Origin of the sequence: Niallia taxi (assembly GCF_032818155.1) — a bacterium.
Lineage (GTDB): Bacteria > Bacillota > Bacilli > Bacillales > Cytobacillaceae > Niallia > Niallia taxi_A.
The window spans coordinates 345,176-460,518 of record NZ_CP102590.1; the positions used below are offsets into that span (position 1 = coordinate 345,176).

Annotated in this window: 103 protein-coding genes and 1 pseudogene (1 of these 104 cut by a window edge); 23 read left to right on the top strand and 81 right to left on the bottom strand. The window is 36.0% G+C overall.

The window, feature by feature from the left end:
• The 24 genes and pseudogenes from NQZ71_RS20870 to vanR all read right to left on the bottom strand — a co-directional run.
• Window positions 1-2,593, bottom strand: the 5' portion of a protein-coding gene (locus tag NQZ71_RS20870) for an AbiH family protein (protein ID WP_317012311.1). Its footprint begins 248 nt before the window's first position; the window shows 2,593 of its 2,841 coding nt (coding positions 1-2,593); the start codon lies at window positions 2,591-2,593; its stop codon lies beyond the left edge, outside the window.
• A gap of 58 nt (window positions 2,594-2,651) precedes the next feature.
• Entirely contained in the window at window positions 2,652-5,810 is a 3,159-nt protein-coding gene (locus NQZ71_RS20875; RefSeq protein ID WP_317012312.1) for a type I restriction endonuclease subunit R, read from the bottom strand.
• Between the two features lie 23 nt (window positions 5,811-5,833).
• The gene (locus tag NQZ71_RS20880) at window positions 5,834-7,012 is read right to left on the bottom strand and encodes a restriction endonuclease subunit S (RefSeq protein WP_317012313.1); all 1,179 of its coding nucleotides are present in this window, start codon (window positions 7,010-7,012) and stop codon (window positions 5,834-5,836) included.
• Entirely contained in the window at window positions 7,002-8,594 is a 1,593-nt protein-coding gene (locus NQZ71_RS20885) for a type I restriction-modification system subunit M (RefSeq protein ID WP_317012314.1), read from the bottom strand. Before NQZ71_RS20885 ends, NQZ71_RS20880 begins: the two co-directional genes overlap by 11 nt.
• 553 nt (window positions 8,595-9,147) lie before the next feature.
• Window positions 9,148-10,268 (bottom strand): annotated as a pseudogene (locus NQZ71_RS20890) (IS3 family transposase).
• 132 nt (window positions 10,269-10,400) lie between these two features.
• Window positions 10,401-10,850, bottom strand: a complete 450-nt coding sequence (locus NQZ71_RS20895) for a PH domain-containing protein (protein ID WP_317012315.1) — start codon at window positions 10,848-10,850, stop codon at window positions 10,401-10,403.
• A 175-nt stretch (window positions 10,851-11,025) separates the two neighbouring features.
• The gene (locus NQZ71_RS20900; RefSeq protein WP_317012316.1) at window positions 11,026-12,786 is read right to left on the bottom strand and encodes a DNA/RNA helicase domain-containing protein; all 1,761 of its coding nucleotides are present in this window, start codon (window positions 12,784-12,786) and stop codon (window positions 11,026-11,028) included.
• Window positions 12,779-14,251, bottom strand: coding sequence for an HNH endonuclease (locus NQZ71_RS20905; protein WP_317012317.1), 1,473 nt, complete (start codon window positions 14,249-14,251; stop codon window positions 12,779-12,781). Before NQZ71_RS20905 ends, NQZ71_RS20900 begins: the two co-directional genes overlap by 8 nt.
• Before the next feature lie 415 nt (window positions 14,252-14,666).
• Entirely contained in the window at window positions 14,667-15,935 is a 1,269-nt protein-coding gene (locus NQZ71_RS20910) for an McrC family protein (RefSeq protein WP_317012318.1), read from the bottom strand.
• Window positions 15,932-18,373 carry an AAA family ATPase gene (locus NQZ71_RS20915; RefSeq protein WP_317012319.1) on the bottom strand — a complete coding sequence of 814 codons (2,442 nt, stop codon included), beginning with the start codon at window positions 18,371-18,373 and terminating at the stop codon, window positions 15,932-15,934. The genes NQZ71_RS20910 and NQZ71_RS20915 overlap by 4 nt, the downstream gene beginning before the upstream one ends.
• Before the next feature lie 234 nt (window positions 18,374-18,607).
• A complete protein-coding gene (locus NQZ71_RS20920) occupies window positions 18,608-18,865 on the bottom strand; it encodes a hypothetical protein (protein WP_182104203.1) in 258 nt (85 codons plus the stop codon).
• A 173-nt stretch (window positions 18,866-19,038) separates the two neighbouring features.
• Window positions 19,039-19,746: a lipoprotein YvcA gene (locus NQZ71_RS20925; RefSeq protein WP_317012321.1), complete on the bottom strand. Its 708-nt coding sequence runs from the start codon at window positions 19,744-19,746 to the stop codon at window positions 19,039-19,041.
• 63 nt (window positions 19,747-19,809) lie between these two features.
• Window positions 19,810-20,418 carry a hypothetical protein gene (locus NQZ71_RS20930; protein ID WP_317012323.1) on the bottom strand — a complete coding sequence of 203 codons (609 nt, stop codon included), beginning with the start codon at window positions 20,416-20,418 and terminating at the stop codon, window positions 19,810-19,812.
• Window positions 20,419-20,577: 159 nt separating this feature from the next.
• Window positions 20,578-21,294, bottom strand: coding sequence for a lipoprotein YvcA (locus NQZ71_RS20935; RefSeq protein ID WP_317012324.1), 717 nt, complete (start codon window positions 21,292-21,294; stop codon window positions 20,578-20,580).
• A 408-nt stretch (window positions 21,295-21,702) separates the two neighbouring features.
• The gene (locus NQZ71_RS20940; RefSeq protein ID WP_182104201.1) at window positions 21,703-22,188 is read right to left on the bottom strand and encodes an antitoxin YezG family protein; all 486 of its coding nucleotides are present in this window, start codon (window positions 22,186-22,188) and stop codon (window positions 21,703-21,705) included.
• A 2-nt stretch (window positions 22,189-22,190) separates the two neighbouring features.
• Entirely contained in the window at window positions 22,191-24,152 is a 1,962-nt protein-coding gene (locus NQZ71_RS20945) for a T7SS effector LXG polymorphic toxin (protein ID WP_317012325.1), read from the bottom strand.
• 412 nt (window positions 24,153-24,564) lie between these two features.
• Window positions 24,565-25,293, bottom strand: coding sequence for an amino acid ABC transporter ATP-binding protein (locus tag NQZ71_RS20950; RefSeq protein WP_317012499.1), 729 nt, complete (start codon window positions 25,291-25,293; stop codon window positions 24,565-24,567).
• A 26-nt stretch (window positions 25,294-25,319) separates the two neighbouring features.
• On the bottom strand, window positions 25,320-25,985 hold the full coding sequence (locus NQZ71_RS20955; RefSeq protein WP_127739764.1) for an amino acid ABC transporter permease: 666 nt from the start codon (window positions 25,983-25,985) through the stop codon (window positions 25,320-25,322).
• A 28-nt stretch (window positions 25,986-26,013) separates the two neighbouring features.
• Complete coding sequence (locus NQZ71_RS20960; protein ID WP_127739778.1) at window positions 26,014-26,796, bottom strand: transporter substrate-binding domain-containing protein; 783 nt, start codon at window positions 26,794-26,796, stop codon at window positions 26,014-26,016.
• A 347-nt stretch (window positions 26,797-27,143) separates the two neighbouring features.
• Complete coding sequence (locus NQZ71_RS20965; RefSeq protein WP_317012326.1) at window positions 27,144-28,076, bottom strand: metallophosphoesterase; 933 nt, start codon at window positions 28,074-28,076, stop codon at window positions 27,144-27,146.
• 12 nt (window positions 28,077-28,088) lie between these two features.
• The gene (locus NQZ71_RS20970) at window positions 28,089-30,008 is read right to left on the bottom strand and encodes an FtsX-like permease family protein (protein WP_317012327.1); all 1,920 of its coding nucleotides are present in this window, start codon (window positions 30,006-30,008) and stop codon (window positions 28,089-28,091) included.
• Window positions 30,005-30,763, bottom strand: a complete 759-nt coding sequence (locus NQZ71_RS20975) for an ABC transporter ATP-binding protein (protein ID WP_144454635.1) — start codon at window positions 30,761-30,763, stop codon at window positions 30,005-30,007. The genes NQZ71_RS20970 and NQZ71_RS20975 overlap by 4 nt, the downstream gene beginning before the upstream one ends.
• Before the next feature lie 127 nt (window positions 30,764-30,890).
• The gene (locus NQZ71_RS26240) at window positions 30,891-31,973 is read right to left on the bottom strand and encodes a sensor histidine kinase (RefSeq protein WP_394374149.1); all 1,083 of its coding nucleotides are present in this window, start codon (window positions 31,971-31,973) and stop codon (window positions 30,891-30,893) included.
• The gene (vanR, locus tag NQZ71_RS20985) at window positions 31,966-32,661 is read right to left on the bottom strand and encodes a VanR-ABDEGLN family response regulator transcription factor (protein WP_260056119.1); all 696 of its coding nucleotides are present in this window, start codon (window positions 32,659-32,661) and stop codon (window positions 31,966-31,968) included. Before vanR ends, NQZ71_RS26240 begins: the two co-directional genes overlap by 8 nt.
• Window positions 32,662-33,075: 414 nt before the next feature.
• Here vanR and NQZ71_RS20990 point away from each other — a divergent pair, with 414 nt between their 5' ends.
• From NQZ71_RS20990 to NQZ71_RS21000, 3 genes are all read left to right on the top strand, one after another.
• Window positions 33,076-33,849 carry an amino acid ABC transporter substrate-binding protein gene (locus tag NQZ71_RS20990; protein WP_317012328.1) on the top strand — a complete coding sequence of 258 codons (774 nt, stop codon included), beginning with the start codon at window positions 33,076-33,078 and terminating at the stop codon, window positions 33,847-33,849.
• A 69-nt stretch (window positions 33,850-33,918) separates the two neighbouring features.
• Complete coding sequence (locus NQZ71_RS20995) at window positions 33,919-34,578, top strand: amino acid ABC transporter permease (RefSeq protein WP_144454454.1); 660 nt, start codon at window positions 33,919-33,921, stop codon at window positions 34,576-34,578.
• A gap of 16 nt (window positions 34,579-34,594) precedes the next feature.
• A complete protein-coding gene (locus tag NQZ71_RS21000) occupies window positions 34,595-35,341 on the top strand; it encodes an amino acid ABC transporter ATP-binding protein (protein ID WP_127739758.1) in 747 nt (248 codons plus the stop codon).
• Window positions 35,342-35,390: 49 nt separating this feature from the next.
• On the opposite strand, the gene NQZ71_RS21005 is transcribed toward NQZ71_RS21000, so the two are convergent.
• Window positions 35,391-35,681 (bottom strand): hypothetical protein, encoded by a 291-nt coding sequence (locus tag NQZ71_RS21005; protein ID WP_127739757.1) that lies wholly within the window; start codon window positions 35,679-35,681, stop codon window positions 35,391-35,393.
• A gap of 163 nt (window positions 35,682-35,844) precedes the next feature.
• Here NQZ71_RS21005 and NQZ71_RS21010 point away from each other — a divergent pair, with 163 nt between their 5' ends.
• A complete protein-coding gene (locus tag NQZ71_RS21010) occupies window positions 35,845-36,078 on the top strand; it encodes a DUF378 domain-containing protein (RefSeq protein ID WP_127739775.1) in 234 nt (77 codons plus the stop codon).
• A 95-nt stretch (window positions 36,079-36,173) separates the two neighbouring features.
• Here NQZ71_RS21010 and NQZ71_RS21015 read toward each other — a convergent pair whose 3' ends face one another.
• The 14 genes from NQZ71_RS21015 to NQZ71_RS21080 all read right to left on the bottom strand — a co-directional run bounded on the left by NQZ71_RS21015 (window position 36,174) and on the right by NQZ71_RS21080 (window position 52,408).
• On the bottom strand, window positions 36,174-36,368 hold the full coding sequence (locus tag NQZ71_RS21015) for a hypothetical protein (RefSeq protein WP_127739756.1): 195 nt from the start codon (window positions 36,366-36,368) through the stop codon (window positions 36,174-36,176).
• A gap of 148 nt (window positions 36,369-36,516) precedes the next feature.
• Window positions 36,517-37,578: an NAD(P)/FAD-dependent oxidoreductase gene (locus tag NQZ71_RS21020; RefSeq protein WP_317012329.1), complete on the bottom strand. Its 1,062-nt coding sequence runs from the start codon at window positions 37,576-37,578 to the stop codon at window positions 36,517-36,519.
• Window positions 37,579-37,753: 175 nt separating this feature from the next.
• Window positions 37,754-37,996, bottom strand: a complete 243-nt coding sequence (locus tag NQZ71_RS21025; RefSeq protein WP_317012330.1) for a hypothetical protein — start codon at window positions 37,994-37,996, stop codon at window positions 37,754-37,756.
• 47 nt (window positions 37,997-38,043) lie between these two features.
• The gene (locus NQZ71_RS21030) at window positions 38,044-38,571 is read right to left on the bottom strand and encodes a restriction endonuclease (RefSeq protein WP_317012331.1); all 528 of its coding nucleotides are present in this window, start codon (window positions 38,569-38,571) and stop codon (window positions 38,044-38,046) included.
• Between the two features lie 342 nt (window positions 38,572-38,913).
• Window positions 38,914-40,371 (bottom strand): DHA2 family efflux MFS transporter permease subunit, encoded by a 1,458-nt coding sequence (locus NQZ71_RS21035; protein ID WP_317012501.1) that lies wholly within the window; start codon window positions 40,369-40,371, stop codon window positions 38,914-38,916.
• 405 nt (window positions 40,372-40,776) lie between these two features.
• Window positions 40,777-41,496, bottom strand: coding sequence for a hypothetical protein (locus NQZ71_RS21040; RefSeq protein ID WP_317012332.1), 720 nt, complete (start codon window positions 41,494-41,496; stop codon window positions 40,777-40,779).
• Window positions 41,497-43,321: 1,825 nt separating this feature from the next.
• The gene (locus tag NQZ71_RS21045; protein ID WP_317012334.1) at window positions 43,322-43,660 is read right to left on the bottom strand and encodes a hypothetical protein; all 339 of its coding nucleotides are present in this window, start codon (window positions 43,658-43,660) and stop codon (window positions 43,322-43,324) included.
• A gap of 137 nt (window positions 43,661-43,797) precedes the next feature.
• The gene (locus NQZ71_RS21050) at window positions 43,798-45,426 is read right to left on the bottom strand and encodes a PAS domain S-box protein (RefSeq protein WP_317012335.1); all 1,629 of its coding nucleotides are present in this window, start codon (window positions 45,424-45,426) and stop codon (window positions 43,798-43,800) included.
• Between the two features lie 131 nt (window positions 45,427-45,557).
• Window positions 45,558-46,139, bottom strand: coding sequence for a DUF6241 domain-containing protein (locus NQZ71_RS21055; protein ID WP_317012337.1), 582 nt, complete (start codon window positions 46,137-46,139; stop codon window positions 45,558-45,560).
• A gap of 165 nt (window positions 46,140-46,304) precedes the next feature.
• Window positions 46,305-46,973, bottom strand: a complete 669-nt coding sequence (locus tag NQZ71_RS21060) for a YczE/YyaS/YitT family protein (protein WP_144454446.1) — start codon at window positions 46,971-46,973, stop codon at window positions 46,305-46,307.
• Entirely contained in the window at window positions 46,960-48,399 is a 1,440-nt protein-coding gene (locus NQZ71_RS21065) for a glycoside hydrolase family 1 protein (RefSeq protein WP_317012338.1), read from the bottom strand. Before NQZ71_RS21065 ends, NQZ71_RS21060 begins: the two co-directional genes overlap by 14 nt.
• Before the next feature lie 28 nt (window positions 48,400-48,427).
• Window positions 48,428-50,323: a beta-glucoside-specific PTS transporter subunit IIABC gene (locus NQZ71_RS21070; RefSeq protein WP_260055761.1), complete on the bottom strand. Its 1,896-nt coding sequence runs from the start codon at window positions 50,321-50,323 to the stop codon at window positions 48,428-48,430.
• Between the two features lie 96 nt (window positions 50,324-50,419).
• On the bottom strand, window positions 50,420-51,256 hold the full coding sequence (gene licT / locus NQZ71_RS21075; RefSeq protein WP_144454443.1) for a BglG family transcription antiterminator LicT: 837 nt from the start codon (window positions 51,254-51,256) through the stop codon (window positions 50,420-50,422).
• A gap of 174 nt (window positions 51,257-51,430) precedes the next feature.
• Complete coding sequence (locus tag NQZ71_RS21080) at window positions 51,431-52,408, bottom strand: HNH endonuclease (protein WP_144454442.1); 978 nt, start codon at window positions 52,406-52,408, stop codon at window positions 51,431-51,433.
• A gap of 705 nt (window positions 52,409-53,113) precedes the next feature.
• Here NQZ71_RS21080 and NQZ71_RS21085 point away from each other — a divergent pair.
• Window positions 53,114-53,551, top strand: a complete 438-nt coding sequence (locus NQZ71_RS21085; protein WP_185763498.1) for an IS3 family transposase — start codon at window positions 53,114-53,116, stop codon at window positions 53,549-53,551.
• Between the two features lie 66 nt (window positions 53,552-53,617).
• Here NQZ71_RS21085 and NQZ71_RS21090 read toward each other — a convergent pair whose 3' ends face one another.
• From NQZ71_RS21090 to NQZ71_RS21110, 5 genes are all read right to left on the bottom strand, one after another.
• Window positions 53,618-55,114 carry a sulfatase family protein gene (locus NQZ71_RS21090; RefSeq protein WP_317012340.1) on the bottom strand — a complete coding sequence of 499 codons (1,497 nt, stop codon included), beginning with the start codon at window positions 55,112-55,114 and terminating at the stop codon, window positions 53,618-53,620.
• Window positions 55,115-55,138: 24 nt separating this feature from the next.
• On the bottom strand, window positions 55,139-56,527 hold the full coding sequence (locus tag NQZ71_RS21095) for an MFS transporter (RefSeq protein ID WP_317012341.1): 1,389 nt from the start codon (window positions 56,525-56,527) through the stop codon (window positions 55,139-55,141).
• 280 nt (window positions 56,528-56,807) lie between these two features.
• Window positions 56,808-58,190: an MFS transporter gene (locus tag NQZ71_RS21100; RefSeq protein WP_144454438.1), complete on the bottom strand. Its 1,383-nt coding sequence runs from the start codon at window positions 58,188-58,190 to the stop codon at window positions 56,808-56,810.
• Between the two features lie 97 nt (window positions 58,191-58,287).
• On the bottom strand, window positions 58,288-59,193 hold the full coding sequence (locus NQZ71_RS21105) for an ROK family protein (RefSeq protein ID WP_317012342.1): 906 nt from the start codon (window positions 59,191-59,193) through the stop codon (window positions 58,288-58,290).
• Between the two features lie 30 nt (window positions 59,194-59,223).
• Window positions 59,224-61,002 carry a sulfatase gene (locus NQZ71_RS21110; RefSeq protein ID WP_317012344.1) on the bottom strand — a complete coding sequence of 593 codons (1,779 nt, stop codon included), beginning with the start codon at window positions 61,000-61,002 and terminating at the stop codon, window positions 59,224-59,226.
• A gap of 267 nt (window positions 61,003-61,269) precedes the next feature.
• Here NQZ71_RS21110 and NQZ71_RS21115 point away from each other — a divergent pair, with 267 nt between their 5' ends.
• The 7 genes from NQZ71_RS21115 (at window position 61,270) to NQZ71_RS21145 (ending at window position 67,533) form a co-directional block, all read left to right on the top strand.
• Entirely contained in the window at window positions 61,270-62,322 is a 1,053-nt protein-coding gene (locus NQZ71_RS21115; RefSeq protein ID WP_317012345.1) for a LacI family DNA-binding transcriptional regulator, read from the top strand.
• A 58-nt stretch (window positions 62,323-62,380) separates the two neighbouring features.
• Entirely contained in the window at window positions 62,381-63,283 is a 903-nt protein-coding gene (locus tag NQZ71_RS21120; protein WP_317012502.1) for a formylglycine-generating enzyme family protein, read from the top strand.
• A gap of 45 nt (window positions 63,284-63,328) precedes the next feature.
• Window positions 63,329-64,210, top strand: coding sequence for a LysR substrate-binding domain-containing protein (locus NQZ71_RS21125; protein WP_144454433.1), 882 nt, complete (start codon window positions 63,329-63,331; stop codon window positions 64,208-64,210).
• Window positions 64,211-64,372: 162 nt separating this feature from the next.
• Window positions 64,373-65,206: a sulfite exporter TauE/SafE family protein gene (locus tag NQZ71_RS21130; RefSeq protein WP_328036442.1), complete on the top strand. Its 834-nt coding sequence runs from the start codon at window positions 64,373-64,375 to the stop codon at window positions 65,204-65,206.
• A gap of 556 nt (window positions 65,207-65,762) precedes the next feature.
• Window positions 65,763-65,984 (top strand): DUF6366 family protein, encoded by a 222-nt coding sequence (locus NQZ71_RS21135; protein WP_144454430.1) that lies wholly within the window; start codon window positions 65,763-65,765, stop codon window positions 65,982-65,984.
• Between the two features lie 821 nt (window positions 65,985-66,805).
• On the top strand, window positions 66,806-66,952 hold the full coding sequence (locus NQZ71_RS21140) for a BH0509 family protein (RefSeq protein WP_144454429.1): 147 nt from the start codon (window positions 66,806-66,808) through the stop codon (window positions 66,950-66,952).
• Window positions 66,953-67,170: 218 nt separating this feature from the next.
• A complete protein-coding gene (locus tag NQZ71_RS21145; protein WP_317012348.1) occupies window positions 67,171-67,533 on the top strand; it encodes a hypothetical protein in 363 nt (120 codons plus the stop codon).
• Between the two features lie 92 nt (window positions 67,534-67,625).
• On the opposite strand, the gene NQZ71_RS21150 is transcribed toward NQZ71_RS21145, so the two are convergent.
• Genes NQZ71_RS21150 through NQZ71_RS21160 form a run of 3 tightly spaced genes read right to left on the bottom strand, consistent with a single transcriptional unit; the run spans window position 67,626 to window position 69,078 of the window.
• Window positions 67,626-68,381, bottom strand: a complete 756-nt coding sequence (locus NQZ71_RS21150; RefSeq protein WP_317012350.1) for a class I SAM-dependent methyltransferase — start codon at window positions 68,379-68,381, stop codon at window positions 67,626-67,628.
• Between the two features lie 15 nt (window positions 68,382-68,396).
• Window positions 68,397-68,747, bottom strand: coding sequence for a cupin domain-containing protein (locus NQZ71_RS21155; RefSeq protein ID WP_317012351.1), 351 nt, complete (start codon window positions 68,745-68,747; stop codon window positions 68,397-68,399).
• Window position 68,748: 1 nt separating this feature from the next.
• The gene (locus NQZ71_RS21160; protein WP_317012352.1) at window positions 68,749-69,078 is read right to left on the bottom strand and encodes a cupin domain-containing protein; all 330 of its coding nucleotides are present in this window, start codon (window positions 69,076-69,078) and stop codon (window positions 68,749-68,751) included.
• 152 nt (window positions 69,079-69,230) lie between these two features.
• On the opposite strand from NQZ71_RS21160, the gene NQZ71_RS21165 reads away from it, so the two are divergent.
• Window positions 69,231-69,890, top strand: a complete 660-nt coding sequence (locus tag NQZ71_RS21165; RefSeq protein WP_317012353.1) for a Crp/Fnr family transcriptional regulator — start codon at window positions 69,231-69,233, stop codon at window positions 69,888-69,890.
• A 99-nt stretch (window positions 69,891-69,989) separates the two neighbouring features.
• On the opposite strand, the gene NQZ71_RS21170 is transcribed toward NQZ71_RS21165, so the two are convergent.
• The 13 genes from NQZ71_RS21170 to NQZ71_RS21230 all read right to left on the bottom strand — a co-directional run bounded on the left by NQZ71_RS21170 (window position 69,990) and on the right by NQZ71_RS21230 (window position 81,001).
• Complete coding sequence (locus NQZ71_RS21170) at window positions 69,990-70,247, bottom strand: DUF3953 domain-containing protein (RefSeq protein ID WP_317012354.1); 258 nt, start codon at window positions 70,245-70,247, stop codon at window positions 69,990-69,992.
• Window positions 70,248-70,397: 150 nt separating this feature from the next.
• The gene (locus NQZ71_RS21175; protein WP_144454422.1) at window positions 70,398-70,823 is read right to left on the bottom strand and encodes a hypothetical protein; all 426 of its coding nucleotides are present in this window, start codon (window positions 70,821-70,823) and stop codon (window positions 70,398-70,400) included.
• Complete coding sequence (locus tag NQZ71_RS21180) at window positions 70,820-71,029, bottom strand: helix-turn-helix transcriptional regulator (RefSeq protein ID WP_144454421.1); 210 nt, start codon at window positions 71,027-71,029, stop codon at window positions 70,820-70,822. The genes NQZ71_RS21175 and NQZ71_RS21180 overlap by 4 nt, the downstream gene beginning before the upstream one ends.
• 114 nt (window positions 71,030-71,143) lie before the next feature.
• On the bottom strand, window positions 71,144-71,632 hold the full coding sequence (locus NQZ71_RS21185; protein ID WP_144454420.1) for a pyridoxamine 5'-phosphate oxidase family protein: 489 nt from the start codon (window positions 71,630-71,632) through the stop codon (window positions 71,144-71,146).
• A 371-nt stretch (window positions 71,633-72,003) separates the two neighbouring features.
• The gene (locus tag NQZ71_RS21190) at window positions 72,004-72,726 is read right to left on the bottom strand and encodes a DUF2812 domain-containing protein (protein ID WP_317012355.1); all 723 of its coding nucleotides are present in this window, start codon (window positions 72,724-72,726) and stop codon (window positions 72,004-72,006) included.
• Window positions 72,723-73,040 carry a PadR family transcriptional regulator gene (locus tag NQZ71_RS21195; RefSeq protein WP_275006838.1) on the bottom strand — a complete coding sequence of 106 codons (318 nt, stop codon included), beginning with the start codon at window positions 73,038-73,040 and terminating at the stop codon, window positions 72,723-72,725. The genes NQZ71_RS21190 and NQZ71_RS21195 overlap by 4 nt, the downstream gene beginning before the upstream one ends.
• Before the next feature lie 270 nt (window positions 73,041-73,310).
• Window positions 73,311-74,222 carry a PTS system mannose/fructose/sorbose family transporter subunit IID gene (locus NQZ71_RS21200; protein WP_144454417.1) on the bottom strand — a complete coding sequence of 304 codons (912 nt, stop codon included), beginning with the start codon at window positions 74,220-74,222 and terminating at the stop codon, window positions 73,311-73,313.
• 18 nt (window positions 74,223-74,240) lie between these two features.
• Complete coding sequence (locus tag NQZ71_RS21205; RefSeq protein ID WP_127739723.1) at window positions 74,241-75,047, bottom strand: PTS mannose/fructose/sorbose transporter subunit IIC; 807 nt, start codon at window positions 75,045-75,047, stop codon at window positions 74,241-74,243.
• A gap of 35 nt (window positions 75,048-75,082) precedes the next feature.
• Window positions 75,083-76,054, bottom strand: coding sequence for a mannose/fructose/sorbose PTS transporter subunit IIA (locus tag NQZ71_RS21210; RefSeq protein WP_144454416.1), 972 nt, complete (start codon window positions 76,052-76,054; stop codon window positions 75,083-75,085).
• Window positions 76,055-76,530: 476 nt separating this feature from the next.
• Window positions 76,531-76,902 (bottom strand): DUF956 family protein, encoded by a 372-nt coding sequence (locus NQZ71_RS21215; RefSeq protein ID WP_127739721.1) that lies wholly within the window; start codon window positions 76,900-76,902, stop codon window positions 76,531-76,533.
• A 425-nt stretch (window positions 76,903-77,327) separates the two neighbouring features.
• On the bottom strand, window positions 77,328-78,290 hold the full coding sequence (locus NQZ71_RS21220; protein ID WP_144454414.1) for a 2-hydroxyacid dehydrogenase: 963 nt from the start codon (window positions 78,288-78,290) through the stop codon (window positions 77,328-77,330).
• A 175-nt stretch (window positions 78,291-78,465) separates the two neighbouring features.
• Window positions 78,466-78,996, bottom strand: coding sequence for a hypothetical protein (locus NQZ71_RS21225; protein WP_317012356.1), 531 nt, complete (start codon window positions 78,994-78,996; stop codon window positions 78,466-78,468).
• A gap of 457 nt (window positions 78,997-79,453) precedes the next feature.
• Entirely contained in the window at window positions 79,454-81,001 is a 1,548-nt protein-coding gene (locus tag NQZ71_RS21230; protein ID WP_317012357.1) for an alpha-amylase family glycosyl hydrolase, read from the bottom strand.
• A gap of 329 nt (window positions 81,002-81,330) precedes the next feature.
• Between NQZ71_RS21230 and NQZ71_RS21235 the strand changes: the two genes are divergently transcribed.
• The 5 genes from NQZ71_RS21235 to NQZ71_RS21255 all read left to right on the top strand — a co-directional run bounded on the left by NQZ71_RS21235 (window position 81,331) and on the right by NQZ71_RS21255 (window position 85,246).
• Window positions 81,331-81,735 carry a hypothetical protein gene (locus tag NQZ71_RS21235; protein WP_317012358.1) on the top strand — a complete coding sequence of 135 codons (405 nt, stop codon included), beginning with the start codon at window positions 81,331-81,333 and terminating at the stop codon, window positions 81,733-81,735.
• 84 nt (window positions 81,736-81,819) lie between these two features.
• Window positions 81,820-82,953: a hypothetical protein gene (locus tag NQZ71_RS21240; RefSeq protein ID WP_150909018.1), complete on the top strand. Its 1,134-nt coding sequence runs from the start codon at window positions 81,820-81,822 to the stop codon at window positions 82,951-82,953.
• Between the two features lies 1 nt (window position 82,954).
• Window positions 82,955-83,734 (top strand): hypothetical protein, encoded by a 780-nt coding sequence (locus NQZ71_RS21245; protein WP_285095094.1) that lies wholly within the window; start codon window positions 82,955-82,957, stop codon window positions 83,732-83,734.
• Entirely contained in the window at window positions 83,721-84,572 is an 852-nt protein-coding gene (locus NQZ71_RS21250) for a hypothetical protein (RefSeq protein WP_275006814.1), read from the top strand. Before NQZ71_RS21245 ends, NQZ71_RS21250 begins: the two co-directional genes overlap by 14 nt.
• 20 nt (window positions 84,573-84,592) lie before the next feature.
• Window positions 84,593-85,246: an ABC transporter ATP-binding protein gene (locus NQZ71_RS21255; RefSeq protein ID WP_317012361.1), complete on the top strand. Its 654-nt coding sequence runs from the start codon at window positions 84,593-84,595 to the stop codon at window positions 85,244-85,246.
• A 61-nt stretch (window positions 85,247-85,307) separates the two neighbouring features.
• Here the strand turns inward: NQZ71_RS21255 and NQZ71_RS21260 are convergent, their stop codons facing one another.
• The 10 genes from NQZ71_RS21260 to NQZ71_RS21305 form a co-directional block, all read right to left on the bottom strand.
• Entirely contained in the window at window positions 85,308-85,943 is a 636-nt protein-coding gene (locus NQZ71_RS21260; RefSeq protein ID WP_144454406.1) for an esterase/lipase family protein, read from the bottom strand.
• A gap of 248 nt (window positions 85,944-86,191) precedes the next feature.
• Window positions 86,192-86,824, bottom strand: a complete 633-nt coding sequence (locus tag NQZ71_RS21265; RefSeq protein ID WP_317012362.1) for an esterase/lipase family protein — start codon at window positions 86,822-86,824, stop codon at window positions 86,192-86,194.
• Window positions 86,825-87,289: 465 nt separating this feature from the next.
• Window positions 87,290-88,306: a sugar kinase gene (locus NQZ71_RS21270; RefSeq protein ID WP_317012363.1), complete on the bottom strand. Its 1,017-nt coding sequence runs from the start codon at window positions 88,304-88,306 to the stop codon at window positions 87,290-87,292.
• Window positions 88,299-89,054 (bottom strand): 2-dehydro-3-deoxy-phosphogluconate aldolase, encoded by a 756-nt coding sequence (gene dagF / locus NQZ71_RS21275; protein WP_317012364.1) that lies wholly within the window; start codon window positions 89,052-89,054, stop codon window positions 88,299-88,301. The genes NQZ71_RS21270 and dagF overlap by 8 nt, the downstream gene beginning before the upstream one ends.
• A gap of 1 nt (window position 89,055) precedes the next feature.
• Window positions 89,056-90,159: a DgaE family pyridoxal phosphate-dependent ammonia lyase gene (locus tag NQZ71_RS21280; protein ID WP_317012365.1), complete on the bottom strand. Its 1,104-nt coding sequence runs from the start codon at window positions 90,157-90,159 to the stop codon at window positions 89,056-89,058.
• Entirely contained in the window at window positions 90,137-91,234 is a 1,098-nt protein-coding gene (locus NQZ71_RS21285; RefSeq protein ID WP_317012366.1) for an amidohydrolase/deacetylase family metallohydrolase, read from the bottom strand. The genes NQZ71_RS21280 and NQZ71_RS21285 overlap by 23 nt, the downstream gene beginning before the upstream one ends.
• Before the next feature lie 203 nt (window positions 91,235-91,437).
• Window positions 91,438-92,151: a GntR family transcriptional regulator gene (locus NQZ71_RS21290; RefSeq protein ID WP_317012368.1), complete on the bottom strand. Its 714-nt coding sequence runs from the start codon at window positions 92,149-92,151 to the stop codon at window positions 91,438-91,440.
• An 85-nt stretch (window positions 92,152-92,236) separates the two neighbouring features.
• On the bottom strand, window positions 92,237-93,325 hold the full coding sequence (locus NQZ71_RS21295; protein ID WP_317012369.1) for a DUF871 domain-containing protein: 1,089 nt from the start codon (window positions 93,323-93,325) through the stop codon (window positions 92,237-92,239).
• A gap of 3 nt (window positions 93,326-93,328) precedes the next feature.
• A complete protein-coding gene (locus NQZ71_RS21300) occupies window positions 93,329-93,610 on the bottom strand; it encodes a hypothetical protein (RefSeq protein ID WP_127739707.1) in 282 nt (93 codons plus the stop codon).
• Window positions 93,611-93,622: 12 nt separating this feature from the next.
• Window positions 93,623-94,927 (bottom strand): PTS sugar transporter subunit IIC, encoded by a 1,305-nt coding sequence (locus tag NQZ71_RS21305; protein ID WP_144454397.1) that lies wholly within the window; start codon window positions 94,925-94,927, stop codon window positions 93,623-93,625.
• A gap of 720 nt (window positions 94,928-95,647) precedes the next feature.
• Between NQZ71_RS21305 and NQZ71_RS26245 the strand changes: the two genes are divergently transcribed.
• Entirely contained in the window at window positions 95,648-95,794 is a 147-nt protein-coding gene (locus NQZ71_RS26245; protein WP_220459916.1) for a helix-turn-helix domain-containing protein, read from the top strand.
• A 41-nt stretch (window positions 95,795-95,835) separates the two neighbouring features.
• Here the strand turns inward: NQZ71_RS26245 and NQZ71_RS21315 are convergent, their stop codons facing one another.
• The 7 genes from NQZ71_RS21315 to helD form a co-directional block, all read right to left on the bottom strand.
• The gene (locus NQZ71_RS21315; RefSeq protein WP_317012370.1) at window positions 95,836-97,305 is read right to left on the bottom strand and encodes a glycoside hydrolase family 32 protein; all 1,470 of its coding nucleotides are present in this window, start codon (window positions 97,303-97,305) and stop codon (window positions 95,836-95,838) included.
• Window positions 97,306-97,317: 12 nt separating this feature from the next.
• Window positions 97,318-98,553, bottom strand: coding sequence for an MFS transporter (locus NQZ71_RS21320; RefSeq protein WP_144454391.1), 1,236 nt, complete (start codon window positions 98,551-98,553; stop codon window positions 97,318-97,320).
• A gap of 138 nt (window positions 98,554-98,691) precedes the next feature.
• On the bottom strand, window positions 98,692-99,663 hold the full coding sequence (locus tag NQZ71_RS21325) for a LacI family DNA-binding transcriptional regulator (RefSeq protein ID WP_144454390.1): 972 nt from the start codon (window positions 99,661-99,663) through the stop codon (window positions 98,692-98,694).
• A 401-nt stretch (window positions 99,664-100,064) separates the two neighbouring features.
• Entirely contained in the window at window positions 100,065-100,694 is a 630-nt protein-coding gene (locus NQZ71_RS21330) for a hypothetical protein (protein ID WP_317012371.1), read from the bottom strand.
• A gap of 108 nt (window positions 100,695-100,802) precedes the next feature.
• The gene (locus tag NQZ71_RS21335) at window positions 100,803-101,159 is read right to left on the bottom strand and encodes a hypothetical protein (RefSeq protein ID WP_317012372.1); all 357 of its coding nucleotides are present in this window, start codon (window positions 101,157-101,159) and stop codon (window positions 100,803-100,805) included.
• 168 nt (window positions 101,160-101,327) lie between these two features.
• The gene (locus NQZ71_RS21340; RefSeq protein WP_260055329.1) at window positions 101,328-102,854 is read right to left on the bottom strand and encodes a DHA2 family efflux MFS transporter permease subunit; all 1,527 of its coding nucleotides are present in this window, start codon (window positions 102,852-102,854) and stop codon (window positions 101,328-101,330) included.
• Between the two features lie 94 nt (window positions 102,855-102,948).
• Window positions 102,949-105,285: an RNA polymerase recycling motor HelD gene (gene helD, locus NQZ71_RS21345; RefSeq protein WP_317012373.1), complete on the bottom strand. Its 2,337-nt coding sequence runs from the start codon at window positions 105,283-105,285 to the stop codon at window positions 102,949-102,951.
• A 581-nt stretch (window positions 105,286-105,866) separates the two neighbouring features.
• Here helD and NQZ71_RS21350 point away from each other — a divergent pair.
• Window positions 105,867-106,562, top strand: coding sequence for a response regulator transcription factor (locus NQZ71_RS21350; RefSeq protein ID WP_317012374.1), 696 nt, complete (start codon window positions 105,867-105,869; stop codon window positions 106,560-106,562).
• Window positions 106,555-107,649: a sensor histidine kinase gene (locus NQZ71_RS21355; RefSeq protein ID WP_317012504.1), complete on the top strand. Its 1,095-nt coding sequence runs from the start codon at window positions 106,555-106,557 to the stop codon at window positions 107,647-107,649. The genes NQZ71_RS21350 and NQZ71_RS21355 overlap by 8 nt, the downstream gene beginning before the upstream one ends.
• Before the next feature lie 484 nt (window positions 107,650-108,133).
• Here the strand turns inward: NQZ71_RS21355 and NQZ71_RS21360 are convergent, their stop codons facing one another.
• Window positions 108,134-108,373, bottom strand: a complete 240-nt coding sequence (locus tag NQZ71_RS21360; protein WP_275009026.1) for a hypothetical protein — start codon at window positions 108,371-108,373, stop codon at window positions 108,134-108,136.
• 228 nt (window positions 108,374-108,601) lie between these two features.
• Here NQZ71_RS21360 and NQZ71_RS21365 point away from each other — a divergent pair, with 228 nt between their 5' ends.
• Window positions 108,602-109,477, top strand: coding sequence for a M15 family metallopeptidase (locus NQZ71_RS21365; RefSeq protein ID WP_317012375.1), 876 nt, complete (start codon window positions 108,602-108,604; stop codon window positions 109,475-109,477).
• 26 nt (window positions 109,478-109,503) lie between these two features.
• Here NQZ71_RS21365 and NQZ71_RS21370 read toward each other — a convergent pair whose 3' ends face one another.
• The 3 genes from NQZ71_RS21370 to NQZ71_RS21380 form a co-directional block, all read right to left on the bottom strand.
• Window positions 109,504-109,944, bottom strand: a complete 441-nt coding sequence (locus NQZ71_RS21370; protein WP_317012377.1) for a hypothetical protein — start codon at window positions 109,942-109,944, stop codon at window positions 109,504-109,506.
• 138 nt (window positions 109,945-110,082) lie between these two features.
• The gene (locus tag NQZ71_RS21375) at window positions 110,083-113,250 is read right to left on the bottom strand and encodes an ATP-binding cassette domain-containing protein (protein ID WP_317012379.1); all 3,168 of its coding nucleotides are present in this window, start codon (window positions 113,248-113,250) and stop codon (window positions 110,083-110,085) included.
• A gap of 70 nt (window positions 113,251-113,320) precedes the next feature.
• Window positions 113,321-114,028, bottom strand: a complete 708-nt coding sequence (locus tag NQZ71_RS21380) for a DNA alkylation repair protein (RefSeq protein ID WP_275009022.1) — start codon at window positions 114,026-114,028, stop codon at window positions 113,321-113,323.
• A 281-nt stretch (window positions 114,029-114,309) separates the two neighbouring features.
• Here NQZ71_RS21380 and NQZ71_RS21385 point away from each other — a divergent pair, with 281 nt between their 5' ends.
• Window positions 114,310-115,281 (top strand): cation diffusion facilitator family transporter, encoded by a 972-nt coding sequence (locus NQZ71_RS21385; RefSeq protein ID WP_275009020.1) that lies wholly within the window; start codon window positions 114,310-114,312, stop codon window positions 115,279-115,281.
• The last annotated feature ends 62 nt before the right edge of the window (window positions 115,282-115,343 follow it).

The window sequence follows — 115,343 nt, forward strand, 5'->3', positions numbered from 1 at the left end:
TAGCCGATAGTTTTAGTTCTTCTTCCGAAACAAACCACTTTTCAGAAAATTCTTTAATAACTTTATCCAGAGCATGTTTAAAAAACTCACGCTTAAGGTCTAGTATATCTTCTTTTGATTTTAATTTTGTATGTTTAATCTCTTTCACTATTTCATGATAAGTTTCAATTACAATTTTAGCTTTATTTTGTTGCTCCAAATACTCAAAAAGTTCTTGAGGCTCAGATATAGTTGCAGTTGAGTATTCAAATAACAAATTATCACTAGTTGAGTATATATTATCATTTTTATATGTAGTAGATTTTCTCTGCGAATCATATTCATCATTTTGTTCTAAACTATCTACATCATGTTCTATAATAAAACCTTTCTGCTTAAAATTTCGAATTTCCACTTCTATTTTAGTACTTATTTCTTCTAGAAATTCTTCAACAATTGATTGATTTGTTAAATTCGATAATTCTAGAAACAAATTTTGATACTTAAACAATATTTTTTTATCTATTAATCCTTCTAAATGACTATAGAATTGAATTTTTGGTTCCCTATTCTCTATATAATATTCTTTTATTGATTTAACATCTTTATCCACAATAAATTTTGTATCATTTGAAAAAACATCTAAAATAACATCAACAATAAGCTTACGGCATGAAGTCATTTGATCTGGAGTTTTCAAATGAAAGAGTCTAAGTCTAGGGAAACCAACTGCCACTTCATTACTTCTCATAATTGATGAGAGATTAAAAAACTCATCAGAATAACCTATTACAATTATTTCTTCGATTTTGTTTCCTACTGTAATTTTAGGAACAATACCAGATGAATGATCAACTTGTAACTTTTCCAAATCTTTTAAGTGAATCTCTTCTTGTTCAATATTTATATCTGTTATTAAGATATTGAGCTCTATTAAATTTGTTGATTTTTCAAAAACATTTTTCTCAATTACTAGATTAGTATTTCTTTTTACTGTTAATTTTTCAATATGATTCTTTGTATCTGATTTAATATTGAAAAATCCATTTCTTTCTTCTATGGTATTAGTTGTAAATGAGCAATCAATTATTTCAAGCCTATTCAATGACTCACATGAAGATATATCTACAGTTACATTATTCTCACTCACTAATGTGCAATTTTCCATACTAATATATGACAAACTGCTACCATTAGCCAAAAGTTGAATGAAAAATTCACTATCTATTTCTGTATTAGAAAAGATAACCTTTTCAACCCATTTTAGTAACATTAAAAAATCTTCAGAGTTAGTAAGTTTTTTAAATTCAGTTGAATCTATTGTTTTTTCAAAATAAATACGATTTATCCTAGAAGCACTTTTATTGAACATTATACTTTTTGATATATAGAGAACTTTTTCTATGTTGCTCTCGTTTATTCTCAATTCCTTAATATTTTTAAAAGTAAAGTGGTTTATAGTTAACGACAAGTCAGAAAATATATCTTCATCTGGAAATTTATTTGGTAAAAAAGAATTTATTGTCTCATATTCTTCATAACTAGATACGATTTGTTTATCCTGTAATAATATTTCTAAGAAAGGAACCAACACAATTTTCTCAGCAACTGAAGATCCAAATTTCTTCAAAATTTCTTCCATCTTAAAAATGTAATCATCTTCATAATAAAACAAAAATACTTTGTCTGCTCTTTGAATTAATTTTGACAAAAATAGAAAATCACTACCTTGAAGAGAATGTCCTATAATAAATAAATCTTTTCTTACATCTTCATTGTTCAAATCAATGGTAGACATTATCCTTGTTCTTGTTGCATTTAATAAATCATTTTCCTTAATTCTAAACAACTTATCATTTATTAAAGACTGAGAATAATGAATCCTATTAATATCCTCGCTATCAGTAAAACCACCGCCAAATAAAATGTTTTCTTCTTCTAAACTTCCGTGTATATGAAAAATTCTTCCTTCTTTCGCTTTCTTCACTTCTGTACTAGATTGCGCTAGTTCAGAATGATAAAGTACACTTTCACATAGATCCCCAATTGTGTTCGTATAATTAAAATTTATAAAAAATGTATTTTCATCTTTAATCATTTTTTTAAAAAAAGGGTTCACTTCTTCTGTAAATCTTTTGTAACCAGAATTCCCAATAGAAATCGTCTTCTGTTCTATCCACTTAGGATATTCATTTAAAAGATATTCCTGAAAATCTTCTTCTAAACTTTTAATAGAATTATTTATGGACGTTATATCAAATAAATCTTGCGGTTCTTCATTTTTCTCAGATCTGTTATTTATTTTTCTTACAGTTTCTTCATATAAACTTTCGAAATCAGACCAATTCAAATGGAATTTTTCATACTTTCTTAAGAAAAGCCTATTATAATTATATAATTCATAATCTTTAACAAACCTTTTACTACCCTTAATGTATTCAATGAAATTCTGGTATGAACTTTTTAGACCAAGACTCATATCAAATCCGTTTCCAACAATAACTATATTCTTGTATTTATACTTAAGATTCCCTTTGTCCATTAAACTGTTTCCGATAATTTCTATATTATTCAAACTATTTTTATCTATCTTTTCTTGACCTTCTTTGTTCATAATACAGCTCCCAATAACCATCTAATGTTCTTTCATCAATTTGTCTAAAATAGATCATCTAACGTAATTCTTTATCCAAAGGTACAATTACTTCATCTAAAGTTTTTCTCCACTGGCGCTTCATTTCCGGCCCGTATTTCAATGATTTTGCTTCAGGATGTACAGCCTTATACTTATCAAATTGCTTGCTATCGATGATTCCCCCCATATTCGGAATAGGGTCTGTTCCTATCACATATTGAATCGCGGATAAATGTAGCTCATTTTCTTGAACAAACCAAGTATTCGCAAACTCTTCAATCGCTTTATTATAGGATTCAGTAAAGAAGCGTCGTTTGACTACAAGAATATCTTCCTTAGTATCTATTTCTTTGCCATCAATAGCATTTAAAATTGCACGGTATACACTTTTAACAATTTCTGATTTCTTCAATTTTTGAAGTGCTTTTTCAATTTCGTCACGGATATTCTGATTATTGGCTGAGTACGTTCCTAATAGTTGATCAATATAGGTGGAGTCAATATCATAAATCTTTATTGTATTTTCTCCATAGAATTCAATGTCTGATAAATCTGGAGTAGGTCCATCTTGGCCCCTTTCCTCTACTAGTGAACCCTTGATCGTGTTATATACACCAATATATTCCTCTAAGGTTTTCACCTGTTCTTGAAGTGCCTTTGATTTTTCCATATCATCGTTGTAATCATCATACGTAACTAAAGCTTCGTAGGCATTGTTTAACTTTTGGAATGCCTTCACAAATTCAACCCGAGTTTCAAGAGTTGAATGCTCATTAATATCGGTTGGATATGGAACTAATGTTGTTAACGCTTTGTGAGCCTTTTTAAAGCGTTTCTTCGATTCGTCATATGTTGGATACACAAGATTAGTTTCCTCTTGTGCTTCAGAGTATAACTTCGTGGCATCCTTTACATTTTGTTCCATCGTTGAAGGTTTTCGGAATGTCACAATCAATCCTTTTGTTTTTCCTGGATAGGTACGATTGGTTCGTGAAAAGGCTTGAATCAAATTAGCATAACTCAAACTACGGTCCACAAATAATGTTTGAATGGTAGGTGCATCGAATCCAGTCAATAAGCGATCTACAACAATGACAAGGTCAACATGTTTCCCAAATTCTTTGAATTCTGCTTTCTTACGAGCTAAACGATTATTGATATCTCCATTGTATCGTTCAATATCTTCTATCGACCAAGCAGTGTGATAATAATCGTTATAGTCCTTGATAATTTCTTTCATTTCATCTTGAATTTGTTTGGAATTTTCTTCGTTTTCTTGAATCGAATAGGTGATGGAAACCCGTGGGAAATCTGGATCTTCAATCGTACGCCCCGTTCGAATCGGATGTCCTGCAAATTCTTTCGTTAACCAGTCAGGATCTTTAGTCATTTTCTTAATTGCATGATAGTAGCGTTTCGCCATATCAATAGAACTTGTTGTTAATATGGCAGACTTTTGTGGGCGACCGTTTTGGAAATCAAATTTGATATAGGCATTATCCGGTCGAAAAATCTTATGAATGACTTTTTGAATATGTTCATCACTTTCAAAAGAAGATGGTTCAAGATATGCTTCCTTTTCTCTTCCATCCATTTTATCAATAATGTCGTTAATTTCATGGTTAGTAAAGCTGGCATATTTCTCTATTTGACGAAGTTGATTAAAAATATAATTATTTAATGATGTTGGTTCAATCGTATCTTCGTGCTCTACTTGAAACCCTAAAACAGCATTATCATCCAAAGCATTCTTAATGGTATAGGTGTGCAAGACTTCTCCATATTGATCATGAGTGGTCCGAGCTAATTGGCCTTTAGCTTGTTTCTTGTTTTCCTCAAATATCGGTGTGCCTGTAAATCCAAACCATGTAGAATTTGGAAAAAACCCCTTGATCGCTGCCATTCCTTCTGCACTCAGCGCTCGATGGCATTCATCCACTACAAATACTATATGTTGTCCCACTAGTTTCTTAAAGCGCTGAGTACCTTGTTGTTCTTCTAGTCTTTGAGCATAGCGTAAGGCAGATTCTAATTTTTGACGAGTGGTAATAATCACTGTATTTGAATTAGCATCCGATAAAAGAGTTTCACTTAATTTTTTCGCACTTCCGGTTCCGACAACCAAGCTATTAGATTTGGCAGCCCCTGAAGAAATACCAGTATTAAACTCGGAAGCAAATTTTGTGAATTCTGATGTCGTTTGATTATCTAAGTCTTTACGGTCAATAAGCATAATGGTACGATCTACACCGGGTTTGCGAGCTAATAACTTTGTAGAAACAAAACTGGTCAACGTTTTACCTGAGCCAGTCGCATGCCATACAAACCCTGATTGATGTTTCATGGCAGATGTAAATAAAGCTTCAATGGCATGAATTTGATAAGGGTGTAAAACCATTAATGCTTTGTTATCTTGGTCCTCACTCACAATCGTATAGTGAGCAATCAATCGATGCGCATCTGGAATATTTAAAACTTGTTTCACAAATTCATAGAGATTTTCTACCTTTCGGTTGTCTGTAGTCCGCCAACTAAAAACAAATTTCTTATGCATATCTTTTGGAAGCGCATTAGCAAAATAGCGGGTAGTTTGTTCATTGGAAATAACAAATAACTGTAGAGTAGAAAAGATATTATTTCTAAACATCCCTTCTTCTGCATATTTCTTGATTTGATTAAAGGCTTGGAATACACCATCTTTGGCACTGACCTGTTTCAATTCAATTTGAACAATTGGCAACCCATTGATTAAAAGTGTCACGTCAAATCGACGATCACGACCATCTACGCTTGTCTTTTGTTTCGCAATCTGATGAACAACTTCGTACGTAGAAATTCCACCACCAATATCCTGGTTGGAGTACAACACCAACGACATGGAACCTAGAGATATATCTTCACGTTCAATCGTAATTCGAGAGATTCCATTTTCCCCTTTGAGCCATCTAGCAGCATCAAAAGGTGTTTGTGTTTTTAAAAGGATTTCTGTTTTAATAGTTTCAAATTCTTTATCAGAAATGGGATATTCTCCAATTTCTGATAAGTTATTTTGCGTAATCTTTTGACGCAAATTATTCCACAGGTCTTCTTCTGATTTTAAATCCGGACGGTAATTCCACTGATTATGCCCTTCCCCTAATACTTCAATCAGTTGACGTTCCACTTTAGCTTCATCATTATGTGGTATCTTTGTCATGTTTCTCCCTCGCTTTTACTTTCTTATACAAACATTTTTTGTTGAAATGCTTTTTTAGTTTCTTTTAAGGCATTTAATTCACGTTGATGAAGAGCGATCGTGTCGTCTATTTGTTTGAAAAAGTTGCCGATTTTGGTTTGTTCTTCAAAAGATGGGGATTTCATTCTAAGATTTTTTAGTTCACTCGCTTTTACAAGCGGTTGCCCAGTGCCAAATGATAGCTTTTTTAAATCAAAATTATTAAGTAGTGGATACAAGAAAGATAAGTTATTACCCTTGATAAATACAGTATTATCAGTGATTTTCACTTTTCCATAAGATCGATAAAGATTACCAGCATTTGCACCTACACGTGCAGTGAGAATAAAATCTCCCTCATAATCAAACTCACTATCATATCCAATGATAGAAGTAGATCCTAATATTGCATAAGGATTATCAGCAGATTTTTTATGTTTTATAAACGAGCTTTTCCCAGTACCAATACTATCAGTTATATCTGATAACTTACGTTGTTCCCAATCTCCGGTAAATTCAGGAAAGCGAATCTCTGGCACGGACTCCCCTTCTTTTGGGAACATTTTTTGCATGAATCCCTGTTTTATTTGTTTGAGGATGATTAGTTCTTGCTGATAAAGAGCGATCGTGTCGTCTAGTTGTTTTAAAAAGATACCGATTTTGATTTGTTCTTCTAATAACGGGACCATTCCTTCAAATTTTAGAAGGTTCGTTACGCTAATTCCAAATACCTTCATTCCTGTACCTATCTTGTAACCATACTTCCTGAAATTTGGTGAATTAATCAAATAGTAAAGAAACAAAGGATCTACTTGTTTTGGTCTCAAAGCTATTGTATGGAGGCCAGAAACTAACTTGTAGGGAATATCTATCGTAATCACAGCAGGTGTGGCTATTCCTTGATAATCTTCAGAAGCATCAGCTACTACTATATCCCCCTTTTCCAGCAGTTCGTAATTTCCAGCTTTTATATTCGGCAAATCGCTAGACTCATCTATTAGATCTGCAACTTTTGTATGGATATCACCATAATGAATGTACTTGTATCCTGTATATTCACTCGTCTCGACATCACGAGATAAAGAGAATGATTTCACCCTATCCACTATTGATTCCAATTTCCGCTGATCCCAATCTTTAGTAAACCCAGTAAATCGAATTTCTGGTGTAAGGTTATTTTTCACGCTTAAACACCTCTAACGCACCCTTAATCCATTCTGCGTTTTCTTCATCAAATTGTAGCGAAGAAATCATGTCATATAGGTTAGATTCTAGTTCTGCTTTTTCTTTTCGAATGTCTTGAATGGTTGAGCCGATTGTAGCCATATCAACAGGCGCTTCTTCTTCAAAGGTATCTACATACCTGGGAATATTCAAATTGAAATCATTCTCTTTAATTTCATCAAAGCTAGCAATGTGGGCATATTTATCCACATCTTCTCGCTTCTTATAGGTTTCGACAATCTTTTCAATGTTTTCTTTGGAGAGTTTATTTTGATTCTTTCCTTTCGTAAACGCCTTACTTGCATCAATAAATAAAACATCCCGAGTGGTACGATTTTTCTTCAAAATGATAACTGTTGTTGGAATCGATGTCCCAAAGAATAAGTTTGCTGGCATGCCAATAACGGAATCAATACTGCCATCTTCTAATAATTTCTTACGAATTACACCTTCTGCAGCTCCACGGAACAGTACTCCATGTGGTAAGACAATTGCCATTGTTCCCGAATCTTTCAAATGATAGAACCCATGTAAAAGAAAAGCAAAGTCTGCTTTTGATTTTGGCGCTAATTTCCCATATCGGTTGAAACGAGAATCATCTAAGAAAGTATAATCTGAAGACCAATTTGCAGAGTATGGCGGATTCATTAGGACGGAATCAAAGGTATAAGGCTGATCTGTCGGCCAATCTTTATTCAATGTATCCCCATTGCGTAAACGCATATCTTCTTTATCAACACCATGCAAAATCAAGTTCATCTTAGCTAGATTATAGGTCGTTGTATTTAATTCTTGTCCATGATACTTTACATTATCTGGATAGTTAATGTAGTTTCGAATATTTAACATCAAGGAACCTGATCCCATCGTTGGGTCAAATACACTAAACAATTTTTTGTCCTCTTGACCAATTGCAGCAATACGAGCCATCATGTCAGATACTTCATGCGGTGTATAGAATTCACCAGCTTTCTTACCGGCTTCTGAGGCAAATTGACCTATCAAAAACTCATAGGCGTCCCCAATGATATCGCCATTATGTCCTAGCACATCAACATCATTTAGTTTCTTCAGAACTTCCGTAAGGGTAATGTTTCGTTGTTGGTCATCTGATCCCAATTTTTTTGATTTCAAGTCTACATCATCAAATAATCCATTAAATTGTTCATATTTCGTAGACAAATCGATAAAGGCTTTATTCAAGTCATTCAACTGAAACGTGTTTTGCTTAGCTTCGTCGGTTAATACATTAAATAAATACTTTGGTTCTATATCATAGCCCAATGTATCCACTAACGTTTCAATCAAGTCATTTTTCAGCTCTCCATCTGCTAATAAATCTCGATACAACCCGGTTTGTTTTTCTGGTTTGTTATATTCTTCTAGCGATTCATCTGCTATTTCGACTACTTTTTCTAACAACCTATCAGATAAGTACTTATAAAAGATTAATCCTAATAAGTAGTTTTTATATTCTGATGCATCCATTTTGCTACGCAAGTTGTCTGCGGCACTAAATAATTTTAAGTTTAATTCAGCCATGTTGCTTTCCTCACTTTTCCAATCTTTTTCTGATCTTTAATAAAGTAATAAAAATTTTAATCTTACTTAAATTTCACAATTATGGAGTAATTTAGTAATATTTATACCTTCTATTATTGATATATACATTACTTATTTCCTATATTATATCATAATATTTCATCGCTCTTAGTGAATCAATTTATTCAAAATGTTTATTGTAGAATATCTATTTTAGTAAAAAGATAAAAAGGAGAAGAATAAATCATGTATGACTTATTTTCTCCACCTATATTTGTTGGTAACATCATAGAAAAAAGTGCTTAGTATTAGTCAGTTCTAATATACAATTACTTAATTATTTTAGTTTTTAAAAATTGTAAGGGTTACTAATAAGAAAATCTTTTAACATTTTACCATCTTAAAAACATTTATTTTAGATAAAAATATTAAACATTTCCCCCATCGCTTATAATACAATTTTTATCTGTATTATCGATGCACTTGTTTCAAAGTTGGATTTGAGTCAATATTTTAGACACAAAAAAGTTAAGTACTACGCTGATTGTTTCATTTAATTTTCCACTGTCTGTGGAGTATTGTAATCCAAACTACTATGTATTCTTTTTCTGTTGTACCAACCTTCAATAAATTGAAACATCGCTAGTTTGGCTGTGTGGTAGTCTTAATATTGTTCATGATTTACTTCTTCTTTTTTTTAAATAGCGTGAAAGGACTCGATACAGGCATTATCATAAGGACAACCTTTTTGGCTAAATGATTGAATAACACCACAAGATTGAACGTATTGCATAAATGCTGAGCTAGTGTATTGTGAACCTAAATCTGTGTGTAGAAGTAAACCTTAGCTGGCTTTTGAGTAGAGTAAGCGTTTCCTAAAGCGGTCATTACTAAGTCTGTTGTCATGGAACGTGAAAACGAAAAACCTACAATTTTCTTGAAATGTAAATCCATTACGGAAGCCAGTTAACACCATCCGTCTCTTATCGTGTGAATGTAGGTGATATCTGCGACCCATTTCTCATGGATAGTGGTGGTCGAAAAGTCTCTATTTAATAGGTTCTTACGTTCCATCACTTTTTCTCGGCTGGAGTACGGTCGGTATTTTTTCTTGGTGATCAAACGGATTTTCGCTCTTATCATGAGTCGCTGTACACGTTTTAAACTCACAGAGAGCCCACTTTTTAGAAGTGTTCGATTTATTTTATCGTTCTCTACTCTCTTAATGGATTTGTATTATTTTCTTGGTTATCGCATGATTTTCATGTTCACGGGTGGACTCTGTTTTCTGTAAAGAATGGTAGTATGTACTTCTCGGAACAGCTAGTACCTCACACATCATTTGAACCGAGTAATGTTTTTTGTGTACCTCCATAAAATTGGTAAGCTCTGTATCGGTTATTTTTCCGCGAATATGTCCATAGCCTTTTTTAGGATTTCAATCTCTTGTTTTAACCGAAGGTTCTCCTTTTGAATGGCAGCCAACTCTTTAGGAGTGAGGGATTCTTCCCCCGTTCCAATAGGAGTAAAATCCTTAATCCATTTATAAATAGTCACTTCAGAAACGCCATATTCGTTGCTTAATTCTTTCACAGAGGTACCGGAATGATATAAATCCACAACTGTTCTTTTCAAATCTTCATTATATTTGTTGCTTGTGTTATTACGTTCCATACGGACACATCCTTCCATGAATTACATTGTAAGGACTTAACTAAGTGGTGTCCATAAAACTATACTAACTCCATTACCTTCCCAAAAATAAATACAAGATGCACTCAAAATTATAGTACATCTTGTATAAACTTAATTAATATGCAATTTCACAAAATTATATATATCAATAAATTGTGGTGAGGAAATATGAGAAACTCTATCTTTTTTACCACCAAACAATCCAGACTTATTAAGATAAATCATATTATTAGTTATTCCAAGAGCTTTAGTCATATCATAATCAACTTCGTTGTAGTTTTTGTATTCATATACATGAATTTTCAACTTACCGAAGGGGGGTTTAACTTCAATAAGAACAACTTTATTTTCAGTAAAAAATAAGTATCCAAATGTTGTTCCTTTGAAAGCTCCTGTTGTAAGAAAGTAGAATTTTTCATCCTTCGCTTCTTTCTTTAATAGTCCCAATACCTTTTTGTAATGCTCTCTTTGAGTTTTAGGAAGTTTCTCTGCTTCACTTACTAAACCATCAAATGTAGAGTATTCTCCTAAAATTGTAATCTCAATATTAATCTTATTCATTTTTCTCCCACCCTAATCCTTAAATAACAAAAATTAGTATACTACTTTTTTCCCATATTGTAATCAATTTTTAATATGGAAAAGTTATCCACAATAACCGAATTACCTATTTTTTTAAAATCAATATAATTCCTAACTTCCGGCAATAATTTAGAGTGAAATAAGTTTTATTTTCTTATAAGTTCCGACAAATAATAACCCCATCTCTCCCCCTAGTAAGCAACACTCTATAAACATTAAGCTTAAGCTGTTCAGGATTTTCAGCACCCTTTCTTAAATATTCAGCCTTCCACTTTCCGTTTTCCCAGCTTAAATCATTTCCCCAACACACTATGGCCATATCCAGCTCAAGTCCTTGAACTTGAAACTCTGTTGCTGCATAATCTAACCTTTTGCAATAATATTCAGACTCTGGGTAATTAAAATATTCTACATGCGCTTTTGGTATCACATATCGAGCAGAAGTTGGTACTAGTTTTACACCTTTTGGATATTTAATGCTTGAAGAGGCTACAATGCCATATGTTTTATCTGTTCCTTTATATACTTTTTGCACATATTCTTTTGCCTCTTGTAAATTATCTACAATCTTTAACGTGAATCGTTCTTTTCTTAGTTTTTCTTCTAGTATTTTGCACTTTTCTCGATCATTATTAATAAATGCCTCTACCCATTCGAAATACATTAATGCATTGTGTGTTCTAAGGGAAGTATTCAAGTGTAATTGTTGATTTTCATGATATGAATAAGCGTTTGAAAAGACCTGTTGATGGTGCTTTGCGTGTACATGAAAGCTTTTATCTTTGATTGCTTCATTCCATAGGCCAATGCCACCTTCCTCTCCAATGTGGATCTCTTGACCTTCGCCTATTAAACCTACAACAACTGACCATGTCTTTTGTTTAGCAATTTCTATCATTACATCTGGTTCGCTTTTATTGATCTTCATCCGCTTTGCATCCCAGGCTCGTTGTGCCTCATCAAAGATGAGGACATGTTCTTCTGGTACACGGTTATACTTGAGATAATCTGTTTTATATCCATATAGAGCTTGTACAAATGTCTTATTTTTTAGACTGTCTTGTAGGACATCAACAAGTGGGCCGTTTCCAGATAAATATACTGCTTTGTCTATTTCATGAGCTAAGGTTAAGCCGACAAAGGTTTTACCTGCACCTGGGACACCTGAAACTAGCACTAGGTGATGCGTTTGATTTTGTTTAGCCATTTCTATAATTGATTTCACTTCTGCAACTACTGTATTAAAATTACTACTTTTCAATGTTTTTATTTGTGGGAGAGGCTCATCCCTCATAATTGCTCGGGCAGATTCAATAATCGTCGGTAAAGGCTGATACGTCCCCTCTAAAAATTGCTCTGCTGAGATCAGGGAGTTAGCTGTAATATGCTTTCCAACTCTATTAGTTAATTCACGTAGCCCTCTTTTTCCCAATTGATACATCTGGTAATCAGGGATTTGTTGAAATTCCTTCTCCTCAGTTGTTACAACAAGAGCTCCCCTGACCTTTAATGCAAATTCTTGTACGGCTGAATGGTACTGCTGTATGTCTCGAATATAGAATGATGTTTGTGCATATTCTGGGTCATTCACATTAGAATATCTTTTAAATTCAAGCACTAATACTTCTTCAGGTAAAAATAGCAATACATCAGGACGGCGTCGACCGCTTCTTAATATTTCATATTCAAAAATTAAAAACCCAGGCATATGCTTAAAATAAGGTATTTCTTCCTTCAAGTAAGCGATACAATCATACCAGGATTTTATTTGAGAAATGGTACTCTCCTCATTAGGATTTTGTTTTGCTTCTTTTGAGGTTTGGTTATATATATGCATACAAAGACTATTAACAATTTCATCTCTGTCAGCTTCAATAAAATCCACTAAGCTGCCTTTCCATCCGAAGTTATTCATGGTTTCTTCCTTTTCCACCTGTAATTAAGCTGCTAACAGTGTTTCTATCCAAAAGTTGATTAACGATTGGGCATTGTAATGGCAAAAAATCTTCTATAGTCAATCTACTTAGGTTTATAAATTGTAGCTCTTTGTAGTTGAAGTCTTCATTTATATTTTTAATATTATAGGCCATAACTCTGTAAATCTCGGAACCTTCCTTATAAATACCTTCACCAAAATATTTACCCAGCTTTAATCTCATACCGAAAGCTTCTTTTAATTCACGACGTAATGCTCTTTCAGGTGTATCATTTGTTTTTAATCTCCCGCCTGGAAGCTTCCACTTTTGATCAGCACAGCTTTCTAATAATATTTCTCCTTGATTTATTAGTATTCCAACTACTACTGTAGTAACCTTAGCAGCATGGTGAAATTCACGATGACAATTTGGACATAGCGCAACCGCATTTGCGACTGTATCCTCTCCACCTTCTGCAAGAGGTATATTGTGGTGCACCTCTAAATATGGTGACAGGTCACTTGCTCTGATGAAGGCTGCTGGCTTGCGGCATTTTTCACAAACACCATTTGCACGAGTTAAGACCTCTGCTATAACATCTGGATTTCGTTTAAACTGTGTTAAAGTAACTACTGATTTTTCAGGGATTTTCCCAGCATTGCTTAAGCGATTTCTTCTTTGTTCACGCGTCTCTCTCTTTGAATTATCTACTTTCTTTCCTAATTCATTGTTAAATTCTTCTATAGTCATTAATTTTTTCGTGTCTATAGTATTAACTTTATGAAGTAGAAACCATCTTGACTCATCCTCAGGATTACTGTGGTCACTTTCATATCTATAAATCCCTTTTAATGTTAATCTTGTATCATCTTTCTGGAAAACATAAATCGGAGTATTAGTTCTTACTGAATTTATAATCGCTGCATTATACTTATATTCCTTTTTGAAAACACTCTTCAGACTATACATATAGTATTTTAGGACGTTATTGCTTTCAATCCATTCATTGGGGTATTTACCTTCCGCAAAGGTAGCTTTAACAAAAATTGCTTGATAATTTGGTTCATCCCCAATAAGATAAATACCTGATTGTGTATCATAGGTTCGTGAAAATATTGAAATATCCCATGACGTATATTCACTCCCAATCACAAAGTCATCAAGCACTGTAACATCGTCAATGTAATTCGCAAACTTTTGTACAAACTCTGGGTAAAGGTCTTCATATGTTTTAAGGTTCAATCCCTTAAGTCGATCATATAGTTCTCTTTTTGGATCTCCAGCAGGTGGAACAATTTCGAACCTCTTCAAGTATCTATTTAAATCACCAATTTTTTTCATTCTATTCACTAAAATTTTAGTGCGTTTTACTTTGCTCTTAAAAGAATCCTCTAAATCTGGCTGTTCTAGTGCAGGATCCTCTACTTCCTCCACTACATATTTTATTGCATCTTCTATATTCACTGGTGGTGCCACCTCTGTTAAAAAAATTTTGTAATTGAAAACTAATTTATATAAGATTAAGCATAATTATTAGTTAAGAAAATCCTATCTATTTAAAGAGCCATTTGTAATAGGTAATAACGATCAGTATTATTATTCTAATACAAAAAACTCGACATATTTGTCGGAATATGTCGAGTCGAGCAGGGTGATTTTAATTGTAAAAATTAATTTAATTTAAAAATGTATTAAATAATGAATACTTAAATATTCTGTATAATAATTAACGAATACTCATTAAATTCCGTAAAATATTTATTAAGAAAAAAACTACGAATTTAAAATCGTAGTTTTTGATATTTTCGATATTTGAAACATTATTTTTGTTTAGTTAAAGTCACCTTTATTTATAAAAGAAATAAACAGAAATTATTTCTTAATACCCGTTTATTTGAAGTATATTTTTAAGTTCTTCTGTAGTTTTCCACTTATTCTCTAAAGACAACGAATACACTTTTAGCTTTTTCTGTTCATCTACATGTAAATACCAGGATTCATGTTGTATATCCTCATCAAAGCCAATACCTAATTGTTTTGGATATAATAATATTGCAGTTTGAGCTCGTTCGTACCTTGTTAGATAAGCGTACATTTGAAATAGGTCTTCCCGTTTAACTCCTGAACGATTTCCTTTTGTTAACGACTTCCATTTTGTATCAATTATAATTTGTGCTTCTCCATTATCAATAACTACGTCCGGCTTTAACTGAAATATATCTCGATTATTATTTTCCTTTACTAACAGTCGGTATTTGTTATGCTGTTCAAAAACAGTGTACTCCGTTAATTTCTTCACTAAAGATGCGATGTACTTTTCAAATAGATCGTTCATTTCAAAAAGAAACGAAAAAGAAGTTTCTTTATTTGCACTAAAACTAGATGTTATATTCATTAAAAATTGCTTTGCTAGCAATAAAGGCAATGCAAACCTTTTATTTGTTCGATCTAATTTTATCCTCGATAATTCTATTTTGGAAAATAACTTATATCTTACTCCATCCAAAACATGATCAATTTGTTTTAACAACTTTTGAGTCTCTAAATTATTGATATATTTTAGCAGCACTCTATTAGCTGCAATAAATATTTGATTCAGTTCATGGTCAATTATCTTTTCTTCATATTCACAGTAAGCCATATATTTTTTATTCCGGCTTAAATTCTCTTTAATATGATCCGAAATAACTAGAGCACCTTTTAAAGTGGTTAGATTTTTTTCTATTTGTAAGTATTTCGTCGTAACCCCTTTACTTAATTCTGAAGATAAACTAGATGCGTAAATACGACCAAATATCTCAAGTAAAGACCCATTCACTAATTGAAGTTGTGCTAAGCTCGTTGTAGTAACATTTATGTATCCACTCTCATTTAGCATTTCAATTAATACATTTCGCTGTTGAATAAAATCATTGTGGATTGCCACCTTTGGCAAAATTTCAATAGAAAAAGTCGAACACTGAATATAACCAACATAATTTATAAAAGTGATACTCTTATTATCCCAACTTATATATTCTCTTTTTATGTTTTCATTTCTAATAAAATTTGCTAACTCATCAGCTTCAGATTGTGATAAAGTATTCACCCCACCATTTTCAGTAATATTTAAAACATCGTGACATTCAGTTATAACGATTTTCTTCATTTTCCATTCTGGCCTTCGTATATATTTATTAATGCTTGTTTAGTTGGCTTTGAAACAAATGAATACTTTACTTGTTCCTCCAAGTAATTATTACTTTTTAAATTAATAAAAATTTTAGTTGGAGATAAAATTTCTTTTCTAATAAAGAAATTACTGTAATTATCATTGTTATTAGCTGCCCCACCCAAAACTAGCTCGATTTTATCCCATTCATCATAAAAATACTCTTGTAGTAAAGGGATTACTTTCTTTTGCATTATATCAATTAGTTTCTGATCTGATAGGTTATCTCCTAAGAAGAATGCATGCCCTATTGTATGATCACGATCATATAAATACTCGATACGGTGATTAATTGTTTCCACAAGTTTTTTTACATTAATACCATCTACATCCTCAGGTAATAATGAAATTTCGGGTAACATTTCAATAAAATCAAACCTTCTTCTTAGGGCTGTATCCATTAATGTGATAGATCTATCTGCTGTGTTCATGGTTCCGATAAGATATAAATTTGATGGAACACCGATTGTTTTACGTGAATAAGGTAATTTTACCACTACTTCATTTTCTTCTCCTATTCGCTTATCTTCCTCAATTAATGTAATAAGTTCGCCAAAGATCCTTGAGATGTTTCCGCGGTTTATTTCATCCATTATTAATACAAATTTTCTCGGATCTATATCAACATTGTCTTCATTCTTACTTAATAACTCTTTAATAAATTCTAAATTCAAGTCTGCTTTATCAAACTGGTAAATTGTTTGTTGGGATAAAACTTTTTCATTTAGGAATTGTCCTACACTTAAAGATATACCGCTATATAGCCATTCTATAGAACGGAAATGGTTATAGTTAATTTCAGCATTTGGATTGTATTCATACTGACCTGTTACGCGACCTACAGCTCTAATTTTATGATTTCCATCAGAAACCAACACAATGTCATCAACTTTCAACCGAAGTTTAAAGTAATCCATAAATCTCAAGACAACATCATGATTATCGTTTCCATCATATTCAGCAACAATTCTTTCTCTAATTCCTGTTCTATCTTTACAATCAGTATAGTCAACATTTCCACCGTAACCCAATGCTAATACATTTTTTTCAATACAATATTCATATATATCCGTTCCAACAGTACTATCGCCTAATGACATTTTATAAAATTTAATTTTTTCCGGATCAAATTCATACTTTGCTACCTGCTTCTTACTTAATGATGCAGATTCACAAATATCGAGGAAAATACCGTTTGTTGGAACGAATTTCCCGTTTTCGTCACTTCGCAACCCTTCAACAAAGTCTTCATAAGTATATGATTGATGAAATGTACAAAACTGAATTTGTTTATTTTCAGTATAATGCTTATAAGCATCCATCCATTGATCTCTATAAGAAATTCCTGGATTTTGTTCCTCATTGGAGGCAATTTCATCAAATAATTTTGGTGCAACTATTTCTAATGCTTTACGGACTACCGAATATGTTTTCCCTGTACCTGGAGGACCATACAAAATTTGATTTTTAGGCAACTGCATATTTAACACTTCCTCTTGATTACTAGCAAATCTTGTATCTATATCAATCTTGCGCATTATGTCAGTAAGTAACCCATCACTATCATCTTCTTTAAGAATTAATCTTGTAGATACACCTTCTTGCAACTTACCTTCTATCTCTGTAAATACCTCATCTTCAATAGCAACTTTAACAAATTCTCTCCCACGCCAAGTCCTCAATTTTTTTATAAGGGATTCCCCATCTAAGCCAATCTTGTTACACTCTTCCACTATTTTTAATAAAGACTGCTTACTAGGCATTTCTCGATATGTAAGCCTATCATTAACTTCTGCTTGTTGATATGTAAAATCTAATAGCTCATGATCGAGCTTAAACAAACTGTTTAAAGTATCGTTTTGAATAAAAATAGAATTATTTTTATAATAAGCGCGTTTAAACTCGATCTCGTCATTCTCTAATAATTTCTTAATGATTTTGCCAAGTTGTATAGCTATTTTTAATTCTTCTTTATTTTCCTGCAAGAATTGTTTACCTAAATAAACATCTAATTTAGTAAATTCCTCAAGAAAATCAAATGGAAGCATAAACGAACTATCCGGATTACGACCATGAGTATACCGATACCCCAAGACTGGGTAATTAAATATTTCTTTCACTACTCCTTTATGTGTTACCATAGGAAATCCAGTTATTTTATTTTTTAAATCCTGATCCTTGATATTATTCTTAACCCTTGCCCCCGCAATTATATATACCGTATCGCCTATGTTTTCCTGAATAGAATCAACGTTATTCTCTCTTTGATACTTTGTTTTAGTAGCAATTGATCTGGGCCAATAAAAAGTTTTCGCTTTAACAAATGGCTCAAATTCTTCTACTGTATTAGAAAAAAAGGAAAATGCTTTTTTCACTGAATAGTACCCCTTATGTTAATTTGATTGTTACTATTGTAACATTAGAAATAATATTTATTATAGAAAAAAAACCCAAAATAAGTTTGGGATTTGACCACAGTTTCACAACAAATTACTATTTGTTCGTGTAGTTAAAAAATCTATAAATATTTCAATATTTTCTACTGTTAACTCTGACTAGTTATGACTCCAGTTAAACTATAATAGGATTTCCTATAATTAAGTTACACTTTAGTTATTCTGTGTTAAATAATTATGCCTACTTAATAACAATTGATAAAAATAGTCAAATGCCTCATGTTCATCAGCTAGTTCTTTTATAATAAAGTGACCACCCCGCTCTTTCGTTTCGTATATTTTCCAAACCTCACTCTCTTGAGTACATCCCATCACAAGTGGTTCATCCGTTAGGTAATCAACGACAATTATATATTCTCCTGTATTTAATTTTTCCGCTTTAAGTTTCTTTAGGAACTCATTCTTAGACACATTTATCACCTTACTATCTTGGTATGCTATTACTTCTAATGTCTAGCCATCAATCAGTGCACAAATTGTTCAGTTCCTGCGTTCATAACTGTTCATCTGAAGAGTATTATTCCGAGGAACATTTTACCCTTTATAACTAAACAAATAGCTCATTACTTGACAATTTTCTATTCCTATATATTACTGATGAATTGAACGGAAGATATCATTTTTTTCACCTTATCTCTTGCGTTTTTTTCTTCTAAAGAACAGGATTGATTATCGTTCTTACATGTAAAGATAAAGGAATATTCCACTCCCTCAATTTCGCTTTGATTAGGTTTTACAAAGCCGAAATATCTATAGGAGTAATTATATTTTCTGTCCAAATTATCAAAATCACTTTTTTTATACCCTATATATATTTCTGTATCTTTAGTATTTTCTTTCTGATATTCTTCTAAGTATTTATTTTTGCCACTGATGATTTCTAGCATTGTATCGGTTTTCTGTAGAAAACTTTGTCCTTGGTAATAGGTAATTTGTCCATTCATCAAAATATTTGCTTCTTTATCAAATTCATCAAAACCAATGTTTTCTTCGTTTTTACTAAAACTTGATAATAAATCTGAATACTTTCCTTCTTCTGGGAACAACATTCTGATTTTCTTAGATTTAGATTCTAGTAAATAGTATCCAGGCTCCACTTCTTTGGTTGACACCATATATTCTCTTGTTGCTTCATCTTGGAAGGCTGTTACTTTTGGTAAGTCATTTGCATCCATTTCCTTCGGAGCTTTTTGTTCTTCTCCTGCTTGTGTTTGGTTAGCTTCCTCTTTATTCACTCCGCAACCCCCTAATAAAACTGCAATAGTTGATAAAATAACCAGTGCCTTATACATCAAATACCTCCAGGTATAAATAACCTCTTTAGAAATTGGTTTACTCCTATAAATCTGTAAACTTCAACCTAAAATATAAAATCCCTTCAAAGTTTCTAGAAAATCAGAATCTGTTTTCACATCAATAACATCAATAAGTTCATAAAATTGGCTTAATTTAATAGAGAAATTATATAGAACAACCGCTGCACTATTCAATTTTCTAGATTTATCTATATAAATCTTAGAGTCATTTTTTTCTAAGAATAAAACATTATATCTATCATTTGTACCTTTTTCTAATATTACTCTATCTGGCTTTAGTTCTAAAAAAGAATAATACTTTTCATCTAAATGGGTTTTAAGAATCCTTTGCACATCATTTAATGAGTCTGCTCCCTCAATCTCCGCTTGAACGTTTGCATCATATTTTCTTACTTCAAATTTACTTTTCGAAAAGATATATAATGCTAATACAGACTTGTATTCATCTGAAAATGCATCTACTTTGTATTCCTGCCCTCTAATTTTTTCATATAGATCGTACTGATTACTTACTTTATTAAAGGTTAGTTTAATAGTAGTTTCAGGATAGCTTTCTCCCCTTTTCGGTGCAACACAAATACTATCTTTTTCCCATTGAATCACTTTAAACTCTGTTTGTATTAGATTATATATATTACTAAACCCCATATACTATACTCCTTGTACCGTTTACCCATTTTTATGTGGATAACGTGTTCCTAATGTAAAACTGTTAAAACATACTGTACGATGACTTCAAAAAATATTACAACCACTATTTTTTATATCGTTTTATCTCTGGTAGTATCGTACACTGTATTCATAGGATTATTCCTTGCCGTTACTTAAAAATGAAATAGATTCGATGATTTTTTTGGCTGAATTTTTTGTTTCCCCTTCTTCTAAATTGCATGCTTTATCATCATCTTTACAGCTGTAGTTGAATGAAAACTCAATGCCTTCATCTTTTTCTTCCTCAAATCTAACAAAACCAAAATAGCCATAGGTAAAGTTGTTTTTTCTATCTATATTGTCAAAGGTATATTTCTTAGATGCTAGATAAATATTGTTGTTATTATTCTCTTCATTGTGGTATTCTCCCGTATAGTCATTTTTTCCACTAATGATTTCTAGCATGACCTCAGTATCTTGAACGAAGCTATGTCCTTTATAATAAGTAACTTTTCCATCAAATAAAATGTTATTGTCCTCATCATAACTGTTAAAACCAATACTTTCTTCATACTCACTAATGTAACTAGACCTACTCAAGATAACTTTTCCTTTATCAGGAAATAACATTCTAAATCTTTGGGTCTTGGATTCTAGTAAATAGTATCCAGGCTCTACTTCTTTGGTTGACACCATATATTCACTTGTTGCTTCATCTTGAAAGGCCGTTACCTTTGGTAAGTCCTTTGCATCCATTTCCTTCGGAGCTATTTGTTCTTCTCCTGCTTGTGTTTGGTTAGCTTCCTCTTTATTTCCTCCGCAACCCGATAATAAAACTGCAAAAGTTGATAAAATAACCAGCGCCTTTTTCATCCAGAACCTCCTGTTAAAACATATGTATATGTATTAATATTACTCCATTGAAAAACAACGCTTCAATGCATTATACCCAATATTTGTTTATCGCCACGAGTTTTGTCATTCTCGTTAGTTTCTTAGCTTTTCTCCATGTCATAATGGAAAAAAATCATCTCGCCAAATTATCGTACTTCTCACAATATCCAAGTATTACAACACTACTTCATGATGGTATAATATTCATGAGCTATGAATGAATTTCAGTTAAACATCACCCATGTCGTCCAAATTAAATTTCAAAAACAAAAACACCTGTTGCCTAAAAGGCAATCAAGTGCTTTATAATTAGCTATATAATAATTCTTCCTTCATTAAAGATACAAGCATATATATAGCCTTTTCATACTCTATCCTACTGTTTAATTAAATCGGATTATTTGGAAATTCATTATGATACTTATCAATTAATGCTTTGTAGTTTTCATCAGTTGATATCTCACCTAAATATTTATATTTCCAAATAATCATCTGATCACTAAAACTATACTCTGTCTCAAACCAATTTGTATAATCATAATGTAACTTAAATTTCCCACTACTCTCTAACGACATTGTAAAAGAATACCAAAGTTCTTGTTCATTTTCTTTAAAAACATTTCTTAATTCCTTACTCAATTTATATAAAAGATCTTCTTTTCTCTCAAATTCATCTTCATCAATTTGATATTTCAAGGGAATTTCTAAACTGTATTTATATTGTTTATTTTCGAGTGTATTATAAAAAAAGTAAGTTCCTCCCCCATTCTCTGATATTTGGGCATAAAAATAAAATTTATTCCAATCTTCTGGAATCATTTCATTAACTGTTTCAGCTATCTCTCTATATAATCTATTCATTTCCTTTTCCATACTCAACCTCCTGCTCTATTTTCAATGGTTTTCCTAAATATTCCTTTACCTTCAATTTCATAAGTTACCTTATAAGAATCTGGTCTTAATGAAGTCTCAACAAAAACTGGCTTAATTTTCACAGAAACTTTTTTGGGTGGAATCTCTTTCAAAGCGTTTGCCCACTCAGTCTCCATCTTGTACCACTCTCCACCAGAGCGATTAATGTGCTTATTCTGAGCAAGCAAATTATCAATATCTCCTGAACCACGAAACTGAGTTCCTATCAAGTGTCCACCATCATCATCAAACAACCTATCTTCTCGACCTACTGCCACTTGCATTGCTGTATTTCTTTTTCCTTTTCCCAGTATTAATTCTGCTGCGTTTACATCTACTATTCTACCAATTTCATCAGTTGTATATTTATAATTTTCCTCAGTTATATAGCGTACATTTGGAGCCAGTTCTTTCCTTCCATTCTTTCCTTTAATAATATGCTTTCCAAAGTTTTCCCCTGTTACTTCGGTTATCTGACTATATTTACTCGTACCCTTATCATCTGCAGACTTCATACCACTCAAATTGTCTTCCTTATCAGCACTAACCTTCCGAACATCAACCTTACCTTCAGACTTCAAATATGTATTCAGGTTACCTATCCCACCTGCGAAGGATACATTAGGACCAATATTAATCTTCTGTCCAAGATCATCTATAACTGATCTAGTAATATCCGCTCCTTGCTTACCAAACTGAACAGTTGAGTTGACTGCTTGATAACCTAGTTTGCTTGCTTCTCTTGCCATACTCGGCACAAATGGTAGACCAGCAAAAACGCTCTGAGCTAAACTTGCTTGGCGCTGTTGCTCTGTGAGTTCGTTTCCGATCATATCTTTGCCTGTCACGTATTCGGACAGACCGTTAGCGGAAAGCAGGCCATAAATCCCCATTTCGGTTTTCTCCAAAGCGGTGAAGGCATGGACATTTTTATAAGTGCTCATGGCCTGTTCGGCAGCGCTGATTCCTTTGGTAGCAGCATAGATGCCTTTTCCGCCTTTGACTGCTCTGCCCGCCCAGCCGACTATTGGCAGGAATCCGGCAATGGCCCATCCAGCTGATGCTGCTCGCTGGATTGCTGACATCTTTTCTCCTGTGACTGGATCGATGCCGTTGACTGCCCGTTTATAGTCATAATAGCCGGTAAATTCGCCGACGAAGCTTTTCACTCCATCCCAGACCTTTTCAACTGCAGGTCGGTTCTCTAGTTCTCTAGCTTCCTGCTCTTCTTTTTTGTATGTAAGATAGCTTAAAGTGGCAGCTTCTGCTTCACCTATTTGCTTATATATATCACTAGTGTTGTATGCATCTGCATCAAAATGAATGGGAGAAATGCTTTTGCCCTTGCTTGTTGCTGATAGTAAAGCGCCGAACAACTGGATGACGTAGCTTTCCTCTCCCTCTGAAGACATATACTCTTCCTTCAGCTCTTTATCTGTTTCCTCAACAGCAGTGATTGTTTTCGTCCGCATGCTGTTCGCATTCATCATTAAGTCGTCGAATTGACTGCGAGAGTATAACTCGAGTGGAACTAAATCATCAATATCCCGAAAGATATGCTCTAATGAATTCCTCTGCTCTGTAATCATCTCATCAGCCTGTCGTTCCTTCTGAGCCAAGTCTTCCTCAAGAAAGGCTGATTCAACCCTTGTATCGCCGCCCAAATCTTTATCATCGAGCTTACCGCTAACACCTTCAAAAAAGCTGATTTGCCTGTCAATAAGCCGCTGCCATGCCTCAACAACCTCAATTTGCCCCTGATAGAAGCCTTTAATTGCTTTAGCACCGTTTCCTTCAAAATCGTCTAAATCAACGATAGTCTGGAAATCTTGCTTAAGCTGCGAAAATTGTGTGCCTAGCTCTTTGTAGTGCTGCTTTCTTTCTTTCATTGTATCACGTAGACTAGCTGAATCTAATACTTTCATTGTTTCGCCTCTCTTTTACATGGATAATAAATAGTTTAGGCTTAAAACAGAACCACTATATGTCATATCCTTTTATTGTAAAATAGATATAAAGGCCTTGAAATAGGTAAAAGGTTGGGAATTATCAACTATGAAATTTATCTATATTTAAAGTCCATTATTACAGGAATTCAACCTACTGATCAGTTAAAGACCTAACCCTTCTCCATTTACTTTCGCAGACTCATTAAAGAAAAATACAAACTGAGGGAAATATAGAGCAATAAGAAGAATGGTTTTGAATCAGAAAATATATTTATAGGCACAAAAAGAATGAATACTTATTACTTATTGTTTTGTCTTTTTATAAGCTCATTCAAATGACCCACAAAAAAATACAAGGTCCTGCCTAAACAGACAGGACCTCCCATTCCTATTTCAGCATCGTAGCCTTCAAAAACTCCCGAGTCCTCTCCTCCTTTGGATGATTAAAGAATTCCTCAGCTGTTCCATGTTCAACAATTTTCCCATCGTGCATATACACGATCTTATCTGCTACTTCTTTGGCGAATCCCATTTCATGTGTTACTACAACCATTGTCATTCCTTCTTCTGCTAGGTCTTTCATGGTTGTGAGAACCTCTCCGACAAGCTCTGGGTCGAGGGCGGAGGTTGGTTCATCAAAGAGCATTATGTCTGGTTCCATTGCGAGTGCTCTGGCAATCGCCACCCGTTGCTTTTGTCCTCCTGATAGTTTGCTAGGGTAAACATCTGCCTTGTCCTCTAAATCTACTTTATTGAGTAATTGTTTTGCTTTGAGGATGGCCTGCTTTTTATCAACACCTTTTACCATGACAGGTGCTTCAATAATATTTTCAAGTACAGTTTTATGTGGGAATAGGTTGAAATTTTGAAACACCATGCCTACCTTTTCCCTTATCTTATTGAGGTTATCTGTATTTGGATTGACCTCTTTTCCTTCTATTATTATACTGCCGTTATCCTTCTTCTCTAAAAAGTTCAAACAGCGCAGGAGTGTACTTTTTCCTGAACCGCTCGAGCCTATTAAGCAAACCACATCGCTTTCTAGAACTGTCATATCGATATTTTTTAAGACATGTAAGTCTCCAAATGATTTATTCAATTGAGTTATTCTAATCATTTCCTTCTTGTCCAATGTCTTCCCTCCTATCTGTCACTTGCTGCTAGCTTTGATTCGATTCTGTTGACTATAAATGTCATCAGCGCTACTAGAATTAAATAATAGACTGCGACAATGAGTAAATAGGTCATTTCGTCAAAATTATTGGACCCAAGTGTTGTCGCGACATTGAACAGCTCATTCATGGAGATAAATGCAGCTAATGAAGAATCCTTTAAGCTTATAATAAATTGGTTGCCTAAAGGCGGCAGCGCTCGGCGGAATGCCTGTGGCAGAATAATCCTTCTTAATGTCAGTGTTTTTGTCATTCCTAAAGAGCGTCCTGCTTCCAGCTGACCCTTGTCAACACCTTGGATTGCTCCCCTTAGAATTTCGGAAATATAGGCTCCGTTATGTAATGCTAGGGCAATAGAAGCGGCCCAAAAATCTGGCAGCAGGAATATGCCGCTAATTCCGAAGTAAAGAATAAATATTTGAACAATCAGCGGTGTACCACGAACTAAATAGACATATGCATCTGAAATAACTTCTAATACTTTTATTTTAGAGATTTTTAATAAAGCAAAGACTAGTCCAATGACGATTCCCAGTAAAATAGAAACAGCCGTCAGCTCTAATGTTAAAAGCATTGCTTTAATAAATACACCCTTTGTTTCCGTTAGTATGCTAAAAAAATGCGAAAAACTTGGCAAGGTTATACTTCCTTTCTATCATGTTGTTTTATTCTGGTTTTTTGGTAATGTCCTCACCAAAATATTTAAGACTAATCTTCGTTAATGTTCCATCTTTGCGGAGTTCGTCCAAAGCTTCGTTTATTTTCTTCAATAGCTTTGGATTATCCTGTGGCAGCACAATCGCTTGTTCACTGCGACTAATTAACTCCTGTGCTTTAATCTTAAATCCTTCCTTTGCAGCACTTTTCCCTGTAACGAAATCGGTGATTACCGCATCATGACGGCCGCTGCTTAATGCTTGTAATGCCGTAATATCGCTGTCATATGTTTTTACTTTGTCCGTATACTTTGAAGCTGTATCGGCATATGTCGAGCCTTTTGCGACAGCCACTTCCTTGCCCTCTAAATCCTTGACAGTTTTAATTTTACTATCTGGTCTTGTGAAAATTTGCGGGCCAGAATAATAGTATGGGGTAGAGAAGGATACATATTTGCTGCGCTGCGGATTTATCGTATGACTAGCAACAGCTGCATCGGCACGGCCTGTTTTTACTCCTTCTACAATCCCTTTGAATTTGATACGCTTTTGGACCGGCTCAAGCCCCATTTCTTTTGCAAGCGCTTCGCCAACCTCAATATCAAAGCCAGACATGGTGAGATCATCATTTATATAACTAAATGGCTTAAACTCACCCGAAGCAGCAAAAACAAATTGATTTTTATGTATCAGTTCAGATCCGTCAGCAAGCTTCTCCTTCTCGGTACAAGCAGATAAAAAGCAAACCACGATTAAACTGTAAAACAATATTAATTTTTTATTCCATAACATGTTGGCTATCAACCCTTTTCCCTCTCATTTATTTCTTAACAACTAGCTAAATCACTTGCTTATGAAAATATATACCCCAATTATTTTCGATAAAACAAAAGTGTCAGGCACTTTTAATGGTGCCTGACACTTTTTGTATATTATATTGGAATCTCCACACTAAACTTGTATTACATTAAAAAGGTCTGTAACTCGCATTCTTCTAGCATTAAGTATCCTAGTGCTTCATTAAATTTGAGTTTTAAATAGTTCTAGAGAAGTAACATGCTCTCCCATTCAGAATTAATTTATGTAGATTGCTTTCCACCGTCAATAATTGCATAAATAAATTCTTAAAAGCGATTATATTACTTCGTCTTCAAAGTGATTAACCCTATGCTTGGTGTGTTAAATACGCGAAATTTCATAAATAATGGTCCACTTACACCTAATCCGTTATTTACATATTGAGTGTGGTTTTCAATAGTATGAACACCTGTAACGTTCACTTTACCTGGAAATAAGCCGAAATTAGGGGCATACAGCGGGCCAAGAATCGGCAGTCTAAATTGGCCTCCAAGTGTATGTCCATTAAGACTAACATCCCAATGTCTCCATTCCTCTCCTGTATCATTTAATGTTGTTGTCCGATAATCATGAAGATCTGGATTTTCGCTATCAATTTCAGTTGGGCGGTGGGATATTTCGATTGTAAATGGGTCTTGCTGCTCCTTGTATTGAGCTTCAAACTCTTCCTTTTCCTGAATTAATTGACTTGAAATTTCACTTCCCCCTACTTCATTCAAGCCTACATAAGGGTTTGTTTTTAACCAAATAGATTCATTGCCCTTTTTAATCTCCATCCCTGGATATAATGGCTTAACATTATATTTTGTAAATAAATCATAAAAACGATCGCCTTTTTTCAATGCTGCAGTACTGTTATCTGCATCCTTATCACCTAAAATATAATACATTTCTTTATTTTTCGGCATTCCCTTTAATAGATTTTCGAGAGGCTGTAAATCCTTTGGCTCTTCAGATATGTAGTCTCCTGTAAAAACTACTAAATCATATTGCTGTTTTTTGATTAAGTTTACTAATCTCTTTTGGTTGCTGCCGAATTCTTTTCCCTGTAAATCGGAAATCTGCAGGATCTTATAGTTATCAAATGCTGCTGGTAAACGATTATGTGTGAGTGTCACTTTATTAACTGTTACATGTGAATTGCTCCAAATTGTCCCGAGAATAAATATAATAAGTGCACCAATAATAATCCAAACAAGTTTTAACCTTTTCATTTACATTCTCCTTTAATACTTCACGATTTTTTTATAATTTTTTTCTGTAAATATATAAGTCACACCGTAAATAACAGTGAAAATGATGGCTGCAAAAATCCCACTGCCAACCACTACAAGCCAATTATCCATCGCAGCTATTCCAATGATTTTTGTTACGAGTGGCAAGCCTGCTCCTAAATGCACAATTGCGACTGTGAGTGGAGAAAAAAACATGATCAGCGTTTGTTTTTTTATTGTTTGGAGAATTTCTTTATCACTCATTCCAACTTTTTTCATAATGGCAAACCGATTCCGATCATCAAAGCCTTCCGAAATCTGCTTATAAAAAATCATAAGAGCTGTTTCCACAAATAAAACGACACTAATAAAAATCCCTAAAAACAGCAGCCCGCCAAAACGCACTAACAAAGATTCCTTGTAAATCGACTTTGCTTCAACATCCACATTGCCAATTGCTTGCGCTTTTGTTGCAACTGCATGGGAAAAATCATTGATTGCATCCGTATCACCCTGCACATTAAAATCTTGATACATGGTCAAGGAGTTCTCTAAATCTACTTTTCGAGCAAATTCACCAGTTAATGGAGCGATGACATACATCCAATTTGCATCAGTATTATCTGCAAGGGAGGTATCAATTGGCAGCTCATCTACCGTAGCTTTCACTTGGAATGATTTATTGTCTAAGCTGATGCTTTGTAATGTTGCACTTTCTTTATCTTTTAGAAGCATTACTTCATCTGAAGCTAACGATATATTTTCGTTTGTTAGTTTATTAAAGTCCACTAATGGCAGTATAAGGAAGAAGTCATCCTTTCCATCTCCAGTTAAATCTGCGGCAAATTGTCCGCCTTGGTAGGCTGCTGCTTTTGTAATTTCAACATCGTAACGGGCTTTAGTCTTGTCAATAAATGCTTGCAGCTGTTGCTGCTCAGAGACGTTTTCTGCTGGATTTGTAATAGACACATCAAACTGAAAGCTATTGTTAAGCATCGTATTAACACCTAAATATAAGGAAATCGTTGTGGTCAATACAATCAAGGTTGCTGTACTTAATACAGCAATATTGGATAAACCGACGGCATTTTGCTTCATCCTGTAAAGCATTGTTGAAATGAGCGTAAAATTACTTTTGTTATAATAAATGCCATCTTTTTTGCGCAGTATTTTAAGGAGAACAATACTTACTGCTATAAAAAGCAAGTATGTCGCAGCAACAACAAACACTATCGCTGTAATAATTTCAGCTAAATCTAATTTGGGATCTTTCACAGAAAAAGATAATAGATAGCCGGCTATTAACAGGATGCTGCCAAGCATCGCTAGAAAAAGCTTCGCCTTCGGTTCCCGCTCCCCAATTTGTGCACCCTTCATAAGTTCAATCACACGAACAGAGTGAATCTGTTTTAAGTTAAAAACATGGATAATCATAAAGACTATCATGAATGTAACCACCGTTTTAATAATTGCTGATAGAGAAATGATGTTAACGGTTAACGGTACCTTCATCATGGCAGACATCATTATGCCGACAACCTGATTGAATACTAGACCAATTGCAATACCGACAAGCATGGAGAAGAATGCCAACAGCGAGCTCTCTAGTATTAATAATTTTCTAATATGCTTTCTCTCCAAGCCTAACAAATTGTAAAGACCAATTTCCTTCTTGCGTTTTTTAAAAATAAAGCTGTTGGCATACAGTAAAAAGAACAGAGATAATACTGTAAACAATATGCTGCCAAACTTCATTACATCGATTGTAAAGTTCCCACCTGAAATGGTTTTAAGAGCATGATTATTCACCAAGCTGTTAATCGTATAGAACAGCGCTATAACAACAACACAAGTAAAAAGGTATGGGAGAAACAATAGGCTATTATTTTTGATATTTGTTACTGCTAGCTTTACATACAGTTTTTTATTCATACTGTACTCCTTTTCGCAACCGCTGCTGACTGCATCTCAAAAATCTGTTGAGTAATATCCTCATCCATATTGGTTTTATGAATCTCGCTGTTGATTTTTCCATCTTTTATAAACAGCACACGGCCTGCTTTACTCGCTGCATGCACACTATGTGTGACCATAATAATGGTCTGGCCGGATTTGTGAAGCTTTGCAAATAAATCTAACAGCTCCTGTGCTGAACGTGAATCGAGTGCGCCAGTCGGTTCATCTGCTAAAATTAGGCTTGGTGCGGTGATTAAAGCCCTTGCAACAGCGGCTCGCTGCTGCTGGCCACCTGATACTTCGTACGGATATTTCTCTAAAATATGCTCAATTCCCAATATGCCGGCTAACCCCTTAAGCTTTGCATTCATCTCTTTTAAGGACACATCAGCAAGTACTAGCGGCAAAAAGATATTATCCTTTAAACTGAATTGATCTAATAAATTAAAATCCTGAAACACAAAGCCTAAATGCTTGCGCCGAAATGCAGCCAATTGATCATTTTCGATATTTTGGTAGTTCACGCCCTCAAGCTTCACTTCCCCTTCTGTCACATCATCTAAAGAAGCTAAAATATTTAAAAGTGTTGATTTCCCAGAGCCTGATTCTCCCATAATCGCAATATATTCCCCTTTATTTACGGTGAAGCTTATATCAACCAATGCCTCGACACTTGCACCTCTGCGAGATTGGTATACCTTTTTTACATTTTGAACCTTTAATATTTCCATCATTATCCCTCCAAAATAAAAAAACCTTTGCTCTCAGTACATTAATCATACTGAAAACAAAGGTTTTCTTTATTTGGGTTATATAACAATTTCCTGCTTTTTTTCTGCGTAAAATCTTACGAAAATCTTACGATAATGGCAGACGCACTGTAAAACTAATATTTTGCCCAGCTGATTCTGCTGAAATTGTGCCGTGATGCTGTTCCATAATTTGCTTCGCAATAGCAAGCCCTATTCCAGCTCCGCCATTTCGAGTCGACCTTGATTCGTCTAACCGATAAAATTGCTCAAAAATACGGTCCAGCTTTTCACGCTCAATTGGATAGCCTTTATTACTGAATTGAATCACTGCATTATCTTCCTCCTGCTTAACGGAAATAACAATTTCACTGTTTTCAAAGCTATAATGCACGGCATTGCTAACTAGATTGTCAAGCACTCTCTGAATTTTCTCCGCATCACAAACAATCTCCATATTATTACTGCCTTCAAGCCGATAGGTTAAGTTCTTAGCTGTAAGTACAGGCTGAAATTCAAACAGCAGCTGCTCAAGCATTAAGGACACATTCACTTTGCTATAATTTAACGGTATCGTCGATAAATTAAAACGGGTTATTTCAAAAAATTCATTAATTAAATCATCTAAGCGTTCTGCATTAGTCATCGTAACATGGATAAACTTTTGATACATCTCATCTGAAATATTCTTTTCATCCCTCAGCAGTGTCAAATAACCAATTATAGAGGAAATTGGTGTTTTTAAATCATGTGCAAGATAAACAATTAAATCATTTTTGCGCTGCTCAGCTTCCTTTGCCACACGCTCATTTTCCTTCAACTCGAAACGCAATTTTTCCAAGCCTGCTTCCGCATCCTTTAAAATAGGTGGAAGCTGTACATCTTGTTTATCCTCGAGTGTGATTGTTTCTAAATTCGCTGACAAGACACCCAAATACTTTATCAGCTGTCTGCGCTGAATCAATAAAATGATAAAAACACAAGCAGCAAATAAACTTGGTGCAAGTACTAATAAGCGGTTACTTAACCAGTTAATCGTATCACCCAATAAACCAGCTACCCCTTGTGCATCGTTTAAACTAACTAGAATAAAAGACAAAAGAAAAATAATAACAAAACAAGAAAGGGTCATGATAATAAAGCGTACTGCTAGGTAATTGGAAATTTTCGCAACGTTTGCTTTCTTATTCAATTTTATATCCCACTCCCCAAACTGTTTTAACATATTTTGGCTTTTTTACAGGTTCCTTCAGCTTCTCACGCAGCCTGGCAATATGAGCCATAACCGTATTGTTATTTTCTATAAACTTCTCTCCCCAAACCTTCTCAAAAAGCTCCTCAGAAGAGATAACCTTCCCCTGATTTTCGGATAGGCACCATAAAATAGAAAACTCAATTGGAGTTAACTCGATAGGCTCACCAAATAAGGAACAGCTATGTGTAGCTTTATTAATTTTCAAGCCTCTAATATCATATTCATCCACTTCTTTAACACTAACTGCCTTTTCATTATATCGCTTATATCTCCGCAATTGAGTTTTGACTCTTGCCACGACCTCAAGTGGGTTAAAGGGCTTCGTCATATAATCATCTGCGCCGATTGTCAGTCCAGTTATTTTATCAATATCCTCGATTTTGGCTGTTAACATAATAATCGGATAAAAATAGTGCTCGCGGATTTTTTTACATAGCTCAAACCCGTTTATTCCTGGCACCATTACATCCAATATCGCTAAATCATATTCCGTTTTCTTGATACTCTCTAATGCATCCTGTCCATTATTATAAGTGTCAACAACATAGCCTTGATCACTCAAGTAGATTTCCAACAAGTTAGAAATATCCTCTTCATCTTCAACAAGTAATATTTTTTGATTCACTACAATTTCCCCTTTAATACAGTTTTTACAGTTTCTATTTTTTGTATAGTTAAAGTTTTATTTCCTTTTTATTAGTATACATTAACTTGCGTTATACCAAGAAGGAAAACTCGATAGACTTTTTCTTCATTTAGAATAAGGTTTTTAGTAGTGAGGTTGGGATTGTTGCGGGATTTATCTTCAGACAAGGCCTGAGATGGCGTAATTTGTCTTTGGAGACTTTTCATATTTTTCATGTCCTTCACCTTGGACATGTTCCAATATTAAATAGTAATTGCCACCCTTAAATTCTTTACCACACTAAAAACATAATTGAAATTATCAAATAATAGTGTTACAATACTGTAGTCTTCTAACATATTAGCAGACTAAAGCGAAATGCAATTACACTTAATTAAAGGTGGTCTATATAATATGAAACGTTTATTAACTATGATTCTATTAGTGGCTGCGGTTTTCTCGATCGTTGCTGGTTGTTCTAAGTCATCTTCAAAAGAGGACGATACATTGGTAATTGGGATTGATGATAAGTTTGCTCCGATGGGATTCCGTGATGAAAATAATGAGGTTGTTGGCTTTGACATTGATTATGCGAAGGCTGCTGCTGAGAAAATGGACATGAAGGTTGAGTTTCAACCAATTGACTGGGAAACAAAAGAGTCTGAGCTAAGCAGCGGACGTATTGACCTTATTTGGAATGGTTACACGATCACAGATGAGCGTAAGAAAAAGGTTCTTTTCACAAAGCCTTATTTGAAAAATGCACAGGTTGTAGTTACTCTTGCTGATTCAAAGGTTACTAAACTAGCTGATTTAGAAGGAAAAGTGGTTGGTCTTCAATCATTATCTTCTGCAGCAGATGCACTTGATGCTGATCCAATTAAATCTAAAATTAAAACAGTAACAGAGTTCTCCGATAATGTGTCTGCATTAAATGACTTAAAAAATGGCCGTTTAGATGCTGTAGTTATTGATGAAATTGTTATTGATTACTATATGACGAAAGAGGAAGGTTCATTTAAGATTCTTGATGAGTCACTTGCTCCAGAGGAATATGGTGTAGGTGTGAAAAAAGGAAATGAAGAGCTGCTTGAAAAGCTGCAAAAAGCGCTTGATGAGATGAATGAGGACGGCACTGCTGCTGAAATCTCTGATAAGTGGTTCGGCGACGATATCGTAATAAAATAATAACCAATTTTAAGATGATGCAGGATTTCCATTAGGGGAATCCTGTATTGTGTTCGGAGGTAACCTTTTATGTCTTTTGATTATATTAAATCCATTACAATGCCTCTCCTTGAAGGGGCACAGATGACCGTTCTATTGTTTATCATTGCCATCGTGGTTTCGATACCACTTGGTTTTCTATTAACACTTGCTGTAAGAAGCAGCTTCAAGCCACTTTCTTGGTTTGCTCAAGGCTATATTTACATCCTGCGCGGCACACCGCTGTTGCTGCAGCTTCTGTTTATCTGTTTTGGTTTGCCGATGCTTCCAGTAGTTGGTGAGTATTTGGTATTAGATAGATTTGTTGCCGCTTGTTTAGGATTTATCTTAAACTATGCCGCTTATTTCGCAGAAATTTTCCGAGGCGGACTTATTGCTATTGATAAGGGCCAATACGAAGCATCCCAGGTTCTGGGCTTGAACAAATTCCAAACGTTGCGCAAAATCATTCTTCCGCAAATGTTCCGCATCGCTCTTCCGGCTGTGGCGAATGAATCTGTTACACTTGTTAAGGATACTGCACTGCTTTATGCCGTTGCTGTACCAGAATTACTGCATTTTGCTCAAGCGGCTGTCAATCGCGACTTTTCTATTGCTCCGTTTGTAGTTGCAGGTGTTATCTATTTAATTATGACACTAGTACTTACGATTATCTTTAAATGGCTCGAACGCCGATTCAAATTTGAATAAGAAGGAGTTGGTGAACATGGCTATTATTGAAATCTCCAACCTAAAAAAATCATATGGTAATCTCGACGTATTAAAGCAGATTACATTTAATGTTAATAAAAATGAAGTAGTCGCAGTAATTGGTCCGTCTGGATCTGGAAAAAGCACGATGCTGCGCAGTCTTGTTAATCTCGAACAAATCGACAACGGCAATATATGTGTTAGCGGTAATTATTTAGTGAAAGATGGGGCTTATGTAAAACCGCAAGAGATTAAACAAATCACTAGCAAAATGGGGATGGTTTTCCAGCATTTCAACCTCTTCCCTCATTTAACTGTGAGAGAGAATTTAGAGCTTGCTCCAAAAACGGTGAAAAAGGAAGATTCCAAAGAAATTCATCGCAGAAGCAGTGAGCTTCTGGAGAAAATCGGATTAACTGCTTGGGCTGATTCATTCCCGGCCAAACTTTCAGGCGGTCAAAAACAACGGGTTGCCATTGCAAGAGCTCTTATGATGAACCCGGAAATTATGTTATTCGATGAGCCAACCTCTGCCCTTGATCCAGAATTGACTGGCGAGGTATTACAGGTGATGAAGGACCTTGCTCAAGAAAACATGACAATGATTGTGGTAACACATGAAATGGGCTTTGCAAGAGAGGTTGCAGACAGAGTCGTGTTCATGGACAACGGAGAGATTGTGGAGTCTGGCACTCCAGCCGAGTTGTTTACAAACCCAAAGTTTGAACGAACTAAAGCGTTCTTAAACCGCAGTTTGAAATAATAGCAAAAGAAGAAACCTCCCAAAAAGGAGGTTTCTTCTTTTTTTATACCTATTTATTATTTTTAACCCATTCGATGATTTCATCTATATTATCTTCCAGATCAATTGCGACTGTACCATCTTCCGGTATTTGACTAAGGCCGTTTTCCAGTTCATTTATCTTTGTGCTTAATTCCGCTAAGCTTGAATCTGCACCCTTCTTTTTCGCCTTTTCCATCAGTTCGATGAATTGCGCGTCTTCCTCAAGCTCACCAACAAGACTCCATAATTCATGAAGCACTGTTTCTAATTGCACTGCTGATTGCTGTACCTTTTGTAGTGTTGCGATTGTTTTTTCCATATGTAATCCTTCCTTGTTTAAGACTAGTAAGTATATATAGAATATCTCTTTCTATCAGTTATTACAAATAATTCTCGATTTTTAGGCTGTTTCAATTTTCTTTAAAAAAGGTATATATAAAGTACACTTAAATAATTATTTTATAGGAGGTCTAAACATGTCCTTGTCCATATTACAAAAAATCACCCTAATTCTAAGTATTATCGGTGCCATCAACTGGGGCTTAATCGGCTTCTTCCAATTTGATCTTGTCGCAGCCATCTTTGGTGGCGAGGATGCCGGAATGGCGAGATTTATCTTTATTCTTGTAGGAATTTCTGGTCTTATTAGTATTAGTATTTTAAATAATAGTAGAACAAGCCTGGAAGCTGGGCGCAGCTACACTACAAATCACTAATGTTTTCGGAGTTGGTATGCTTGCCAGCTCCTTTTCATGCATTCATGCAAAAAGACATCCAGCTGGATGCCTGATTTTTTCCTTATTTATATGTATTAACGAACTTCTAAAGCCTCTTCATTCGTAACTGGTCCATCCATTTCATTGATGATTTCAAGCATTTCTGCTCTTAGCTCCTCCCATTCGTTTAAGGGCAGTGCTACAATTTTTTTCCCGTTAGCATTCTCATTTACTCTTTGTGCTTGATCAATCCAACGCCAAACTTGAAATAAAAATTGTCTATCCTTCATTATTGCATCTCCTTTATGAGTTATTGACCCCTTACTATATACAATAATTCTGTGCGCAATTCTTAAATACCTCTAGCTTAATAGAAGCTTTACAAAATATTAAAAAAAGAGAAAAAGCTAATGCTTCTCCTCTAATTTATATTCCTTATTAATGTCGCTTATGCAGCCAAAGTACACCGCTTTTTGCCAGTCTTGGCAATAGTCCTGTAAATGACTTTTCGAACATGTTGCCGAAGCCGTCGTTTTTACCAAGTGAACCTAAAGTACCGCGCAGTTTAATCTCACCTGGCGCTTTTGGCTCTCTGCCTGATAGAATATCATACAGGATATTGGCAATTTGTTCTCCTTGGTGCTGTGCTAATTGTCCGCTTGGCGAGAAGGTCGATGACGCGCAATCCCCAACAATATATACAGTCGGTTTGTCTGGAACTTGGTGGAATTGATTGACGACAATCTTTTCATATCTGTCCTTTTCAAACGGCAGCTCTCTTACTAAACGGTTCGGTCTTACGCCTGCCGTCCAAAGTGTTACATCTGTTAATGTACAAACGCCATTATTACAGATTGCGCCTTGCTCCAAATATTCAACATTTGCATGATGAATAATATTTACATCGTTTTCCTTGAACCATTTTTCCACATATTGCTGAACCTTTGGTGCAAATGGACTAAGCACTGCACTTCCTCTGTCAAAAAGACTAATGTTTAAATCCGGGCGGCTTTCTCTTATTTCAGAAGCAACCTCTACCCCACTCAAGCCTGCACCAATAACGGCAACATGCTGATAGGACTTCAATTCATTCACTGCCAGAGCCGCTCTTCTCGCTTTAGAGATAGTCTGAACACTGTCTGAAAATTGTTCTGCACCTTCAACATTGTGATAATTATCTTCACAGCCTAAGCCAATAATCAAATAATCATACGGAACTGTTTCGGTACTGTCTTTCATGACGATTTCATCTTTATCACTATCAATTTTAACTACTTCTCCCCAAACATAATCCACTTGGTCATGCTTAGGAAAATTCATTCTTACCTGTCTATCAGACACCGTTCCTGCAGCTAATGCATAAAACTCTGTCTTCAAACAATGGTACGGATTCCGGTCAATTACTGTAATTTGAACATCTCTTGGTAATTGTTTATTTAATAGGTCCTGCAGTATCTGGAATCCTCCATAACCTCCGCCTAATATTACTAGTTTCTTCATGTAAACACACCTTACCTTGTCAGCAAATTTAGATACATAATCAAAACATATAAAGTAAATCAAGCAATCTACTTAATTGTATCTGTTTCTGATATTTTCCGCAATTCCACTTTGGAAATAGTGTATTCCTTATATACTAGATTGTTAATTACCGTTTAATTTTCAGCACCGTAAATTACTTATCTGGCTTTTCACCCTCTTTTTCATCCATATAAGCCTGGAAACGTCCTTCCTCGCCAATTCCAGTATCAATAAAATAATTAACTTTATTTGTATCTTGATCAACAATCGGTTTTACTGTATGTATCGGTTCTAATATTCCACCACCATACGGACGATTAGGAAGGTGCAGAAGTACATTTATATCCGTATCTGGGTCACAGTCTTGTAAAATCTCTATAAGTTCTTTTACCTTCATTTGCTACTCCTTATTAATTGATGCGACAGCTTAAAGTACATATGGATTTAAGCACTTTTCCTCATTTGAATCATCCACTTTATAAGTTTATCACGGTCAACTAAATCAACATTATTTGATTTAGCCAATCCTATAGCGGGCTTAGTATTATAATTATTCGTTATAACCCAGCACTCATCTGCTTTATAATGACTTTTTGCCGCTGCAATTTCCTGTACAACTTTAATTCCTACTTTATTTTTATACCTTTTAGCTTGGACAATAATCTTTTTATTATTGCCATGCAAAACTAAATCAGCACCATAATCACCAGTTACCGGTGTTTTTTGAACGCTATATCCTTTAGACTTTAGTAACGTATATAAATAATCCTCAAACACGCTTTCTTTCATTTTATCAACATCTAAAATGCCTGATTTTTTCAGGTTATAATACCTTATTAAATTCACTATAAACACTAATAGTAATCCCGTTCCAAAAAATACTAGCAATCCAATAGTTAAACCAGGATCTGCAGTTAACATCCCCCACATCAGTTCAAAACTCATACCAAATGATTCTGAAAAACTTGGCAAACAAATCTCCTCATAATACAAATTACCTATACATAATATCACATTCCTCCCAATAAATTTCTAATAAATAGAAATTTATACCAATATTTAACCACATATGTTAACAATACAAATATATCCATTGGTTACTTCCTGTTTTATGCCTAAAAAATTAAACTTTGCTATTACAAATTTGGTACGGGACAGAATTATTTCGATTTAATATGAACCAAAGAGATGCTTAAAAGGAAAGTGATAATATAAGATTACTAAAAATGCGAATATTATTTGTTGCGCTGCTATGTCTTTAAAAATATCCAAACAAAAAAGAGCGCCGAGTTTCCTCAACGCTCTTCCACCATATTAAGCCTTCTTCTCCCCAGGCTTAGATCCTTTAATAAAGAAAGCTAACACGAAAGCAACTACTGTCAAGTAAGTGGCAACCATAAATGCATCATTGATTCCCATTACTGTTCCTTCCTTCGCTGCTTGTGCAATGCCTAGTTTATCTGTTTTCAGGATGTTATGCAGCTTCATCCAGTCTTCAGCATGGTTTGCACCTTGGTTTGTCATGATTGATACGAAGAAGGCCATGCCGATTGCTCCGGCTACCATTCTGAATGTATTAACCATAGCTGTTCCATATTTATTCAATTTCAAGCCTAAATCATTAAGTCCTGCCGTAAAGATCGGCATCATGATTAGTGACATTCCTAACATTCTGATTGTATATACCCATAAGATGTAAGAGTAGCTAGTATGAACTTCTAATCTTGTTAATGCATATGTTGTCACCATTGTGATTGCCAAACCGATAACAGCAAGCCATCTTGCACCATATTTATCAAACAGCTTACCTGTAATCGGAGACATGATACCCATAACGATTCCGCCGGGCAGCAGCATAAACCCTGCCTCTAATGCACTGAAACCGTGAATGTTTTGCATATAGATTGGCATTAGGATCATACCAGAGAACATCGACATTGTTACAGCAACATTAATGATTGTTGTTAATGTAAAGAGCTTGTACTTGAAGATTCTAAACTCCAATATTGGATGTTTAACAACAAACTGGCGCCATACGAACAGAATAAGGCTGATTCCACCAACGATAAACATTGTTACTACTTCTGTTGATGACCAGCCTTTTGAGCCAGCTGTTGAAAAGGCGTATAGTACTCCGCCAAATCCGATTGTTGATAAAATAACTCCTAATGTATCTAGCTTCGGTCTGCTTGTTTGTGTGACATTTTTCACGAAGAAAATTGCGAGAATAAAGTCAATGAGAGCAATTGGGGCAATAATATAGAATATAACACGCCAATTGTAGGATTCAATAATCCAGCCAGCCCATGTTGGACCGATTGCAGGAGCGAAGTTCATTGCCACACCGAAAATACCCATGGCGAATCCGCGTCTGTTTAGTGGGAAAATAGTGAAAATCACATTTGTAATCAATGGGAATAGAATTCCTGCACCGATTGCTTGTACGACCCGTCCAACGAGCATAATCGGGAATGTGCCAGCCATTGCACATATTAACGTACCAATCGCAAATACGCCGATTGAAAATAAAAATAATTGCCTTGTCGTAAATCTCTCCATTAGGAAAGCTGTCACCGGAATAACAATACCATTTGTTAACAGAAATATTGTACTTAACCAGTTCGCTTTCACTGCATCAATGTGGAAATGTGCCATGATATCAGGCAATGCGACATTTATAACAGTCTGATTTAAAAACGCAACAAAAGCCCCTGCCAGCAAAACAGCAAAAATTGGTGTTGTACTAATAGGTTTTGTTGCAGATTTTGCCATAGTATTCAATTGTATTTTCTCCTTTATTATTTCATTTATAAGTCAACTGAGAACGACTGATAGTCAAATTCTAATATGCTCATAAAGAGAAATACTATACTAGTAGAATTAAAATTGGATTAAAATTTATTAAAATCTTTGTGAATCAGCTTATAATTAGGAAATTTAGTTCTTACGCAGAATATTTCAGTTATGCTGCTAAAATCCCCCAGTCAACAAAAGATAGATTTTTGTTTGACATGGGAAGATCAATTTCTACAATTTACTCATCAATTTTTTTTGTCGAAACATCTTCCATAAAATCAGAAAACAACTAATATGTTTTTTTGGCTAAAATATTAAAATGTAAGTAGATTGAGTGGTAAAATAAAAAACTCCCTAATTTTAAGGGAGTTAAATTTTTTCTTATTCAATTGTATCAGCTAAAACTGCAGGTAAAGTTATATCCCAACCAGCTTGAGATTCATAATTGTAAGATCCATAGACTTCTCCATATATAGTTACTACATCCTCTTCTACAAAGTCTGTTAGACCATCATATTCAACAAAGATAAGGTCGTTGGAATTCCATCCGAAGGAATCTTGGGTAACAGCTAACCTTATTTGTGTAAGGTCGTCGCCTTCCATAATTTGAATTATTTGCCCCTCATACTTAACGTATTCACCGGTATGACGGTCAGGGTTTTTCTTAAATTGGGCATATTCTATAGGTTGGGCATTAGCTTTCTTTTCTTCAGCTTCTTTTTTCGCCTTTTCCTCAGCCTTAGCAGCTGCCATAGCTTCTTCTTCTGCTTTAGCCTTAGCTTCTGCCTCAGCTTTTACTTTCTCTTCTTCAGCCTTTTTTGCTTCTTCTTCTGCTTGTTGTTTCTCCTCAGCTTCACGAACAGCCTTTTCTTCAGCGGATTCCTCGGAAGCTTTACTACTTGCAGATTCTGATGTTGTACTGTCTGAAGTTGCCCCAACAACAACTGCTGCAATAATGATCACTGCAAGAGACATAAGTGAATACTTAAATTTCTTTTTAGCCGTTCCGTTTTTCTTAACTAAAGCGAGTAAGCCCATGATTAAAAAAGTTATAAATCCAAGCATTCCTAGAAATGCTAATATACTTCCCAAAACTTCCATTAAATATTTCCCCCTATTTTATATAATCAATTAAACCGCTTACATTTTTTACAATTGATAATATTGTCTTTTTAAAAATTGCTTAGTATATAGATTGTATCTATAAAAGTATCTACCAAAAAATATATGTTTATTTACGATATATCCATTTTTTTCTTACATTTTAAGAATCATTTACTTATATTTTTCTCCCCCTGTGATTATCTTGTTGTTGCCTTCTTTTTTATAATAATTCTAATTAAATACAAAAGCAATACTCTAGTACATAACAAAGTTTACCATTCTAATTTGCTATATTGCGCCAATTTTCTTACTATTTTATTCTAAGTGAGGTAGTTAAGCTTTAAGCTATTATAAAAATGGAATAAAAGAGGAGCAATTTATTAATAAAAGGAACAATAATACGCCAGGAGTTGGCCTTTAAGGGATAATAAAATACTATCAATTAACTAGAAATAGTAAAGTTTTGGGCATAATTATTAAATGGATTGATGAACAATTTTAACAGATACTCGTTAAAAAAATGTAAATAAAATGGTTCAAATGCTAACACCTTCGTATTTATACGAAGAAACTAAATATCCAACAAATTTACCTTATTTAGAACGCGCGATTTGGCGTATACAACAAAAATTTTGTGTTTGGATTTGAAAATCACCAAAAATTATAGGATAATGCGCTAATTATAAGTGTTTTACCGTTAGCAAAGATTGGTCTGTTACTAAAAAATCCCGAGGAATATTTACACAGTTAGATCTATCAGCTGTCAAGTCAATTAAAGTGATATTCAAAGCACTAAAAAGGCGTTACCAGATGGAATATTGCGTTGTTCGTTGCTTACCTCCCTAATTATTGTTGTTCTCTTTTCTGGGAAAATAAAAAAACGCTGAATATTCAACGTTTTTTTCCTATTTTATTTTTTAGCTGTTAGATAGATGGGCTAAGAACATTAGTGCAATTTATACGTGTTTCCTCACTCTAACCAAACCATGCCTGATATTATCCCTTAATTATTATGGAGGTAATAAAAGCTACAAGAAAAGTTAAAATTAACACTACAGTTAAGTCCAAGTTAAAGAAAGTAGTGATAACTAGAAAAAATAATACTATAATTACTAAACAGGTTAGACTTAGCAAAATACCTCTTTTTATAGGAACTACAAATAGATAGTTGGAGAAATAAACCATACCAAACATAAGAATTAGCAAAAACGGTATCGTAATAGGTGTTAACTCATCGGGCATAAAAAGAATTATTACTATTGGTAAGTATGTTAAAAATTTTTCTAATATTATATTACCTCGGATTATATTTATAATTCTCATTCGATTCTCTCCTAGTATGAATGTTTTGGAATCTGAAATCGCCTATCCTAATAACCTTATCTTTCTACTGTTAATCTTTTTATCGGCGAGAATTATTTTTTGTCCTCTATATTCGCTCCTAGTTTGTTCATTTCGCGTAAATGTGTTTTTTTTGGTCTCCATGTTCCTCTTAGTGGGACTTACTTTCAAGTTCTAGTAAAGCTTCTTCAGGAGATTCCATATCTTAATGAAAATACCCAGCTAGTAACTCAAAAACTGGGTTCTCCATTCTTATGGAAGATAACATAAAAACATTCTCTTATTATTACATGTATAAATTTTCAGCCTATTGGTTTCCTTTAATTTTAACTTTAAAAGAAGTTTACCTAAACCTTAGTATTTAATATTTAGAACCAATGCTATTGCCACTGTACTACAAAATCACATTTCTCAAATGTATTTTTGAAATTCACCATATTTATATTAAAAATTGTATAAATAAGCCCAGTTAAAGATTGAATTATTCATCACTAGGAGCCCTCTCCAATAAATGCTCTTCATTATCCTTGTCTATAACAATGATATATTGATCTGTACCTTGCACAGAGTATATCTTGGAACCAACCTCAAAGCTATTAGATTGATTATTCTCAGGCATTACATCTACTGGTGTCTCTTTTTCAATCTCTCCTATCATTTCACCCATTTTAATCCCTTCGTCTTTCACTGTTTCAGTTCCGTTATATTCCTTGTTATTAACTACAACGATCATGGCATAAGTAATATTGTCTGTTTGTCCGTTACACGCATTTAATAATATTGTGCTCATAATGAATAGAAAAATGGAGAATTTCCTCAACTAGTACACCTCTGCTATCTGTAATATTATGCATATATTTTAATGTATTGCCACTAATATGTAAAATATTAACAACGTATTCCCATATACAATAAAAAAGGACATATTAACATTAAGCTAAAATGTCCTTCCTCCTATTAATCTATTGTTACTGGCAGTAAAATTTCCACCTCTGTACCTTCATTAACCTCACTTGCATACCGAACCTGTCCTTTATGTGCCTGAACAATCCGGTAACTGACTGTTAATCCTAACCCTGTGCCTTTTTCTTTCGCTGAATAGAATGGCTCCCCTAAGCGTTTAATGCGATCTTTTTCGATTCCGCAGCCATTGTCTTTTACGATTATTTGCACAAATCCGTTGTCTGTGTTTTTAATTGTTATGTTTACTTTTGTGGATTCTGCTTCTATTGAGTTTTTGATGATGTTGATGAACAGCTGTTTTAATTGGTTTGGTTCGCAGTCAATCTCAGGAAGTGTGCCAATTATTTTTGAGTTCAATTCTACACCGTATAGGTTTGATTGTGATTCAAGCAGACCGAAAACTGAGCTCATAATGCTCTCTACTCTAGCCTTTACATAGTTCAGCTCCTGTGGTTTTGCCAATAATAACAGCTCACTGACGATATCATTAATTCTGTCGATTTCATCTAGTAGAATATTGTGAAAAGCTTTATTTGAAGCTGTTTCTTCCGATTTCATTAATTGGATAAAGCCGCGAATGGATGTCAGTGGATTGCGAATTTCGTGTGCAACACTTGCGGCTAGTTCTCCGGCGACAGACAGTTTTTCTGCTTTTCGAAGCATTGCTTCTGTTTCCTTAATAGCTGTTATATCCCTGCCATAGCCAATAACACCGACGATTTCACCATCAAGCATCATTGGAAATGTTGTACAGGAAATATCACTGATACTGCCGTCCTTTTTAATAATTTTTGTTTCTTTTGTAGTTGATTTACCTTGAAGTATCGAGTTTAACAAATTCTCACGAAGAAGCTCCTGAAACTCCTCCGTCACTAAGCTTACAATTCTTTTCCCATTAAATTCATCTGCACTATAACCAGTAATCTTCTCAAACTGACGGTTCACATTAACAACATTCCCGTCTAAATCGAGTACATACACCATGTCTGGGTTATTCTCGAAAAGTGATTGGTATTGCTGCTTCGTCATGCTGAGATCTTTTTCTGTATTTAGGTGCTCTGTAATATCACGGCCAATTACTACCAGTGAGTGGCGGCTGCCATCGTCGTTAAAATTGGGAACTTTTATCGTATCAATCGTTCTTATTTCCCCGTTAGGTAGGGGAATATATTCAAGACATCTGGTAACTTCTTTTGCCTTCCAAGCCTCTTTATCAGAAGTTTCGCAATACATTAGTGCATCATGATAAAAATCTGTATATTTAGCGAGCTCAGAGTCCTTTTTCCCTCTAAAATCAACCCCATCAAGCTGAAAAAGCTTCAAGCCAGCTTCATTTGCCTCAAGCCAGCGACCATTACCATCCTTAAAGTTAACAAAATCAACCATTGAATTAATCAGTGTCTTTAGCTGCTTTTTCTCTTCTGTTACTGTCTCAAACTCTTCTTTCCTGACAATAAGTACATAAATTAGTACACTAGTAAAACAAACATATAATATTCCTTTTAATTTTTGCAGAAAAAGCATTGTCGACTGACTATCAACAAATGTAAGCAAAAAGTCTGTTCCGAAAATCCAGAGTAAACTTACTACGATATATAAATAAAGAAAGTTCTTTTTAGACATTGTATTTCTCCTTACATCTCAATAGTGCTATTCTACTATATCTAGCATAGGAAAGAACATGGTTGAAATATCCAAATCCAAGAGAATAACTATAAAAAAGTGGCAAATTAAAAACCAGAGACAACTCTGGTTCAAAACACCCGCTCTACAAACTCCTTCTCTTCTTCCTCTGTAAATACCCCTGTCGCTTCCCCAACATTTCCGCCATGCAGCTTCCACAAATAATTATGATCGTCATCAACCAAATTAAAGTCTTTGTTCTGCCATTTTTGTAAAATATACAGAAGTCCCTCTTTATTTTCAAAGTCGCTATTTTCTACAATGATATACAGCTGATTGACTCTTGCACTAGTCATTTCCACCGCGCCCCATTTTTTGCTGGAAACGACTTTTTGATGTGTCATTTTGTGCATGGTTGTAATGACTTCGTCTTCATTAAAGTCTGCGTACTTTATGTCTTCGGTATTTGTTCCATTCGGGTCCTCCTCGACTAAATAATCGAGCTTTTTCCCTTCAGCTGATTCCATTGCACCATTTGTAAATTGTCCTGCCGTATATACCTTATACAGCTTAAATCCTCCGAAAATTAGTACCGTTAAAGCAACTACCCCTATTATCATTAATATTTGTTTAGGGAGCTTTTTCCTGGTTTTTTTCTTATTATCTGATTTCTCCAAGCTCTTTTTATTTTCTGCTTTTGCTTCTTGAGTCATTATATTCATCCTTTATGTATGAAAGTCAGGTATTTAGGATTACGCAATAATAATCTTTAATTCTATTATTAAAGATATTTATCATCTAAACAATTCCTTATCGTTCATCAAATTACGACAAACAAAACAAGCCTTCCGAGCACTCGGAAGGCCATGTGAGGTGTTTTAAGCACCTCCGCCTATTTTAGGCTGAATAATAGTGTGTGCTGCCCTGTATATACCATCGTATCTTAATCTTAACGGAATACTCACATTCTTGTTAAAATAGGAAACAAACGGACCTGTACATAATGCTAGAAAAAGAGTTATTATTCCTATTTCACTGTCTAGCAAAAACGCAATGGCGATACAGGTGGAATCTGTCATAATGCGGCACCAATGGTATTTTATACTCCACTTTTCAGACATAAAGACAGATAAACAGTCATATGGTGCAATTCCTAGGTCGCTGATTGTATACAAAGAAATAGCAAATGTTAAGAAAATTAAGCTTATCAGTAAAAGCAGGATGCGAATTTCAAGTAATTCATAATTGATAGGTACTGTCTTAAGAACATATAAAAAATAATCGGACATATACGCTAGCAAGATTAAGTTAATAAAGCTCCCTACGCCCATTGTTTTTTTCGCAAAGCGCAGCTGAAACAGGAGCAGAACCAGGTTTACGGCAAGCTGCATCGTTCCATATGATAAAGGAAAAATATTTGTGAATCCAAGGTTCATAGCGCTATAGGGATCTGTACCAAATGCAATTAGCCTGAATATCGCAACACTGAAGCCTATTAGCGTTATACCGAGAATCATCATGATTAAGGTAATTTTATTGGGCCTCATTTTCCAGCAGTTCTCCGTTTGATGCAATCACTTTTTTGTACCATTCAAACGATTTCTTTTTCTTTCTGCCAAAATCTCCTGATCCGTCGTCATGTTTGTCGACATAGATAAACCCGTATCTTTTTTTCATTTCGCCAGTTGATGCAGACACTAAGTCGATACAGCCCCATGGCATATATCCTATTAAATTGACTCCGTCTTTAACAGCCTCCTTCATTTGTTCAATATGCGCGCCAAGATAAGCGATGCGGTAGTCATCATTAATAGAGCCATCCTCCTCGACGACATCAACTGCGCCTAAGCCATTTTCGACAATCATTGTTGGCAGCTGATAACGGTCATGAATATTATTTAGTGCCCAGCGAATGCCTTCTGGATCAATAGGCCAGCCCCAATCACTGTTTTTTAAATATGGGTTCATCAAGCCGCCGCTGCCATTGCCAGATACCTTTGCTCCTTCAGGATTTTCAGCAACACAATTTGTTGTGTAATAGCTGAATGTATAGTAGTCGACAACCCCATCTTGTAAAATCTGCTCATCCTCTGGCAGCATGTTAATATCAATATTTTTTTCTGCAAAGAAGCGGTGCGCAAAGGCAGGATATTGCCCGCGCACATGAACATCTCCGGCAATGCAGTTATGAATTTGGTCTGTTCTTTGCTGTGCTCTTACATCCTCTGGCTTACATGTTAATGCATAGGCTCCAACATAGGCGATCATGCAGCCAAATTGAAAGCTTTCTGAGATAGACTTTCCCAGTTTTACCGTTTTTGCGCCGGCAACGAGCTGATTATGCATTGCTTGGTAGCGCCGTTCTTCTTCGTTTTCGACACCCTCTAAAATCATTCCGCCAGCAAAATAGCCGCCCATTGGCTGTGTGAGCAGGTTAATTTCATTAAATAAAATCCAGTATGTGACCCGATCCTGATATTCGCGTAAAATACACTCAGCATATGGCATAAAGATATCAATTAACTTGCGGTTATCCCAGCCGCCATATGTTTTTGTTAGGTGAAACGGATTTTCATAGTGAGACATTGTCACAATTGGTTCAATTCCGTACTTCTCCAGCTCATCCAGCACATTATGGTAAAATTCCAGTCCTTCTCTATTCGGCTCTGTTTCTTCACCTGTTGGAAAAATCCGTGACCAAGCGATTGAGAAGCGATAGGCTTTAAAGCCCATTTCTGCAAATAAGCGAATATCTTCTTTATAATGATGATAAAAATCGACTGCTTCATGGTTTGGATAAAATGTATCAGCCTCAAGCTCTGGAGTTATTCTTCTTGCTCTATCTTTATTGCCTCCAGTGAACATGTCTGCAATACTTGGACCTTTACCGCCAAGATTCCAGCCGCCCTCTAATTGATTGGCAGCTGTAGCGCCGCCCCATAAAAAGTTATTCGGAAATCCTTTAATAGTCATTATTATCTTCCTCTCATTCTATGTTTTTTTAACCAACTAAAGCGTTATCAACCTTGCTAACATACATGATTTCATCGAATTTCTTAATATGGTCCAATGAAGGAATCTTCACTTCATAGTCTCCAGAGTTTGTGACAATTACTGGTGTTACTAAATCAAAGCCCGCTTCTTTTATCGCTTCCTTATCAAATGAAATCAGCACATCGCCTTTTTTCACACGGTCGCCTTTTTTGACATGACCAGTAAAATATTGTCCGTTTAGATTAACTGTTTCCAAGCCAATATGAATAAGAATTTCGATACCATCATCACTTTTTAAACCAATCGCATGCTTGGAATCAAAGAAGGCTTCAATTTCTCCGTCAAATGGAGCTACTATTTTATTTTGGTCAGGGTAAATGGCAATCCCGTCACCGATTAATTTTTTCGAAAAGGTAGAGTCTTTTACTTCTGTCAGTGGTACAAAGGTGCCGCTGACTGGACTGTCTACTGCGATTTCTTTTTCTGTTGTCTTTGTTGCTTGTGCAGTACTTGATTTCTTTTTCTTCGTTGTATCAATATCTGCTTCTTTTTCATCAAAGCCAATAAACCATGTAAGTGTGAATGACAGGATAATCGCTAAGGCGCTTGCGATAACGGCAACAATAATGTTTGTATTTCCGACACCACCCAGGAATTCACCGATAGAAATTAAACCAGGTGTTGCCATTACGTATGTTTTTAATTGGAAGAAGCCTGTGAATGCACCAACGAGTCCACCGGAAATAATACATGCGATCATTGGCTTTTTCAGTTTTACGGTTACTCCATACATTGCTGGCTCTGTGATACCGCCAAGTAATGCGGAGAATGCAGCAGAATAAGCGATTTGCTTTTGCTTTTTGACCTTAGATTTCATCCCAACTGCAAGTGATGCTCCGCCCTGTGACAGGTTACTCGCTAGCTGAGCTACTAAAATTAGTGGATCAAAGCCTAATGTAGTGATGCTTGAGAGAATGATTGGCGTAAATGCTTGGTGCATCCCTGTTAGAACGATAAGCGGCATAAAGGCTGATAATAGTACAACAGCAACAATTCCTGTAGTGTCATACACGAACATAAGAGCATCTGTGAAATAATTACTCGCGATTGCACCAATTGGCCCTAACACGATAAAGGCAAGTGGAGCAGAAATGAGTAAAACTAGCAATGGCGATAGGAAGTTCTTCGCAACAGTCGGAACAATGCGATCTACAAATGGTTCAATATAACTCATTGCCCAGACAATTAACAATACAGGTATAACAGAATAGGAATACGATGCGGCAGTTACTGGAATGCCGAAGAAGTGAACGCTTTCTTCACCCATCATCGTAATAAAGTCTGGATAAACTAGCACACCTATAACTGCAACAGCTAATGTTTGTGATACTTTGAAATATCTAGCTGATGATGCAGCAAGCAGGATTGGCAGGAAGAAGAATGGTGCGTCACCGATTGCTGTGAATAAACGATAGCTTTGACTTTCTTCTGGCAAAATGTCAAGCATGACAATGATTAGTTGAACAACCTTCATCATCCCTCCGGCAATTAAGGCAGGGAGAACAGGAGCCATACAACCGGAAATCATATTAAAGAAGCGGTTAATGATGTTTTGTTTTTGTTTGTTTCCTTCTGGTCGCTTCGTTTCATTTTCATCTAAGTTAGTAATTTTCATTAGTTCCTTATAGCATTTGGCAACATCATTACCTATGATTACCTGGTACAAACCGCCAGACTTCATGATGCCAAGAACACCGTCAATGTCCTCCACTTTTTTATCCTCGATAAACGATTCATCCTTTAATGTAAATCTTAATCTCGTATAGCAATGCACAACAGATACTATGTTTTCTTCTCCGCCAATTTCTTTTAATATATCTTTGGCTGTTTTTGCGTAATCCATGGGTTTTCCTCCTTTTTTGTATGAAAAAAAACCTAAGCACAGCACTAAAAAATAATTTTTAGTGAATGCTTAGGTTTTGCCTTTAAGGTAACAATCCTAACAACTTTCTTTCACAATTCGTTCTATATGAATAATTAAATAAAATTTTTCATCGATGGTTAGCTTATGATCATAATGCTCTAACAACATTTTTTCAATTTTGTGGGCACATTTTTCAGCTTCAGGAAATCTGTCGGCAATAATGCTTAACAGCTCCTTATCCTCAACTAAGCTTGGCTTTTGGGTTAATATCCGATAGCTGAAGAATTTCAAATGGGTAATAAAACGGCCATAGCTAATACTGTCCTCATCATAGCTGATTTTAAAATGGTATTTGACGATATTTAAAATATCGTTAATAACAATCGTAATACTCGCTACGTCATTGACGTTATTATCGAGCTCAGCATTCACGAAATGCATTGCTATGAATGCAGCTTCATCGTCAAGTAAATCCAACTGAAACACTTGTCTGATTTTATCAACAGCTTTTTCTCCGACTTTAAATTCTTCTTTATATAATCGTTTAATATCCCAGTATAAGTCATTTTTAAGCTTAATTTGCTGGCGATAGCGCTCACATGTACTGTAAATATGATCTGTGAGAGTTACATAGATAGTATCGTTTATTTCTTTTCCAATTGTTCGTTTGGCATAATCAATGATCTTCTCGCTGATATCCATATACTCAATTGGAATCTGTGATACAACCTCCTGGAACTTCTTCTTCACCGTTGAGTTATTTAAGGTATAAACTTTAATGTCTGATGCTGTTTCAATTTCATCGCCTTTAATCTTTTGAAAGGCGATCCCTTTGCCTGTAACAATAATATCGTTCAGTTCAGCATCTTTACATATAACAACATTATTGTTGAGTACCTTATGTATCAACAAAACGGCGACCTCCCATATTTATTTTGCTTGAAACGTATGATGGGTTTTGCCTAATAAACTATAAATATAGTATTAGTAACAATGCCACTTATTGCTAAAATATATCGTAAACCGTTTTCATTGTCAAATGGAATATTCCGAAAAATCTATTTTACGAAAAAAAACAGCCCTTGTTTAAGGCTGTTCTATTACTTCTTCTTCTTGGCTTTCTGTTTCTTCATTTGTGCCGATTGCTTTGCTCCAGATGTTTCTTTTATGCCATTTGAAGTATACCTTATTGTCTTGGTTTAACTTAATTTTCTTTTTCGTCAATAACCCGTATTTTAAGTAATCTTCTTCATTAATCTCAGGTGAGATGTGGAGTCTGCCTTGACCGTCAAAGGCAATTTTACCGTTTTCGTATAAGGCGTCGTGATTACTGCATAGCAGGATACCGTTGTATGGATCGTTTCGTTCTTCGTTTGTGCTGTCTTTCCATGGTTTGGAGCGGCTTGCTTTCAGCAGCTCTGGCAATTCGATATCGCATAATGCACATTTGCAGCCCCATAAGGACATTAAGTCCTTCTTGAATCGTTGCTGTCCTAAACGGATTTTTGTTTTCACTTCTGATTCTGTTTCGGCAATAACTGGTATTAATGTGTTATGCTCTGTTACTTTGATGTAATCCATCGATAATTCGAGCTGCTCTGTATCTATTAAGTAAATATTTAATTCGCCAATCAGCTCTAACAACTTGATCGCTAGTTCTTCATTACATGGGTACAAATAGCCTGAATTTCCACTTGCATCGTCTTGGAAAGGTGAATATTTGATTGGAAGCAGTGGTGAAATAACGGCGAATTTCTCTTTTACATTTACCGATTTGTCCAGTTCATAATACTCGACCTCAACTAGGTACCCAGCTTCATCATCAAAAAGGTCTGATTGCAAAATTAGTGGCCTTGTTGCTTCCACACAATCCTCTTTCGCAATACTAATCGCCACAATATTTCCTTTCACATAATGAAAAATGCGGTCGCCCTTTTTCACTTCCTTCATTCTTTCCCACGAATGCTCGATACTGCCACCTTTAGCGATTTTCGGTGACCAGATTATTCCCATGTCCCTTACTTCATGGTATTTGCTTCCTTGCATGACTATATATGTGTTCAAGCTAACTTCCTCCTGTATATCTGCTTGCTTAAATCCTGTTATTTTCGTTTGTTAACATTACCTTTTATATATGCTTATTTTATTAATTTATTATTATATTGGATGCGTATAATTTTTTAGACTTTACTGAGTTAGTTTTTGTGCAGCTACATGTTGTGTGCAAACACGGATGCAGTAATTATATCTCGTACACTTGTTCCATAAGTAATTATAACATAAGCTGTACTGATTATTGTCTCCTTACGTGCTTATATTCGACTTTTTTTGACATGGTTAGCAGATGGATTTTAATTGCTTAATACTTCTGTAATTTATTTCTTTTCAAGCGAGTCTCGACAGTAAGTGTCTTTATCTTTTCACTCGTGTATTCATATACATAAAAACATTTTATTGTTTCAGTATTATCAATGGTTTTAATATAGTGACTATATATAGCCACTATTACTTCTACATTACAATTCCTATATCCTAAATGGCATAAATCAATGTGTTTTGCATACTATTTTTTAGGAAAGTGTCCGTCTAGTAAGTCACCTTACTAATTAATATGTAATGCCAGATTTTTTCGCAAAACCTATACAAAATTTTTGAAACACATTAAACTAGATGTAATTACGAGATAGTTCAGCTAAGGATAAGCTGCCAATCTTGTTCATTATTACATTTTAAATGGAATAGAAATTCAACTTTTACTGAGGGATATATATGACATCAAAATCAAATAATTCAAAAAAGCAAAAAACTTCCGTTCCTCTGATAGCAAACAAAAGGCAGCAAGATATGGAAAATGACTACTTAACAAAACTAGAATTGCTTATGTCTAAACAAGAAAACATCACCAATCAAGACAAAGCCAAAATAGTCTATGAATTAAGGAAGCAATATCCGGTAACAGCTCTTGTGAAGTACGTTAATATTCCACGAAGCACTTATTATAACCTGCTGAAACAAATGAGCCGACCTGATAAGGATGCTGATATAAAGGTTGAAATACAAACAATTTTTGATGAGCATGAAGGCCGGTATGGCTACCGCCGAATTCGCGAGGAGCTTGCAAAGCGTGGACAAAACGTTAATCATAAGAAGGTTTTGCGAATCATGAAAATTTTAGGAATAAAAAGTTCTTCTAGCAGAAAAAAATAATCGTTTTTTTAAAATACCTTTAATAAAAAAAGTGAGTCCGATAAAATATCGAACTCACTTTTTTTGTTAGTGTGCTTTCGCTTCCCTGCTCGATCTTTTATGTGGAACAACGTCACAGGTTTGCTGGTAAAAATCTAGCATTTTTTCTTTTAAATCGAACAGAACGGAAGTTAAATTTGGATCATTTATACGATTAGTAGTTTCTTCTGGATCTTGCTTAATGTCGTATAATTCATCTTCTTCGTACACTCTTTTTACATATTTATAGTCTTTTGTGCGAATCATCGTTGCTTTAGTGTGCTCTGGTCCTTCACTGCGCTGCATTTCACCTCTTGGCCAATAAAGCATTGATGTGTCTTCATTTGCAGGTGCAGACTCATTGCAATGATATTCCCCATGCATTCTACCGCCTTCACAAAATACTGCTTCACGATGTTCTTCTTTTATTCCTGCAATTAATGGTGAAAGAGACTGTCCGAAATGGGTGTAATCTGCCTCTATCCCTGCCATTTCATGTACTGTCGCAGCCAAGTCCACAAGCTCGATTAATGCATCGCTGATTCCTGGTTTGATTTGGTGGTGTGCTGGTGGTTTAACGATAAATGGTACTCTTGTCAAACAATCTTGAAAAGTATTTTGCGTTTTTTCTACTAATCCATAATCGCCTGTAAAGTCACCATGATCGGAAAAGAAAAAGACAGCTGTATCATCATAAATCCCCGCCTCTTTTAGTGCTTGCATTAATAGTCCAAATTGGTAATCAACGCGAGCACACATGCTGTAGTACACCGACCTTAGCTCAGTCCAGCGCTCCTCAGACCACCCTTCCATGTTATATCTTTCCCGCAGTCCTGCCAGCATTGACGGCATATCTTTTGAAAGGTCCTCTGCTTTGATACGGTTAGGCAGTTTTGATTTATCTATCATACTGTACCAAGGGTCCTCCACCGCATATGGGGGGTGGGGATAAAGTATAGGCAAGTAAATGCAAAGCGGCTTATCCTCTGGCGCGTTTTTAATCTGTTCAATTGCGCCAAAGATATTGGCCCAATCACTGTCATAATAGCATTCTTCTCCTTGCTCCTTTTCCAGCTTGCCAACTAAAAACGAGTAATACGTGTCACTGCCAGGCAACCCCCGCCAGTTATCCTCACCACCTGTGAACATACCGCCAAACATCGGCTTTGGCTGATTTTCCGGTTCATACTTCATATCGCAATACGCATCAAAGCCATTTTCTGAAGGGACAAGATCATTTTTCCCACCCCACCAGACATGATATCCATTATTCTTTAATGTCTTTAATAGTACAGGCTCCTCTTCGCTCATCATGTGATACATAGTGCGATGCCCTCTTACATGAGGATACCAGCCAAACATAAACGAACAGCGGCTTGGTGTACATACAGGATTTTGGCAAAATGCGTTACGAAAGGATACACCGTCCTCTCTTGTCATTTTATCTAAATTAGGAGTAACTGCAGCTGGGTTCCCCATATGGCCGAGCACGTCCCCACGCCATTGATCTGGATTAAACAAAATAATATGCGGCCTTTTCTTCATCGTAATCATTACCCTCCCTTAAATTTATAGAGCAGGTGGCTGGCTATTCATGTCTTTTTTATTTATTTTTGCTAGTATTTTAGAATGGTAGTCATTGTTTATCGGATAGAACTTCATAAATACTAAGCCAAGTGCATAACCAATAATCGGAACAAGGAAGTACACATAGTTAATCATGCTCAATACTTCTGGAGGCTGCTGTGGTCCTGCAACGTAACCGACAACACCAAGCAGTACACCAGACAAAAGTCCGCCGATTGCTGCTCCAACCTTATTAATAAAAATCATCATGGAATGGACTGTTGCAGAGCCGTTTATGCCTGTTTTAAGTTTTCCATAGTCCACACAGTCTGGTAGCATCATCCACGGCAATACAGTTGTGAATGGACCGAGGACTTTAACGAAAACTGATAATACAAAGATTGTCATTACATATTCTGACGGTGTAAATAAAAGAATCGCTGATGGTATAATCGTTATAAAACAGCTGAAATTATACAGTGCTTTTTTTCCGTATTTTTTGGCGAGATAGGGTGTCACAAAATAAGCAGGAATAGCAAGAATTGTTCCCCAAATAAATAGCTGTGAATATAAATCAGGTCTGCCAATATTATATTGCCAATAATAAATAGCAATCGATGAGGTGGACATTAAGGCTGCCATTTTAACTACAGTTGCAAGTAAAAGAATGGCAAGTGGTTTGTTTGTAGAGATTAATTTCAGCTGTTCTTTAATAGTAGGATGCTCTTTTTGTTCGACCATTGACCTTAGGTTGTTAATTTCTTTATTATCATGCTGCTTTGAACCGTAAGCACAAAGCCAATAGGAGAAAATAGACGCAATCGAGAACAAGAGTGTGGCAAAAAACCAGCCTTTCTGTCCACTTCCGAAAAAAGCTACTAATGGCAGCACAGAGCCTGAAACTGCTAAGCTTCCAAGGTTACCCATAAAATTCTTTGCTGTAACAATCCAGTTTCTCTGTGTTGTTTCTTGACTTAACACCGCACTAAGTGCGTGATAAGGTATATTAACGATTGATGAAACAAAGGAATATCCGACGTATACGGCAATCGCATAGGCGATTTTACCTGTTGGACTTAATTCAGGTGCTGTAAACAGCAGCAATGTTGACATTGCCAGCAGTGGCGAGCCAAAGATTAACCATGGTCTATATGTGCCCCATCTGCTCCTCGTTCTATCTGCAAGCATACCTAAAAAAGGATCTAAAAAGGCATCTATCAATCTAACAACCAAAAACACAGTACCAACAGCTGCAGGTGAAATCTTAAATACATCTGTGTAGAAAAACATTAAAAAGGAAGTAGTAAATACGAATAATAAATTTGAACCAAACCCGCCAAAAGAATAAAATACAACCTCACTCTTCTTTACACTTGCATTTGCGCTTTGCATACGTTTCCCCCTTATGATTTCATACCGATTTATCCTAACTTACTTGAATTAGTACTTTAATCACCTCCACGCTTATATAGAAGCGCTTCCACACTTGTGTTGTAAGCACTTTCATTATTGGTGTTAGCACAAATTTATCAGAATAAACGCTCTTCTGCAATATCATTAAATTTATAGGGTATAACGAATTTTTATATACAAATAGTTTAAAGGAAGCGCTTTCTTTCTTTCTCTCAAATAAGCCAGACTTAACAGAAAGTGTGGCTTATTTGAGAAAATATTAACTTACTACACTATTTGGATTCTCTTTTTCGTCTATTTCTTTTGCCATTTTAGCTTGTACCTCTGGCGTAATGCCATAAAATTTAAACGCAATTATAGCGATAATATAGCCAATAACAGGGGCAAGGAAGTAAAGGTAGGTAATCATATTTAATGCTTCTGTTGATTGCTCCTGACCTGCCACATAACCGGCAGCGCCAAGGAGAGCACCAGCAAGAATCCCGCCAAGTGCTGCAGCTAATTTATTTGTAAACAGCATCATCGAGTGAATAGTTGCTGATCCGTTAATGCCTGTTTTCCATTTTCCATAATCAACACAGTCTGCAATCATTATCCATGGCAGAACACCTGATAACGGACCGAGAACCTTCACTAAAACAGATAGTGTAAAAATTTCCGCTATATTTTCATAGGAAGAGAATAACAAAATGACAAGCGGTAATATAGTTATCAAGCACGAAACAATAAACACTCTTTTCTTACCAAATTTGTTGACAAACCATGGAATAGACAGAAACGCAGGAATTGATAACAATGTCCCCCAAATAAATAATTGGGAGTATAAATCCTCTCTGCCAATATTATATTGCCAGTAATAAATAGCAGTTTGCGAGTTGACAATTTGTGCTGTCATATTTGCAAATCCAGCAATTAATAATGCAAGTAACGGACCATTTTTTGAAATAATTTTCAGCTGTTCCTTAAGCGGAGGATGTCCGTCATGTGAATTCATTGCTTTTTGATTATTAACTTCTTCATTATCTGCATTTCTAGCACCGACTGCACAGAACCAATAGGATGCAATCGTTACGACAGAAAATGCTAATGTGGTGAAGAACCAGCCTTTTTCGCCACTGCCAAAGAAAGCGACGACAGGCAGTGCAGCACCAGAAATCAACAATGTTCCGAGGCTGCCCATAAGCTGTTTAGCTGTAACAATGACTGTCCGCTGACTTGGGTCCTGACTCAAAATTGGTGTTAAGGCATGATAAGGAATATTAACGATTGAAGAAACTAAAGAATAACCAACATATACAGCAATCGCATAAATGATTTTATTAGATGAACTTAAATCAGGTGCACTGAATAACAGCAATGTCATAGCTGCTAATAATGGCGAACCAAACATTAACCACGGACGATATGTACCCCACCTGCTTCTTGTTCTGTCTGCTAGCATACCAATAAATGGATCTAAAATTGCATCAATAACCCTAACAATCAAAAATACCGAACCTACTGCCAAAGGTGATATTTTAAATACATCTGTGTAGAAATACATTAAAAATGACGTTGTTAATGTGAATAAAAGATTGGAACCAAAACCGCCAAGTGAATAGAAAAATATATCGCTTTTTTGGGCTCTTGATTTTGTACTCATCTGTTTTCCCTCCGTAAAGTTACATTATAAAGTATAGAAGCGCTTCCACAAATATTTACATAATGTGGAGACAGCAAAATTCTGCCTCCATCCTTTTTCAGTTTACAAATGCTCCCTCTTTGCTAACAAAGAAATGGTACAATGCTCCATATAGGTTAGCGTCATTGCGGAAATGACAAGCAACAATACCCGGGTTTGCCATATGCATCGGGTTTGCCTGTTTAATTTCCCCCACTGCCCACTTAATTCGCTCTAATACAATCCTTTGAGCACTGACACCACCGCCAATGGCAAATATCTCTGGGTCTAAAATATATTGAAGATTAAGGATTTGACCTGCTACATGTATGCAGAATTCATCAAAAATTTTCATTGCTTCTACATCGCCATTGTTTATATAATTAAATACGGCCTCACCATCCGTTAAGTCATCAAGCTGCTTAACTTCCGCTATTCTTCGTACCATTAATGCCCCAGAGCCTAAAGCGCCCATAAAGCTTGTTTCTTTCGTGTTTGGATCTAAATTGCTCATAACATAGCTGATTTCCCCTGCTGAAAGATTCACTCCGCGATGCAGTTTTCCATCTAAAATAACTCCACCACCAACGCCGCTCCCAAGCACTAATACAACAGCATCTTTTTTTCCTTTTATACTGCCAAGCCAAAGTTCAGCCAATGCCGCACATTTCCCATCGTTTTCCACAGTTGTTTCTATGTTATATCTGCTTTTTATCATGCCAGCAAGATTTACCTCATGCAAAAATGGGAAGGAGCCACCATAATAGATAACTCCGCTATTAACATCCACTGTACCTGGACAGCTTATCGCAATCCCTTTGATGCTAGTTAAATCATGCTCTTCAATGATGGAAAATAAAGCTTCCTTAAAATCAGGCAGATTTGTTTTAACTGTCGGCTTTTTGTTTTTGGTGATAATCGTTCCTGCAGAATTAAGCAGGGCATATTTAATAAATGTTCCTCCCATATCCATAACAAGATACATTGTCATCATCCTTTCTTAGCAAAATTCCTGTTAGCTTGTTCTTCCTGCCAAGCCTGTAAAGTACTGGGCCATTGCTTTATGCTCCTTTTCATAAGTTGTCTCAATGAACTCATGGACAGTCTCTGTTGACACTCCATCTAACGCTGACATTAAGACAAATTCTTCAAACTGGTTCAATAATTCAACGCGCTTTTCTTCTGGAGTAATATTCAATAATGCACGCAGCTGATTTTGGGCAGCCCTTTCCCATGGATGATTTGGAAGCACTAATAATTTTTCTTTTTTCCGAACCTCTTCTTTCTGCCTTTGTAGCTCTTCTGCTGTCATGTGGCCATCCTCTGGTATGCCTAATCGTGCGAATTGTTCTACAGGAGCATTATTTTTCCGCATTTGTGCAGCCATCTTTTCAATAAGCTGTAATTCTACTTCTATATTTTCAAGTTCTTCGATTTGGTTTGGATCATTATGAACATCGAAAAGCTTAGAACCAAATTGAAATGCATTCACAAAGCCGTCGCCTGCCTTAATTTTCATTGTCTGGCAGCCCTTCGTAAAAGGAAACGGTTGTTGAATTTCAATGTTTTGCAGCTCTTCTGGTGCAAATGGCTGCCTCATATGTGTTGGCATCAATGTATATTCATAGAGTGGCTCATTTTTTGGTGCGACAGGTGCCCGCATGTATACATAATTACCATCTGTTATATTTACATGACCTCCATGGTATCCAAATAATGCTGTTTCCCTTATAGGTACATCTGCTTGAATGGTTTGGCGTAGGGGCTGTCCATCCATATTGTCAGGCAGTGAAACACCAAAGAATTCGAGCAATGTTGGCGCTATATCAACTGTTTGTACAATCGACTGTCGTCTTTCCCCTGTAACGCCTACTCGCGGGTCCCAAACGAATAATGGTGTATGCGCAATTTCTTCATAAACAGGCATCACACTTTTCGACCACCAGCCATGCTCTCCTAATAAATAGCCGTGATCTGTATTGACGATAAGCATCGTGTCTTTCCACATATCATTTTTGTCCATTAAATCAATTACTTGGCCTAAGTAATGGTCGCACATGCTCAATAATGCTGCATATTCGTACTTCCCATGTGAGACGACTTCTTCACCTTCCTGGACAAAATAATATGGCGGCCAATCAAAGTGCTTACCACTATATTCATGAGGATAAAGTTCTTTGTAGTACGAATAAGAGAAAAATGGTTCATGCGGGTCAAATGTTTCGAGCTGTAAAAACCAATTATCTTCCTCCTTATTCTTTTCAATAAATTGCATGCCCAAGTTGAATGTTGTAGTCTGCGGGTGATTTTGCTCTTCTTCAAAATAGGTCCGGTTAACTAAGTCCTGTCTGTACATATTACTACTCGCAAGGGACTTTGCTGTTTCTGTTTCCGGATAATCCGGGTCCTTAACATGCCCTTTCCATGGATCTCCCTCTTGTCCTCTAACTAATTCGAAGGAGTTGTATCTTGTATGGTAAGTTGCTCCCCCATCCTCCCAATAATGCTGATGATCTGTTACTAAATGGGTATAGACGCCATTTTTTTTCAAGATTTCAGGCATGGAATTGTCAAAAGGTTCAATTGGGCCCCAGCTGCGGTGCAGAAAATTGTATCTGCCTGTATGCAGCTCTCTTCTTGCCGGCATGCATGGCAAACTGCCTGCATAGGACTGATCAAACACTACTGTTTTTTCCCCTAGCTTTTTAAAATTAGGTGCATGGATCCAATCACATCCGTAGTTTGGAAGCATGTGTCTATTTAACGTATCAAACATCACCATTATGGCTCGCATATGTATCTCTCCTCTATTTTCAAATGTAGAAGCGCTTCCACATTTTAATGAATAAATTTGAAAGCGCTTATCGTTTTGTTATGTACAATTTATCAAAATTGTTAAACGCTTGCAATAACAATATATTTATAGGGTATAACGAACTTTTATACACGATTGACCTGTTCATGCTTTAATGATAAATTAACATTATTAATATAGAAGCGCTTCCACAGTTCCCTTTTAAGGCTTCTATCTATCAATAAATATAAAAAAGTGGTGAGTATATTGAAGGTATCTATCTATGATGTTGCAAATCTAGCAGGAGTTTCTATCTCCACTGTTTCTAGAGTACTAAATAAAAGTGGCTACACAAGCAGCAAAACAGAAAAAAAGGTAATGGATGCTGTGGAGAAGCTGAATTTTACACCAAGCTCCATCGCTCAAAATCTAGCGAATAATGAAACGAAACTAATTGGTCTTTATTTTCCGTTTCAAACCTCTTCTATTGAAGGCACATCCAATACATATTTACTTGAATTCATTAATGGAGTTAACAAACTATTGATAAAGTATGGGTATCACCTCTTATTAATCAATGAAACAGCTACTAAAGAGCAAATTCAAGGAAATGATTGCCCTCCCCAGTATTACAGCTTTATTAAACAAAAGAAAATTGACGGACTCATATTGGGTGGAACCCCGCTTATCTGCGACGCCTTCCTGGAGCTTCTCCAATTAAAAATGCCGATGGTCTATATTGGAGAGAAAACAGTCGACCATATTGGGTTAAATGTATATGCAAAGTACAAGCAATACAACAAAGACCTGCTAGATCATTTTACTAGCCATCATCATAAACATATTGCCATCATCAGCACAGAGGAAAAAATAATCAAAAGCGTCACGCACGAATATTCAGCAGCAAATAAAGACTTGCTGCAAATTGATGTTCATAATCATACAGGCAGTCTTGAAGCTTATATCCAGTTATTAAATCATATTTTTAGTAAAGATGATAAGCCTACTGCCCTTTTAGTACAAGATATTTCCATCGTCCAGCAGACAATCAATTATTTAAACAATCTTCAATTAATGGTTCCACATGATGTATCAATTGCTACAATTGAGCATCGATTCGGTGACGGAGAACAATGCTTTCCCGCTGTGACTAGTGTGTATGTTCCAGCCTTTCAAATGGGGATGGAAGCAGCAAGTCTTTTATTCCGTTATCTGCAGGGTACTGTAGAATTTAATGAAGAAGTTCTTATAGATTCGACTATTATAGACCGAAAGTCAGTCATTCACCGAAACAACCTAACACAAGGGGAAGTGATATGAAATGAAGGAAATACAGTCATGCTGTGCAGTTCGGAGAAAAGAAACAGAAAGGAAAAGTATGCAAACATATGTTGAACTACCTGCAGCTAATCTGGATGTGAAGTTTAGAAATAAAATGGTCCAGTTACAAGGAGGTGAGTTTTTTATGGGGACAACAGAAAAGGAAGGGTTTCCAGCAGACGGTGAAGGTCCCGTCCGCAAAATTGAGCTTGATTCCTTTCTAATAGATTCTTATTGTGTCACAAATGAAGAGTTTGCAGCATTTGTGGAGGATACGGGCTATGTAACAGAAGCCGAAAACTTCGGCTGGTCCTTTGTTTTTTATCTGTTCCTCTCACCGATACAGCTGAGGCAAACACCGCCTGTTCCCAATACGCCTTGGTGGCACGGTGTTAACGGAGCATATTGGAAAGCACCTGAAGGTCCTGGCTCTCATATTGAAGATCGTATGAACCACCCTGTTGTGCATATTTCTTGGAATGATGCCAATGCATTTTCCCGCTGGGCAGGCAAGCGACTCCCTACTGAAGCCGAGTGGGAATATGCTGCCAGAGGCGGACTTGAAAGAAAAAAATATCCTTGGGGAGACGAACTAACACCAAACGGCGAGCATTATTGCAATATATGGCAAGGTGTATTCCCAAGAATAAATACAAAGGAAGACGGCTATGCAGGAACTGCTCCGGCTCAGTCTTTCCCGCCGAACGGATACGGGCTGTATAATACTTCCGGCAATGTATGGGAATGGTGCTCCGACTGGTTTAGCAGAAGCATTCATGATCGAGGCGGACGGACAAATCCGCAAGGCCCTTTAAACGGGGAAACAAGAATTATGAGGGGTGGCTCCTACCTTTGTCATGAATCCTATTGCAATCGTTATCGTGTTGCTGCCCGGACCTCCAATACACCAGACAGTTCATCTGGGCATCTTGGCTTTCGATGTGTTGCAGATGTTAAGTAATAGCTTCATTCTGGATAAATTACTTTTTAAGGTGGAGATTATTACGTGAATATAGAAAGTTTGAAAATGTTTTGCCTTGTTGTTGAGGAAGGCACGATTAGTCAGGCGGCTCGCTTAAGCTTTGTCACACAGCCAGCAGTGACAAGGCAAATACGACAATTAGAGGAAGTCTATAAAGCACAGCTGTTTGAACGAAATGCCGGGAAATTAACGTTATCTAAAGCAGGTGAAATTCTCTATCCATTTGCAAAGGAAATCGTAGAGTATTCCAAGCTTTCCTTTGCGGCAATCCAGGAATTGACCGGAAATGAGGAGATTGTCTTAAATATCGGGGCAAGCTCGACGATCGGCGAATATTTATTGCCTGGTTTACTCGGAGAATTCAGCAGAAGCTATCCAGACTTAAAGTTTAGCCTTTCCATTGGCAACACCCCTACCATATTGGCAAAACTTGAAAATAATGAAATTGACATTGCCTTTGTTGAAGGAGCTGTAGAAAATAAAGAGCTTATCCGCGAAAAGTTTGCAGATGATGAACTAATTCTCATCACCTCCCCTGCTCATTTTTGGAGCAGCAGGGATCATATCAGTATCCAAGAGCTTTCTGAAGCAAAAATGATTTGGAGAGAAATAGATTCTGGTACAAGACTAATTGTGGAAACTGCTTTAAACGAGCATGGTGTGCTAGCTAATATTAAAAGCGCGATGGAGCTAGGAAGCTATCAATCAATAAAAAGTGCTGTTGAAGCCGATTTAGGTGTCAGCATCATGCCAAGATTAACTGTAACAAAGGAATTAAAGAGCGGTACACTGCATGAAGTAAAGATTACTAATTTCCTTATATCCCGTGATTTATGGATGGTACAGAAATCCCATCGCTTTAAAAAATCTGGTTTGAAATATTTCGTCCAATTTATTCGCCAGTAAATTTTTCAGCAGGCGTTTTATCTAAAAACAGCCTGCTTTTTCCTATTAACTTTAGGTTTATATAATGGGTATAACAGTTGCTTATAGGCTATAAAATTATTCAAATATACAATCGTCCCCTCCTTTGATAGCCTTAAGGTATAAGAAAAAGGAGGAACGATGATGGATATCCTAACAGGTTTATTATTGGTTATCATTGGCATTATTGCAGGTGGCTATGGAACAATTGTCGGTGCTGGTGGCGGCTTTATCTTTGTTCCTGCATTATTGCTGGTGTTTCAAATGAATCCTGCCCTTGCTGCTGGTTCTGGAATCGTGATTGTTTTAATTAACTCCCTATCAGGGGTAGTCGGCTATGCAAAACAAAAACGAATTCATTACCGCACAGGCATAACACTTAGTGCTGGTGCAATCCCTGGTTCTATCCTCGGTGTATGGCTTCTGCAAATCTACTCATCGAGTTACTTTTATGTTATTTTCGCAACAATATTAGTTGCTTTAGGAATATTTCTATTCGCCAAAAATTCTCCGTTTGCAAATCTAAGAAGAAAAAAAGCTCTTCAATTAGGGCAAGACGGCACGGCGAAGGATGAAATTGCTGCCGCAAGTGAAGAATACGCTGTTTTGGAAGATGCTGCACATTTACCAATAGCCTACATCCTCCCAATTGGATTTCTGATGGGGGTGCTTTCCAGCTATTTAGGAATTGGTGGCGGTTGGCTACTTGTACCAATATTGATATATGGCTTTAAGGTTCCAACACATATCGCTACCGCAACGTCCATATTTTCACTTACCATTTATTCATCAGTAGGAGCTATATCGCAAATCTTTTATAGCAGTATTGATTGGCAAATTGTATTATGGGGTGGCTTCGGCGTACTAATCGGCTCCCAGCTTGGCGTACTGCTATCGAAAAAAATACCAGGCAAAGTCATATTGCAGATGCTGTCTGTGCTGTTAATTATTATTGGCTTTCGTTTGTATTTAAGCTAAGCTTCTTCTTTCACTGCCTCCCTCTTCTGAGTTGTGGGTTAAGGCAATACTAGAACATAGCGACGCTTAGAGAATTTATTTAGTGGCTGTACCTATTTACGGGATTTTTTCAAAAGTATATTTTTATAAAAACTCTTTATTATCAAGCTTTATTTATGGTGTCTATATTTAGACACTATTTTGTTTGGTTGTGTAAAAAACGTTCCTTAGCAAGCGAAGATTTTGAGGATTAAACACTGCATTTTAATAATTAAGTGACTACGTTTGGTCACTAAATACTATTGCTTAACTAAAAAAAAGAGCTGTTAGGATTAACACTAATAGCTCCTTCAATTTTATTTATATCATGTAGCTCGGTCCTCTAAAAACCTCCTTCACATGCCAATTCAAAAACATTATTTAATTATTCGGACTGGAACCATATAGCCTCTTTCAAATCTACAAATAGGACTCGCCTATCTATTGTATTAACTATGGCTATAGCAGATTATTAATTTGTTCATATTTCCAAATATACTGTATAATGTAAAAAATAAACAAATTGGAGGTTCTTCCTATGACTGGTAAACAAACATCTGCTGAAAAACGCGAGCAACTACGTCAGCAAGAGTTAAAAAACAATCCGACAGGAACATTAAAGGATTCAATAGATAAAGCAGACAATGGCAGCACAGTAGAGTTTACTGGTAACAGCAATTGGAAAGAAACTGGCTTTACGATTTTATTAATTGTAGTTGCTGTTTTAGGCTATTTTGGTTATCGATTACTTTTTAGCTGATATTGTTTTAGATATTCGTTTATAGAGCTTTAGGAAGTTGAATTTAGATTATTGCTTGTTTGCGTACAGCTTACTTTCATTTCCTTTCCTATCTTATCTATACCTAAATCCTCCAATAAATGGAGGTTTTTTTGATCATTATCACAACTAAGTTCTGTTCTACTATTTGCTGCAGGAATAATGCTTATCACCAACAAGCCAAGCTAATGATAAAACGGAAACTGTAATTAATATTGCTGGTAATATAACTTGTTCACCTTTTTTCAATTTATATGTACTGCTTCATTCACTTATTGTGTTTTAGTTGGCCTGGGCTTACTATATACTGCGGCAAGAAACAAAAAGTATAATGACAATAAGATTCCAGTAGCTCCTTTTTCAAATAAAGCAAAAAATGGCGGACTGACAGCTGCGAGCACAAAAAATAGTTTCATCATATTGTTAAGACGTCTTACTTTTTTTAGATTTTTCCTCTAACCATTTTGCTCTTGATAATTGTCCCCATAAACCAAATCCGCCTAAAATAATAACAATTCCAAGTGTAATCCAGATCATCTGTACTCCTCCTATGTGGAATTCACCGATACCATTTTACTTATTCTTCCACTGTCTACTAATTTACTACGTGCGACTGTTAAAAAAGATTCATACCCTTTTACATAATAAAGATAAATAACAATTTCTGATTATTTTTCGAAAAACAATCTAATTTTAATATTTGTTTAATCTCATATTGAGATATATAATAAAGATAAGAACAGAAGGAAAACGTTTTCAACTCAACCAATTCGTTACTTCTCATACTAAAGGGAGGATTTAAAATGAGCCGAGTAGAAAGAAATTCCAAAGTACAGAAATTAATGGAGCAAACAAAATTCAATGAAAATGACATTTCAAACATGACAGATTCCCAGATTGAATATTATCACTGGCTCTATTTTGTAGACTCAGAATATGACTATATGTAAATAAACTATATGCAAAATAAAAACCGGGACAATCTTGTTAAATAGATTGTCCCGGTTTTGCTTTGCCATGATCCCCTTGTAATCCACCAAAATGGAAACCCGCTTAAACATCCATCTTAGATTATTCAATGCTCCGTATTCTTTTTCAATTCTATAAACGTTGAAACCTTTTAACCTCTCCTACGTATTAACTTTAAACAATACCAAGGAGACAAAAAATGAGAAAAATAGCCGTTTTTCCATTATTAATTTTCATATTATTTTTAATTGGCTGTAACAACACGGAAAAGTCCATAATCATCGGCGCAGATTATGGTGGTACAATTCTTGAGGTTGACGATGATAGCATCGTTATAGGCACACATCCAGACGATATGTCTCTAGCGGCCTCCTATGAAGGACCAGTTGAAGTTGTTATTGATGATATCACAGAGTTTACAGGTGATATTTCAAGTTTGGAACAACTTAAGGAGCAATTTAACGAGGATAAAAAATTGTTTGCTAGTATTTTGGCTAAAGAAAAAGGTAAAAATAATGACTTCAATAATCAGGTTTTAACCAAGATACATATTGAGAAGTAATTGTCAGGCAAGAGAATTAAAGTAAGCCAGTGAAGCAACCTATCACTGGCATTGAGACGAAAATTATATTGTTAAAATAAATATAGTGTCACCTACTTTTTACTGCAAACAACAATATAGTTTAAGCTTTTTCCTGACTGGTTAAAAAACTTGAACATGCTTTTAAACGTTTGTCTATTTTCCTTTTTCAGACCATTTTTAATAATCGTTAGCATGCCAAGAAATCCTTCATCTCGGATCATTCCTTTAGGGTTCATCAACGACATGGCTCCAGAGTTCGTTTTTACTTCATTAAAGCCGATTACTTTAAATGTATGCATCCATTCGTCCTGCGGCAGTGGCGAGACATTAACATGAATGATGTCTCTTAATGTATTCACTAGTGTTTGCGGTGTACCTTTTGTCAGCATAATATCATGTGTTAATAGTACTCCTCCTGGTTTTAAGACACGATAATATTCGGAAATTGCTTTCTTTTTTGCTGATTCATTAAACATTGTTAGCATTGCTTCATTAAATACGACATCAAATGTATTGTCTGCATAGGGAAGATTCATAGCATTCCCTTGCTGCACAGTGATATAGTTTTGAAGCTGCGCTTTTTCGATATTCTTTTTTCCCTTTTCTATTGCTTTTGTATCCATATCAACAGCTGTTATGTGACACTTGTATGTTTTTGCAAGTTCAATCGAGGTTGTACACATATTGCAAGCAACCTCTAATACTTTTGATTTGTTCGTTAAGTTAGCTTCTTTTATTAACCTATTGGTTGCTGCAATTCCGCCTGGTCTTAAGCGCTTTTTACCTAATCTCGCTAAAAAGGTATGTCCAACTTCCTTTTTCCCCATTTCGCTGCACCTCTCTTATTGTTTGTCTGGTTTCACAACAATTAACAGCATTTGAAACGATTTGATCGCATGTAATGCATGTGGTATATTTGCTGGTAAAATTATTGTTTCGCCTCCATGAACAAGGTGTTTTTCCTCGCCAATCATAATCTCTGCAATGCCAGACAGTATTTGCACCATAGCATCTCCTGGTGATGTATGCATTTTTATACCTTCCCCTTCACCTAAGGAAAATAAGGTCATTCCAATAGAAGGTCTTTGTACTAATGTCATACTCGAAACTTGATTGGCATCAACTGCAACCATATCCTCCAATTTAATTACTTGTGAATGTGGTATTTTTTTCATTAAGCTGTCTGCTCCCATGTTAAATCTCCTTATTGTTATAATTGATTTGAACGAACTTACATCTTTCAAGTGCCTCAATTGCATGCTGCGTGTTTTTATCTATGATGAATGAATCTCCTATATTTAAAGCATAGGAAGTTTGGTTAATAGTTATATTTAAGCTCCCATCTAATACAAACACCATTTTCCTATTTGGTGAGGATTCACTGCTGATGCTTTCTTCTGAATCCATTGCATACAGCACAATATTGGTATTATTTTCACTTATTAATACAGTGCTCGTTATTTGGTTATGACGATAAGCTATGGCAGCACTTAACGAAAATACCTGTTCTATCGGAAAATTCATTTGTTCCCCCTTCTATTACAAAGAATGTATTGAATATTTCAGGCAATTAGCTATAATGATATCAACCAATAATGATAATCTTTATCAATTAATTGGAGTATAACAGACGGAATAGTAAATTTCGGTTGCCTAGGCAACAAGAGGTGAGACTTTTGCAAAATTCATTTGAAATCTTACAAAACATCGATTTATTTAACGGTTTTTCTGAGGAAGAAATCAGGGAATCTATCCATTGCTTAAAGGGATATACAAAAAAATATCAAAAAAGGGAGATTATTTTTAGTAAGGAAGCCCCTCTTCCGACCTTTGGAATCGTTCTGACAGGGACTATCTTCTTAAGCAGTGAGGATATTACAGGATCAACGTTTATTTTCACTGAATTAAGCGCAGGGGAAATTGTTGGCGAGACAGCTCTTCAATTCACTCAAACTGGAGTGGAGTATGATGTAACCGCGGCAACTGACTGCGAAATTCTCTTTTTTCATAAAGAAAATATCGTTCAGCCTAATAAAGTCATTTGTGCGTTACGAGCACGAATTATCGAAAACCTTTTTACACTGCTATTACAAAAAAACCAAGAGTTATATCATAAATTAGACATTGTTTCCCATAAAAATCTCCGCAACAAAATTCTGCATTATTTACATTTGCAATCACAAAAAAGTGATACCCAGCACTTTACGATTCCTTTTTCCCGAGAGGAGCTAGCCAATTATTTAATCGTGGACAGAAGTGCATTATCAAGAGAACTCAGTCGCATGCAGGATGATGGGTTGATTACATTTTCTCGTAATACATTTCAGCTTTTGTGAGTAAATGATACAGTGATACATAAAAACGGATGAAATGAGCTTCATCCGTTTTCATCAATATTATAGTAGTTTTTTTGTAATCCCTAATTTGACTTTAAATTACATCATTAAAATACCTTCCACACCAACATAAAAAACAAAAAGCGAACTGCCTAAATAAAGGATTCCCCACCCCAGCTTCTTCGTTCGTTTATATTCCTGCACCCCAATAATAATTAACCATGCACTTAAAAGGATAAATACAAACGGTTGTAAGCTGAAGTTTTTTGTAACAGAACTATAAATACTACCAAATAAAACCAGTGTTCCGATAATTAATTGAACTATTACTAAACCAGTAAGTTTTCTTCTTTTCACTTTTCTACCTCCTGTAAACAGGTAACCTCTTAACTTATTACGGATAAGTCCGAGAAATGTTTCAACTTACAAGCATGCTGATAAGAAGAGCGTAACAAAAAAGCGCATAGACTTTTCATCCCTGCCCCTAAAACATTAAGTAAAACTTACTCATTCTTCAGTAATATCCTCGTCTCGTTTTAATCGTAAATAATATAAATATATAATCGGAGCAATACCACAAATAAATATAATTCCACCGATCATTAACCCCATGTTTATTCCATCTGTAAGGGACACCACCAGGACAAAAATTGCCGTAATTAAGGAGAGCACAGCAATGGAAATCCATAAGCTCTTTTTTGGGTTTTTCTTAGTGCTCTCATGGTCTGCACTAATGCTCATTGATAAATAGGCTGAGACAATTGTTGAAATCATAAACACAAACCATAAGGGATTATCCATCATTTCGTCAAACCCTTTTGTTACTAAGTCATACCCTAAAATGGCAAGTATACCAGCTGTTTGAATGATGTAGGCAATGCGGATGTTTTTTAGATTTTGAATTTTTAAGCGTTCATCTTTAATCATTTTCATTCAACATTTTCCTCCTTTTCTGGCCAAAATACATCGTCAAGCGTTTTATTAACTGCACGACAAATATCTATACATAACTTTAAGGATGGATTATATTTTCCCTTCTCAATTAAACTAATTGTTTGACGGGTAACGTTGATCTTTTCTGCCAGCTGCTGCTGTGTTAAATTAACTTGAAGACGAGAAATTTTCACTTTATTTTCCAAATAAGTAAATCCCTCCTTACTTATATAGTAACATATATATAACATTATTCCATATATATATTACATTTCGCACAAAAAATGGATTGTCCAATAATCAGACAATCCATTTTATTATTAATTTTTCAATTCAACTGTTTCATTAACATCAGTCGAATCAGAGCTTTGTCCTGTCATGCGTTTATAGAAGAAAGCCATTTTCTTTGTTAAATTACCCGTTTCCCAATATTCGGCTGCTTCTGCTTTGATCTTAATCAAAACAACACTAGGATCATCATAGGAGGTTTGCATAATTTTCTCATATGCTTTGCTCCAAAGTTCCTTTTTCTTGTTTAAATCCTCCACGATTTCTGCTCTTCCTCGGACAGAAACATAGGATTTACCTGCGTAAGCGACATTCACATCTTGATCATGTAAAATTTCTTCATATTTATCTGTCTCTTTTTTAGTGAAAAACCATAGGTCTCCATCAAACTCGACTTCCTGCGTTTTCATTGGGCGAGACACAAGCCCTTCTTCTGTTACGGTCGTTAGCATGGCCGTGTCTATATCCTTGATTAACTCTCTTAATGTTTCAAGCTCTTCTTGTTTTATCATGTTAGACATTTCCATCACCTCATTATTTGTTATAGAGGTATATTACCCTTTGTACCAGCTTTTAATCATTTTTAAGATATATTGTTTACCTGAATCCCCTATTTGTATAAGGAAATACAACTGCAAATGGAACAATTGAGGACATCCTACATAACCCCAAAAGAGCATTATTCCAGATTGGAATCAATGCTTTTACCTGTGAATGAAACTTATCGAGTTAATTAATTAAAGGAATTTCTTATGTATCCACTTTTTGTACGACAAATAGATCAAAGATAAAGCGGCATACAAAGAGTAGCAAGACAAGAGCTTTTCGTTTTCTTCATAAAAGCAAGGCTTCCTTGATGAAAGAAAGCCCTCTGCAGCAAATATTTCATAGCCTAATTATTTCCTCGCACCCTTATATATAACGACATTATAACCCAAATAATCATTGGAGCGACAATACCACCTATTAGCATAGCAGCTAATATAGAAACAGAATAACTTATACTTTCAAACACTTGGAAAATTATCAACACAACGAAAAGAAGAAATACTATTGGTAAAGCCTTCACCACTGTTACTAAGCCTTTTCTTCCTTCTGCTGTCCATTTATTACTGTATGTGGCAATCAATGTCCAAGAGGCGGGAATGGCGACAATGAGGAATACGACAGCAAGTATATTAAATACCAATTGTAATGTGCCTGTGCTTATAAGTGCTCCTAGACAAGCGAATACTGTCAGGAAAACCATTGAAATTACGAGCCATCTCATTGATTTTATAGAGTTCACATGCTTTTCAGCCGTAGTCTCACGATCACTGTAAATAGGCTTCGTACCAGGTAATGCTCGGAAGAGATGTATGCTGCCTTCCGATGAAATATGTGTCCAGCCTGAGGAAGCAAAAAATTCAAAATACTCCTCGGCTTCCATATCCTTTAATGAACGATAATCTACACTATATATATAATCAGCACTTTCACCTTTTTTTAAGGTATACCCCATAAATTTAAACCCACTAACATGCCAGCCATCATTAGAAAGCTTTCGTAATTGCTTCATGTCCTTTTCCTCAGCAAAAGCTAAACCGCCTGACAAAACATATTTAGTCTGCTTCATTCTTCAGCCTCCTTTAACCCTATTTCTGCCAATTGAATCATTACTTTTCTTAGACTTACATCTGCCTTTAAGACATCTTTGCCTTTTTCAGTCAGCAGATATGTTTTCCGTCTTGGGTCAGAATCATCATAAAGGTAAATCCATTCATGCTTTAATAACTTCTTAATTATCGTATACATGGAAGCAGGTCCGATCGTTATTGCTCCGTCTGTTCGTTCTTCGATAAGGCTCATTATTGCATAGCCATGTCTTGGTTTAGTTAGTGCTGACATAATATAGAACATGGAATCTGTTAATTGTTCCGTTGTTTTCAATCAATCACCTCCTGTATCCTTTTTTGATATATCACAAAGTGATACATTATGTTATTTTTAATATATCACTTTGTGATATATATGTCTACATTTAAATATATCATAAAGTGATATATTTTTTTGGTGTCAATTGCCATTTGTCCAACAACTTTATTTGTGTTATTTCTGTGTTAACAATTGAAATGTGCCAACAAATGGGGAATACAAAAAACACCTCCTAATTAACAGGAGGTGTTTTTTTGTGTTTCATTATTTAATTAAAGCTATTCATTACATTAGATGAATTAAGTGGAACACGATACCAACCACGAATAATCCAAGGATCATAACGATTGGAGACACCTTTTTCTTAAGCAGCCACATGCACAGAAGTGTTAGCAGCAATCCAGCTAAACCAGGAATTAAGCTGTCTAAGTTTGCTTGTAATGTGGTGACCTTCATAGGGTCTAATGATAATCCGGCAGCTTGCTGTTCGAGCGCTGTTTTTATGCCTTGTGCACCATCAGGTAGTTTATCCCATTCGATAAATGCACCTTTGTCGAGTTCAACGGACGATACAACTGGGGTGAATTGGACGGATACCCACCTGTTAACAAGGGCTCCGAGTATGAACATACCGAGTATGGAGGCACCTTTTGTAATGCTTTGCAGGATGCCGCCAGATAAGTCGTCCGTAATTTTAGAGCCTGCTTTGTAACCAAATTCCTGTGTATACCATGTGAAAGCCATTCGAATTATATTCCAAGCAAAGAAGTAAATAATTGGACCAAGGATATTACCAGTTAATGCAAGTGAAGCTGCTAATGCACCAAGGATTGGTTTAACCGTGAACCAGAAAACTGGATCTCCGATACCTGCTAAAGGTCCCATCATTCCGACTTTAACACCTTGAACTGCTGTGTCTTCAACTGGTGCACCATTTGCACGTTCTTCTTCAAGAGCTAAAGTAACACCAATAATCGGTGAAGCAACATATGGGTGTGTATTGAAGAACTCTAAGTGACGTTTTAATGCGTCAGAACGATCTTCTTTTGTTTTATATAATTTTTTGATGGCAGGAATCATAGAAAATGCCCAACCACCGTTTTGCATACGTTCATAGTTCCAAGAACCTTGAAGGAAAGTGGAACGCCACCAAACAGAAACACGATCTCTTTTCGATAATCTTAATTCTTTTTCCATTGTTTATTCCCCTCCTTCTTAGTAATTATCAATAATATCGCCTAATGGATCTCCATTGTTGGAGTTTCCGCCGCCACCTGAGCCGCCTTGCTTAGATAGTGCTAAGTAAATAAGTGCAAGCGCCACACCGATAGCTCCAAGACCGATAAGTGTGATTTGTGAAACTGTCGCTAATACGAAACCGATTGCGAAGAATGGCCATACTTCTTTTGTAGCCATCATGTTGATTACCATTGCATAACCAACTGCTACAACCATTCCCCCACCTATTGCCAAGCCGCTTGTTAACCAAGTTGGCATTGCTTCAAGCATTTCTCTAACAGGACCTGCTCCAATAGCTAAAATTAATACAGCTGGGATTGCGATACGCAAACCTTGCATACAAATTGCGACGATATGCCATAATTCAACTTTCCGTATATTACCTTCTCTTGCTGCAGCATCCATTAAATGCACCAATGCTGTTGCAATTGTACGAACGATGATAGTTAATAGCAAACCAGCAACTGCAAGAGGAACTGCAATCGCGATGGCAGAAGATACTCCAGCTTCTCCCTGCCCACTTAAGACTAAAATAATAGCAGATGCAATTGATGCTAATGCAGCATCCGGAGCTACGGCTGCTCCAATGTTTGCCCAACCTAAGGCGATCATTTGCAGCGTACCACCTAAGATAAGACATGGTACTAAGTTTCCAGTAACTAAGCCGATTAACGTACATGCAATGATAGGTTGGTGGAAGTGGAACTCATCCAAAATCCCTTCGACACCAGCTAAAAATGCGACGATAATGACTAATATTATTTGAATCATATTTAAATCCATGTTATTAGTCCTCCCGTTTTCTCTGATTTATACGATTATTTTTGTTTATTTAATTCTTCCTGTGCCTTTTTGAGAATGTCATCCATATTGCCTTTTGAATCGTTCGGTACCTTCCGTACATCGAAGTTCAAACCAGCTTCCTTAAGCTTAGCGAATGTATGGATGTCTTCCTGACTAAAAGCCAATACCTTATTCGGCTGAACTTTACCAGGTGAGTGGGCCATTGAACCGACATTAATGGTTTTTAATGGAACGCCACCTTGGACTGCTTTCAGCGTATCCTGCGGGTTTTCAAACAGAAGCAACGCACGCTGACCGCCAAAGTGTTTATCATCCTTAGCAAGCTCAATCATTTTATTGATTGGTACAACATGTGCCTTAACGCCCGGAGGAGCTGCCTGTTGAATCAATTTCTTCCGTAAATCATCTTTAGCTACTGCATCTGACACAACGATAATTCGTGTTGGCTGTGTCGTTTTTGTCCAAGCAGTCGCTACTTGACCATGAAGTAAACGAGAGTCGATACGTGCTAACACGTATTCAAATTTACCAGGTGCACCTGCATTAACTGGTTTAGCTGCAGCTGCAGCAGTGGTTTCTGCTGGTTCTAATTCTTCTGGTTTTACTTTAACCCCTTCTTTTGCTGTCCCTAGAATATGTGCAGCAATTTCATGGGCTGTGTTCATGGAGAAGCGTGATGCATATGCTTCAATCAACATAGGTAAGTTCATACCTGCAACAATCGCCCATTTGTCTTTGTGATTTTCTAACAAGCTGTTGGCTTGGTTGAATGGAGTTCCACCCCAAAGATCGACTAAGAATAATACTTCGTCTTGATTGTCGAAAGAGGCGATTGCTTCTTGCATTTTTGCCTTGACATTTTCAGGTCCTTCGCTCGGCATCAATGTTACAGCTTTTACATTTTCTTGCTCTCCGAAAATCATCGCTCCAGATTGCATGATACCAGTGGCGAATTCACCATGACTAGCAATGATAATTCCTACCATCTTTTTACCTCCTATTATTATTTACAGCTAAATTACTAAAGTGATTATATCAAGTGTAGTTCAGCTGTATTTCTTCAGCTCATTTAAAGCGGTTACATCTTCGATGAAATAACAAAAAAGGCATGAGTAAAAAGTCGATTTAAATGAGAATATAGGTATAGAGTGCCCCTTATCCTTCATTTCAATCACTACTTTTAACTCATGCCTGATCGAATCAGTAACACGTAAAAAATATGACGATGATATTTAGTTTTATGTAAACGCTTTAAGTTTAGAATAAAAAATTTTTGCATCGCTTTAATGAGCTTGCAAAAATATTGTAGCATACTTAATTGTCATCTTACAAGGGGAATTTTATTCTTTTTTTTCGCAGCCTTATCACAAAGGTTGCGTTTACAATTGTAATAGCAAAAAAGCAATAAGCAGCTGCTATTTTTTAGTCTCTTTTTCAACTTCAATTACAAATTGCCAAACTATTATTTTTTAATTTTCCCTTTTACACCGCGTTTAACAACATCAAAGAAGCTTAAAGATTGCACCATTTTGCTTGCATCAATGTAATTACGAACTTCTCGCAATACTTTTTTTGGATCCTTTGAAGAAAAAATATATTTTCCATTACGCTTAGTTTGAACAGCATATCGAGGTATCCATTTCCCTTTGAACATAACAGAGGCTGTCACGATATCGACTTCTTCCCAAGGAATTTGAATAAATTTACGAGCATCACGAGTATTGAAGAATTCAAACCCCTTATCTCCAATCATGATTTTACCGTACTCAGAAATTCCCATATGTGAGGTTGCATCTGTAACAAAATCGACCTTAGTGTTAATTGACTGGACCATTTGATGTACTCCATTTCTTTATATTTACTAATCATTATACGTATTTTTTTATTTTTAGCAAAAAATACTTAGGATTACATGGAGAATTTTTATGAAAAAAGAGTGGCATGTCCGAAAATATTGTTAAATGATAGGCATGGTAGTTAACGTCCCACTTACTTGCTTGTATACTGCGTGAATTATCTTATTTACAAGGGTCGGTTTATAGTGTCTTTATATAGGCACTATTATTTGTGCACCATAACAATTCAGCTCGAAGGAATAAATAAAACTCTTCTATTTTTTCGAACTGCTTCTAATTTTATCCATAAATTGTGCCTTTTGCGCTAAAATTTTACTAGGTATAAAAATACAAGAGTATTTAAATACAGCTTACAAGGAATAAAGCTCCGTAATTTAGCACTAAAATCGAAGCTTCACTTAATTTACAGGCGAACCTCTGTTAATGGAACATCACCATTCAGCACCCTTATTATATTATCTACTGCAAGATATGCCATTTTCATTCTTGTTTTAAGACTTGCACTACCGATATGCGGCAATGTAACCACATTAGTTAAAGTTAATAAGTGATGATCAACTGGTACTGGTTCCTGTTCGAAAACATCTAAGCCAGCACCCCAAATTTCGCCGCTTTTTAAAGCATGATATAATGCCTCTTCATCGACTAGGCCGCCTCTGGCTGTGTTGATAAGAATGGCATTTCGTTTCATTAAAGACAATTCCTCTTTCCCAATTAGATGGTGGACTTCTGGACTATATGGAAGCATGAGACATACGTAATCAGATCTTTGCAAAAGTTCCGATTGCTCTGCATATGTGATACCAAGCTCACGTTCTTTATCATACTTTCGGGTGCGATTATAATAAAGCACATTCATGTTAAATCCTTGTGCCCTCTTCACAAGTGCTTCACCAATTCTACCTAAGCCAATAATCCCTAATGTTGCTTCAAATATATCTTGACCAGTAAATTCCATTAACGACCAAGCCCCCCATTGTCCACCACGCAAAGCATCAGAGGCAGCAGGTATGCCGCGAGCAGCTGCCATTAACAGCGTAAAAGTTAAATCTGCTGTCGTTTCTGTTAAAACTCCAGGGGTATTAGTCACGATTATTCCTTTTTTCGTTGCTGCTTGAACATCAATATTGTTGTAGCCTACCGCTACATTACTTATAATCTGTAAATGCTTCGCCCTGCTTATGACCTCTTCATCTATCGTGTCTGTTAATAAACAGATAAGCCCGTTTACATTTTCAACTTCTTTAAGCAGAATTTCCCTTGGTACTGGTTTCCCTTCTTCTTCCCACATTCGCACTTGAAATTGCGATAGCTTCTCAACGATTTCATTTGGCAGCTTTCTAGTAATGTAAACAGTCTGTTTCATTGAATCTCCACCTTTTCCACTGGAAAGTTTTTCAATCCTACTACAGATAGATTACAACAAATCAAGATATTGGGAAACTATCCTGTTCCTTTAAGCATCACCATTTATTATTGTGAGCTATTTATAAAAACGCAAAAAAAGAGAGGTATACAAAATCGGTACCTCTCTTCCTGAATTATTGTTCAGATTGATAGTCAATATCATACTTTTTCGCTAATTTACCCATATCTTCATGATAATCTTTAATCAACAGCAAGTACTCCTGCGCTTTTGCGTTTGATTGACCAAATAAATCTTCTTCTTTCGTTTCTAAGCCTTGTTTTTCAAGCTGCAGTGCATCGTAATATGTGCTTGTTGCTTCTTCCATTTGTTTTTTCAAGGGCTTTAATTCGGAAGAAGTGACTTCCATATTTTTTGCTTCATTAACTGCTTTTTCATATGTCGGGATGACTTGGTTAATCAGCACTTTATACAGCTCTTCATCTGATTTAAAGTTATCACCTGTCACAGTTTCCAGTGCTTCATTTGCTTCTGTTTCATAAGCAGAAATCTTCGCAACATCATTGTTAATGAAATCCACTACTTCTTTTTGCGTTTCATCAAAAGAAGCTTCTTCCTTTGTATCCTCTTCTTTTGTCGTTGAATTATTGCTGCAGCCTACAAGCAATATAAGTACAGCAATTAAACTGTAAAATAATTTTGCCAAAACACCTTACCTCACTATTCTATGATATCTAAATTGCTTCTTTCTTTACTATAACATACTGAAATATTGGATACAGGTAAAAAGCTCGAATCAATATAACTAATAGTATTCCCAAATAACTTTCGTGCTCGCTATTTTTTTATTGTTACGTGCATAAGTATAAGGTCTAAACAAAGTGACTATTAGTTGAAAAGATAACCAAATCACGTAAATGAACGAGACTATTTATGTATATTTACAAACTCTCACTCTTTATAGTCGCTATATATAGACACTATAAATTTTACCCTATTTTAGTAATATTTTAATAATAACTTAAACTACTGCACTACACTAAAAAATGCAGGGGATTTCCATAAGACACTAACTATAGTTACTAGAAAACCGTTCTCGTGAATCCTTTAAGTAAAAAAAGGCTCTAGTAACCCTAGAGCCCTACGATTGAAATCAATAATTATTATTTCACTAAAACAGTTGTGTGAGCAGGAATGGTTAGTGAAGATTTCGTGTTCTTAACTCCCTGTTCACTTGCGAAAATAACTTTCCCTATAAGTGGAGTCTTTACAACAACTGTTTCATTTGCGATATTATGAAAAATCTGAATCGAGCTTTTTTTATACGTGCGATTATAAGCAACAACTTTGGCATTATTCACTTCGATAGTTTCTAAATTGCCTTTGCCTAACTCCTCATACTGCTGCCGAATACGAATCATTTTACGGTAGTGACTTAACAGCGAATTTTCCCTATCGTCTTGTCCTTCGACTGAAATACCGTTATTGCCAATATTATAAACAGGTGACTGCCAGCTTGTTTGGCCTTCACCATCACCCTCGTACCACCGAAATGGTTCACGAATTAGCTCATCTGGTTTTTCGCCTGTCATGCCGATTTCTTCTCCATAATATAGGAATGGATTACCAGGCAATGTTAAGAGAATGGAGGCTGCAGATTTGCCCTTTTTTATATCTCCATTTAATTCGCTCATAACTCGAATTTGATCATGGTTTGTTAAGAAGGTTGCATCGATTTTGTTTGGGTTATAGGTTCTGTAAAGTTCATCTGTAGCTATTGCGGCGGCAGCTATTCCTTCATCTATACCGTTTTTAACAGAATGAACGATTTTGCTGGCTAAATCAAAGTTAAATGCAGAATCTAATGACTTGTAGTATGGTGCAACCACCTCTGCCACATCCCAAACCTCTCCAACCAAATATACATCTGGTTTTACCTCTAGCATCGCTGCTCTGAATTGCTCCCACCATTTTAGGTTGTTTAATGCACCATCTGTTGTTTGTCCTTTATAAATATGCATAGCCGCATCTAACCTGAAACCGTCCGCCCCCTGCTTTAACCAATACTGGCCAATCTTTATTAGCTCTTCTCTTACATGAGGATTAGTAAAGTTTAAGTCAGGCATCCCAGACCAAAAAGTGCCGTAATAATAGCCTGCTCCATTCAGATTTTTATACCACACCTGCTGGCCCCATGATCCAGTTTCACTTAAATCAGTATGTTCATCTGACCAAACATAATAATCATGATATTTACTAGTAACATCTCGGCTGGCTTCTATAAACCAAGGATGTTCACTGCTTGTATGATTGATTACTAAATCTATAATAACTTTAACGTCACGTTTATGTGCTTCTAATGTAAGTTCATGAAAATCTGCCAATGTTCCATATTCAGGATCGATACTATAGTAATCTGTCACATCATATTTATGGTAGCTTGGAGAGGTATTAATCGGCATTAACCACAAGCCATTAACTTGTAAATCCTTGTTCGTATTTCTATTTCCATCATTTAAATAATCCAGCTTCTTAATAACCCCTTTTAAATCGCCATGGCCATTTCCATCAGAATCATAAAAAGACTTCACATAGATTTCATAAAAAACACCGTCTTTATCATTTTGGTTTTTCTCTTCCTTAACACTTACCCTGGATGATAAACTAGCTGCTAACGGCAATGATAATGATACAGCGTACCATTTTTTCATTAGTTATCCTCCCTTTTATGAAATCGCTTACAATCTAAATATACAGCTTATTATAACTAGTTGCAAACATTTGTAAAAAACTGAAGCTTTTTACATTGCAAAAGCCGATTTAGGTGTTATCACCTCACCATTCCTTTTTTAGCATTCTAATTTTTACGAAAGTTGTCACAAGTTATTAGGACTTTTAATCTAAAAATATCAAAATAAGCCACATTTTGAAAACGTTAACAAATTTGTCGAATTTTCTTGGTACTTGTCGTGTTATATTGTAAACGTAATCTGACATGCAGGTCCCTGCCAGATTATTAATACAGTAACAGGAGGAAAACATGAAAAAGAAACTTATTCCAGGTTTATTAATTACCGCTTTTCTTTTTTCAATCGTAGCTCCAACTGGGTTTGCACAAAAGAAATCCTTTTCCTTTAATGTAACTCCGAATCAAAATAGTGGTGTAGCGTATTCTGCACCTAATCCGAAAGATGATTCTGAACAAAAAGCTTATATTTATACGACAAAACATAATGTTATCTCCGCAGATAGATTTTACTACAATGTAAGAAAAACACCGTCAATTAGCTCAACATCCTATACTGGTTATATTAGAGTAACTTCAGCGAATGTCAAAAAAATTGTGAAATCCTATAGTATAAAAGCGAACAAAGGTCAAAGCTTAATTCTGCAAGCAGATACAGATACTTACTCTGTACATTCAGAGGGTTATTGGTATTCCTAAAAGCTAAAACGGCTAAGTTAGCAAAGACCGACCACCTGCATCGGTCTATGTTTAATATTATTAATATTGAAAGGAGCATAAGTCTTGAAAAAAATACGGTTATTGTTGCTTTGCACATTACTAGTCGTGCTTTCAGGCTGCTTTCCAACAGGTGAACAAAACGCTGCTTCTGATTCAGAAAAGGTAAACATAGCAAATGAACCAATACCTGACAATCTTAATATGGAATTGGACAAAAACTTACTTATTAAAGCAGATATAACAGGGGGAGAAAATAACGAATATCCCTCCCTCTCCATCTCATTGAAGGACTTAAACAGCGATCCGTTAAAGCAGGATTTGGTAACAGACAAAAAATTATTAGAAACCTTCAAAAGCAACAGTGATATTAAACCAGACTATAAAGATACCTACTTTGAATTTACAGATGGATCGCATATGTCCATACAATTAGGTGCTGTTCGTTTTGAAGATACGTTCTACAGTGATCGTGAATATTTTGATGTTATATATGGAGCAAAACCTTATATTCGCGCTGATTTGCACGATATATACAAAAAAACAACACTTGAAAATATTAATAGCAATGAAGCCATTGAACAAGTGAAAAAGGCAGCAACTGAATTTGGTGTAATTAATCTTGGAAATCCAGATGTGGTTGCTTTAGATTTAGAGACATTAAAAAGTGAATGGGAAGACTATGAACAAAAGGACGGCAGCCATCCTCGCAAATGGGAAAAGGCTGATGAAGCATATGTAGTCACCTTTCCTGTTGTCCATAACAATCTAAACATAACAAATAAAGGTTATTTAAGTAATGCTGCCAACATAGCAGTTATTGGAAGCCGGGTTATAGGTGTTGTTAATAAAGATGGAATAATCGCCTTAACTTTAGACGGCATTTACGATACAGGCACAACAATAAAGGATAAAGTAAATCCAAGTTCCTTGGAAGATGCCTTAAAAATGGTGAAAACCAAGTATAAGGACGTCGTATTAACAGACCCCATAACAATTTCTAAAATAGCATTAGAATATGTTCCAATTGTGTCCAAGCAGGATTCCATTAGCTATGAACTAATCCCTGCATGGGTTTTTACTGCCAAACAAGATGTAACGTCCACTGATGGAAAAGATACGTACACTGCACCCGTTTATTTTACTATTATAATTGATGCTGATACTGGCCAAGAAATGCGTATTGGAAGTGACTATTAATATGAAAAGAAGAGCATTAACTATGTCGTTTATGCAAGTATTTTCGTCGCCTGTTTTTTACCTTTCCATCATCGGTGTTACTGTGCTTTGTTTTATAAGTGTTTGGCAAGAAATAAACAATGGCGGTGGGGATGTAGCTTATTTATTTGATATCTTCATAGGTTTAACAATGTTTAAAAAATTAGTTGTTTTATTTGCAGCATTTCCTTATGTAGCCAGCTTCTGCAGTGATTGGAAATGCCAATTTATAAAACCAGTTGTCATCCGCACAGGGATAAGCAAATATGTATGGTCAAAATTTATTACTTGTTTTGTCAGTGGGATATTAACTGTATTTATAGGTCAAATCCTATTTATCATCATATTGTCATTTAAGTTTCCCTTGTTTCCAAATGAAGATTTAAACGAAGTGTTGCTTCTACCATTTAAATCACTTAGTACTGGTTTTTTCCCGCCTTTATATTTATTAGCACAAAGTTTTGTTTTTAGTATGGCAGCAGCATTATGGACAGTTGTTGGTTTAACATTATCTGCATTCATCCCCGTTCACTTTGCCGCAATAGCTGCACCCGTAATTGCCAGTTATCTATTAGAAGAAGTTACCACCCTACTTCCAAATGCATTTAACCTTTATTTACTTACAAGAAGTTCAGATGTCATTCAGCAGGGTCCCCTCGTTAGTTTTATCTACTTTTGTTTTATTTTTATTATGTTATCAGTACTCGCTGGCTGGCTGTTTTCTTATCAAGTTAAAAGGAGGGTGCGTAATGAAGTTGTTTAATACAGCAAGATTTGTATGTTTTCAAAATTTCCGTAAATGGTCCTCCAATTACCGCGTTTGGATTATCGCTATTCTGCTGATCATATTGACACATAGCTTTACGAAGGAAATCATAGATTTTGGAAAAGACATTGATATTAATGTCTCGCCATGGATGTTTCCGTTTCTTTTTACACAGAAGTTTATTAAGCTACTTTTCTTTTTTCCATTAATATTACTGTTTAGTGATGCTCCGTTTATTGACGAGAACCAGCCCTATATAATCGCAAGAAGCGGCAGAATTCCGTGGAGCATCGGGCAAATAGGGTATATTTTCATCGCATCAGCAGTTTATTTTATCTTTCTCCTGCTTCTATCTATCGGGCTTAACTTATTTAATATTCAATTTACGATGGAATGGGGAAAGGTTCTTGGCACACTTGCAAATACAAATGCTGCCCATGTAGTTAACTTAAAAACATATATTCCTTCAGATGTTTTACACTATTTTTCGCCTGTTCAAGCATTGTGGTTTTCTCTCCTGCTTTCCTGGTTAACCGGAGTATTATTAGGGCTTATCATTTATGTTATTAATTCCTTTTCGAATACTAGAGTGTTTGGCATATTAACAGCATCTTTCCTGCTAGTTTTAGATGCGACTGTAACTAATAACGATAATTTGTACCGTTTTTCACCTGTGTCATGGAGCAATCTTGCCCGGATTGATATTAATGGCACAACACCAATGCCGTCGATAACCTATATTTATATTTGTTTTGCTCTACTGATTGGAGCATTGTTAGTATCAGCCATTGTAATAAACCGTAAACAAACGATTAATGTATTACCACCTATTTAAACAAGAAAGGAGTAATTAAGATGCAAGCAGGTATAGAGGTCCATGATTTAACAGTAAGCTTTGGAGAAACGACTGTATTAAATAATATTTCCTTATCATTTGAAGAAAATAAGATCCACGGTTTAGTTGGCAGGAATGGTTCTGGGAAAACAATGCTCTTAAAATGTATTTGCGGGTTCGTTCTCCCTGCGGCTGGAAGTATTAAGATAGCTCATCAGCAAATCGGGAAGGATTGTGACGTACCAGAGAATATTGGAATAATTATTGAAGCACCGGGTTTTCTTCCTAATTATGATGGGTACACCAATTTAAAATTTCTTGCTGCAATCAAAAAGCAAATCTCAAAAGAACAGATTCTGCAAGTAATTGAAAAGGTTGGATTAGATTCTAAAAGCAAAAAGCATGTCGGCAAATATTCACTTGGAATGAGGCAGCGACTTGGTCTCGCTCAGGCACTGATGGAGAATCCTGATATTCTTATTCTTGATGAACCGATGAATGGCTTGGATAATCAAGGTGTGAAAGATATTCGCAAGGTCCTTTTAGAGCTGAAAAATCAAGGAAAAACAATATTACTCGCAAGCCATAGTAGAGAGGATATCGAAATTCTGTGTGACACAGTAAATGAATTGGATCACGGCAAAATAATAAACTCGTATACTAAAAATGGTTGATTAGTGTTTATAAAAAAAATGACTCAAGACAGCTCTTGAGTCATTTTTCTTATATCTTATATTAGTTCGTATTCTGGCCCCCGCCATTTAATCCTGCCTTAATAAGCTCATTGACCTTGCTGTTAGCAACCAATCCTAAATGGCCAATCCCACTAAGCTGAACGTTTTTCGCTCCTTTTAGGTTAGATAGCCATGTTGGTACTAAATAATCACTTGAACTGTAAATAGATGTATACAAAATTTTATGATTAGAGTCTTTTCCAACAGGTGCTGTTGATGTAATGAAGCGGTTAGGTGAACCTAATGTCACAACATCATTGACTTTTGTTCCGCCTGTATTCAAGATATACGTCAGTGTATTAATTCCGCCGGCACTATGACCGATAATATCGACTTTGCTCTTGCCTGTTTTCTTTAACACTTGATCAACATATGTTGCAAGCTGTTTTGCATTTGTGTAGCTGTTACCTGTTTTATCGATTAGTTCAATCGCATAAAGCTCGTTATCTGCCCAGCCCTGTGACTTTAGATAGCTTTTAATCGCAAAGAAGTTGGTGCTGTTCCCGCCTGTACCATGGACATAAATGACTGGATCATGACTTGATGCTGCTTTAGATACAGAAGGCTTAATGCCAACAACAGAAACAAAAATAGCCATACACGCAACTAATGAAATTAGTAATTTAGTATTCTTCATTATTTCCTCCCTGTTTTCAAAAAGTTATCTTGCTATAACTAATTGTTATCTATTTCGGGAGGAGAAACAACCGGTAAGATTTGCTAGGTTGGTAATTTGCTAGGTAAAATAAAAGATTCAAACCACTAATATATAGAGGATCATAGATGCAGTTTAGTAAGAATTCTACTTGTAATATGTTCATTTTTTCTTAAAAAAACTCTTATTGACCTTTCATCAATAAGAGTTTCGGATGTCCTATGCAATAACTATTTATTCGTATTCAAACCGCCGCCATCTAATCCAGCCTTAATTAACTCGTTCACCTTTTTACTAGCAACTAGCCCCAAATGGTCAACGCCACTGATTTGGATATTTTTCGCTCCATCAAGGATGGAAAGACGGTATGGTGTTATATAATCGGTTGTGCTGTAAATGGAAGTATACAAAATCTTGCGGTTAGGATCTGTTCCTACAGGTGCTTTTGTTGTTATTACACGATTTGGAGACCCTAATGTCACAACATCACTAACCTTGCTTCCACCTGTATTAAGGATATATGTTAAGGCATTAATGCCGCCTGCACTGTGACCGATAATATCGACTTTCTTTTTCCCTGTTTTCTTTAGTACATCATCTACATAAGTGGCAAGCTGTTTTGCATTAGTAATACTGTTGCCTGTTTTATCAACTAATTCAATGGCATAAAGCTCATTGTCTGCCCAGCCTTGCTGCTTCAAGTAGGTTTTTATGAAATAAAAGTTCGTACTGTTTCCGCCTAAACCATGAACGAAAATAACGGGATCATGTGTAACTCGTTGTGCTTCGGAGACAGTAGGATTTAAACCGACTGAGCATAAAAGGATTGTCATGCATGCTATTAGTGAATGTACCACTCTCATTTTTTTATTTCCTCCTAGAAACTGTGCTGTTTTTGCCTGTTTATTATGTACACTTTTCAAGGAGAAGCCTCAGGTAATTTTTGTTAGCAAAACAGAAATTTTTTTACCTTACGGACTCTGAGATGGATAAAGTAAAATAAGTGGAGAATAATAATAATAATGATAAAAAATATCCATCTAACTTTTGACCTTTTGAGAATTAATATAGTATGTCTTTAAGATTAATACGTTTCATTTCGTTGCGCTGCACCCACTCGCTTTCCGATGGTCCTCGTCTTTGTCTGCGGGGTTTAGAGCATCTTCTAATTACGGCTAGAATCGAGTGACCTCCGCTCCATTCCACTAAGATTTTTATTTCTTGTATTTAAACCGTAAACAATAACATAAAAAAAACCGAACTATTAATAAATATAATAGTTCAGCTTTAACCTAGACTTAACTACACAAGTCCTGTTCTTTACTATTTCACCTTTCAATATCTCCTACTGATTCTGTGATCGCCCGCAATATTTCCGACTCTGTCGACATTGGTGTGTCTCCTGCGATTGTATGTGCGAGCATTCCCGCGGCGGCGGCAAATTCAACTGTTTTCTCAGGTGGAAATCCTTCCATTTCACCATGTATAATCCCGCTTGTATAGGCATCTCCTGCTCCAATTCTGTCATAGACAGAAAAAGATAATGTTTTTGAAAAGCTGAATGCTTGATTCTTAAAGATAAAACCTTGTAAGGAATGTGTATTGTCACCGTTGATTGTCCGGTGTGTGCCAGCAATGACAGAGATGTTATAGGTTTTTGCAACAATTGGAATTAATTCCTTCAGCTGCTCACTGCGATCATTCTTCTCTGTTTTCAAGTTTAGTACAAACTGTGCATCCATTTCATTCATCATGACAATGTCAGCTAACTGCAGCATTTCTTCGTAATGTGGCTTCGCTTTTATATATCCGGCCTCACCCCAGAGCGATGGACGGTAGTTACAATCAAAAACAATTGTCCCCCCATTTTCCTTTACCGCTTTGGCTAATGTTTTCATAAGATGACGGACAGTATCATTCATTGCTAGCGTGATGCCACAAAAATGTACAATATCGACTTGCTTTACGATGGCGTTAAAATCATACGTTCCCTCAGCTGCGGTATTAAAACTGCTTTCAAGCCGATTGGTATATGTAACCCTACTTGGCCTGGCACCAAAGCCATTTTCTAATACGTACATACCAACATACTTTCCATCTCGTCTAATGAATGATGTTGTGATTCCAAGTTTTTGAAGGTAGGAAAGAGCTGCATCACCAATTGGATTTTCTGGCAATGTGGACACAAGCAGCCCCGTATGGCCAAATCTTGCTAGTGCTGCGGTTACGTTCACTCCTGTACCAGAAAAGGAATAGTTTAAAGTGCTTCCTTGGGAGAGAAGTTTGTATCCAGGCACCTGCAGACGCATCATAACCTCTCCAAATGCTGCAACATTCTTAGGCATGTTGATCAACCAATTTCTTTATAGTTGCAAGTAATTCACGTACATCCTCGATATTTGTATTTCCTTTGTTTTTGTCGATAATCGAGGAATACACATGTGGAATAACCTGCGGGACATTGGCTTCTAAAGCAATACGCAAAATTTGTTCAAAATTCTCTTTGTCAATCCCGCCTGTAGGCTCTAATGCAAAGCCTTCTTCACCACATGCTTGTGCAACAGCGCGGAATTCGTCTTCACTGCTTAACCCATTCATTGGGAAGTATTTTAATGCATTTCCGCCCATGTCGCGTACAAGCGCAATAGCAGTTTTGATTGGTACAATTGCATGCTCTTCGTGTGCTGCACTAATTGGCCCTGTTGATATATTCACATAACCTACCCGTCCTGTTGGTGATACCAAGCTGTTAATCCAACTATCTTTTTCACCAAGATTGGCACGTGTAGCTCCAACAGAAGGAAACACTTGGTTTATATGACTGCCGGAATAGTATTTTGCAATCTCTGCAACAACAGCAGCTTGACGGTTGTCACCTGCACCCAATCCAATCGATACAGCTTCATCTATTTCTTTCCCATATTCCTTCATTGCTGTGACTGCTTCTTCTACAGTAGAATAATCCTTCGAAAGAACACCAACTAACACATAGCCTTCAGCAGCTTCAAAAACCTCTTTTGCATTCTCAACACTATTTGCTAAAACATTTAAGGCAACACGATTCCTGTAAAAACGGTTTGAGATATTGGACATTTTATTTTCCTCCCACTATTTCACGTAGCTTAGATTCAATTACCTGAATATCATCATGCTGCAGCGGACGGGGATCGATATCGAAATAGCCCTGTCTCACACCATAATCACGTGTATAAATGGCAATCTCACCCTCTCGCAGTCTTGTATTCACTTCTTTTGCTGTTAATTGAACTTGTTCAGCATCAATTTGAATTCTGGCACGGAAAATGGCACGGCCCGCTTCATCCTGAACAATCGTTACGGTGACGCCATCAAGCTTATTAAGTGACATTAATATTTGCAATGCTTCTTTCTCTTGTTCGCTTTTGTCTTCTTTATTGCCGTATTCATCAAGTGCCTGAAGTAAGCCGAATGTTGTTTCTTTCCCGACTTTCATACTTCGTCCAATCCCATGTAATTGTGTCTTTAGCCACTCCATATAGATTCGTTTGCCAGCAACAATTCCTGAAGTTGGTCCTTCGATCGCCTTTGAACCACTGTAGATCGCAAGGTCAGAGAATTTCACATATTTTTGCAGGTCCTCTTCTGCTGCTGCATCAACGATAAGTGGAATTTCATTCCGTTTGGCAACCTCCCATGCTTCCTCAACAGAAATCATATTTTTTTGAACGGCATGATGTGATTTGACATAGAGGATAGCTGCTGTGTTCTCAGAAATGGCATCTTCGATATGCTCCGCTTTCCCTTCATTGGCATAGCCAACCTCAACAGGCTTTCCACCGCCTAAATAAATCATCGTTTCCACTGGTGCTCCGTACTGTACATTGTGACCCTTTAGCATGATGATGTCACTTTTCGGAATATTCTCTTGATGAAGTCGCTCACTTTTACGGCGATTGCCCTGTGTTACAATTGCAGCAACAGAAAGAGCAATCCCGCTTGATGCCGAGTTTACGATTACTGCTGCCTCTGAACCTAGGATTTTTGCAACATAATCACCTGCTTTATCGACTAAATCTGCGATCTCCACATAGTTTTGTCCACCATGCTTCATGGCATCCATCACCGTATCAGTTGGTGCTGACACACCTAAGATACTCATTCGCCCACTTGCATTAATTACACGCTTAAGCCCATATTTAGCATTTAATGAATTCTCCATTTATAACCACTCCTTTTGTTTCTATTCTTTGCTTCGCTTCCCGCTTTTCACCTTCAGAATCAGTGAGGGTAATCTGTTCATTCCGAACAGTAAAAAGGGTCAAATTCGCAACAGCACCAACCTTTATGCAAGCAAGCTCAGGTTTTTTTAGCCAGTTAGCAGCATTTGTCGTAACTGCCATGATTACTTCCTCCAGCGAATATCCTAGGGAAAGGAATTTTGTTAGAACATTAGCCAAGCTATATACAGGACCGTTTATCCGATTGTTTCGATAAATATCTGTACTAATTGTATTTAATCCAATGTTATGACGTTTTGCCGATTGTGCAACCTTAAAGGAAAAGCTTGCTGTACCATGCCCAACATCCAAATGCACACCGCGTTCAATGGCATTTTTTAACACTTGGAGCGGTTTTCCTTGTGTATCGAAAAGATTATTTTGTTTCCCATTGAGATAATGTGTAATGATATCTCTTTTCTCTAGGAGAGGAATAATTTCATCGATGAATGGTGGACCAGAACCGATGTGGACCATTAACGGCAATGCTGTTTCATTTGAAAGTGACCGTGCAATCCTTAAGGGTTCAATCCCATTATCACAAACCACGCTTTTACTAATCCGTGCCTTTAAGCCAACGATTAATTCCTTATAATCGTTTACGGCTTGTAGAACTTTTGCCTTATCGATCCATTCTAATCTGGATAATTCATCTACTCTTTGTAAACCAATAGAGGAGATGTTCAAAAATGCAAATACATTTGTTTTTGCTTTTTGTCTGCTTGCCGCCATCTCGGAGATTCGATCTGCACCACAGCTACCTGCATCAACAATTGTCGTCACACCTTGATTTACTCCGATTTTATCAATTTCATCACCGTACGGATCAAATTCAGGAAATGCATGGACATGTAAATCGATCCAACCACTTGATACGTAAACACCTGAACAATCTATCATATGCTCGCCAAGTCCAGTTCCTGCAGGCATGAGTTTGGCAATTTTACCGTCATTTATGACAATATCGATTTCCTCTCCGGTTATTCTCTTTACATGATGTAAAACGAAATCTTTCATACCATTCACCTTTTCCGTACTCTATTTAAAGACGCTTTCAAAAAATATACAGTCACTAAAGTTAAGATAATAGATAAAATTTATAATGATTTTCCATAAAAACATAACGTTATAATGTTTTAATATGTAATAAATATATATCCTTCAAATTATTAATCATATAAAGCTAAGTACAAATGTAGTAACTTAGCTTTATATCTAGACTATATATTTAAGTTCACAACATATTTATGAATATCCGTATTATAGTAGCCAATCGAATATTCGATTATTTGTTCATTGATGTCATACGAAAAACGTGTTCTTTGAAATAATGGCTGCGGCTCAATATTTAGCAACCGAGCAATTTTTCCACTTGGAATTTCCACTCCAAATTCATCTTGAAACCGATTAAAGTATACTCCCTTTTCATACAGCACTTCATACAGGGAATTTTTAAATGTATCAGGGTCAAGCGAAAGTAAAAAACGACCAGGAATATAGTGAGTAAAATGAATGTACGGCTGGTCATTTAACGTAAAAATTCGCTCAATACAATAGCACTCTTTTTCATGAAAAACGTTAGATAAGATTGGATGGTCTGACACAACTATTTTAGAAATTGTTACGTTACCCTTTCTTAAGGTATATCCTGTCGATAATAAATATTCAGAAAATCCCTGCCCCTTTGATAGTTTTGAAATGGCTCGATTATCTAATACTTTCGTACCGATACCACTATGTTTTTCGACATAGCCTTCAAGGGCTAACTGTTCGACAGCTTTTCGTATCGTGATTTTACTAACACCGAATTCCTTTTCCAATTCGGGTTCAGGCGGGATTAACGAATTTTTAGGATAGACTCCTTTTATCATCCGTTCTTTTAATTCATTTTTCACTTGAATATAAAATGGTCCCTTTTTCCGTAACAATTTCATAAAGATCTACCTTTCCAGCGTTTCTCATCTTCGATTAACTTTTTTTCCTTTTATTGTACCAACAAACAATAGGAAAGTGTAGAAATCATTTTACATTTACCAACTTAAAGGCGCTCCAGGGCTTGATATACTCCATTAGAAAATGCTCATCAGCAACAACTTTTGCGATTTTGTTTTTCCGATTATCTTCAGGCATATCCTTTAACACAACTTGCAATTCGCCTTTATATTTTCCAAACTGATTATTGCCAATAAAAATATCTCCAGTCGTTTGCGGCACTGATTGTTTTTCCTCAACAGAATGATCAGCGTATTTTTTTCGTACGTCTACTGAACGAATCATATATTCTGTAATATCACCGCGGCGTATATGTGTTTCGTTTAAAGCTATATTAGCTTCTAATTCGCTTGCCTCAGGCTCTAATTCAATTTCTAGTTCTAAAATATCCCGATTAAGCTCCCCCAGTATACGAAGCTCATCCTCACTTGCATAAGCATTGCCAATGATGATGTCATCAATAAGCCCTGTTGCCCATAAATGCTTTGCTTGAATGTTTATTGGCAGATTTCGATGCTGCTCTAATGTACATAACCCGTCATTAATATCCCATGGCCCTATTTGTCCTACTGAGGATGTTATAAAGGCGGCAGTTCTAATGCCATATTTTTTAAAGCGTTTCGAACATTCTATAAAGAAGTCATATGGTAAACCGGTATATTTTTGCGGATAAAAATTGTGACATCCAATGATATAATCCTTATTCCCTTGATGTGTTAAAATATTGGACAGATAATCAACATCATTACTCATATTCAACTCTAATTTTAAACCGTAAGGATTATTTGTCATTTTTGCTTCCTTTAATCCGTCAAATCCTAAATCAAGTCTGATTCCATCAGCACCTAGCTCATGGAAAAAACCTAAATCATCATAACTAATAGTTAGTTTGTCAAAGACGGCAGGAGAGACATCTAAAATAACTTCCATATGTAATGCCTTTGCAAAAGTAATAATCTCGGTAAATTCTCGCATTAATTCCTCTTTCGGCTTTGAAGCTGATAGTAAGCAAGTAAATACACGATCAAACCCATAAGCTTTTGCCATTTTCAAATATTGTTTATCCTCTTCCATCATTGATTTTTCTGGATAAATGGATACACCTAAACGCTTCATTCCTTACACCTCACGATTTGCATACTTTTCTGCTATTATTTTTTGAACATTGTTTATATACCTTTGAAAACTGACGGTGACAAATACAGCACATATTATGGTTGGTACGATTACGACTAAATAAAATTTTCCGCCTGTAAAGACAAATAGAAGCATTGATAGCAGGATTACCAGAATGGATAAGCCGATTGATTTCCAAATTGTCCACTTTGCTCCAATATTCGTTTTCAAAAATACGATATAGGAAGCAACCAATACTCCCCCTGATAAAATCATCTCCAACATGAAATCATCCCCTTACGCAGTTTTAGATTGGGATTGTTCTTTTTCTTGCTCTAAGTGCTGCTTTTCGAACATTTTAAAGAATGGAAAATAGATAGCAAGTGAGATACAGAAGTTCAAAATAACTAATACCCCTGCCATAATCGTCCAATCTGTACTTATAATTGCAGCAATTGGTGCTGGAACCGTAAACGGAAGTTTCGCCATAATCATAGGTATTAAATGAAATTGGAAAAATAAGTATGAAACAATTCCATTTACAAGTGGTGCCAAGATAAATGGAATAATCAATATCGGATTCATAACAATCGGAGCACCGAAAATAATCGGTTCATTAATGTTAAACAACCCAGGCAAGAATGAGAGTTTTCCTAATTCCTTTAAAAATGTTGCTTTTGAGAACATAAACAACACTACGAGTGCTAATGTTGATCCTGCTCCGCCAATCCAAACAAACCATTGAATGAATTGCTCTGTAAATAAAGTTGGCAGATTATAAGCATCACCAGTTGAAGCAAATACTTCCATATTCTCAAGAATACTTGCATCCCACATTGGTCTTATAATTGGTCCCATAATGGCAGGACCATGTATTCCTAGTGCCCAGAAAAAGACAACCAAGAAAATCGTTAATAATCCGCCAAACAAACTATTTCCAACTAAAAAGTCTTTTAATGGTGAGATTAGCAGCGTAATGACTGAGTTTATATCAAAATGTAATACATGTCGTACAAGCCAAAAAAGCACAATAACACAGAGTGTTGGGATTAATGCAGTAAATGAATTTGCAACCATCGGTGGGACACTATCTGGTAATTTAATCCGAATATCCCTTTTGATAAAAAAGCGAAATATCTCGACAGTTAACAAAGAAGTTACGATTGCACCAAATAATGATTGAGCACTTAAGCTGCTTATATTAAGCCAACGTCCTGCTTCAATTACGCCTGCAACAGGTTCAGTTACTTGTACTGGTACAATGGACGTAATCAGAAAAGCCAAAACTGAAAGTAAAGCAGTACTTAATTGATCAAGCTTATAATGTCCTGCTAAAGCATATGCAACGCCAAATGAAGCATATAAAGCCATTGCTCCTACAGTGAATCGAAAAGGAATATCTAGTACCGGCCTAAAGTCCGCAATAAATTCATCATAACCTGCAATTGGAAAATTCAATAAAATGACAAAAAATGAACCGATGATCGTTAACGGAAGCGTAGATAGTATTCCATTTCGGATTGCTAAAAGATGATGCTGTGAACCAATTTTTTGTGCGGTTGGCATTACTTTTGTTTCTAAAAACTGCATAACCTTATTCATAAAAATACCCCCTCTTTTTATAAATGTTTAATTAATATCAATCTCAAACTTTATAACATTATAATGTTTGAAGATAAAAAATTATTCCTTACTTAGTAGACAATACAGAATAACTAATTTTGCATGTGCTAGCTTGTTGTAATTGAATTTACTACGATTAACTTGTGGTCCAAGACGTACGACAGCTGCATCACCAATATAACCTTACACTAAAACGAATATTATCTTAGATATTTGATCCTCCCTTTGTTTCTCCGCTTCCTTTTCCATTTATGTTACTAATAAACTAGCTGCCATACCTGCAGCACAACACAATAAAATGCGCATGAATAACTCTCTCCCTTTTCAAAATGAAATCCTTTTCATAAAGACATTCTATTACAGTCCCTTGGTATAGTCAATATAACATTATAATGTTTAATTATTATTTTTTATTACTGATGCCTTCTGCTTTTTTGAAGATGGAAAAACTGGTAAATGTGAAGAATGGTTTAATACTTACATATTAGGAATTCAAAAATAATGTTGCAAGCAACTTGTAAGATTACTTAACAAAGTTTTTTTGAATGAAAGCTGGAAAATAAAAACAGAGCTGCACCAATTTTAGTTTCAGCCCTGTCTATAAAACTCTTTAATTTTGTTTAAAATTCTCCTCAATCTGCTCCAATGACAATCCTCTTGTTTCAGGTAAATATTTTCCTATAAACACAATCCCTGCGATTGCAAATACGGCGAATAGGAAACACTGACTTATCTATTCAAGAGATCACCTATGAATGTGGATTTAACAGTGTGCCTCATTTCATAAAAATTTTTAAAGAGCATACAGAGTTAACTCCAAAGAAATTTAGGAATCTGCCGTTTTAATGAAATAAGGACCAAGTAATGTTCACTTGGTCCTCCACTTATTATCCCCAAATATCCTCCAGCTCCCAATAAGTAAAATCAATTACTTCTGTCTCCCCGCTTTCACTAAACAATTCAAATCCTAATCTTTCTTCTGTTGGATAAATACGGCTTGTCATCGTTACTTCTCCATCGTTTGCGAATACCTCTATTGAGGATCTGTCGATAAATACTCTTAAGGAAAGCTGCTGGTCTGCTTTTAGTGCTGTGTGTCTCACTCCATCTTCCCCTTTTCCAGACTTAGAGCAATCTAGCACTAGCTTTTGCTGTTCCACATTAAATTCGAGCTTGGTTTCGTCTTGATTGGTGCCGCGAATTTTTAATCCTATTGCTTGGGCGGATGTTTTCGTTAAGTCAAAATCGAGCTTTAGTTCGATTAAATCCTGTGTTGCCTCAACGAGATAGCTTCCAGACAGGCTTTTATCTGTACATACTTTTTGCTGCTGTGTACGCAGTAATGACAGCTCCTCGACAGGCTTCATCAGAATTTTGTTATTTTCAGAGAGTGTTAATTCTCTTGGCAATGTTAGTGCACCACACCAGCCATCTTCTTTTGTTGGCATGCTGGATTCCCACATATCCATCCAGCCGATTGCAATGCGGCGGCCCTTGTCGTCTAAAAGGGTTTGGACTGCATAAAAATCATGGCCATTATCTAATTCCGTGAAGCTGCCTGACTTAAATGCATTTGTTTTATAATCGTAATCTCCAACCAAATAGCCTGTTTGGAAAAGATTATTATATAAGTCACCTTCTGCTTCCATGCCTTGCGGAGAAAACAGCAAAATATGTTTGCCCCCAAGCTCAAAGAAGTCTGGACATTCCCACATATATCCTAATGTTCCGTCACTTTCAGCTAATACTCCTACATATTGCCATGCCCGTAAATCCTGTGATTTATACAGAACAACCTTACCCGTATCCTCCTGTCTTGTACCAATAATCATGTACCAGGAGTCCTCGTGCTTCCATACTTTAGGATCACGGAAGTGGCCGGAGCCTTCTGCTGGATGCTTAGAGATCACTGGATTTGCTGTTTCCTTTGTGAAAGTAATTCCATCTGTGCTTGTAGCGATACATTGAGATTGGTCGAGAATATCTTGCTCTTTGTCTAAAAAAATATTGCCCGTATATATTAATGTGAGAACACCATTATCATCGACAGCACTTCCTGAGAAACAGCCATCCTTTTCATAGGATTCTGTTGGCGCTAGAGCAATCGGCAGGTGCTCCCAATGCACTAAATCCTTACTTTTAACATGCCCCCAATGCATTGGTCCCCAATTTTCATCATATGGATGGTGCTGATAGAATGCATGATATTCACCTTTATACTGGACTAAACCATTCGGGTCATTAATCCAGTTGGCTGGTGCCATAATATGAAAGCCTAGTCTGTATCGTTTATTTAATTGTTGCTTTGCATTTTGGATTGCTTGTTCTGCCTGCTGAAGTTTATTTGTTGTTAACATAAATACGCCCTCCTAATTGACTACTTGCAGTTTTTTCGGTTTATTAACAGGTGATTTTTTATTATTTAATAAGGTGAAAATGGAGATAACGGAAAAAACAAGAACTAATACTCCCATGAAAATATACGACTGTCTGAAGCCGATGCTGTCATATAATCTGCCTGCCAATGGGGACAATATGGATGCACCAACCTGTGAGGCAAACTGAAAACCGACTAAATATAAAATCGATGAAAGTCTTGTATCAAAATTCGCCGCCAAATATTTAAAGATGGCGATTAACATAATTGGCAGCTCTACTGCATGAATTAACTTCATCGAAGAAATTCCGACAGGGCCTATTACCACACCTGAGCCGATTATTCTAAATGCCATTAAGAACCCTGCTAGCAGCAAGCTTTTCTTTGCTCCAAGCTTATTCACAATGAATGGAGCCAAGAACATCATGCCCGCTTCTAGAAATACTTGAAAAGAATTCAAATAGCCAAACACTTGATTTCCAAGTGCCTCTGTCGCAAAAAGGGATGAATAATAAATCGGAAATTGCTGGTCATAAACACTATAAACGCAAGTAACACCAACTACATACAGCATAAAGAACCAAAAATCTCTTAACAGAAATAACTGACCAACATCCTTGAATGTAACTGAATCGGCTCTTTCCATTTCATGATGAGTCATTTCTACCTTTACAGAGATGATGATTGTAACTAGGATTACCGCAGAAACGGAAGCAACCCAGAAGTTGATGTTTGGGTTAATGTTGAAAAGCTGTCCAGCAAAGAATGTTGCTGCCGCCCAGCCAAGGGAGCCCCACATTCTTGATTTTCCATACTCAAATTGATATTTGCGCCCGATTTTTTCAATATATGATTCGATTGCACCAATTCCAGCCAGAAAGGCAGTACCCAAATATAATCCTCCGACTATTGCCCCTAGCAAAACATTAAATTGTAATAGCGGTCCATACACGAAGATATAAAATGGACCAACTAGCACGAGCAGCAAGCTGATGAAAAATAAAATGTTTTTCTTTAGCCCGATTTTGTCGGAAATATATCCATATATCGGCTGCATACATAGTGCGAAGATAGCGTTTACAGAAAAGATAATGCCTGTCTCTGCTCCATTCAAGTTAATTTCTTGCCCTAACCAAATCGAAAACAATGAATAACTAGAAGACCAAGTGAAAAAGAAAAAGAAAAAATAAGCACTTAATTGCCAATACAGTCGTTTTGAACCCTTCATTTCTATTTCCCCTTTTTAATGTAATAGAGAACAAATTTTAGTAACTGAAAGCACTTTCAACATCATTTTATGTCAACCGGTTTCATATGTCAACGGGTTGACATAAAAATTAAAAAAAACATTGCGTGAAGGCAATGTTTAAGCTGTCGTTCCCTTTATTAATTGGATAGGAAGCTTTGTTTCTAAAGGTAAGTCTGGAAATTTCTCTTCTATTTCCTTTATTAATATATCGATTGCTGCTTCCGCTAAGCTCTTAATCGGCTGTTTAATGGTTGTTAATTCAGGCAACAGGGTACGAAGCGTCTCTGTTCCGTCATAACCGACTACTTTTATGGATTTGTTTCGCTTTTTCGCTTCATTCCATAATGCTGCGGCAAATAAATCATTTGTCGCAAACACCCCATCTACCTCAGGATGCTCTGTAAATAGGTCATTTAATATAGGTATATAGCTATTTTGCTCAAATACCTCTGCAATTTCATAAATAATTGGTGTTTGTCCGTGTTGTTCCATTAAATCCATATAAGCTTTTCTCCGCAGTCTTGCTGGTGTTTCTAATTCACCGATACCATCAATTAACACAATACATTGACACTGATTATGTATTAATAATTCTGTTGCTGTTTTACCGCCATCGTAATTATCAGAACTGACGACAGGAATGGTTTCTGACAAGTAGCGATCAATTGCCACAACTGCTAAGCCTTGCTTATGATAGTCAAGGATTCCACGATTATGTGTGCCGACAATAATACCATCGACTTGATTTCTTAACAGCATTTCTAAATATTTTTCTTCTTTATCCACTTGATTTAAGCTGTTACAAAGCAGCACCTTATAGCCGAGTGATGCACAAATATTTTCAATATGAAAGGTCAATTCCCCGAAAAAAGGATTTGCAGTTGTGGGCAATATTAAGCCAATTAAATTGGAACGCTTATTAAATAATGTCCGCGCCACATCATTGGGAAAATAGTTCAGCTCATTCATTGCCTCTTGGACCTTATCCCTTGTTTTATCACTTATGTATCCACGGTTGTTTAAAACCCTTGAAACCGTTGTTGGCGATACACCAGCCAGTTTCGCCACATCTTCTATTTTAGGCTTCATTTTTTAGATCCTCCTAAAAACCAATTACTTATATTATAGTACAAAAGATAATAGTCTGTTTCATGCGATTGGTGTTTTTCTTATCTCCTTGTCCAAGAAAGAGGATAACTGTGCTGTAACTACTATCTGCTCTGCTTTTTTAAAAGTTTTTTCAGCATTATGAGCCTAATACAGGAACAAAGCCCAGCAGAGCAACTATTAATAATTTCCATTTTTTTCTAAAATGACACTTTTTCCTTAACATGTAGAATAACCACAAACATTGTCATATCCTGCGATTTCTCAGGAAATACAACATAAAAACCGGAAAATATTTCTCGGCTTGTCGCTCATCCATGATATACCCCGAATAACCGCATAATTAAAGCCCAATATCTTTTGAGAATTGGGCTTGCAGCTATTTATTGTTCTGTAGTTAAAGCTGAGTCTGCTTCTTCTAATGCATCTGGATAAACGGTCGTATCAAACACTTCACCTGTCGCTTCGTCTTTTATATCAATATTTATTTTCATTTTATCCATATCTTCACCGTTAAAAAGATTATACATCATTCCTGTTATGCCAATGCCGATAACAGACCAAGCATCCATGCTGTTTTCGTATGCAGCTTTGTCTACTGTCATCGTAAACTTAGAAAAGGATTTATTATGATCAATATCCTTAACTGATGGGAAGGTACCATCTGTTTTTATTTCTTCAAGAGAATCTTCCGCGTTCTTTTTTAAGTCCTTCATCATTTGTTTATGCTCTGATTTAGACATTTTATACGTTAAAGACCCATCTTCATTTTTTGTTACCTCAATACCTTCTGCTTCCGCTTCTTTAATCGTACTTTCAATATCCTGACCTTCAACAAAGGATGCTGGCATCGTAATTTCTACATTTAGCAGGCCTTTATCCACTGCAAACTCCTCAGACTCCTCTGTTTCCTTCTCGTCATTAGACGTCTTGCTTGCCTCTTTTTCCGCACCACATGCAGCAAGAGCCAAAATAGCCATTGCTAAAAGTAGTGAATAACTCCATTTCTTCATAAGTAAGAATCTCCCCGCTGTACTATATTTTGTATTTTTACGTACGATAGTACAATACCACTTATTAGGATATTATTCTAGTAATGTACAAATTTAGGAAGCTTTCCTTTACTGAAGATATATAACTTTATCAAAAGATGAAAGAAATACTTCTGTACCATCTTTTTCGTAAGTAGTCGATGCTCCTTCTCTTTTCTTCTCCTGCCAACCCCATATACGAATTACAAGCCAATAATAGGGAGTAATACTATCAGTTTCAGAAGCAGCCCACCACTTATATTCTTCATACCTATTTTCTTGATCTGCTTTAACAAGGTTTGCTGCTAACGGAACTGGAAATCCTGCGAACATTTCTGACTCTTGATAGTAGAAGAAAAAGTAATAAACCGAAAAGATAAAAATGGTAGTACAGATAGTGCTTGCTATTTTTCTCTTTTTTGTTCGAAAAAATGCTGATAATCTCACGGTAATCTCTCCTATCCCCTTTTCGGTAATAGACGAAAAACCTTCCAAATAGTTACAATAATAACATTTATCCCTATTTACTTTTAAACTATATAGAATTCCTTTGTACACTATAAGAAAAAACCGGGACAACCATTAGTAGGCAACCCGGTTTTTCAGTATATTTAATTACTCTTTCCCTGCTTCAAATTCCTTACTCACCGCTTCTTCTCCCGGCTGATTTTGATAGCTCGGTTTTACTCGTTTGATGAAGAAGGCAAGTATTAATGCCAGAACTGCAATCCATGTTGAAACGATAAAGGTAAAGTTAATTCCATGCAGCATTGCTGTGTTCATAATTTGCTGCTTAAATTCTGCTGTATTTTGGGCTGTACTTGCATCCATATTTGCCATTGCTTTAGCAGCCAAATCCTCAGCTTCTGCTTTTGTTCTGTTTTGCATAACAGTAATCAACAATGCGGAGCCAATTGCACCTGACACCTGCTGTAATGTGTTGTTTATTGCTGTTCCGTGTGGGTTGTTTATCGCTGGCAGCTGATTTAAGCCGTTTGTCATTACTGGCATCATAACCATTGACATCCCAAACATACGGAAGGTATACAATAGGACAAGTGTAGAATAGGCTGTATCCAAACCAATTTTGCTAAAGAAATAGGATGTTACTACTGTAATACTTAAGCCAATTACCGCCAAAACTCTTGCACCATATTTGTCAAACAGCTTTCCTGTAATCGGAGACATAATCCCCATAACAATAGCTCCTGGAAGCATTAACAAACCAGAGTCCAATGGTGTGATTCCACGAATCGTTTGAACATAAATTGGCAGGAGGATCATTGACGAGAACATTGCTACAGAAATAACGATGGAGATAATGGATGACAGTGCAAACATTGGATATTTGTAAACCCGAAACTCAAGCATTGGCTCATCTGTACGGAATTGACGAAGAACAAAGGTAATTAAGGCAATTGCACCAATGATAATCGTCCCGTACACGTACGGACTGTCCCAGCCTTTTTCTCCGGCAGAGCTGAAGCCATAAAGCAAGCCGCCGAAGCCGATGCTTGATAAAACCAATGAGATAAAATCCAGCTTAATTTTACGCTGTGCTGTTACATCTTTTAATTTAATGACAGCAAAAATCAACGTGATAACTGCAATTGGTAGCACAATATCAAATAACATTCTCCAGCTGTAATGCTCAATCAGCCAGCCTGAAAGTGTTGGTCCAATTGCTGGAGCTGTAATCATAACAAGACCAAACATCCCCATTGCCGCTCCTCTTTTTTCCACGGGGAATGCAGTAAGCATAACGTTCATTAATAGCGGCATCATGATGGCAGAGCCTGCAGCCTGAACCATACGTGCTCCTAATAACACACTAAATGCAGGTGCTAAGCTAGCTAAAAGTGTTCCAAGAGTAAACAATAGCATCGCTGTAATGAATAGCCTTTTATCAGAAAAACGCTGAATAAAGTACGCGCTCGCTGGAATTAATATCCCGTTAATAAGCATATAGCCTGTAGAAAGCCACTGAACTGCAGTTGCATTTACATCAAATTCCTCCATGATTGCAGGGAGTGCAACATTCAGCAAGGTTTCATTCAAGATTGCGACAAAGGCTCCAATAAATAAAATTGCTATCATACCATATGGCGGTTTTTTCTGAACAGAATTAGTTTCTGTCGACATTAGATCATTCCTACTTTCCTTGTTAAATAGAATAAATGAATATGAAGTGCAAAATATTTTTATAAAAAAGCGATTCTCGTTTTGTGTAAATTATTTAAGCTTCTATAACCCCTGCCGATAATACATCCCTCAAAAATTTGCTTGGTGCACCTACGCTATATAGCTGTAAATAGTGCATAGCTCTTGTGCAGGCAGTATAAAAGAGCTTACGTAAGCTTTCATCAGCGTAAACTTGCCCTGATGCATTATAAATGATGACTGCGTCAAACTCAATGCCCTTTGACATATATGCTGGTACGACAACTACACCTTGTTCATACTCGATTGCATTGCTCTTTACCAGTATTATTTCATCAATGCTTGCAAGAGATTCATAAGCTTTAATACTTTCTTCTGCAGATTTGCAGATTATCGCAATACTATGAAAGCCACGAGCCTGCAACTCAGCAACTTTTGCTTTGATGGAGGTGTGCAACTCAAATGCATCTGTTACCTGCTCCAGCTTTGGACGATTACCGTCACGTTCAAACGGAATAATATTAGCTCCATTCGGAATAAGTCGGCGAGTAAATTCAATGATTGGTTTAGTAGAGCGATAGCTTTTCGCCAAATTGATGAGCTCTGTTTCATCTGGTCCATAAAGGCTTGAAAGTGTATGGAAATCGACCTTATCGCTTGCATGTGCGAAGATCGCCTGATTAAAGTCTCCTAGCACTGTCATTTTTGCCGACGGAAACAATCTTCGCAAAAACTCAAACTGAAATGGTGAATAATCCTGTGCCTCATCAACAACAATATGTTTAATGGCGCTGTTTGACTGAAAGCCTTGTATTAATTCCTGTAAAAGTAAAAAAGGTGTAGCATCCTCATAAAAAAGCTTATCTTCAGCAAGCATTTCTATCGTTGTTTGACAAATGGCCGCCAATTCCACTGGAGTTTCCCCTTTACTCCATTGTTTAAAAGCTTGAGAATCTATAAAAATCTGCTTATAAATACCTTTAAAATCAATGAAACGGAAGTCTTTTATTTGCTTTCGGAACGGCTTGAATTTCCGCTGAATAATAAGGCTGGCTAGAGCTGCAGGCTCCACTTCGTAGTCGGCAATTTCTTCTCTTTTATAGCCGCGTTTTTTTGCTAAGTATATACGTGCCTTATGGTAATCAGCATCGCTAAGCAGCTCTATTTCCTCCTGCACCCACGGCTGTTTCCGCTCACCCTTTTGTGTCGCGGTTATTTTTTCCAGCAGCCAGTCTTGCAGCTTTTCCAGTCGATTATGAAAGCGAAGTTCTGTATCGTGTTCATAAAACCTTTCTGAAATTGCTTGTGCCGTTACAATTGGTTTCCCTCTGAAGATAATGTCCTTAAATAGCATTCCCGATAATTCTAGCGACAGCCTATATGCTTGAATCGCTTCAAAAAAAGCGGTCGATGCTTTATACCGGATACTTGCAAGCCTTACGTTGTATGAAGGACTTTTTTCTGCAGTCAGTATATATTCCAATTGCTCATATGGGTTTTCAACATGGAACTTTTTACTCAGATGATGATTTAAATATTCCTGAAATGTAACCTGCTGCATATTTTCCTCACCAAGCTCTGGGAGCACATTGGAAACATAACTGCTGAACATCGAATTAGGTGAAAACAGAATGATTTGATCCGCATTCAGACTATCTCTATATTTGTAAAGCAGATACGCAATTCGCTGAAGAGCTGCAGATGTCTTGCCACTGCCTGCTGCACCGTGCACGATAAGCAGTTTCTTATGATCAAACCGAATAATCTGGTTTTGCTCCTGTTGAATTGTCGCTACGATATTATGCATCTGTTTGCCTGTACCTTCACCGAGCACCTGCTGTAATATTTCGTCCCCAATAGTCAGACTTGTATCGAACATAGATTGAAGTTCGCCGCCACGGCAAAGGTATTGCCACTTTTTCTCAAGGGAGCCGTAAACTGTTCCCCCAGGTGTTTGGTACTGAACAGCTCCAGGCTGATAATCGTAGTAGACACTAGAAATTGGAGCTCTCCAATCGTAAATCAGGAAATCTTCGCCACTAGAATCACTAAGTGAGGCGATCCCTATATAAATATGTTCCTCAGCTAATTCCCCTTCCTCCATGAAATCGATTCGGCCAAAATAAGGAACCTCCTGCATTCTCCGTAATGTGGATAAACGCTTTGCAGCATGATTATGAATGCTTTGACTTACTGACAAAACTTGAGCCTCTTGCCGCAGGTTAATTATCGTTTCAAGATAGTCATCAAAGGTTTCTGTATTCACCTTCACCTCATCCCAAAAATGCCTGCGGATATGAACAACTTCATTTTTGCTTTTTACAGACTCATCCTCCATTTTTTTCATTTCTTCCGTAATTACCTGTGTCACACTTGCTACCCGTTTTTGTTCCTGCTGAAATTCGGAATTCATAGCAACACTCCTCAGAAAAATAATTTTTAATAAAAGGTTGACTAATGTCTCGTTCACATCGTATAATTAAAGTAGAAAATAGGATAATTATACGTAAAACCGACTATAAAAAGTGAGCCTTTATAAGATTATCACAGGATTAGACCAATTACAATGGGTTTATCTTGGTTTTTGGCTGTCTTTTTTTATTTACACCTCATTTTTCTTTCCGCTTATTACTACTTACCGTTCTAAACTCCATACTATTTTTTACTCCCAAACCTTTTTTTGAAATTCTTAAAAACATATTTACTTGTGCTAAACTTCAACTATTAGGAAGCAAAAAACGCATAGAATTTTTCTGTGCGTTTTTTTACGTAAACTCCTTTCCCCTTCCTTCCTATTTTGCACTTGTTTGCTACTTCTTTTTAATAAAATAACCGCTAAATCATTAAAAATAGTAGGAATCTGGCCATAATAATGCAAAAATACTAGTGACTTTTATCATTTTTACTGGTTTAATCACTATGACTAATTAATGACAAATATAATAAGAGAATTAGAAAATACATAGCAAGAATCATTAATAGGAGGAAAAATAGATGAAACGTATTTCTATATTAATTGCAGATGATGAAAATGAGATTGCCGATTTGGTAGCTATTCATTTAGAAAAGGAAGGTTATCATGTTCATAAAGTTTATGATGGACAAGAAGCTCTGCGTGTAATCCAAACACTGTCAATCGATTTGCTTATCTTGGATATAATGATGCCGAAAATGGATGGCCATGAGCTAACTACCCATATTCGCAAACATTATAATATGCCTATCATTTTTTTAAGTGCAAAAGCTTCTGATTTCGATAAAGTGCACGGACTAGCGATTGGAGCGGATGATTATATAACAAAGCCGTTTACCCCGATTGAATTGGTTGCTCGTGTAAATGCTCATTTGCGACGGTTTTTAAAGCTCAATCAACAGCAGCAAGAAACACAGACGACACTGGAATTTGGCGGCCTTATTATTACACCAGATCAGCGTTCCGTGACATTATACGGGGAAAATATTATTTTAACTCCGAAAGAGTTTGATATTCTGTATTTACTGGCAAGCCATCCAAAGAAGGTCTATAGTATCGAAAATATATTTCAGCAAGTTTGGGGTGAAGCGTATTTCGAAGGTGGGAATACCGTAATGGTACATATACGTACTTTACGGAAAAAAATCCAAGATGATTCACAAAAAAATAAGTGGATTAAAACTGTTTGGGGTGTTGGGTATGCATTCCATGTTTAAAGTGTTTCGTAGCTTCCGCTCAAGAATGGTGCTGTTATTTAGTTTAAGTATGCTTTTTTCAGGAATTATTACCTATTTAATCTATAAAGTTCTCCAACTTTTTTATCACAATTTTGCTGAATACGGTGACGGACTAAGTTTATTCCGGCAAATGATTAATAATATTGGTGATATCAAGGTTTTTTTCCTGATTTTCGCCCCCCTGTCTTTTTTGTTTTTTTATTTACTAACAAATCGTTATTCTTTTTATTTCCAAGAGATTTCCACTGGCATTAATCATCTTGCACAGGGGGATTTCACTTATAGAGTTCATATAAACTCAAACGATGAGTTTCAAGATATAGCCAAGGACATAAATCAGGCAAATGAACATTTAAAAGAGGCTGTTGAAAGAGGAGATTTCTCGGAAAGCAGCAAAAACCAGCTCGTTATCAATTTGGCACATGATTTACGGACACCACTCACCTCTGTTTTAGGATATATTGATTTATTACTAAAAGATGAAAACTTAACTCAAGACCAGATTAACCATTATTTAATGATTGCCTATAAAAAGTCTCAGCGTTTAGAACGGCTTATAGATGAATTATTTGAGATAACGAGAATGAATTATGGCAAACTGCCAGTCAATAAAAAGAAAATTGATTTATCAGACCTGCTATATCAATTAAAGGAAGAATTATTCCCAGTCTTTGAAAAGAATAATTTAATCATTCGAACAGAACTTCCTACCCACTTACCTATAATAGGAGACGGTGAATTAATAGCACGTGTATTTGAAAATCTTCTCACGAATGCAAATCGCTATGGATATGATGGTCAGTATGTAGATATAAATGGGTTCCTCGATAACGATGATGTCGTTATCCAAATCATTAATTATGGAGATTCCATCCCGCAGGAGGAATTACCCTATCTCTTTGATATGTTTTATAAGGGCGATAAAGCTAGAATTCACAAAGAAGGCAGTACTGGCTTGGGCTTATTCATTGCGAAAAACATTGTCGATCAGCATGATGGAATCATTACTGTGGACAGCAGTTTAATTCGGACAATATTTGAAGTTCGTTTACCGCAAAATATTTAATAGTGAAAGAAGTTTGTCTGTTAATCATTATGTAATCAAGTATATTTGAAAGAAATGGATACGTAGGTTCAATGGAGTTTCTCCCTGTATTGACAATTATATTTAATTTGGTTTCAGATTTTTGACATAAGAAACAGTTAAATCCAGCAAAGCTTTGTATTTTTATCAACCTTGTTACTAAAAGAGGCTGGGACATAAGTATGTGAATCAGCGTAAAAACCGAACTACTAATCAACTACTGATTAGATAGTTCGGTTTTTTGTTTTTGGTTTTAATACAATAATTAGAAATCATAGTGGAATGGAGCGAAGACGAGGAGGCTCAGCTTCATCCCCGCGGAAAGCGAGTTGGTGCAGCGCAGTGAAACGAACTAACATTAACTCAACATTCTATTTAGTCACAACCTTCATTTTTCAAATTTAGTTGTAATTCTATTATTCGTGTTTAGAAAGCTTATCTTTTGTTTTGTCCCAGCCTCTTCAAATCATTCTTCATTATTTTGATTTATACCTATAAAAGAATTAAACCAATTGTCAATAGAATTGATTTTTTCAGCACTTAGAAAAATTGGAGTAATTAAGTAAAAACTACTGATAAATAACATCGGCACTAAGATTAAGGAATCGGTAAAATCTATATTTCCATCAACACTAAAAAGTGACCAAAACATTGTTAGAAACATTACCAAAATCAAAAATCCATCTCTAAAGTATCCTTTTTTCATTATCTTGCCTCCATAAATTAAACACTTTCCTTTTAATGATATCATAAAATGGGTAAACATGTTAAAAAATCCCTTTTCTTCATTATCAATCTTAACTTTTAACATAGCGAAAGTTTTCAAAAAAATAATTTACTTTAACATTTAAGAAAAATTTAAGATTTACCCCACTCTTTTATTAATCACTTTCTCTTATTCTTTAAGCAAGTAAGATTAAGGAGGAAGCTTTAAGTGAAGAAGTGGGGATTTTTTATTATTATTGCGATATTATTAAGCGCTTTTACTAAACTACCAAATTTGTTGGAAAAGGATCAAATAAAGGAATACTCTATCGTAAAAAATGGAAATGTAGATCTGTTTCCTTCTGAAAAGCAAAAAAATTTCAAGCTGACTTCTAAACACATTTATAACGGAGACCTTCTATTGGTTAACAATATGCTTCCTATTCAAGAAAATAGTATAAAATCTGATATCGTAAATTTAGCTGAGCATCCTAAATTAACAAAGCAGTATGCATTACTTAATAATGACATAACATTATCAAAGGAAATCGGCCTTAAGTTTTCTAATATGATTGCCGCAGCAAAAAAAGATGGAGTTAATCACTTTATGATTAGCAGCGGATTCCGAGATTTTGCTGAGCAAGCTAGTCTTTACGAGACATTAGGATCAGACTATGCACTCCCAGCCGGATATAGTGAACATAATTTAGGCTTATCACTTGATATTGGTTCAACAAAAAAGACTATGTATGAAGCAGAAGAAGGAAAATGGATAGAAAACAATGCTTGGAAATACGGTTTTATTTTACGATATCCAAAGGATAAATCAGCTATTACTGGGATTGAGTATGAACCATGGCATATTCGTTATGTCGGATTACCACACAGTATTATCATGCACGAAAAAAATTTTGTTTTAGAAGAATATTTGGATTACTTAAAGAAAAAGAAAACTATTACCATTACAATTGACCAAAAGGTATATACGCTTTCTTATTATCATGTCACACAAAATTTAACGATCCAAGTACCTGTGAACGGTCAATTTGAAATTTCGGGTAATAATATCGATGGTGTAATTGTAACGAGTTATTTATATAAGTGAAACAAAAAGAACAAAAAGAGCGGAAACTATGCAAATTTAGCTTTTCGCCTTTTATATACAGAAGAATTAGCATGCAGTTCACCATCTACCCCAAGTACCTTTTGCGTAACATACAAAAAATTGCCGTCCTCCGATAATACCCTGCTGGCTTCATTTAAAAGGAGATTACCTTTGTAAGCGGTTGAAATAAAATTGCCAGCGGAGGTTATTTCATACTTTACAGTGTCCACATGGGGATTATCTTCATATGGATACTTTATTCCATCCGGTATTCCTGCAAATTCCACTTGGAACCTTTTACTGTCTTTATCCTCCCAGCTAACATGAAAATGGACATTGTCTCTATCGAAATTAATTTCATAGGTTCCTGACTTTGGTGGCTCACCATTAGAATAAGAGCATTTTTCACTTATCAGTTCCCAGACTCCACAAAAGCCACTTATTATTTTTTCTATCTTTTGATTCAATAGTTTCCTGCCTCCCTCTTAAATTAAGAATATTGCATTTTTCTTAACAGTAGCATACTCTTCAAGCAGAAGCAGCTGAACTTTTTGTGAAGAAATAGAAAGGCAATAGAGGGATGAGCCATCTATTGCCTTTTCGTTTTATTTACTCTGCTCAAGATAATGATATACTGCCATTAAATCTCGTTTATTCAGCTCTCGTATCCGGTTGAAAATTGGTATATCTGCTACTTCCTCCATATTTGCAGCTTCCACCACATCCCTTACCTTGCCTGTCAGCCATGTTTGTACTTGAATTCCTTCAACCAGCTCTTTACGACCTTCGTCGTTAATGCCGCTCGCATAGCAGCTGACACAAGGAACGGATAATTTATAAACACCATCATGCAAATTGTCCTCTGAAATGACTTTTTTTCCTTTGCAGAATGGACATTGATGGCTTGTTTTTATTTTGTTGATTTGCGTTACAAGCTTTTTGTAGCCAAACGCTTCATATACATAAGTTAGTTTTTTGAATTTACCATTGTTGAAATATTTATCAATAATGGCTTCCCTTGTTTCTTCAATTTTGGCAAAATCACAGATTGTCAGCTGATTTTTGCTGCTTATTGCTTCTATATTCCTGTTAATTCGGCCCCAGAATGGCAATGCATTTTGTAGGATTACCTCATAACCAGCAAAGCTTGCTTGCTCTAACTCAAACATTTTCAACGCTACCTGTGTTTCTCTCGGAAGTAAGGAAACATCTTCTGTAAGAACCATGTCGCCGCCAACGATTGATTGAAGCTTTTCAAGCTCAGGTACTTGTCCTACTATTTCAATCACTTGATTAATAGGCAGTTGGATTATCTCTCTAATATCAATGTTATCAAAGCTCAATTTTTTCTTATGGTTTAAAATAGTCCCATTACAAATTGGGCAAGGAATCATTTCCTTTGATTGCTTCATTTGCTCTTTTATTATTGATTTGGAAATAACCATATACCGTCCAAGGATAAAGTTAAAGCCTTCCCATTTTTTCGAGGACTTTGTTGCTTTATCATAAAATGACTTTTCCCAATATCCATATAAAAATGTATGTTTTTCTGCTTCTGTCAAATCATTGTAGCTTTTACTTAAATTCTGGCCAAGTTCATTTTTTATTTCTGCAAACAGGAACTCTATTTTGGCATGCTGATAGAATTTCAACACCTCCATCACGTCCGGATGTAAAAGCCCGTCCCAAAATGGAACTGTTTTATCTTGAATAACTAATTCAAAATCAAACTTCTCCACTTCCATCCGACCTGAACAGCTTGGACAATGATTATCCTGACTGAAAAAATCAAAGCTTCTCGTATCTTTATTTGTTGGATGTGCAGCAACTAGATGATTAATCAATCCGCCCATTTCATAAAGAAAACTGTATTGACTATATAAGTGTCTTTCTAAATCAATAGCGATAACAGGTGCAATTTTATCTGATTCATATTCACCGTAAATCAACCGAGCCATGGAAGATAAGCTTTTTAAAATACCACCTTTATATGTGTTTTCCGCACTTTTAAAGTATTCAATATGGTTTTCTTTTAAGTAAGTAATCCCGTTTTTATCTTCTAAAGTGGAAGAAATATGTACAGGAGCGCGATCATGTTCAGTAGTATGCTTTGTAAAATAGTTATCATGACCGACGACATCAAGATGTCTGACAGGCTCCTGCTGCCTTTTGCCAAAATCAATAATAAAATCAGAGCTTTCTAGCATATAGGCATTATGTTCAATCATGATGATTGAAACAGATTCGTCATTTAAAATAACCCTAACGCTATCAATAAACTGGTTTAATATATTTTGAGATAATCCTTTTGATGGTTCATCGAAAATAAATAATGTATGAGGATTTCTAGTATTTGCATACAGCTCAGAAACTAAATGAACACATTGAAACTCACCAGTTGATAATGTTTGTGTTTTTCTTTCTAATGTCAAGTAACCTAGTCCAAGTTTAATAAGCAAGCTCAACCGTTTATGGGCAATATCTTCATTAGGAAGCTCCGCAATAATATCTTCTATGGAACGCTGGAAGATGTCATCAATTTCTTCACTGTATTTCGTCAGCTTCTTTTTTATATCAAGGAATGTCGCAATTGTGGACCTGCTTGTAATTGACTGGTTGCGGTCTTGTCCAACCATGACCAGCTTATCCTTTGGATATCGCTTCATAAAATCCTTTGAGATACATTCGTTTACAAGCGTCGATTTGCCACATCCAGATTCACCTGTAAAGGTAACAAGTCTGTTTTTGGGGATTTGGATTTCATCCATTTGAATGTTTCGACAGTATAAGTCGTGAAATTGATAGTAATCAGTGGGATCATCTTGTTTACGACTCCAATAAACTGGTTCAGGCCTAGGTGATTCCTTGACAATTTTCCCGCCGTATTTTCCACTGCCTGGACCGAAAAACAATTGCTCATCTGTCGTATTCAAAACTGTATCAGAGTGGTCAATAAGCCAAATTTGATTTTTATAACCGAGTTGTTTGATTTGCTCCAAAATTTGCAGCAACGTATTGTGATCAAGCCCAACGGAAATTTCATCAATAATGATCACGCTGTTACTGCTGGCTGCCATAAACTCCGCTAAGTACATTCGCGTTAATTCTCCGCCTGATAATGTGCCCATTATGCGGTTTAACGATAAATAGCCAATATTCATATTGATGATATTTTGGAGGATTTTTTGTCTTTCGTCGCTTATATTTAATTCGTCTGATAATGAAAGAATTGTTTCCATGCTTAAATCATTAATATCAGAAATGCTATGTGGCTGATTAAATAAGGACAGCGTATATTGCTCCACCTCAGGATTGTACCGTCTGCCCTCGCATTTTTTGCATGCAACGTTTTTTGTAGTTCCGCGCCCCTTACATGCAGGACACCAGCCTAATGCATTATTAAAGGAGAATACTTCTGGTGAAACATGAAAGACTTCACCTAACCGTTCCCGAATTTCCTTAAAAACACCTGTATGTGTGCCAATCGTTGAGCGTGGATTCGATGAAATCGATGATTTTCCAAGAAAAAGAACTAAAGGCATTTCCTCCATCTTGATAGCACTAAAATTCGTTTCCATTATATTAGAAAACAGGTATTGATATTCAGCCTTAGGCAATAAAGAAACGAGCCGTTTTTTTGATTCTTCCCCTATCGTTTGGCAAAATGTTGTTTTTCCAGAACCGGATAATCCGGCAATTCCTAACGATAAATCCTCAGGCAAAACGGTATTTAAGCGATTAATATTGTTGGCAATTAATTGATTTATTTTCATCGGCTTTCTATCCTCTCCATTTTCTACATACATGCAACGAATTCGCTAGTATTTCAACAGCAAGTTGCTGTTAACATCTAACATACTTGCGTTTGAAGCCAAGCTTTCCTAAATCCACTTGTTTTTGGATATTTTCAGATGCATTAAGAAAACTGCTTTTTTTGTTATCCCGTTTCATTTCTACCACACCAATTTGCTTTGCAGTCTCAACTGCTTTTTCATGAAGCGGTTTATAAGAAACGCCAACCGTGTATACAAAATTATTCATCGCTGATTTTGTTCGTTCTGGTGCCTCATGAATCGAAGATTTCACCTTATCAAGCATATTGGAAATCTTGTCTTCAGAGAATTCACTGTCCTTACGATTGCCTAAAAGCCAGCAATAACAGCTCCATCCTGCCGACATTTTCAGCTCTTCTCCGCTTTCAATCCATTTATCTGAAACCTCTTGAGCAATATCTGACTCGGACAATGTTACCGCTACCACATAATCGGACAGCATATAAAAGTATGCTTTATCAATCCAACGATCAAAATCTGCTTCCGTCATCGCTTTTGGATCGGCAATAACACCTGCAAAATACATAGCATCATAATTTCCTGTTGCGTATAGCTCTTCTGCCAATGGCTGATTTATTTTTATTTTCCTTTTAATTGGTTTCATCGCACCTGTTGCTGCCCCAAATAATGGCTCCTGTGCACCATTTGTCATGTACATTTTTTTCATTCTTTCCTTACCAAGTGCTTCTAGCTCTTCCATAACCGTTTTAAATTCCAATGCTCATACTTCCTTTCCATATGTATTTTCATTTTATATGTATCCCATACTTGTCCATTTTACCATTAATGCTAGGAAGTATACCGACACAATTTGTTAAATAAATAAGAAGAAAAAAAAGAAAGAGCATTTTCGGAAACCGCTCTGTAAATATCTTTTTTTATTAAAATTCCGCTTTATATGGTTGATTTACTTATAAAAAACATCACATGGGATATAATTCCTCTTGGAAATATGTATAATGTTATATATCAACCAAAGGAAAGAAGGAACAACGAGAAATGAAAGAGTTATTTATTCTATTGAAACAGGGAAACAAAGCGGCCTTAACGGCAGGGATTGTCAATGCCATTATTGCCACAATTAGAGGAATTGCGTTTGCCTTTACAGGAAACGTTGCAATGTTTGCAGAAACCATGCATGGAATCGGGGATGCAGCCAATCAATTCTTTGTTTATATTGGTTCAGCACTTTCTAAAAAGGCTCCAACAGAACGATTTCCTAGTGGTTTTGGAAGATTAGTCAACTTAGTATTACTAGGTGCAGTATTAATTGTTGGAATTATGAGTTATGAAACGATTAAAGAAGGCGTTCACCATATCATTCATCCAACAGAATCTGCTGGATTTGCGATTGTTGTAAGTGTATTAGCTATTGGAGTCGTTTTAGAGTCTTCTGTGCTATACAAAGCAATGAAGGAAATCATGCATGAAACAAATTCTTCGGCAAAAGGAATGCAGATCATTTTCAAAAGCTTTCAGTTAGTTGGGAAAGCAAAACCAGCCACAAAATTGGTATTCATGGAGGATTTAGTTGCTGCTGGTGGCGGTCTACTAGCTTTAGCTGCTGTTATCATTTCTAAATATACTGGTTTCCATGCATTAGAGGGAATTGCTTCCGTTATTATCGGAATTATGATGTTTTTTGTTGTTGGAAAGGTATTTCTTGACAATGCCGCAGGTGTAATTGGCGAATCAGATGATGAAATGGAAATCCAAATTGGTCAGCTTGTCATGCAGGATCCTTTAGTGAAAGATATCCAAGAATTAGTCGTTATTAAAGAGGGCGAACACTTCCATGCGGAAGTAAAAGTGGAGCTAGCTCCAACTCTTACTATCGCTGAAGCAGATAATGTCAGACTTAGGATAGAGGCTAAAATTGGACAAGTAGAAGGCATTACAGATGTTATTATCGAGTTTGTTAAAGATGACGGCATTCTTAATTGGAAACCGGAAGAAAATCCGAACATTTAATTTTAGGAGAACGATCATGCAGTGGCACGATCGTTCTTTTCTTGTTTTTTTGGGGGTAAAAA

Coding starts and splice junctions, on each gene's coding strand:
- NQZ71_RS21175 (WP_144454422.1), bottom strand. CDS start 70,823: ATGAAAATGATTAAAGATGAACGCTTAAAAATTCAAAATCTAAAAAAC.
- NQZ71_RS21360 (WP_275009026.1), bottom strand. CDS start 108,373: ATGAAAAAAGGATACTTTAGAGATGGATTTTTGATTTTGGTAATGTTT.
- NQZ71_RS21160 (WP_317012352.1), bottom strand. CDS start 69,078: ATGAATTTTCCGATAGAACAGGTATTTTCGTTAAGTGCTGCCATAGCT.
- NQZ71_RS21295 (WP_317012369.1), bottom strand. CDS start 93,325: ATGAAGCGTTTAGGTGTATCCATTTATCCAGAAAAATCAATGATGGAA.
- NQZ71_RS21085 (WP_185763498.1), top strand. CDS start 53,114: ATGACATCAAAATCAAATAATTCAAAAAAGCAAAAAACTTCCGTTCCT.
- NQZ71_RS21230 (WP_317012357.1), bottom strand. CDS start 81,001: ATGAAAAAATGGTACGCTGTATCATTATCATTGCCGTTAGCAGCTAGT.
- NQZ71_RS21320 (WP_144454391.1), bottom strand. CDS start 98,553: ATGAAGGGTTCAAAACGACTGTATTGGCAATTAAGTGCTTATTTTTTC.
- NQZ71_RS21340 (WP_260055329.1), bottom strand. CDS start 102,854: ATGTCGACAGAAACTAATTCTGTTCAGAAAAAACCGCCATATGGTATG.
- NQZ71_RS20875 (WP_317012312.1), bottom strand. CDS start 5,810: ATGACAAAGATACCACATAATGATGAAGCTAAAGTGGAACGTCAACTG.
- NQZ71_RS21220 (WP_144454414.1), bottom strand. CDS start 78,290: ATGAAACAGACTGTTTACATTACTAGAAAGCTGCCAAATGAAATCGTT.
- NQZ71_RS20965 (WP_317012326.1), bottom strand. CDS start 28,076: ATGAAAAGGTTAAAACTTGTTTGGATTATTATTGGTGCACTTATTATA.
- NQZ71_RS21235 (WP_317012358.1), top strand. CDS start 81,331: ATGAAAAAGAAACTTATTCCAGGTTTATTAATTACCGCTTTTCTTTTT.
- NQZ71_RS21315 (WP_317012370.1), bottom strand. CDS start 97,305: ATGTTAACAACAAATAAACTTCAGCAGGCAGAACAAGCAATCCAAAAT.
- NQZ71_RS21215 (WP_127739721.1), bottom strand. CDS start 76,902: ATGGTCCAGTCAATTAACACTAAGGTCGATTTTGTTACAGATGCAACC.
- NQZ71_RS21200 (WP_144454417.1), bottom strand. CDS start 74,222: ATGGAAAAAGAATTAAGATTATCGAAAAGAGATCGTGTTTCTGTTTGG.
- NQZ71_RS21105 (WP_317012342.1), bottom strand. CDS start 59,193: ATGTATCTTGTTATGGATATGGGAGGAACATTTATTAAATATGCCCTG.
- NQZ71_RS21330 (WP_317012371.1), bottom strand. CDS start 100,694: ATGAAGAAATGGAGTTATTCACTACTTTTAGCAATGGCTATTTTGGCT.
- NQZ71_RS21325 (WP_144454390.1), bottom strand. CDS start 99,663: ATGAAGCCTAAAATAGAAGATGTGGCGAAACTGGCTGGTGTATCGCCA.
- NQZ71_RS20925 (WP_317012321.1), bottom strand. CDS start 19,746: ATGTATAAGGCACTGGTTATTTTATCAACTATTGCAGTTTTATTAGGG.
- dagF (WP_317012364.1), bottom strand. CDS start 89,054: ATGTCCAATATCTCAAACCGTTTTTACAGGAATCGTGTTGCCTTAAAT.
- NQZ71_RS21050 (WP_317012335.1), bottom strand. CDS start 45,426: ATGTCTAAAAAGAACTTTCTTTATTTATATATCGTAGTAAGTTTACTC.
- NQZ71_RS21035 (WP_317012501.1), bottom strand. CDS start 40,371: ATGGCAAAATCTGCAACAAAACCTATTAGTACAACACCAATTTTTGCT.
- NQZ71_RS21300 (WP_127739707.1), bottom strand. CDS start 93,610: ATGTTGGAGATGATTTTATCAGGGGGAGTATTGGTTGCTTCCTATATC.
- NQZ71_RS21025 (WP_317012330.1), bottom strand. CDS start 37,996: ATGAAGGTAAAAGAACTTATAGAGATTTTACAAGACTGTGACCCAGAT.
- NQZ71_RS21090 (WP_317012340.1), bottom strand. CDS start 55,114: ATGAAGAAAAGGCCGCATATTATTTTGTTTAATCCAGATCAATGGCGT.
- NQZ71_RS21145 (WP_317012348.1), top strand. CDS start 67,171: ATGAGAAAAATAGCCGTTTTTCCATTATTAATTTTCATATTATTTTTA.
- NQZ71_RS21140 (WP_144454429.1), top strand. CDS start 66,806: ATGAGCCGAGTAGAAAGAAATTCCAAAGTACAGAAATTAATGGAGCAA.
- NQZ71_RS20935 (WP_317012324.1), bottom strand. CDS start 21,294: ATGAAAAAGGCGCTGGTTATTTTATCAACTTTTGCAGTTTTATTATCG.
- NQZ71_RS21005 (WP_127739757.1), bottom strand. CDS start 35,681: ATGGAAAAAACAATCGCAACACTACAAAAGGTACAGCAATCAGCAGTG.
- NQZ71_RS21015 (WP_127739756.1), bottom strand. CDS start 36,368: ATGAAGGATAGACAATTTTTATTTCAAGTTTGGCGTTGGATTGATCAA.
- NQZ71_RS20895 (WP_317012315.1), bottom strand. CDS start 10,850: ATGAATAAGATTAATATTGAGATTACAATTTTAGGAGAATACTCTACA.
- NQZ71_RS21305 (WP_144454397.1), bottom strand. CDS start 94,927: ATGAATAAGGTTATGCAGTTTTTAGAAACAAAAGTAATGCCAACCGCA.
- NQZ71_RS21130 (WP_328036442.1), top strand. CDS start 64,373: ATGGATATCCTAACAGGTTTATTATTGGTTATCATTGGCATTATTGCA.
- NQZ71_RS21000 (WP_127739758.1), top strand. CDS start 34,595: ATGGCTATTATTGAAATCTCCAACCTAAAAAAATCATATGGTAATCTC.
- NQZ71_RS21210 (WP_144454416.1), bottom strand. CDS start 76,054: ATGGTAGGAATTATCATTGCTAGTCATGGTGAATTCGCCACTGGTATC.
- NQZ71_RS21065 (WP_317012338.1), bottom strand. CDS start 48,399: ATGACTATTAAAGGATTTCCGAATAACTTTTTATGGGGCGGCGCTACA.
- NQZ71_RS21255 (WP_317012361.1), top strand. CDS start 84,593: ATGCAAGCAGGTATAGAGGTCCATGATTTAACAGTAAGCTTTGGAGAA.
- NQZ71_RS21150 (WP_317012350.1), bottom strand. CDS start 68,381: ATGGGGAAAAAGGAAGTTGGACATACCTTTTTAGCGAGATTAGGTAAA.
- helD (WP_317012373.1), bottom strand. CDS start 105,285: ATGAATTCCGAATTTCAGCAGGAACAAAAACGGGTAGCAAGTGTGACA.
- NQZ71_RS21095 (WP_317012341.1), bottom strand. CDS start 56,527: ATGCAAAGCGCAAATGCAAGTGTAAAGAAGAGTGAGGTTGTATTTTAT.
- NQZ71_RS21285 (WP_317012366.1), bottom strand. CDS start 91,234: ATGAAAGATTTCGTTTTACATCATGTAAAGAGAATAACCGGAGAGGAA.
- NQZ71_RS21280 (WP_317012365.1), bottom strand. CDS start 90,159: ATGGAGAATTCATTAAATGCTAAATATGGGCTTAAGCGTGTAATTAAT.
- NQZ71_RS21040 (WP_317012332.1), bottom strand. CDS start 41,496: ATGGAAGTTTTGGGAAGTATATTAGCATTTCTAGGAATGCTTGGATTT.
- NQZ71_RS21060 (WP_144454446.1), bottom strand. CDS start 46,973: ATGAGGCCCAATAAAATTACCTTAATCATGATGATTCTCGGTATAACG.
- NQZ71_RS21100 (WP_144454438.1), bottom strand. CDS start 58,190: ATGAGTACAAAATCAAGAGCCCAAAAAAGCGATATATTTTTCTATTCA.
- NQZ71_RS20910 (WP_317012318.1), bottom strand. CDS start 15,935: ATGAAGAAAATCGTTATAACTGAATGTCACGATGTTTTAAATATTACT.
- NQZ71_RS21265 (WP_317012362.1), bottom strand. CDS start 86,824: ATGAGAGTGGTACATTCACTAATAGCATGCATGACAATCCTTTTATGC.
- NQZ71_RS21020 (WP_317012329.1), bottom strand. CDS start 37,578: ATGAAGAAACTAGTAATATTAGGCGGAGGTTATGGAGGATTCCAGATA.
- NQZ71_RS20930 (WP_317012323.1), bottom strand. CDS start 20,418: ATGGGGTTTAGTAATATATATAATCTAATACAAACAGAGTTTAAAGTG.
- NQZ71_RS21055 (WP_317012337.1), bottom strand. CDS start 46,139: ATGACTCAAGAAGCAAAAGCAGAAAATAAAAAGAGCTTGGAGAAATCA.
- NQZ71_RS20940 (WP_182104201.1), bottom strand. CDS start 22,188: ATGGAAAAGGAAATGAATAGATTATATAGAGAGATAGCTGAAACAGTT.
- NQZ71_RS21250 (WP_275006814.1), top strand. CDS start 83,721: ATGAAGTTGTTTAATACAGCAAGATTTGTATGTTTTCAAAATTTCCGT.
- NQZ71_RS20950 (WP_317012499.1), bottom strand. CDS start 25,293: ATGATTAGAATAACTCAATTGAATAAATCATTTGGAGACTTACATGTC.
- NQZ71_RS20900 (WP_317012316.1), bottom strand. CDS start 12,786: ATGAATAACTTCGGATGGAAAGGCAGCTTAGTGGATTTTATTGAAGCT.
- NQZ71_RS21110 (WP_317012344.1), bottom strand. CDS start 61,002: ATGCGAGCCATAATGGTGATGTTTGATACGTTAAATAGACACATGCTT.
- NQZ71_RS21385 (WP_275009020.1), top strand. CDS start 114,310: ATGAAAGAGTTATTTATTCTATTGAAACAGGGAAACAAAGCGGCCTTA.
- NQZ71_RS21205 (WP_127739723.1), bottom strand. CDS start 75,047: ATGGATTTAAATATGATTCAAATAATATTAGTCATTATCGTCGCATTT.
- NQZ71_RS21270 (WP_317012363.1), bottom strand. CDS start 88,306: ATGCCTAAGAATGTTGCAGCATTTGGAGAGGTTATGATGCGTCTGCAG.
- NQZ71_RS21135 (WP_144454430.1), top strand. CDS start 65,763: ATGACTGGTAAACAAACATCTGCTGAAAAACGCGAGCAACTACGTCAG.
- NQZ71_RS20885 (WP_317012314.1), bottom strand. CDS start 8,594: ATGGCTGAATTAAACTTAAAATTATTTAGTGCCGCAGACAACTTGCGT.
- NQZ71_RS21120 (WP_317012502.1), top strand. CDS start 62,381: ATGCAAACATATGTTGAACTACCTGCAGCTAATCTGGATGTGAAGTTT.
- NQZ71_RS21260 (WP_144454406.1), bottom strand. CDS start 85,943: ATGAAGAATACTAAATTACTAATTTCATTAGTTGCGTGTATGGCTATT.
- NQZ71_RS20975 (WP_144454635.1), bottom strand. CDS start 30,763: ATGGAAATATTAAAGGTTCAAAATGTAAAAAAGGTATACCAATCTCGC.
- NQZ71_RS20970 (WP_317012327.1), bottom strand. CDS start 30,008: ATGAATAAAAAACTGTATGTAAAGCTAGCAGTAACAAATATCAAAAAT.
- NQZ71_RS20990 (WP_317012328.1), top strand. CDS start 33,076: ATGAAACGTTTATTAACTATGATTCTATTAGTGGCTGCGGTTTTCTCG.
- NQZ71_RS21155 (WP_317012351.1), bottom strand. CDS start 68,747: ATGGGAGCAGACAGCTTAATGAAAAAAATACCACATTCACAAGTAATT.
- NQZ71_RS20945 (WP_317012325.1), bottom strand. CDS start 24,152: ATGAAAGTATTAGATTCAGCTAGTCTACGTGATACAATGAAAGAAAGA.
- NQZ71_RS21245 (WP_285095094.1), top strand. CDS start 82,955: ATGAAAAGAAGAGCATTAACTATGTCGTTTATGCAAGTATTTTCGTCG.
- NQZ71_RS21290 (WP_317012368.1), bottom strand. CDS start 92,151: ATGAAATTGTTACGGAAAAAGGGACCATTTTATATTCAAGTGAAAAAT.
- NQZ71_RS21070 (WP_260055761.1), bottom strand. CDS start 50,323: ATGGATTACGCAAAAACAGCCAAAGATATATTAAAAGAAATTGGCGGA.
- NQZ71_RS21185 (WP_144454420.1), bottom strand. CDS start 71,632: ATGTCTAACATGATAAAACAAGAAGAGCTTGAAACATTAAGAGAGTTA.
- NQZ71_RS21375 (WP_317012379.1), bottom strand. CDS start 113,250: ATGAAAATAAATCAATTAATTGCCAACAATATTAATCGCTTAAATACC.
- NQZ71_RS20995 (WP_144454454.1), top strand. CDS start 33,919: ATGTCTTTTGATTATATTAAATCCATTACAATGCCTCTCCTTGAAGGG.
- NQZ71_RS21355 (WP_317012504.1), top strand. CDS start 106,555: ATGTTTAAAGTGTTTCGTAGCTTCCGCTCAAGAATGGTGCTGTTATTT.
- NQZ71_RS21350 (WP_317012374.1), top strand. CDS start 105,867: ATGAAACGTATTTCTATATTAATTGCAGATGATGAAAATGAGATTGCC.
- NQZ71_RS21190 (WP_317012355.1), bottom strand. CDS start 72,726: ATGAAGCAGACTAAATATGTTTTGTCAGGCGGTTTAGCTTTTGCTGAG.
- NQZ71_RS20960 (WP_127739778.1), bottom strand. CDS start 26,796: ATGTTATGGAATAAAAAATTAATATTGTTTTACAGTTTAATCGTGGTT.